Source organism: Streptomyces sp. NPDC008238, assembly GCF_042956445.1.
In the GTDB taxonomy this organism is placed as follows: Bacteria; Actinomycetota; Actinomycetes; order Streptomycetales; family Streptomycetaceae; genus Actinacidiphila.
In genome coordinates, this window is sequence record NZ_JBIBGK010000008.1 from 35702 (window position 1) to 147400 (window position 111699).

General features: G+C 74.3%; 106 protein-coding genes and 1 pseudogene. 66 read left to right on the forward strand and 41 right to left on the reverse strand.

Going from position 1 to position 111699, the window contains the following annotated elements; genetic code table 11:
- Positions 1–212: 212 nt before the first annotated feature.
- Positions 213–857 carry a GNAT family N-acetyltransferase gene (locus ACFZAU_RS18840; RefSeq protein ID WP_500553073.1) on the forward strand — a complete coding sequence of 215 codons (645 nt, stop codon included), beginning with the start codon at positions 213–215 and terminating at the stop codon, positions 855–857.
- A gap of 13 nt (positions 858–870) precedes the next feature.
- On the opposite strand, the gene ACFZAU_RS18845 is transcribed toward ACFZAU_RS18840, so the two are convergent.
- Positions 871–1302: an ATP-binding protein gene (locus ACFZAU_RS18845; RefSeq protein ID WP_500553074.1), complete on the reverse strand. Its 432-nt coding sequence runs from the start codon at positions 1300–1302 to the stop codon at positions 871–873.
- Positions 1303–1590: 288 nt separating this feature from the next.
- On the opposite strand from ACFZAU_RS18845, the gene ACFZAU_RS18850 reads away from it, so the two are divergent.
- Together ACFZAU_RS18850 and ACFZAU_RS18855 are read left to right on the forward strand one after the other, a co-directional pair.
- Entirely contained in the window at positions 1591–2442 is an 852-nt protein-coding gene (locus ACFZAU_RS18850; RefSeq protein WP_500464178.1) for a helix-turn-helix domain-containing protein, read from the forward strand.
- A 15-nt stretch (positions 2443–2457) separates the two neighbouring features.
- Positions 2458–2709 carry a DUF397 domain-containing protein gene (locus ACFZAU_RS18855; protein ID WP_500553075.1) on the forward strand — a complete coding sequence of 84 codons (252 nt, stop codon included), beginning with the start codon at positions 2458–2460 and terminating at the stop codon, positions 2707–2709.
- A gap of 2 nt (positions 2710–2711) precedes the next feature.
- Here ACFZAU_RS18855 and ACFZAU_RS18860 read toward each other — a convergent pair whose 3' ends face one another.
- On the reverse strand, positions 2712–3860 hold the full coding sequence (locus tag ACFZAU_RS18860) for an 8-amino-7-oxononanoate synthase (protein WP_500553076.1): 1149 nt from the start codon (positions 3858–3860) through the stop codon (positions 2712–2714).
- A gap of 147 nt (positions 3861–4007) precedes the next feature.
- Here ACFZAU_RS18860 and bioB point away from each other — a divergent pair, with 147 nt between their 5' ends.
- The 6 genes from bioB to ACFZAU_RS18890 all read left to right on the forward strand — a co-directional run bounded on the left by bioB (position 4008) and on the right by ACFZAU_RS18890 (position 9951).
- Positions 4008–5243: a biotin synthase BioB gene (bioB, locus tag ACFZAU_RS18865; RefSeq protein ID WP_500553077.1), complete on the forward strand. Its 1236-nt coding sequence runs from the start codon at positions 4008–4010 to the stop codon at positions 5241–5243.
- Positions 5236–6528, forward strand: a complete 1293-nt coding sequence (locus ACFZAU_RS18870; RefSeq protein WP_500464174.1) for an adenosylmethionine--8-amino-7-oxononanoate transaminase — start codon at positions 5236–5238, stop codon at positions 6526–6528. Before bioB ends, ACFZAU_RS18870 begins: the two co-directional genes overlap by 8 nt.
- Positions 6525–7256 (forward strand): dethiobiotin synthase, encoded by a 732-nt coding sequence (bioD, locus tag ACFZAU_RS18875; RefSeq protein WP_499600708.1) that lies wholly within the window; start codon positions 6525–6527, stop codon positions 7254–7256. Before ACFZAU_RS18870 ends, bioD begins: the two co-directional genes overlap by 4 nt.
- A 774-nt stretch (positions 7257–8030) precedes the next feature.
- Positions 8031–8708: a class I SAM-dependent methyltransferase gene (locus ACFZAU_RS18880; RefSeq protein ID WP_500553078.1), complete on the forward strand. Its 678-nt coding sequence runs from the start codon at positions 8031–8033 to the stop codon at positions 8706–8708.
- A gap of 42 nt (positions 8709–8750) precedes the next feature.
- Positions 8751–9314, forward strand: a complete 564-nt coding sequence (locus ACFZAU_RS18885) for a TetR/AcrR family transcriptional regulator (RefSeq protein WP_500464172.1) — start codon at positions 8751–8753, stop codon at positions 9312–9314.
- Between the two features lie 40 nt (positions 9315–9354).
- A complete protein-coding gene (locus ACFZAU_RS18890) occupies positions 9355–9951 on the forward strand; it encodes a DUF4865 family protein (protein WP_500553079.1) in 597 nt (198 codons plus the stop codon).
- Positions 9952–9955: 4 nt separating this feature from the next.
- On the opposite strand, the gene ACFZAU_RS18895 is transcribed toward ACFZAU_RS18890, so the two are convergent.
- From ACFZAU_RS18895 to ACFZAU_RS18905, 3 genes are all read right to left on the reverse strand, one after another.
- On the reverse strand, positions 9956–10327 hold the full coding sequence (locus ACFZAU_RS18895) for a fic family toxin-antitoxin system, toxin component (RefSeq protein WP_499600712.1): 372 nt from the start codon (positions 10325–10327) through the stop codon (positions 9956–9958).
- Positions 10324–10551 (reverse strand): toxin-antitoxin system HicB family antitoxin, encoded by a 228-nt coding sequence (locus tag ACFZAU_RS18900; protein ID WP_500553080.1) that lies wholly within the window; start codon positions 10549–10551, stop codon positions 10324–10326. Before ACFZAU_RS18900 ends, ACFZAU_RS18895 begins: the two co-directional genes overlap by 4 nt.
- A 165-nt stretch (positions 10552–10716) precedes the next feature.
- A complete protein-coding gene (locus ACFZAU_RS18905) occupies positions 10717–11292 on the reverse strand; it encodes a DUF3558 domain-containing protein (RefSeq protein WP_500553081.1) in 576 nt (191 codons plus the stop codon).
- Between the two features lie 243 nt (positions 11293–11535).
- Here ACFZAU_RS18905 and ACFZAU_RS18910 point away from each other — a divergent pair, with 243 nt between their 5' ends.
- The 7 genes from ACFZAU_RS18910 (at position 11536) to ACFZAU_RS18940 (ending at position 19797) form a co-directional block, all read left to right on the forward strand.
- Positions 11536–12321, forward strand: a complete 786-nt coding sequence (locus tag ACFZAU_RS18910; protein WP_500464166.1) for an ABC transporter ATP-binding protein — start codon at positions 11536–11538, stop codon at positions 12319–12321.
- Positions 12322–12330: 9 nt separating this feature from the next.
- A complete protein-coding gene (locus ACFZAU_RS18915; RefSeq protein WP_500553082.1) occupies positions 12331–14898 on the forward strand; it encodes an ABC transporter permease in 2568 nt (855 codons plus the stop codon).
- Between the two features lie 59 nt (positions 14899–14957).
- Positions 14958–15887, forward strand: a complete 930-nt coding sequence (locus tag ACFZAU_RS18920; RefSeq protein ID WP_500553083.1) for a TIGR03621 family F420-dependent LLM class oxidoreductase — start codon at positions 14958–14960, stop codon at positions 15885–15887.
- Between the two features lie 42 nt (positions 15888–15929).
- Complete coding sequence (locus ACFZAU_RS18925; protein WP_499600718.1) at positions 15930–16361, forward strand: GNAT family N-acetyltransferase; 432 nt, start codon at positions 15930–15932, stop codon at positions 16359–16361.
- Positions 16362–16599: 238 nt separating this feature from the next.
- Positions 16600–17967, forward strand: coding sequence for a hemolysin family protein (locus tag ACFZAU_RS18930; RefSeq protein ID WP_500553084.1), 1368 nt, complete (start codon positions 16600–16602; stop codon positions 17965–17967).
- Positions 17964–18989, forward strand: a complete 1026-nt coding sequence (locus ACFZAU_RS18935) for a hemolysin family protein (protein WP_499600721.1) — start codon at positions 17964–17966, stop codon at positions 18987–18989. Before ACFZAU_RS18930 ends, ACFZAU_RS18935 begins: the two co-directional genes overlap by 4 nt.
- A gap of 37 nt (positions 18990–19026) precedes the next feature.
- A complete protein-coding gene (locus ACFZAU_RS18940; protein WP_500553085.1) occupies positions 19027–19797 on the forward strand; it encodes an SGNH/GDSL hydrolase family protein in 771 nt (256 codons plus the stop codon).
- 18 nt (positions 19798–19815) lie between these two features.
- Here ACFZAU_RS18940 and ACFZAU_RS18945 read toward each other — a convergent pair whose 3' ends face one another.
- Complete coding sequence (locus ACFZAU_RS18945; protein ID WP_500553086.1) at positions 19816–20043, reverse strand: hypothetical protein; 228 nt, start codon at positions 20041–20043, stop codon at positions 19816–19818.
- Positions 20044–20176: 133 nt separating this feature from the next.
- Positions 20177–20692: a hypothetical protein gene (locus tag ACFZAU_RS18950; RefSeq protein ID WP_500553087.1), complete on the reverse strand. Its 516-nt coding sequence runs from the start codon at positions 20690–20692 to the stop codon at positions 20177–20179.
- A 1015-nt stretch (positions 20693–21707) separates the two neighbouring features.
- On the opposite strand from ACFZAU_RS18950, the gene purB reads away from it, so the two are divergent.
- The 3 genes from purB to ACFZAU_RS18965 all read left to right on the forward strand — a co-directional run bounded on the left by purB (position 21708) and on the right by ACFZAU_RS18965 (position 24467).
- Complete coding sequence (purB, locus tag ACFZAU_RS18955; RefSeq protein ID WP_500553088.1) at positions 21708–23141, forward strand: adenylosuccinate lyase; 1434 nt, start codon at positions 21708–21710, stop codon at positions 23139–23141.
- Between the two features lie 68 nt (positions 23142–23209).
- Positions 23210–23698 carry a G/U mismatch-specific DNA glycosylase gene (gene mug / locus ACFZAU_RS18960; RefSeq protein ID WP_500553089.1) on the forward strand — a complete coding sequence of 163 codons (489 nt, stop codon included), beginning with the start codon at positions 23210–23212 and terminating at the stop codon, positions 23696–23698.
- 7 nt (positions 23699–23705) lie between these two features.
- Positions 23706–24467, forward strand: a complete 762-nt coding sequence (locus ACFZAU_RS18965) for a hypothetical protein (RefSeq protein WP_500553090.1) — start codon at positions 23706–23708, stop codon at positions 24465–24467.
- Positions 24468–24489: 22 nt separating this feature from the next.
- Here the strand turns inward: ACFZAU_RS18965 and ACFZAU_RS18970 are convergent, their stop codons facing one another.
- From ACFZAU_RS18970 to ACFZAU_RS18980, 3 genes and pseudogenes are all read right to left on the reverse strand, one after another.
- Entirely contained in the window at positions 24490–25026 is a 537-nt protein-coding gene (locus ACFZAU_RS18970) for an HAD family hydrolase (protein WP_500553091.1), read from the reverse strand.
- Positions 25027–25096: 70 nt separating this feature from the next.
- Positions 25097–25644, reverse strand: a pseudogene (locus tag ACFZAU_RS18975) (3,4-dihydroxy-2-butanone-4-phosphate synthase); the annotation flags it as partial.
- Between the two features lie 163 nt (positions 25645–25807).
- Entirely contained in the window at positions 25808–26254 is a 447-nt protein-coding gene (locus ACFZAU_RS18980; protein ID WP_500553093.1) for a hypothetical protein, read from the reverse strand.
- A 128-nt stretch (positions 26255–26382) separates the two neighbouring features.
- Between ACFZAU_RS18980 and ACFZAU_RS18985 the strand changes: the two genes are divergently transcribed.
- Both ACFZAU_RS18985 and ACFZAU_RS18990 read left to right on the forward strand, forming a co-directional pair.
- The gene (locus tag ACFZAU_RS18985) at positions 26383–27540 is read left to right on the forward strand and encodes an ROK family transcriptional regulator (protein ID WP_500553094.1); all 1158 of its coding nucleotides are present in this window, start codon (positions 26383–26385) and stop codon (positions 27538–27540) included.
- 327 nt (positions 27541–27867) lie between these two features.
- Complete coding sequence (locus ACFZAU_RS18990) at positions 27868–29490, forward strand: alpha/beta hydrolase (RefSeq protein WP_500553095.1); 1623 nt, start codon at positions 27868–27870, stop codon at positions 29488–29490.
- Between the two features lie 60 nt (positions 29491–29550).
- Here ACFZAU_RS18990 and ACFZAU_RS18995 read toward each other — a convergent pair whose 3' ends face one another.
- On the reverse strand, positions 29551–30315 hold the full coding sequence (locus ACFZAU_RS18995; RefSeq protein ID WP_500553096.1) for a GntR family transcriptional regulator: 765 nt from the start codon (positions 30313–30315) through the stop codon (positions 29551–29553).
- Between the two features lie 251 nt (positions 30316–30566).
- Between ACFZAU_RS18995 and ACFZAU_RS19000 the strand changes: the two genes are divergently transcribed.
- Entirely contained in the window at positions 30567–31313 is a 747-nt protein-coding gene (locus tag ACFZAU_RS19000; RefSeq protein WP_500553097.1) for an SDR family oxidoreductase, read from the forward strand.
- Positions 31314–31360: 47 nt separating this feature from the next.
- Here the strand turns inward: ACFZAU_RS19000 and ACFZAU_RS19005 are convergent, their stop codons facing one another.
- Positions 31361–33199: a tetratricopeptide repeat protein gene (locus ACFZAU_RS19005; protein WP_500553098.1), complete on the reverse strand. Its 1839-nt coding sequence runs from the start codon at positions 33197–33199 to the stop codon at positions 31361–31363.
- 1027 nt (positions 33200–34226) lie between these two features.
- Here ACFZAU_RS19005 and ACFZAU_RS19010 point away from each other — a divergent pair.
- From ACFZAU_RS19010 to ACFZAU_RS19020, 3 genes are all read left to right on the forward strand, one after another.
- A complete protein-coding gene (locus ACFZAU_RS19010; protein WP_500553099.1) occupies positions 34227–35675 on the forward strand; it encodes an NCS2 family permease in 1449 nt (482 codons plus the stop codon).
- A 585-nt stretch (positions 35676–36260) separates the two neighbouring features.
- Positions 36261–37490 carry an MFS transporter gene (locus ACFZAU_RS19015; RefSeq protein WP_500553100.1) on the forward strand — a complete coding sequence of 410 codons (1230 nt, stop codon included), beginning with the start codon at positions 36261–36263 and terminating at the stop codon, positions 37488–37490.
- A gap of 50 nt (positions 37491–37540) precedes the next feature.
- Entirely contained in the window at positions 37541–38317 is a 777-nt protein-coding gene (locus tag ACFZAU_RS19020) for an N-acetyltransferase (protein WP_500553101.1), read from the forward strand.
- Here ACFZAU_RS19020 and ACFZAU_RS19025 read toward each other — a convergent pair.
- The 3 genes from ACFZAU_RS19025 to ACFZAU_RS19035 form a co-directional block, all read right to left on the reverse strand.
- On the reverse strand, positions 38314–40155 hold the full coding sequence (locus ACFZAU_RS19025; protein ID WP_499600737.1) for a glycoside hydrolase family 15 protein: 1842 nt from the start codon (positions 40153–40155) through the stop codon (positions 38314–38316). The genes ACFZAU_RS19020 and ACFZAU_RS19025 overlap by 4 nt on opposite strands.
- A gap of 99 nt (positions 40156–40254) precedes the next feature.
- Positions 40255–43224 carry a tetratricopeptide repeat protein gene (locus ACFZAU_RS19030; protein WP_500553102.1) on the reverse strand — a complete coding sequence of 990 codons (2970 nt, stop codon included), beginning with the start codon at positions 43222–43224 and terminating at the stop codon, positions 40255–40257.
- Positions 43221–45059 (reverse strand): HSP90 family protein, encoded by a 1839-nt coding sequence (locus ACFZAU_RS19035; RefSeq protein WP_500553103.1) that lies wholly within the window; start codon positions 45057–45059, stop codon positions 43221–43223. Before ACFZAU_RS19035 ends, ACFZAU_RS19030 begins: the two co-directional genes overlap by 4 nt.
- A gap of 430 nt (positions 45060–45489) precedes the next feature.
- On the opposite strand from ACFZAU_RS19035, the gene ACFZAU_RS19040 reads away from it, so the two are divergent.
- The 5 genes from ACFZAU_RS19040 to ACFZAU_RS19060 all read left to right on the forward strand — a co-directional run bounded on the left by ACFZAU_RS19040 (position 45490) and on the right by ACFZAU_RS19060 (position 51119).
- Positions 45490–47073 (forward strand): alkaline phosphatase D family protein, encoded by a 1584-nt coding sequence (locus ACFZAU_RS19040; protein WP_500553104.1) that lies wholly within the window; start codon positions 45490–45492, stop codon positions 47071–47073.
- A 481-nt stretch (positions 47074–47554) separates the two neighbouring features.
- Complete coding sequence (locus ACFZAU_RS19045; RefSeq protein ID WP_500553105.1) at positions 47555–48148, forward strand: dihydrofolate reductase family protein; 594 nt, start codon at positions 47555–47557, stop codon at positions 48146–48148.
- A 75-nt stretch (positions 48149–48223) separates the two neighbouring features.
- The gene (locus ACFZAU_RS19050) at positions 48224–48937 is read left to right on the forward strand and encodes a hypothetical protein (RefSeq protein WP_500553106.1); all 714 of its coding nucleotides are present in this window, start codon (positions 48224–48226) and stop codon (positions 48935–48937) included.
- Between the two features lie 174 nt (positions 48938–49111).
- Complete coding sequence (locus ACFZAU_RS19055) at positions 49112–49672, forward strand: DUF1990 domain-containing protein (protein ID WP_500553251.1); 561 nt, start codon at positions 49112–49114, stop codon at positions 49670–49672.
- Positions 49673–49748: 76 nt separating this feature from the next.
- On the forward strand, positions 49749–51119 hold the full coding sequence (locus ACFZAU_RS19060) for a GNAT family N-acetyltransferase (RefSeq protein WP_500553107.1): 1371 nt from the start codon (positions 49749–49751) through the stop codon (positions 51117–51119).
- Here the strand turns inward: ACFZAU_RS19060 and ACFZAU_RS19065 are convergent.
- Positions 51073–52248: a trans-sulfuration enzyme family protein gene (locus ACFZAU_RS19065; RefSeq protein WP_500553108.1), complete on the reverse strand. Its 1176-nt coding sequence runs from the start codon at positions 52246–52248 to the stop codon at positions 51073–51075. The two genes, ACFZAU_RS19060 and ACFZAU_RS19065, sit on opposite strands and share 47 nt — an antisense overlap.
- A gap of 59 nt (positions 52249–52307) precedes the next feature.
- On the opposite strand from ACFZAU_RS19065, the gene ACFZAU_RS19070 reads away from it, so the two are divergent.
- The 5 genes from ACFZAU_RS19070 (at position 52308) to ACFZAU_RS19090 (ending at position 57071) form a co-directional block, all read left to right on the forward strand.
- Positions 52308–52790, forward strand: coding sequence for an Lrp/AsnC family transcriptional regulator (locus ACFZAU_RS19070; RefSeq protein ID WP_499600754.1), 483 nt, complete (start codon positions 52308–52310; stop codon positions 52788–52790).
- Positions 52791–52838: 48 nt separating this feature from the next.
- Complete coding sequence (locus ACFZAU_RS19075) at positions 52839–54515, forward strand: DUF885 domain-containing protein (RefSeq protein WP_500553109.1); 1677 nt, start codon at positions 52839–52841, stop codon at positions 54513–54515.
- A 217-nt stretch (positions 54516–54732) separates the two neighbouring features.
- Positions 54733–55680 carry an ATP-grasp domain-containing protein gene (locus ACFZAU_RS19080; protein WP_500553110.1) on the forward strand — a complete coding sequence of 316 codons (948 nt, stop codon included), beginning with the start codon at positions 54733–54735 and terminating at the stop codon, positions 55678–55680.
- Complete coding sequence (locus tag ACFZAU_RS19085; protein WP_500553111.1) at positions 55677–56219, forward strand: GNAT family N-acetyltransferase; 543 nt, start codon at positions 55677–55679, stop codon at positions 56217–56219. Before ACFZAU_RS19080 ends, ACFZAU_RS19085 begins: the two co-directional genes overlap by 4 nt.
- 42 nt (positions 56220–56261) lie before the next feature.
- Positions 56262–57071 (forward strand): ATP-grasp domain-containing protein, encoded by an 810-nt coding sequence (locus tag ACFZAU_RS19090; RefSeq protein ID WP_500553113.1) that lies wholly within the window; start codon positions 56262–56264, stop codon positions 57069–57071.
- A gap of 18 nt (positions 57072–57089) precedes the next feature.
- Here ACFZAU_RS19090 and ACFZAU_RS19095 read toward each other — a convergent pair whose 3' ends face one another.
- On the reverse strand, positions 57090–57632 hold the full coding sequence (locus ACFZAU_RS19095; RefSeq protein ID WP_500553114.1) for a rhodanese-like domain-containing protein: 543 nt from the start codon (positions 57630–57632) through the stop codon (positions 57090–57092).
- 94 nt (positions 57633–57726) lie between these two features.
- On the opposite strand from ACFZAU_RS19095, the gene ACFZAU_RS19100 reads away from it, so the two are divergent.
- A complete protein-coding gene (locus tag ACFZAU_RS19100) occupies positions 57727–58176 on the forward strand; it encodes an Lrp/AsnC family transcriptional regulator (RefSeq protein ID WP_499600760.1) in 450 nt (149 codons plus the stop codon).
- On the opposite strand, the gene ACFZAU_RS19105 is transcribed toward ACFZAU_RS19100, so the two are convergent.
- Positions 58141–61143 carry an AAA family ATPase gene (locus tag ACFZAU_RS19105; RefSeq protein ID WP_500553115.1) on the reverse strand — a complete coding sequence of 1001 codons (3003 nt, stop codon included), beginning with the start codon at positions 61141–61143 and terminating at the stop codon, positions 58141–58143. The two genes, ACFZAU_RS19100 and ACFZAU_RS19105, sit on opposite strands and share 36 nt — an antisense overlap.
- Positions 61143–62300 (reverse strand): exonuclease SbcCD subunit D, encoded by a 1158-nt coding sequence (locus tag ACFZAU_RS19110; protein ID WP_500553116.1) that lies wholly within the window; start codon positions 62298–62300, stop codon positions 61143–61145. The genes ACFZAU_RS19105 and ACFZAU_RS19110 overlap by 1 nt, the downstream gene beginning before the upstream one ends.
- Before the next feature lie 201 nt (positions 62301–62501).
- Between ACFZAU_RS19110 and ACFZAU_RS19115 the strand changes: the two genes are divergently transcribed.
- Positions 62502–64142 (forward strand): serine/threonine-protein kinase, encoded by a 1641-nt coding sequence (locus ACFZAU_RS19115; RefSeq protein WP_500553117.1) that lies wholly within the window; start codon positions 62502–62504, stop codon positions 64140–64142.
- 87 nt (positions 64143–64229) lie between these two features.
- Here the strand turns inward: ACFZAU_RS19115 and ACFZAU_RS19120 are convergent, their stop codons facing one another.
- Positions 64230–64859 carry a YigZ family protein gene (locus ACFZAU_RS19120; protein ID WP_500553118.1) on the reverse strand — a complete coding sequence of 210 codons (630 nt, stop codon included), beginning with the start codon at positions 64857–64859 and terminating at the stop codon, positions 64230–64232.
- 72 nt (positions 64860–64931) lie between these two features.
- Here ACFZAU_RS19120 and ACFZAU_RS19125 point away from each other — a divergent pair, with 72 nt between their 5' ends.
- Positions 64932–65339, forward strand: coding sequence for a CoA-binding protein (locus ACFZAU_RS19125; protein WP_500553119.1), 408 nt, complete (start codon positions 64932–64934; stop codon positions 65337–65339).
- A 6-nt stretch (positions 65340–65345) separates the two neighbouring features.
- Here ACFZAU_RS19125 and ligD read toward each other — a convergent pair whose 3' ends face one another.
- Positions 65346–66293: a non-homologous end-joining DNA ligase gene (ligD, locus tag ACFZAU_RS19130; protein WP_500553120.1), complete on the reverse strand. Its 948-nt coding sequence runs from the start codon at positions 66291–66293 to the stop codon at positions 65346–65348.
- A gap of 280 nt (positions 66294–66573) precedes the next feature.
- On the opposite strand from ligD, the gene ACFZAU_RS19135 reads away from it, so the two are divergent.
- Positions 66574–66939, forward strand: coding sequence for a GNAT family N-acetyltransferase (locus ACFZAU_RS19135; RefSeq protein ID WP_500553121.1), 366 nt, complete (start codon positions 66574–66576; stop codon positions 66937–66939).
- On the opposite strand, the gene ACFZAU_RS19140 is transcribed toward ACFZAU_RS19135, so the two are convergent.
- Together ACFZAU_RS19140 and ACFZAU_RS19145 are read right to left on the reverse strand one after the other, a co-directional pair.
- The gene (locus ACFZAU_RS19140) at positions 66914–67738 is read right to left on the reverse strand and encodes a GNAT family N-acetyltransferase (protein ID WP_500553122.1); all 825 of its coding nucleotides are present in this window, start codon (positions 67736–67738) and stop codon (positions 66914–66916) included. The genes ACFZAU_RS19135 and ACFZAU_RS19140 overlap by 26 nt on opposite strands.
- Positions 67735–68292 (reverse strand): YbaK/EbsC family protein, encoded by a 558-nt coding sequence (locus ACFZAU_RS19145; protein ID WP_500553123.1) that lies wholly within the window; start codon positions 68290–68292, stop codon positions 67735–67737. The genes ACFZAU_RS19140 and ACFZAU_RS19145 overlap by 4 nt, the downstream gene beginning before the upstream one ends.
- A 900-nt stretch (positions 68293–69192) precedes the next feature.
- On the opposite strand from ACFZAU_RS19145, the gene ACFZAU_RS19150 reads away from it, so the two are divergent.
- A complete protein-coding gene (locus tag ACFZAU_RS19150; protein WP_500553124.1) occupies positions 69193–69765 on the forward strand; it encodes an XRE family transcriptional regulator in 573 nt (190 codons plus the stop codon).
- Positions 69766–69838: 73 nt separating this feature from the next.
- On the opposite strand, the gene ACFZAU_RS19155 is transcribed toward ACFZAU_RS19150, so the two are convergent.
- From ACFZAU_RS19155 to ACFZAU_RS19165, 3 genes are all read right to left on the reverse strand, one after another.
- Entirely contained in the window at positions 69839–70921 is a 1083-nt protein-coding gene (locus tag ACFZAU_RS19155) for an NAD(P)/FAD-dependent oxidoreductase (RefSeq protein WP_500553125.1), read from the reverse strand.
- Between the two features lie 85 nt (positions 70922–71006).
- The gene (locus ACFZAU_RS19160) at positions 71007–71783 is read right to left on the reverse strand and encodes an acyltransferase (RefSeq protein WP_500553126.1); all 777 of its coding nucleotides are present in this window, start codon (positions 71781–71783) and stop codon (positions 71007–71009) included.
- 40 nt (positions 71784–71823) lie between these two features.
- A complete protein-coding gene (locus ACFZAU_RS19165) occupies positions 71824–72744 on the reverse strand; it encodes a pseudouridine-5'-phosphate glycosidase (protein WP_500553127.1) in 921 nt (306 codons plus the stop codon).
- Positions 72745–72800: 56 nt separating this feature from the next.
- Between ACFZAU_RS19165 and ACFZAU_RS19170 the strand changes: the two genes are divergently transcribed.
- The gene (locus ACFZAU_RS19170) at positions 72801–73334 is read left to right on the forward strand and encodes a gamma carbonic anhydrase family protein (protein WP_500553128.1); all 534 of its coding nucleotides are present in this window, start codon (positions 72801–72803) and stop codon (positions 73332–73334) included.
- Between the two features lie 19 nt (positions 73335–73353).
- Here the strand turns inward: ACFZAU_RS19170 and ACFZAU_RS19175 are convergent, their stop codons facing one another.
- Positions 73354–74010 (reverse strand): DedA family protein, encoded by a 657-nt coding sequence (locus ACFZAU_RS19175; protein WP_500553129.1) that lies wholly within the window; start codon positions 74008–74010, stop codon positions 73354–73356.
- Between the two features lie 191 nt (positions 74011–74201).
- Between ACFZAU_RS19175 and ACFZAU_RS19180 the strand changes: the two genes are divergently transcribed.
- Positions 74202–75386 carry an HNH endonuclease signature motif containing protein gene (locus ACFZAU_RS19180; RefSeq protein WP_500553130.1) on the forward strand — a complete coding sequence of 395 codons (1185 nt, stop codon included), beginning with the start codon at positions 74202–74204 and terminating at the stop codon, positions 75384–75386.
- Between the two features lie 34 nt (positions 75387–75420).
- On the opposite strand, the gene ACFZAU_RS19185 is transcribed toward ACFZAU_RS19180, so the two are convergent.
- A complete protein-coding gene (locus tag ACFZAU_RS19185; protein ID WP_500553131.1) occupies positions 75421–75873 on the reverse strand; it encodes a DUF4442 domain-containing protein in 453 nt (150 codons plus the stop codon).
- Positions 75874–75945: 72 nt separating this feature from the next.
- Here ACFZAU_RS19185 and ACFZAU_RS19190 point away from each other — a divergent pair, with 72 nt between their 5' ends.
- Positions 75946–76902, forward strand: coding sequence for a DUF8017 domain-containing protein (locus ACFZAU_RS19190; protein WP_500553132.1), 957 nt, complete (start codon positions 75946–75948; stop codon positions 76900–76902).
- Between the two features lie 74 nt (positions 76903–76976).
- Positions 76977–78311 carry an MFS transporter gene (locus ACFZAU_RS19195; RefSeq protein ID WP_500553133.1) on the forward strand — a complete coding sequence of 445 codons (1335 nt, stop codon included), beginning with the start codon at positions 76977–76979 and terminating at the stop codon, positions 78309–78311.
- Here ACFZAU_RS19195 and ACFZAU_RS19200 read toward each other — a convergent pair.
- Together ACFZAU_RS19200 and tuf are read right to left on the reverse strand one after the other, a co-directional pair.
- Positions 78251–79105, reverse strand: a complete 855-nt coding sequence (locus ACFZAU_RS19200; protein WP_500553135.1) for a spermidine synthase — start codon at positions 79103–79105, stop codon at positions 78251–78253. The genes ACFZAU_RS19195 and ACFZAU_RS19200 overlap by 61 nt on opposite strands.
- Before the next feature lie 86 nt (positions 79106–79191).
- Positions 79192–80364, reverse strand: a complete 1173-nt coding sequence (gene tuf / locus ACFZAU_RS19205) for an elongation factor Tu (protein WP_500553136.1) — start codon at positions 80362–80364, stop codon at positions 79192–79194.
- Between the two features lie 275 nt (positions 80365–80639).
- Between tuf and ACFZAU_RS19210 the strand changes: the two genes are divergently transcribed.
- Positions 80640–80861 (forward strand): DUF6086 family protein, encoded by a 222-nt coding sequence (locus ACFZAU_RS19210; protein ID WP_500553137.1) that lies wholly within the window; start codon positions 80640–80642, stop codon positions 80859–80861.
- Here ACFZAU_RS19210 and ACFZAU_RS19215 read toward each other — a convergent pair.
- Both ACFZAU_RS19215 and ACFZAU_RS19220 read right to left on the reverse strand, forming a co-directional pair.
- A complete protein-coding gene (locus tag ACFZAU_RS19215) occupies positions 80848–81468 on the reverse strand; it encodes a class I SAM-dependent methyltransferase (protein WP_500553138.1) in 621 nt (206 codons plus the stop codon). The two genes, ACFZAU_RS19210 and ACFZAU_RS19215, sit on opposite strands and share 14 nt — an antisense overlap.
- A 23-nt stretch (positions 81469–81491) precedes the next feature.
- The gene (locus ACFZAU_RS19220; protein WP_500553139.1) at positions 81492–82199 is read right to left on the reverse strand and encodes a DNA alkylation repair protein; all 708 of its coding nucleotides are present in this window, start codon (positions 82197–82199) and stop codon (positions 81492–81494) included.
- 56 nt (positions 82200–82255) lie between these two features.
- On the opposite strand from ACFZAU_RS19220, the gene ACFZAU_RS19225 reads away from it, so the two are divergent.
- Together ACFZAU_RS19225 and ACFZAU_RS19230 are read left to right on the forward strand one after the other, a co-directional pair.
- The gene (locus ACFZAU_RS19225) at positions 82256–82930 is read left to right on the forward strand and encodes a TVP38/TMEM64 family protein (protein ID WP_500462835.1); all 675 of its coding nucleotides are present in this window, start codon (positions 82256–82258) and stop codon (positions 82928–82930) included.
- A 169-nt stretch (positions 82931–83099) separates the two neighbouring features.
- A complete protein-coding gene (locus ACFZAU_RS19230; protein ID WP_500553140.1) occupies positions 83100–83939 on the forward strand; it encodes an oxidoreductase in 840 nt (279 codons plus the stop codon).
- Positions 83940–84028: 89 nt separating this feature from the next.
- Here ACFZAU_RS19230 and ACFZAU_RS19235 read toward each other — a convergent pair whose 3' ends face one another.
- Entirely contained in the window at positions 84029–84235 is a 207-nt protein-coding gene (locus ACFZAU_RS19235) for a DUF5958 family protein (protein ID WP_500553141.1), read from the reverse strand.
- Positions 84236–84244: 9 nt separating this feature from the next.
- Between ACFZAU_RS19235 and ACFZAU_RS19240 the strand changes: the two genes are divergently transcribed.
- On the forward strand, positions 84245–85069 hold the full coding sequence (locus ACFZAU_RS19240) for a sensor histidine kinase (protein ID WP_500553142.1): 825 nt from the start codon (positions 84245–84247) through the stop codon (positions 85067–85069).
- Positions 85057–85734 (forward strand): response regulator transcription factor, encoded by a 678-nt coding sequence (locus ACFZAU_RS19245; protein WP_500553143.1) that lies wholly within the window; start codon positions 85057–85059, stop codon positions 85732–85734. The genes ACFZAU_RS19240 and ACFZAU_RS19245 overlap by 13 nt, the downstream gene beginning before the upstream one ends.
- Before the next feature lie 7 nt (positions 85735–85741).
- Here ACFZAU_RS19245 and ACFZAU_RS19250 read toward each other — a convergent pair whose 3' ends face one another.
- A complete protein-coding gene (locus ACFZAU_RS19250; RefSeq protein ID WP_500553144.1) occupies positions 85742–86305 on the reverse strand; it encodes a TetR/AcrR family transcriptional regulator in 564 nt (187 codons plus the stop codon).
- A gap of 165 nt (positions 86306–86470) precedes the next feature.
- Between ACFZAU_RS19250 and ACFZAU_RS19255 the strand changes: the two genes are divergently transcribed.
- Entirely contained in the window at positions 86471–87496 is a 1026-nt protein-coding gene (locus ACFZAU_RS19255) for an aldo/keto reductase (RefSeq protein ID WP_499600794.1), read from the forward strand.
- 321 nt (positions 87497–87817) lie between these two features.
- Here ACFZAU_RS19255 and ACFZAU_RS19260 read toward each other — a convergent pair whose 3' ends face one another.
- The 3 genes from ACFZAU_RS19260 to ACFZAU_RS19270 all read right to left on the reverse strand — a co-directional run bounded on the left by ACFZAU_RS19260 (position 87818) and on the right by ACFZAU_RS19270 (position 92431).
- Positions 87818–88432, reverse strand: coding sequence for a flavin reductase family protein (locus ACFZAU_RS19260; RefSeq protein ID WP_499600795.1), 615 nt, complete (start codon positions 88430–88432; stop codon positions 87818–87820).
- A gap of 202 nt (positions 88433–88634) precedes the next feature.
- Positions 88635–91262: a right-handed parallel beta-helix repeat-containing protein gene (locus ACFZAU_RS19265; protein ID WP_500553145.1), complete on the reverse strand. Its 2628-nt coding sequence runs from the start codon at positions 91260–91262 to the stop codon at positions 88635–88637.
- A 122-nt stretch (positions 91263–91384) separates the two neighbouring features.
- Positions 91385–92431: an aldo/keto reductase gene (locus ACFZAU_RS19270; RefSeq protein ID WP_500553146.1), complete on the reverse strand. Its 1047-nt coding sequence runs from the start codon at positions 92429–92431 to the stop codon at positions 91385–91387.
- A gap of 104 nt (positions 92432–92535) precedes the next feature.
- Here ACFZAU_RS19270 and ACFZAU_RS19275 point away from each other — a divergent pair, with 104 nt between their 5' ends.
- From ACFZAU_RS19275 to ACFZAU_RS19310, 8 genes are all read left to right on the forward strand, one after another.
- Complete coding sequence (locus tag ACFZAU_RS19275; RefSeq protein ID WP_500553147.1) at positions 92536–93555, forward strand: zinc-dependent alcohol dehydrogenase; 1020 nt, start codon at positions 92536–92538, stop codon at positions 93553–93555.
- Entirely contained in the window at positions 93552–94313 is a 762-nt protein-coding gene (locus ACFZAU_RS19280; protein ID WP_500553148.1) for an SDR family oxidoreductase, read from the forward strand. Before ACFZAU_RS19275 ends, ACFZAU_RS19280 begins: the two co-directional genes overlap by 4 nt.
- Positions 94314–95044: 731 nt before the next feature.
- Entirely contained in the window at positions 95045–96415 is a 1371-nt protein-coding gene (locus tag ACFZAU_RS19285; RefSeq protein WP_500553149.1) for an ABC transporter substrate-binding protein, read from the forward strand.
- Position 96416: 1 nt separating this feature from the next.
- Positions 96417–97370, forward strand: a complete 954-nt coding sequence (locus ACFZAU_RS19290) for a carbohydrate ABC transporter permease (RefSeq protein WP_500553150.1) — start codon at positions 96417–96419, stop codon at positions 97368–97370.
- Positions 97371–97372: 2 nt separating this feature from the next.
- The gene (locus ACFZAU_RS19295; RefSeq protein WP_500553151.1) at positions 97373–98275 is read left to right on the forward strand and encodes a carbohydrate ABC transporter permease; all 903 of its coding nucleotides are present in this window, start codon (positions 97373–97375) and stop codon (positions 98273–98275) included.
- Between the two features lie 31 nt (positions 98276–98306).
- Entirely contained in the window at positions 98307–99488 is a 1182-nt protein-coding gene (locus tag ACFZAU_RS19300) for a mandelate racemase/muconate lactonizing enzyme family protein (RefSeq protein ID WP_500553152.1), read from the forward strand.
- Positions 99485–99823 (forward strand): L-rhamnose mutarotase, encoded by a 339-nt coding sequence (locus ACFZAU_RS19305; protein ID WP_500553153.1) that lies wholly within the window; start codon positions 99485–99487, stop codon positions 99821–99823. Before ACFZAU_RS19300 ends, ACFZAU_RS19305 begins: the two co-directional genes overlap by 4 nt.
- Positions 99820–100656 carry an amidohydrolase family protein gene (locus tag ACFZAU_RS19310; RefSeq protein ID WP_500553154.1) on the forward strand — a complete coding sequence of 279 codons (837 nt, stop codon included), beginning with the start codon at positions 99820–99822 and terminating at the stop codon, positions 100654–100656. Before ACFZAU_RS19305 ends, ACFZAU_RS19310 begins: the two co-directional genes overlap by 4 nt.
- Here the strand turns inward: ACFZAU_RS19310 and ACFZAU_RS19315 are convergent.
- Together ACFZAU_RS19315 and ACFZAU_RS19320 are read right to left on the reverse strand one after the other, a co-directional pair.
- Positions 100641–101423, reverse strand: coding sequence for a FadR/GntR family transcriptional regulator (locus ACFZAU_RS19315; RefSeq protein ID WP_500553155.1), 783 nt, complete (start codon positions 101421–101423; stop codon positions 100641–100643). The two genes, ACFZAU_RS19310 and ACFZAU_RS19315, sit on opposite strands and share 16 nt — an antisense overlap.
- A gap of 90 nt (positions 101424–101513) precedes the next feature.
- Positions 101514–102104 (reverse strand): hypothetical protein, encoded by a 591-nt coding sequence (locus ACFZAU_RS19320; RefSeq protein ID WP_500553156.1) that lies wholly within the window; start codon positions 102102–102104, stop codon positions 101514–101516.
- Between the two features lie 36 nt (positions 102105–102140).
- Between ACFZAU_RS19320 and ACFZAU_RS19325 the strand changes: the two genes are divergently transcribed.
- Together ACFZAU_RS19325 and ACFZAU_RS19330 are read left to right on the forward strand one after the other, a co-directional pair.
- Positions 102141–102851 (forward strand): response regulator transcription factor, encoded by a 711-nt coding sequence (locus ACFZAU_RS19325; RefSeq protein ID WP_500465769.1) that lies wholly within the window; start codon positions 102141–102143, stop codon positions 102849–102851.
- A complete protein-coding gene (locus ACFZAU_RS19330) occupies positions 102848–104209 on the forward strand; it encodes a sensor histidine kinase (protein ID WP_500553157.1) in 1362 nt (453 codons plus the stop codon). Before ACFZAU_RS19325 ends, ACFZAU_RS19330 begins: the two co-directional genes overlap by 4 nt.
- Positions 104210–104248: 39 nt before the next feature.
- Here the strand turns inward: ACFZAU_RS19330 and ACFZAU_RS19335 are convergent, their stop codons facing one another.
- Positions 104249–105010 (reverse strand): CAP domain-containing protein, encoded by a 762-nt coding sequence (locus ACFZAU_RS19335; protein WP_500553158.1) that lies wholly within the window; start codon positions 105008–105010, stop codon positions 104249–104251.
- 319 nt (positions 105011–105329) lie between these two features.
- Between ACFZAU_RS19335 and ACFZAU_RS19340 the strand changes: the two genes are divergently transcribed.
- Genes ACFZAU_RS19340 through ACFZAU_RS19360 form a run of 5 tightly spaced genes read left to right on the forward strand, consistent with a single transcriptional unit; the run spans position 105330 to position 109086 of the window.
- Entirely contained in the window at positions 105330–105815 is a 486-nt protein-coding gene (locus ACFZAU_RS19340) for a cation:proton antiporter regulatory subunit (RefSeq protein WP_499600814.1), read from the forward strand.
- A gap of 4 nt (positions 105816–105819) precedes the next feature.
- Entirely contained in the window at positions 105820–107037 is a 1218-nt protein-coding gene (locus ACFZAU_RS19345; RefSeq protein WP_500553159.1) for a cation:proton antiporter, read from the forward strand.
- Between the two features lie 53 nt (positions 107038–107090).
- Positions 107091–108041, forward strand: a complete 951-nt coding sequence (locus tag ACFZAU_RS19350) for a sensor histidine kinase (protein WP_500553160.1) — start codon at positions 107091–107093, stop codon at positions 108039–108041.
- 2 nt (positions 108042–108043) lie between these two features.
- Positions 108044–108703, forward strand: a complete 660-nt coding sequence (locus ACFZAU_RS19355; RefSeq protein ID WP_500553161.1) for a response regulator — start codon at positions 108044–108046, stop codon at positions 108701–108703.
- Positions 108700–109086: a DUF4259 domain-containing protein gene (locus ACFZAU_RS19360; RefSeq protein ID WP_500553162.1), complete on the forward strand. Its 387-nt coding sequence runs from the start codon at positions 108700–108702 to the stop codon at positions 109084–109086. Before ACFZAU_RS19355 ends, ACFZAU_RS19360 begins: the two co-directional genes overlap by 4 nt.
- Positions 109087–109118: 32 nt before the next feature.
- Here ACFZAU_RS19360 and ACFZAU_RS19365 read toward each other — a convergent pair whose 3' ends face one another.
- Complete coding sequence (locus tag ACFZAU_RS19365; protein WP_500553163.1) at positions 109119–110438, reverse strand: acyltransferase family protein; 1320 nt, start codon at positions 110436–110438, stop codon at positions 109119–109121.
- 173 nt (positions 110439–110611) lie between these two features.
- Between ACFZAU_RS19365 and ACFZAU_RS19370 the strand changes: the two genes are divergently transcribed.
- Positions 110612–111616 (forward strand): methyltransferase, encoded by a 1005-nt coding sequence (locus ACFZAU_RS19370; protein ID WP_500465777.1) that lies wholly within the window; start codon positions 110612–110614, stop codon positions 111614–111616.
- Positions 111617–111699: the final 83 nt, after the last annotated feature.

The following is a 111699-nucleotide window of genomic DNA, read 5'->3' on the forward strand; positions in this document are numbered from 1 at the left end:
CCGGGGGGGGGGGCGGTCGGGGGGGGCCGGGGGGGCGCGCCGGGGGGGGGGGGGGGGCGGCCGCGCGCCGCGGGGGGGGGGGGGGGGCGGGGGGGGCCCCCCCCCCCCCCCGCGACCGGCCCCGCGCACGACCGGCGCCGCGCACGGCCGGCCCCGCGCACGACCGGCCCCGCGCACGACCGGCGCCGCGCACGTGCCGGTAGCGTGCCGGCGTGTCCCTGATACGGATCCTCGCCGACGCCGCCGGGGGCGCCTTCCCGCCCGCCGACGGCTCGGTGACGGTGGTGCCGCAGCCGTCGCCCCGCGACGCGGGCGTGATCGCCTTCACCGCCCACAGCGTGGTCTTCGCCGACGCCGATCCGGAGGTGGTCCGCGGACTGCTGCCGCCCGGCGACCTGTCGGCGCCGCTGAATCCGCCCTTCCTCACCGCGCTGTGCGGGCTGCTGGACCGTACGGTCGACAACATCGACCTGCTGACCGCCGCGCCGGCCCTGCCGGGACCGCCGCCGGCCGCCCTGGACCTGCCCCTGCGGGAGACGGCCGACCGGGACCGTCCACGGATCGCCCGGGCCCTGCGGCACCGTGACGGGGTACGGGCCTGGACGGTGCCCGGGGGCACGGTCCTGACGGGCCGCGGCGTCGCGGGCCGGTGGGAGGCGGCCGTGGAGGTCGACCCCGGGGCACGCGGTGCGGGGCTCGGCCGCCGGCTGGCGCTGGCGGCCCGTCATCTCGTCCCCGCGGGCGCGACGGTGTGGGCGCAGATCGCCCCGGGCAACGCGGCGAGCGTGCGGGCGTTCACGGCGGCGGGCTTCGTACCGATGGGCGCCGAGGCGCTGCTGGTCACCCGGGAGGACTGATGCCCCGCGGGGGTCACTCGACGGCGGCGGTGGCCCAGGGCAGGCTGATCCACACCGTCTTGCCGCCCTCGGCGGTGGGGGTGACGAGGAGGGTGCCACCGGCCTCCGCCGTGAGGTGACGGATGATCACCATGCCGCGCCCATTGTCCTGCTGCACGGCGGCGGGCAGCCGCTGGGGCCACCGGGGGTGACTGTCGGTGACGCCGATGCGCAGTTGCTCGTCCCGGTCCAGCTGGACGTCCAGGGTGAAGGTCGGCGACCGGCCGAGGGTGTGCAGCACCGCGTTGGTCGCGAGTTCGGACACGATGAGCCGGACGGAGTCGGCCGGGTCCGAGTCCTCGGGCATGCCCCACTCCACCAGCAGGTCGCTCACGTAGCGACGTACCGCGCGGACCGAGGCAGGGTCGCTCGGCAGGGTGACGGATGCTTCCTGGTGGTCTGCCATGGCGACGCTGTCCCTTTCCCGCCGTGACCAGGACGCCGGCGCCCGCCGCGCCCGTGGCCGCGCGCGCGGCAGCCGAAGGCGCCGTGCCCCGCCTTCCGCGCGGCACGTCCCCGTACGGCACTCACGCGCCAGAGTGTCACTCATCGTCCCCTTAATCGGGTGTCACCACAGCTATATGCATATATCTGTCGCCCAAAGCGGTGAACTCTGCTACGAGAGAACGTATTTGCGCGGCAGACTTCGCTCGGGGACCGGCGAGGGTGCCGGGAACCGGGAGGTGCACACACCATGCAGCAGGTGCCGGCGGTACGCCGCCGAAAGATCGGCTCGGAATTGCGCCGTCTGCGCGACACGGCGGGGCTCACGAGCGGTGAGGCCGCCCAGCGCCTGGGATGGCACCAGTCCAAGGTGAGCCGGATCGAGACCGGCCGCAGCGGAGTGCGCCCCGAGGACGTCACGGCGCTGCTGGACGTGTACGGGGTGCGCGACCAGCGGCTGCGGGAGATGCTCGCCGCCCTGGCCGGCGAGGGCGACCGGCGCGGCTGGTGGCACGAGTTCCGCGAGGAACTCCCCTCCGCCTACCGGGACTTCATCTCGCTGGAGACCGACGCCTGCCGGGCACGGACGCTGGAGACGACGGTGGTGCCGGGGCTGCTGCAGACCCCGGACTACGCCCGCGAACTGACCCGCTCCGTCCTCCCGCAGCTCGGACCCCGGCAGATCGCGACCCTGGTGCAGGTGCGGATGGCGCGCCAGGCGGTGCTGCGCGCGGACCCCCCGCTGGAGCTGTGGGCGGTGCTGGACGAGGCGGTGCTGCGTCGCAGGGTCGGGGGTCCCGGAGTGATGGCGGCGCAATTGAGCCATCTTGTGGAGCTGGGTTCACTGCCTCATGTGCATCTGCAGGTGCTGCCTTTCTCCGCCGGTGGGCATATAGGCGTCACAGGGCCTTTCGTAATCTTCTCATTTCCGCGCATTGCTGATCTGGACGTGGTTGTTCTCGACCATTTGACGAGTAGTCTCTATCTGGATCAGCACGAGGACGTCAGGGCGTACGGTGCTGCCTTCAATCGGTTGCGCTCCCATGCCCTGTCGAGTGAGCAGTCGCTGTCCTTCATCTCCGGCATCGGCAAAGGCGCGTAAGGAGGCACACCCCCCATGTCCGACGCTCTGCCTCAGTACGTCACCTCAAGTGCGTCCCTCTTCGGCGTGAACTGGCGACGCAGCAGCTACAGCACGGCGGCGAACAACTGCGTCGAGACGGCCCTCATCGGGGACGGGCCGCTCTCGGGACAGCTCGCCGTACGCGACTCCAAGGATGTGCGCGGCCCCGCCCTGCTCTTCCCCCCGGCGACCTGGGCGGAGTTCCTCGCCGCCGTGGCGGCGGGGAACCTGACCGAACACCCCTGAGCTCAGGGGCGCGGCGGCGCCGTACGGACGATCGTCCCCACGGCGTCGCCGATCTCCCGGTCCGTCAGGTCCGCCCGCGCGGTGAGCCGCAGCCGCGAGATCCCGTCGGGCACGGACGGTGGCCGGAAGCAGCCCACCGCGAGGCCCGCCCCGCGGCACGCCGCGGCCCACTCGACCGCCGCCTCGGGCGACGGCGCCCGCACCGACACGACGCACGCGTCCGGCGCGGTGGCGTCCAGTCCCGCCTCCACCAGCCGCTCGTACAGCTCGCGGGCGACCGCCCGGGCCCGTACGGCACGCTCCGGCTCCCGCCTCAGCAGGCGCAGCGCGCCCAGCGCCGCGCCCGTGGCCGCCGGGGCGAGGCCGGTGTCGAAGATGAACGTCCGCGCGGCGTTGACCAGGTGCTCGATGACCCGGGCCGGGCCGAGCACCACGCCGCCCTGACTGCCCAGGGACTTGGAGAGCGTGGCGGTGCAGACCAGTCCGGGCGCACCCGCCAGACCCGCCTCCGCGGCCGCCCCCCGGCCCCCGGGGCCGAGCACCCCGAGCCCGTGGGCGTCGTCTACCAGCAGCGCGGCCCCGTGCTCACGGCAGGCGGCGGCCAGCGCGCCGAGCGGGGCGGCGTCGCCGTCCACCGAGAAGACCGAGTCGGTGACGGCCACGGCGGGCCCCTCGTGGCCGACGAGCGCCTTGCGGAGGGCGTCGGGATCGGCGTGCGGCGCGACCTCGGTGGTGGCCCGGGAGAGCCGGCAGCCGTCGATCAGCGAGGCGTGGTTGCCGCTGTCGGAGACGATCAGAGTGCCCGGCTCGGTGGTGAGCGCGGTGACGGCGGCGAGGTTGGCGGCGTAACCGGAGGCGAGGACCAGCGCGGCCTCGAAACCGCAGAATGCGGCGAGTTCGGCCTCCAGTTCGGCGTGCAGCTCGGTGCTGCCGGTGACCAGCCGCGAACCCGTCGAACCGGCGCCCCAGCGCAGACAGGCGTCGGCGCCCGCCCGCGTCACCTCGGGGTGGTGGGCGAGCCCCAGGTAGTCGTTGGATGCGAGGTCGAGCAGGGGCGAGCGCGCGGGGCGGGGCCGCAGGGTGCGCACCAGTCCGGCGGCGCGACGCCGTTCGGCGTGCGCGTCGATCCAGTCGAACGGGTCGCGGGTCATGGTCGTCCCCAGGGGTCGGCGGAGGGTTCGGCGCCACCGTAGTGTGCCGGACCGGCTCGCACGGTGTGGTGATGCACACACCCTGAGCGAGCTGTCTTGTGGGATGCCCCATTGGCCCGGGCCCGCGTGGTACGTCAGGATCGCGGCATGGATCTGCTGAATGCTTTGGTGGAGAAGGGCCTGCGCCGCGAGCTGCCCACCCGCGAGGAGGCGCTCGCCGTGCTGGCGACCTCCGACGACGAGCTCCTCGACGTGGTGGCCGCGGCCGGGAAGGTGCGCCGCGCGTGGTTCGGCCGCCGGGTCAAGCTGAACTACCTGGTCAACCTGAAGTCGGGGCTGTGCCCCGAGGACTGTTCGTACTGCTCGCAGCGGCTCGGCTCGGAGGCCGGGATCCTCAAGTACACCTGGCTGAAGCCCGACGAGGCGGCGGCCGCCGCGGCGGCGGGGGTCGCCGGCGGCGCCAAGCGGGTCTGCCTGGTGGCGAGCGGACGCGGCCCGACCGACCGCGACGTGGACCGGGTCTCCCGGACCATCGAGGCCATCAAGGAGCAGAACGAGGCCGTCGAGGTGTGCGCCTGCCTGGGCCTCCTCTCCGACGGGCAGGCCGAACGGCTGCGCGGCGCGGGCGCCGACGCGTACAACCACAACCTCAACACCTCCGAGGCCACGTACGGGGACATCACCACCACCCACACCTACGCGGACCGGGTCGAAACGGTGCAACACGCCCAGGCGGCGGGTCTGTCGGCCTGCTCCGGGCTGATCGCGGGCATGGGCGAGAGCGACGAGGACCTGGTCGACGTGGTGTTCTCGCTCCGCGAGCTGGACCCCGACTCCGTCCCGGTGAACTTCCTCATCCCCTTCGAGGGCACCCCGCTGGCGAAGGAGTGGAACCTCACCCCGCAGCGTTGCCTGCGAATTCTTTCGATGGTGCGGTTCGTCTGTCCCGATGTGGAGGTGCGCATCGCGGGCGGCCGCGAGGTGCACCTGCGGACCATGCAGCCGCTCGCGCTGCACCTGGCGAACTCCATCTTCCTGGGCGACTACCTCACCAGTGAGGGCCAGGCCGGCCAGGCCGACCTCGACATGATCGCGGACGCCGGCTTCGAGGTGGAGGGCGCCGGCGAGGTGACCCTGCCCGCGCACCGGGCGGACGTGGCGGCGACCGCGGCCGGGAGCTGCGGCGGACAGGCCTCCACGGGCTGCGGCTCGCACGGCGAGGGCGGGGGCGCCTGCGGTCCCTGCGGCGGCCACGCCCAGGGCGACGTCCCCGGTGACGTCCACCGCGACGCCGCGCAGCCGGCGGCCGCCGGTGCCGCCCGCACCGACCTGGTGGCCGTGCGCCGCCGCGGCACCGGGACGGACCTGCCCCCCAATGCCTGAGCCGCTCACCCCCGGCGAGCTGCTGGCACTGGACCGGGAGCACGTCTGGCATCCGTACGGGCCCATGCCGGGCCGTCAGGAACCGCTCGTCGTCGAGTCCGCGGCCGGGGTCCGGCTGCGGCTCGCCGAGCCCGTCGAGGGCGTGACCGACCTCGTGGACGGCATGTCGTCCTGGTGGTCGGCGATCCACGGCTACAACCACCCGGTGCTCAACGAGGCGGCCCGCGGCCAGCTCGACCGGATGAGCCACGTGATGTTCGGCGGCCTCACCCACGAACCGGCCGTGCGGCTCGCCGCCCGCCTGGTCGAGATCACCCCCGAGCCGCTGCGCCATGTCTTCCTCGCCGACTCCGGCTCGGTGTCGGTGGAGGTCGCGGTCAAGATGTGCCTGCAGTACTGGCGTTCGCTCGGACGGCCGGAGAAACAGCGGCTGATGACCTGGCGCGGCGGCTACCACGGCGACACCTGGCAGCCGATGTCCGTCTGCGACCCCGAGGGGGGCATGCACGGCCTGTGGTCCGGCGTCCTGCCGCGGCAGGTCTTCGCGGACGCGCCGCCGGCCGCGTACGAGGAGGCGTACGCCGACCACCTGCGGGAGACGGTCGCCCGGCACGCGCACGAGCTCGCCGCCGTCGTCGTGGAGCCCGTCGTACAGGGCGCGGGCGGCATGACCTTCCACTCCCCCGCCTACCTCCGGGTGCTGCGCGAGGCGTGCGACGAGCACGACGTGCTGCTGGTGTTCGACGAGATCGCCACCGGCTTCGGGCGCACGGGGACGCTGTTCGCCGCCGGACACGCCGGGGTCGCCCCGGACGTGATGTGCGTCGGCAAAGCCCTGACCGGCGGCTACCTCACGATGGCCGCCACCTTGTGCACCTCGCGGGTCGCCGACGGGATCTCCCGGGGCGAGGTGCCGGTGCTCGCCCACGGGCCGACCTTCATGGGCAACCCGCTGGCCGCCGCCGTCGCCTGCGCCTCCCTCGACCTGCTGCTCGGCCAGGACTGGGCGCAGGAGGTCAAGCGGATCGAGGCCGGGCTCCGCGAGGGCCTCGCGCCGGCCGCGGACCTCCCGGGGGTGCGCGACGTACGGGTGCTGGGCGCGATCGGCGTCGTCCAGCTCGACCACCAGGTCGACGTCGCCGCCGCGACGCGGGCCGCCGTCCGCAGCGGGGTATGGTTGCGGCCGTTCCGGGACTTGATCTACACGATGCCCCCGTACGTCACGGGGGACGAGGACGTCGCGCGCATCTGCGCGGCGGTGCGCGCGGCGGCGGAGGCGGCATGACGGTGTTGTTCGTGACCGGTACGGGCACGGAGATCGGCAAGACGGTGACCACGGCGGCCCTCGCGGCGGCCACGCTCTCCGCCGGGTACAGCGTCGCCTACCTCAAGCCCGCGCAGACCGGGGTGGGCCCGGGCGAACCGGGCGACGCCGCCGAGGTCACCCGGCTCGCCGGTCCCGAGGTCACCAGCGTCGAACTGGCCCGCTACCCCGAGCCGCTGGCGCCCGCCACGGCCGCCCGGCGCTCCGGGATCGCCCCGGTGGGCCCGGCCGACGTCGCGGAGGCGGCTGCGAAGCTGGCGGCGGTGCACGACATCGTCCTCGTCGAGGGCGCGGGCGGACTGCTCGTCCGTCTCGACGACGCGGGGTCGACGCTGGCGGACGCGGCGCGGATGCTGGCGGCCCCGGTGCTCGTGGTCGCCCCGGCGGGACTCGGCACCCTCAACGGCGCCGCGCTGACGGCGGAGGCGCTGAAGGCGCGCGAACTGAAGTGCGTGGGCTTCGTCATCGGCAGCTGGCCGGAGGACGCCGACCTGGCCACCCGCTGCAACCTCGCCGACCTCCCTGAGGTGACCGGCGCCCCGCTGCTGGGCGCGCTGCCCGCGGGCGCGGCCGCCCTCGACCCCGCCACCTTCCGCCAGGCGGCGCCCGGCTGGCTCTCCCCCCGCATCGGCGGCATGTGGGACGCCACCGCCTTCACCACCCACTGGGCACCGCCGGTCCTGGCCTGACCCTCCGTCCTCCCCCCTCGCCCCGGGCCCCTCACTGCAGCGGCGTCCGGGGCGGGGCGCGGGCGGCCCTGCGGCGAAAGCCACACGGACTGGGCGCGCCAACGCCGCCCGGACGGCGCCCCGGACCTCGGCCCGCCAGCTCCACCTCAGCCCTGGCCTGACGTTCGCCTCCGGCTGCCCTCTGACTTCCCCTCTTGAACGGCGTCCGGTCGAGGGAGCGGGCGACCCCGCTGTGATAGCCACACGGCACGGGCGCGCCGACGCCGCCCGCCCTCGGCCCGCCACCTCACCTCAGCCTCTGGCCTGACGTTCTCCTCCGGCCTCCGTCTGCCTCCCACAATGCATCGGCGTCCGGGGCGGAGGACGGCGACCCCGCGGCGAAAGCCCCACGGCATCGGAGCGGGCGGTAGCGCCGGCCCGCCGCGACCTCGGAGCGGTCAACGGCGCCCCGCCCACCCGCACGCCCGCGCGCTCGGGCCTGACGTTCGCCCCCGGCCGCCCCCTCGCTCCCCCGGTGCAGCGCTGTCCGGGTCCGACGGGCGGGCGGACCGCGCCGGGGGCGGCACGTCGCGGACTCGCCGGCCTCCCCGAGGTGAGCGGCGGCGTGGGCGGCCGCGCCCGGTCGTCCGCAGGGTCGGTCCACCCCGCACGGGACGCGCCGGAGGCGGACGGCGGGCGACACGTCCGAATTCACCCCGGTACGGGAAGGCTTGGGACGGGCTGCGGGGCGGCAGAATCGGAGGGAAGGGGACCCGAGGCGAAGGAGGTCCGGCGATGAGGAGCCATCCCGGCGTGCCGCGTGAATCCGTCCACCACCCGCTGTTCGCCCGCTTCTACGCCCGCTGCGGCCCGGTCATGGACGCCCGCGCCGGCTTCGGCGCGTACCGGGAGACCGTCCTCGCGGGGCTCACCGGCCGGGTCGTCGAGATCGGCGCGGGCTCGGGACTGAACTTCCGTCACTATCCGCGCGGCGTCGCCGAGGTCGTGGCGATCGAGCCGGAACGGCATCTGCGCCGGCTGGCCGCCGACGCGGCGCGGAGCGCGGAGGTGCCGGTGGACGTCGTGCCGGGGGTCGCCGAGGCGCTGCCGGTCAAGAGCGACGCCTTCGACGCGGCGGTCGCCTCGCTGGTGCTGTGCTCCGTACGCGACCAAAAGCGCGCCCTCGCCGAGCTCCACCGGGTTCTGCGCCCGGGCGGGGAACTGCGGCTGCTGGAGCACTGCCGCGCCGAGGGCCGCGGGCACGCCGCGCTGCAGTGGGCCGCGGACCGCACGCTGTGGCCGCTGCTGTTCGGCGGCTGCCGGACCGGACGGGACACGCTCGCCGCGGTCGAGGTGGCCGGGTTCGAGGTGCTGGAGGTGCGCCGCTTCCGCGTCCCGGAGGGGGCCAAGGGCCTCACCCTGCCCCTGCCGAGCGCGCCGCACGTCCTGGCCACCGCGCGCCGCCCCGGCTGAGCCGCCGACGTCTCTGTACCTACTGGTATGTACACTGCTGGCATGGAGACGACGTCGGAGCGCCTGATCGAGAGCACCCGCGAACTGCTCTGGGAACGCGGCTACGTCGGCACCAGCCCGAAGGCCATCCAGCAGCGCTCGGGGGTCGGCCAGGGCAGCATGTACCACCACTTCTCCGGCAAGCCGGAGCTGGCGCTCGCCGCCGTACGCCGGACCGCCGAGCAGATGCGGGAGACCGCCGAGCGCGAACTCGCCCACCCGGGCACGGCGGTCGAGCGGGTCTCGCGCTACCTGGGCCGCGAACGCGACGTGCTGCGGGGCTGCCCGATCGGCCGGCTCACCCAGGACCCGGAGGTCGTCGCGAGCCCGCAGCTGCGGGCGCCGCTCGACGAGACCTTCGAGTGGCTGCGCGGGCGGCTGGCGGACGTGCTCGCCGAGGGCCAGGCGCGCGGCGAGATCGCCCCGGGCCTCGACACGGGCGACATCGCGGCGGCGCTCGTGGCCGTCCTCCAGGGCGGCTACGTCCTCGCCCGGGCGGCCGGCACGGCCGCCCCCTTCGACCAGGCCGTCAGCGGCGCGCTGACCCTGCTGGCGCAGCACGCCTGAGCGCCGCGCCCACACCCGGCACCACACCCTGGGGGGACACATGTACGCGATGCAGTACGGGATCACGCTGCCCGCCGACTACGACATGAAGGTCATCCGCGACCGCGTCGCCGGTCGCGGGCGGCTCACCGACGCCTACGAGGGCCTGGGCTTCAAGGCGTACCTGATCCGTGAGCGCGGGGTGGAGGGCTCCCCCGTCAACGAGTACGCGCCCTTCTACCTCTGGGACGACACCGGCGGCATGAACCGCTTCCTGTGGGGCGGGGGCGGCTTCAGCGGGATCGTCGAGGACTTCGGGCGCCCGGACGTCAGTCACTGGACGGGGGTCGCCCACCGTCCGGGGTCCGCCTCCGGGGCCGCGCCCCGTGGCGCGAGCCGCCTCCGGCAGCGCATCCCCGCCGGCGCCGACCCGCGTGAGCCGGTCGCCCGGGCCCTGGAGACGTGGGAGGAACGCGCGGCCACGGCCGGAGTCCACACGGCCGTGCTGGCCGTGGACCCCCGCCACTGGGAGACCGTCCTCTTCACGCTCTGGGAGCGGACGCCGCCCGCCTCCGTCACCGACCCGGACCGCTACGAGGTGCTGCACCTGTCGGCACCGCACCTGGACGAGGTCCCGGTGGGACGCCAGTGGCCGTAGCCGCTCAGACGCACCAGGAGCGGAGTTCCCCGGCGATCTCCTGCAGCCCGGCGGTGCCGCCCTTGACCAGCCGGGCCAGGTCGCGGACCCGCTCGGGCGTCGTGGCGACCTTCAGGCCGCCGGCGACCAGGTAGGCGTAGGCGACCGCGGAGGCGAAGAGCGCGTTGGACCGCTCCAGGGCCGGCACGTGGACGAGCAGTTGCAGCAGGCAGGCGGCCCGCTCGTGGGGGTCGGTGTAGACGGGGACGCCGAATATCTCGGCCTCGTGGCGGCTGACGGCGGCCACCAGGGCGCCCCAGTCGGTCACCTGGGGGTCGCCGGGGGTGTTGTGCTCGGCGACCATGAGCAGCCAGGCGAGGTCGATCCGCAGGGTCAACGGCGGCCTTCGCGCTCCGTGCCGAACTCCTCGGCGAAGACGGACTCGTAGCGCTCCATGAAGTCGGCGGCGGCCTCGACGAAGCTGCGGCCCCGCTCCCCCGCGTCCCTGCGGACGAGTTCCTCGATGTACCGGTTGACGCTGACACCCCGCTGCGCCGCCCGCTCCCGGGCGGCCGCGGCGGTGGCCTCGTCCACCCGCACGTTCAACTGCGTCTTGGCCATACCGTCAAGCTAGCGCCGAGGCACTAGCAGTGACAAGCGGCCCCCGGGGGCGCATCCGCCGTCGGGCCCGTGCGCCCCGGAGCCGGGCCGGGCTCCGGAGCGGACGGGGCGCGCCAGGCGCACGCGGGGCGCGCGCCGTGGCGGCGGCGTGCCGGGGGCGCGGGCTCAGAGGCGGCCGGCCACCGTGCGCGCCAGGTCCTCGAGCGGCTTGTCCAGCCGGGACGGGTCCTCGTTGCGGACCACCCGGATCGCGACCCACTGCCCGGACACCCGCAGGAAGACCGATCCGTCCTCCAGCCAGGCCTCGTCACCGATGCCGTCGAGCGGCTTCAGCTCGTGGCCGATCCCGCGCTCGGCGTCGTAGTAGTTCTTCCCCGCCTCCCCCGCGAAGACCTCGACCTGGCCCGTCGGGCCGGACGCCGGCGCGACGTAGGTGCAGGTCCCCTCCAGGTCCCGGCCGGGCTGGAGGGCGATGCCCGCGATCCCGTCGGCCTCGTCCTGCGTCACCAGGGCGCACGGGTCGCCGGCCGACGCGCCCGTCGGCGAGGCGGACGGCGGCTGCGGGGAGGCCGCGGACGACCCCTCGGCGGCCGGGGCGCTCGACGGCTTGCCGCCGGCCCCCGCCGCGTCCCCCTGGCACCCCTGGAGCGCCAGGACCAGCAGCGCCGCCACGGGCACCGCCGCCCAGGCCCGCGTGCGCCGGTGGTCGCCGGCCCCGGTCCGGCTGCGTGCGTACACCATCAGTTCGGTCCCCCCTCGAAACGTGTCCTCGCCCCCGTCCCGGTCACAGCGTGCCCGGCGCGGGTGCACCTACAGACGTACGGGGACGGCCGGCCGGTTTCGGCGGGACGAACTCCGAGGTCGCGCGGATGCCGCCCGCGCGCCCCGGCACTCACCCTCGCGGACGATGCGGCGCCGCATCCGACGACCTACGCTCGGGTCGCATACGGACAAGTGCGCACTTCCTCACGTTGGGGGGCAAGCGTGTCGACATGGACCGCAGCTGAATCAGAGGGCATCGAGGCGGGAGCGGGGGCCGCCGCACGGGCGACGGCACTGACGAAGTCGTACGGGACGGGCGAGACCCGGGTGGTCGCGCTGGACGCGGTGGACGTGGAGATCGCCCGCGGCCGCTTCACGGCCGTGATGGGCCCCTCCGGGTCGGGGAAGTCCACGCTCATGCACTGCCTGGCGGGGCTGGACTCGGTCACCTCGGGGCGGGTCTGGATCGGCGGGACCGAGATCACCCGTCTGGCGGAACGCGAACTCACCCGGCTCCGCCGTGACCAGGTCGGATTCGTCTTCCAGGCGTTCAACCTGCTGCCGACGCTCACGGCCGCCGAGAACATCACGCTGCCGATGGACATCGCCGGCCGCCGGCCCGACCGGGAGTGGGTGGACCGGGTGATCGACACCCTGGGCCTGCGCGACCGGCTGGGGCACCGTCCGGCGCAGTTGTCCGGCGGGCAGCAGCAGCGCGTGGCGTGCGCCCGCGCCCTCGCCTCCCGGCCGCAGCTGATCTTCGCCGACGAGCCGACCGGCAACCTCGACTCGCAGGCGGGCGCCGAGGTGCTGGGCTTCCTGCGCGAGGCCGTGGACGCGCTCGGCCAGACCGTGGTGATGGTCACCCACGACCCCACCGCCGCGGCCTGGTCGGACCTGGTGCTCTACCTGGCCGACGGACGGATCGTCGACGAGATGCACGAGCCGACCGCGGACGGCGTCCTGGAACGGCTCAAGCGGTTCGACGCGCTGCGGAAGCAGGGCTAGGCACCGGCGATGCTCCGGGCGACGCTGCGCAGCTTCCTGGCCCACCGCGGCCGGCTGCTGCTCAGCGCGCTCGCCGTCCTGCTGTCGGTGGCGTTCGTCACCGGCAGCATGATCTTCTCCGACACCGTCAACCGCACCTTCGACCGGCTGTTCGCGTCGACGTCCGCCGACGTGACGGTCGGTCCCCCCGAGGCCTTCAGCGAGGACCGGCGGTTCGCCTCCGGTGAGGTGCGCACCCTCCCGGCGTCGCTGCTGCAGAGGGTGCGGGCGGTACCCGGTGTCGCCGACGCCCGCATCGACGTCACCGTGCACAACACCACCGTCGTCGACGCGCGGGACCAGCCGGTGGAGCCCACCACCGGAGCGCTCACGGTGGCCACCGACTGGTCGGGCAGTCCGCGCAGCTCCGTCCGGCTGACCAGCGGTCACGCGCCGCACGGCCCCGGAGAGGCACTGATCGACGCCGACACCGCCGCCAAACGCGACCTGAGGATCGGCGACCGGCTGCGGGTGCTGGCGCAGCCGGGCGCCTTCTGGGTCCGGCTCTCCGGGATCGCCACCTTCACCACGACCAATCCGGGCGCCGCCCTGCTGTTCGTCGACACCCCCACCGCGCAGTCCCGGCTGCTGGGCAGGACCGGTGTCGCGACGTCGGTGCAGGCCGACGCCGCTCCCGGGGTCTGCGACGACGCCCTGAAGCGGCGGATCGCCGCCGCGCTCGGTCCCGGCTACACGTACACGACCCAGGCGGAGCAGGCGAAGTCGGCGGTGGAGAGCCTGGCGGGCTTCCTGGACGTGATCAAGTACGTGATGCTGGGCTTCGCCGGGGTCGCGGTGCTGGTCGGGGTCTTCCTCATCGTCAACACCTACTCGATGCTGATCGCCCAGCGCACCCGTGAGCTCGGTCTGCTGCGCGCGCTCGGCGCGGACCGCGGGCAGGTGCGGCGGTCGGTGCTCGTCGAGGCCGTGCTGCTGGGGGTGGTGGGCTCCGCCCTGGGCCTGGTGTGCGGGGTCGGTACGGCTGCGGGGCTGATCGGCCTGCTCGGACTCTTCGGGATGAACATCGACGCCGCCGAGATGGTCGTCCGCTGGCGCGTTCCCGTGGCGGCGTTCACCGTGGGCCTGCTGGTGACACTGGTCGCGGCCTACCTCCCGGCGCGGCGGGCGTCACGGGTCTCCCCCATGGCCGCGCTGTCCGACGCCGAGGCCGGCGGGACCGAACGCGGCCTGCGGTGGCGGGCGGTGGGCGGCGCCGTCGCGACGCTGGTCGCGGCGGGGGCGCTGAGCGGGGCCGCGGCGGCCGGGAGCACCGGGGACGCCGCGACGTTCCTGGGGGTCGGCATCGGGCTGTCGCTGGTCGCGGCGGTGGTCGTGGGCCCGTTGCTGGTGCGTCCGGTGATCCGGGTGCTGGGCGGGGCGTTCCCCCGGGTGTTCGGGCCGGTCGGACGAATGAGCCAGCGCAACGCCCTGCGCAACCCGCGCCGTACGGGGGCCACGGCCGGCGCGCTGATGATCGGGCTGGCCCTGGTCACCGGCCTGTCCGTCGCGGGCACGTCGATGGCGGGCTCCTTCGACCAGGAGATCGACCGGGCCCTGGGCGCGGACTACGTCGTGCAGGGCACCCATTTCGCGCCGTTCGCCCCGGAGATCACCGACCGGGTGCGCGCGGTGCGCGGCGCCGGGGAGGTGGTGCCGGTGCGGTACGTCTCCGTCCTGATGACGCTGCCCGACCGGCGCGCGGTGGAGCTGACGGGGACGGCCATCGGCCCGGGGGCGGACCGGGCCCTCAACCTCGACTACGCCGCGGGCGACACGGCGGGCGCCCTGGCCCGCGACAGCCTGTCGCTGTCCGCGACGTACGCCGCCCACCACGGTCTGCGGGTGGGCAGCCGGGTCCCCGTGCGCTTCGTCGACGGCAGCTCGGCATCGTTCACGCTGCGCGCGCTGACCACCAGCCAGAGCACCCTGCTGGGCGACGACGCGACCCTCACGATGGGCCTGGCCACCGCCGAGCGGTTCCTGCCCCGCGGCCAGGACGCCGCGCTGTACGTGAACGCCGCGCCCGGCACCGACAAGCCCACGCTGCGGGCGAACCTGGAGCGGGCCCTCGAACGCTATCCGCAGGTGGAGGTCCGCGACCAGGCCGACTACAAGGAACTGGTGCGCACCCAGATCTCCGTGCTGCTGAACCTGGTGTACGCCCTGCTCGGGCTGGCGATCATCATCGCCGTGCTGGGTGTCGTCAACACCCTCGCCCTGTCGGTGATCGAGCGCACCCGCGAGATCGGGCTGCTGCGCGCGATCGGCCTGTCGCGGCTGCAACTGCGCCGCATGATCCGGCTGGAGTCCGTGGTGATCGCGGTCTTCGGCGCCGTACTGGGGCTCGCCCTGGGGATGGTCTGGGGCGTGGTGACGCACGAGGTGCTGGCGCTGGAGGGCATGCGGGCCTTCGCCGTCCCGTGGACGACGGTTGGGGCGGTCATGGCCGGTTCCGTGGTGGTGGGCCTGGTCGCGGCGCTGCTGCCGGCCCTGCGTGCCTCGCGGATGAACGTCCTGGCCGCGATCGCCCACGAGTGAGGCGCCCGCGGACGGGGAAGGCCGATGACCGGCGGACGGGTCGCGACGAGGGAGCGGTCATGGCACGACGGTTCCGGTTCGGTGTGAATCTGCTCGAGCCCGCGCAGGGCGACGCGTGGGCGCGCAAGTGCCGCCGGGTGGAGGCACTCGGCTACGACGTGCTCCAGGTGCCGGACCACCTGGGATGGCCCGCGCCCTTCCCGTCACTGGTCGCCGCGGCGCACGCCACGCGGCGCACGCGGCTGGGGACCTTCGTGCTCAACGCGGCGTTCTGGAACCCGGTGCTGCTGGCCCGCGAGGTCGCCACCACCGTCCGGCTCACCGGCGGCCGCCTGGAACTGGGCCTCGGCGCGGGCTACGTCCGCGAGGAGTTCGAACGGGCGGGCCTGCCCTACGGCACCGCCCGCGACCGGGTCGACCACCTCGAACGCACCCTCGGGACGCTGGCCGGGCTGCTCCCGGGACCGGACGGGGCCGGCTCCGCCGGCGGCAGCGGGACCGGCGTGCCGCTGCCGCCGCTGCTCCTGGGCGGCAACGGCCCGCGCATGCTGCGGCTGGCGGCACGGCACGCCGCCGTCGTCGCCTTCACCGGCGCGGAGGCCGACCCGGGAGCGGACGACGGGTCGATGCGGCTGCTGTCCGCCGCGACCGTGGAGGAGCGGGTCGCGGCCGCGCGCGGGTACGCCGCGGCGTACGGCACCGACCCGGAGTTCAACGTCCTCGTCCAGCGGGTCGTCGTCACCGGGGACCGGCGGGCGGCGGCCCGGGAGCTCGCCCCGCACGCGCCGCACCTGGACGAGGAGGAACTGCTCGACCTGCCCACGCTCCTGGTCGGCACGGTCGCGGAGATCGCGGAGCAGCTGCGGCGGGGCCGGGAGCGCTTCGGCTTCGGTTACGTCACCGTGCTGGAAGGCGCCATGGAGGCCTTCGCCCCGGTGATCGCGGAGCTGCGCCGCGGGGAACCGGCGGAAGGACCCGGAGGGCACTGATCCGCTGGCCCTGCGGCCCGCCGGGCTGGTTGGCTGACCCGCATGGACGATCTGGGGATACGCAGCGCGGTACCGGCCGACGCCGAACGGGTGCTGGACTTCTGGGGCACGGCCGCCGAGGGCACCAGCATCAGCGACGACCCGGAGGGCGTGGCGCGGCTGATCGCACGCGACCCCGGGGCCCTGCTGCTCGCCGAGGCCGGCGGCGTGCTGGTCGGCACGGTCATCGCGGGCTTCGACGGCTGGCGCTGCCATCTGTACCGGCTGGCGGTGCACCCCGGACGGCGGCGGCAGGGCATCGCGCGGGCCCTTCTGGCGGCGGCAGAGGAGCGCTTCACCGCGCTGGGCGGGCGCCGCGGCGACGCCATGGTGCTGGAACGCAACGAGCGCGCCCACCACGCCTGGCGCGCGGCGGGCTATGCGCCCCAGCACGACTGGCGCCGCTGGACCAAACCGTTCCGGAGCACCCGGTAGCCCACGCCCCGGGAGGGCGCTTCGCGGGGCTCCCCGCCTCCCGGCCGGGACCGGCAACGCTCCCGGCTGTCCGTTGCGCGCGGGCTTCCTACGATGGGCTTATGGACGACCCTGCCAGTCCGTCACGCCTCCGGTCCCGTCGCCCACGGCCACGCTCGCACGCGCGCCTGCGCCCGGGCCCGCGACGACGGCGCGCGGTCCACCGGCGCCTGACCGATCATGGGACCGAGGTGTCCCGATGACCGAAGTGCTGCTCCTGGCCGTCGCCCTGCTGCTCACCCTGGCCTGCGCCGTCTTCGTCGCCGCCGAGTTCTCGCTGACCACGGTCGAGCGCGCCGACCTGGAACGGGCCGAGAAGGCGGGCGAGCGCGGCGCCTCCGCGGCGCTGCGGGCGGTGCGCAGCCTGACGGTCCAGCTGTCCGGCGCGCAGCTCGGCATCACCGTCACCGGACTGGTCATCGGCATGCTGGCGCAGGCATCGATCGCCGAGCTGCTGGCGGGGCCGCTGCGCGCGCTGGGGATGTCGGCCGGCGGGGCGGCGTCGCTGGGCCTGGTGCTGGGCACCGGCATCTCGACGGTGGTGCTGATGGTGGTGGGGGAACTCGTCCCCAAGAACTGGGCGATTGCGCGTCCGCTGCCGGTCGCCAAGGCCGTCGCCCCGCCGCAGACCGTCTTCACCACCGCCTTCGGGCCGTTGATCCGTCATCTGAACAACACCGCCAACCGGGTGCTGCACCGGCTGGGCATGGAACCCACCGAGGAACTCGCCTCGGCGCGCAGCCCCGAGGAGCTGGTGGCCCTGGCCCGGCACTCCGCCCGGGCGGGCGCGCTGGAGGCCGACACCGCCGAGCTGTTCGTGCGGACGCTGAGCCTGCCCCGGCTGACCGCCGAGAACGTGATGACCCCCCGCGTCCAGGTCGTCGCCCTGGAGGAGGGCGCCACCTGCCGGGACGTCGCCGACATCACCCGCGCCACGGGGCTGTCCCGCTTCCCCGTCCACCGGGGCGGCCTGGACAACGTCATCGGCATCGTCCACATCAAGGACGTCCTGGCCGTGCCGTACGAACGCCGGGAGGGCCACCCGATCACGCCGCTGCTGCGGGAGCCGGTGCCGGTCCCGGAGTCGCTCACCGTGGACCGGCTGCTGGACCGGCTGTCCGGCTCGATGAGCATGGCCGTGGTCATCGACGAGTACGGCGGCACCGCGGGCGTCGTCACGCTGGAGGACATCGTGGAGGAGGTCGTCGGCGAGGTGCGTGACGAGCACGACCCGCTGGAGACCCCCGACCTGGCCTTCAGCCACCAGGACCGCACCGGCCGCCGCGTCTACGACGCCGACGGGGCGGTGCGGACCGACCAGCTCGCGCCCATCGGCCTGCGGGTCGCGGACGGCCCCTATGAGACGCTGGCCGGCCTGGTCGCCGAACGGCTCGGGCGGATCCCGGCCACCGGCGACACCGTCGAGGTCAACGGCTGGATGGTCGAGGTCACCGACGACTCCCACCACCGCGCGGCACACGTACGGCTGATCTCCCCGGCCCCCCGCACGCAGAACGGGCTCGCGCCGGCGCACGGCGCGGACGACGGGACGGCGGACGCGCGATGATCTTCCTGCAGTTGTTCGTAGGCTTCCTGACCCTGGTCGTGAACGCCTTCTTCGTCGGCGCCGAGTTCGCGATGATCTCCGTCCGACGCAGCCAGATCGAGCCCCGCGCGGAGGCCGGGGAGCGCGGCGCGCGCCACGTCCTGTGGGGGCTCCAGCACCTGTCGCCGCTGATGGCCGCCGCCCAGCTGGGCATCACGCTGTGCACCCTGGTGCTGGGCATCGTGGCGGAACCGGCCATCGAGCACCTGCTCGCGCCGCTCTTCCACCTGCTGCACGTACCGCAGGGCGCGATCCACGCGCTGTCGTTCGCGATCGCGCTGACCCTGGCGACTTACGCGCACATGCTGTTCGGCGAGATGGTCCCGAAGAACATCGCGCTCGCCGCGCCGGAGCGGACGGCGCTGGTCCTCGGTCCCCCGCTGGTGACCCTGGCGCGTGCGCTGCGCCCGGTGATCTTCACGGTGAACGCCTTCGCGAACGGACTGCTGAAGCTGCTGCGGGTCGAACCGAAGGACGAGGTCGCGGCGGTCTTCTCGGACGACGAGCTGGCCCGGATGGTCACCGACGCGGGCCAGGCCGGGCTGCTCGACGAGCGTGCCGCCATCCGCCTGCAGGACGCGCTGGAGCTGGGCCGGCGCCCGGTCCGCGCGGTCGTCGTCCCGTGGGAGCACGTGGTGTCGGCGCGCTTCGGCACGACCCCGGCGGGCCTGGAGCGCCTGGCCGCGCGGTCCGGCTTCTCGCGCTTCCCCGTCACCGACGACGCCTGCCGCATCCTCGGCTACCTCCATGTGAAGGACGCCCTCGCGCTCGGACCCAGCCGCCACGACCAGCCCTTCCCGCGCGGCGCACTGCGCCGGATCACCCGGGTCGGCGCGGCCACCCCGCTGGACGACGTCCTGGCGGCGATGCGGGCCAGCGGCGCGCACCTCGCGGCGGTCGTCGACGACCAGGGCCGCGGCCTCGGCCTGGTCACCATGGAGGACGTGCTGAAGGAGCTCGTGGGCCGCGCACCGGCCGCCTGAAACAGCGCTCCGCGGGGCCGGTAGGATCTCGCCCGCCATGCAGATGAACGCCACCCACACCAGCTTCGTCGCGCTCGGCGACTCCTTCACCGAAGGCATGTTCGACGCGCTCCCCGACGGCTCCTACCGGGGCTGGGCCGACCTCCTCGCCGGGCGGCTCGCCACCCACGCGCCGGGCTTCCGGTACGCCAACCTGGCGGTGCGCGGGAAGCTCATCCAGCAGATCGTGGACGAGCAGGTGGAGACCGCGGCCTCCATGGAGGCCGACCTGGTCACCCTGGTGGGCGGCCTCAACGACGTACTGCGGCCCAAGTGCGACGTGGCGAGGGTGTGCGCGCTGCTGGAGGAGGCCGTGGAACGGCTGGCGCCGACCTGCCGGCAGCTGGTGCTGATGCGCAGCCCGGCCCGCCGGGGCCCGGTGGCGGTGCGCTTCCTGCCGCGCATGGAGCAGCTCTTCGGCTTCGTCGACGACCTGGCCGCCCGGCACGGCGCGCTCGTGGTGGACCTCTACGGCGCCGATGTGCTGGGCGACCCGCGCCTGTGGGCGGAGGACCGGCTGCACCTGGACGGCGAGGGGCACCGCCGGGTCACCGAGGCGATCTGGCAGACCCTCGGGCACACCCCGCAGTTCGACTGGACCGCGGCCCTGCCCGACTCCGTCTCGCTGTCCTGGCCCGCCCGCCGCGCCGCAGACCTGCGCTTCACCCGCCAGCACCTCGTCCCGTGGATCGGCCGCCGCCTCTCCGGGCGCTCCTCCGGCGACGGCCTGCCGCCCAAGCGCGCGGAACTCGTGCCGTACGAGCTCTGAGCGCACGTCCCCCGGACGTCAGCGCCGCCCGGGGCGCGCTTTGCCGCCGGGGAGGCGGGCGGTCCGCAGGTCGCTCGGGCCCTGGGCCTTCCGCCAGGCGTACCGCGCTGCAGAGCCGGCGCCGATGGCGGCGAGGCAGGAGAGGGCGATGTCCATCGGGTGCTTACCGACGACGATGCCGGTGGCACCGGCCAGGGCGATGAGGGCGAAGATCACCGCCGTCGCCGTCCAGAACATGGTTCTCATGGCGGAAAGGTAGACGCGGACGATCTCCGTCGTCATCTTCCCGGGCGGCACCCGGGGCCGGGTAGCGCACGTCCCGGTGCCCCCGCCCACCTGACGTGGGGACGGGGGCACTCCGGTCCTGCTCGCGGGCAGGTCAGCCCCATCCGCCGAACAGGCCACGGTTGGCCTGCGCGTGGCAGATGTTGTAGCCGCCGGCCGCGTGGGCCTTCTCGGTGTGGCCGTCGATGGTGACGGAGCAGTTGATGTCTCCAGAGCCCTGCAGTTGGGCGGTCACCGTGTAGTACAGGGCGTCGCCGTCGAGGGGGAGGCTCGTTGTGAACCGGCCGTTCTTCCAGTGCCCTTCGCGGCTGTCGCTGTCGGAGCCGTAGGTGATGTCGAGCGGGCCGAGGGCCCCGGACGGCGCGGTACCCCACACCGTGAACACGACCTCCGGCTTCGCGGCCTTCTTGGACGGCTGGTCCGGGTCGGCCTTCGTGGCGCCCTTGGCGTCGTCCTTCGTGCCGCCCTTCCCGTCGTCCTTCGCGGCCGGACTGCTCGCGGTGACCTTGCCCGTGGCGTCGTCGCCGCCCCCGGCGAGGGCGCCGAACGCGCCGACGACGACGATGAGGCCGACTGCGCCGAGGCATCCGAACCCCGCGATCTTCCCCACGTTGGACTTCTTCGGCGGCTGCGGTGGCTCGGCCCATCCCGGTCCCTGCCATCCGGCGGGCGGCTGCGGCGGCCCGGCCGGCGGTCCGGGTGGCGGCGGGTACTGAGGCGTCGACATGGCGTCCCCCTGAGTGGTGTTGGTGTTGGGGACACCGTGGCAGGGCCATCACTGTGCGCATCGCGTTACGCACCTGCTGTGACGTCGCCGTGACCAATTAGGGACGGATCGTGACTCTTCAGGATGGGTCGCGTTCTGCTCTCGCGGCCGCGCAACTGTCCCGCCGTCTCGCGCCCTTCGGGCGCAAAGCAGCGGGCTGCGGAGGGGAGGGTGGCGGTCCGGGGCTTGTCGGCAGTGTGCAGGTGGGTGGGTGGTGCGGGTTCAGGCGCCGGAGCGGGTTGCCTCTCCGCTGGTGCCGGTCTCGTTGCCGTCCGCGGGTATAGATGGCCGGTTGCCACGCCATCCGTGGGTGGTGGGCGCGCCCGCCGTAACCCGCGTCTGCGGGTATTTCGGGGTGCTGCCGAGGGCGGTCGGCGGGAGATCGGGCTTTGTTTCGACGGTATGGACGTCGAAAGCGAGTCCGATCTTTGGGCTGACGGAGATCGGGCTCTCTTTCAGCGGCATAGCCGTCGGAACAGAGCCCGATCTTCGGATCGGGAAAGCACCCGCAGACACCGGTTACGGCGGGCGCGCCACCCACGGATAGTTGGCGTGGTCACCGGCCATCTGCACCCGCGGACGGCAACGAGACCCGAGCCGGACGAACAACCCACCCCGCTCCGGCGCCGGAACCCCAACCGACCACCCACCCGCACACCGCACACAAGGCAGGCCCCCCGCCCTCCCCTCCGCAGCCGGCGCCGTGCGCCCGCAGGGCGCGAGACGGCGGGACAGCCGAAGAACCGGCGCACCACCCGCCGGCAACAACTCACACCCCGCCCAGAGCCCTTTGACCTGGGCATTCTCGGGCGTAGTGGACGGCGGCGACCACCATGGACGACGGGTAAACTATCGCTACGTGACTTCCAAGCCCCGCATCCCCAACGTCCTGGCCGGCCGCTACGCCTCCGCGGAGCTCGCCACGCTGTGGTCCCCCGAGCAGAAGGTGGTGCTGGAGCGCCGCCTGTGGCTGGCCGTGCTGCGGGCCCAGAAGGACCTCGGGATCGAGGTGCCGGAGCAGGCCCTCGCGGACTACGAGCGGGTGCTCGAGCAGGTCGACCTGGCCTCCATCGCCGAGCGGGAGAAGGTCACCCGGCACGACGTCAAGGCACGCATCGAGGAGTTCAACGCCCTCGCGGGGCACGAGCACGTGCACAAGGGCATGACCTCGCGCGACCTCACCGAGAACGTCGAGCAGCTGCAGATCCGGCTCTCCCTGGAGCACGTGCGCGACCGCACCGTCGCCGTCCTGTCCCGGCTCGGCCGGCTCGCCGCCGAGTACGCGGAGCTGGTCATGGCCGGGCGTTCGCACAACGTGGCCGCCCAGACCACCACCCTCGGCAAGCGCTTCGCGACCACGGCCGACGAGCTGCTGGTCGCCTTCGCCCGGGTCGAGGACCTGCTCGGTCGCTACCCGCTGCGCGGCATCAAGGGCCCGGTGGGCACGGCGCAGGACATGCTCGACCTGCTCGGCGGCGACGCCGGCAAGCTGGCGGAGCTGGAGCGCCGGATCGCGGGGCACCTCGGCTTCTCGGAGGTCTTCACCTCCGTCGGCCAGGTCTACCCGCGCTCGCTGGACTACGACGCCGTCACCGCGCTGGTGCAGCTGGCCGCCGCGCCGTCGTCGCTGGCCAAGACGATCCGCCTGATGGCCGGGCACGAGCTGGTCACCGAGGGCTTCAAGCCCGGCCAGGTCGGTTCCTCGGCCATGCCGCACAAGATGAACACCCGCTCGTGCGAGCGCGTCAACGGCCTGGCGGTCATCCTGCGCGGCTACGCGTCGATGGTCGGCGAACTGGCCGGCGACCAGTGGAACGAGGGGGACGTCTCCTGCTCCGTGGTGCGCCGGGTGGCGCTGCCGGACGCGTTCTTCGCCTTCGACGGCCTGCTGGAGACCTTCCTGACGGTGCTCGACGAGTTCGGCGCCTTCCCGGCCGTCATCGCCCGCGAGCTCGACCGCTACCTGCCGTTCCTCGCCACGACGAAGGTGCTCATGGGTGCGGTGCGGGCCGGCGTCGGCCGCGAGCTGGCGCACGAGGTCATCAAGGAGCACGCGGTCGCCTCGGCGCTCGCGATGCGCGAGAAGGGCGCCGAGCGCAACGAGCTGCTGGACCGGCTCGCGGAGGACGAGCGCATCCCCCTCGACCGCGCCGGGCTGGACGCCCTCATGGCCGACCGGCTCTCCTTCACCGGCGCGGCCGCGGACCAGGTCGCCGAGGTCGTGCGCCGGGTCGGTGAGGTCGCCGACCGCCACCCGCAGGCGGCCGCGTACACCCCCGGGGCCATCCTCTGACCACGGTCCGGCGGACCCGCCCCTCCCAGGAAGAGCTGGCGGCCGCCCGCGACCGCGTCATCCCCGACGTGATCGCGGACGGCCTGCGGGTGCTCTTCTGCGGCATCAATCCGGGGCTGATGTCGGCGGCCACCGGTCACCACTTCGCCCGCCCCGGCAACCGCTTCTGGCCGGTGCTGCACGCCTCCGGCTTCACCCCGCGCCGGCTCGACCCCTCGGAGCAGGACGAACTCCTCGCGTCCGGGCTGGGGATCACCAACGTCGTCGCGCGCGCCTCGGCCCGTGCTGACGAACTCACCCGCGACGAACTGCTGGAGGGCGGGCGGCTGCTGTCGGAGCGGGTGCTGCGGTACGAGCCGCGCTGGCTCGCCGTGGTCGGCGTCACCGCCTACCGTGTGGCCTTCGCCGAACCCCGCGCCCGGATCGGCCCCCGGGAACGCACGATCGGCGGCACCCGGATCTGGGTCCTGCCCAACCCCAGCGGCCTGAACGCGGGCTGGTCGACCCAGGCCATGACGGAGGAATTCGGCCGCCTCCGCGACGCGTCGTCAGAATGACACGCCCATGGACCCGGGAAGCGAGGAGCACGCCCGCCACTGGCTCGCCGCGCTCGGCGTCCGGCAGGTCGGCGACGACGCCTGGACCGACGGCGAGCACCCGGGACGTCGCTTCACCATCAACGAGATCGCGCACTCCAGGGTCTACGAGGTCTTCGTCGACGATCACCTGGACGCCGAGGGCCAGGTACGACTGGCGTTCGGGCTGCTGGACCTCCTCGACGACTACTGGGTGACCTGCGAGATCCGCATGGCCGACCGGGGACCGGACGGTCCGCTGCCGTCGGCCGCGCTCTGGGAAGGCTATCGACGCCGCCTGGAGGCGGAACGGGACCCCGAGCCCGTGACGTACTCGCTCTGGGTCGACTGGTTCGAGGACCGGACCACGGCCGCGACGGCCTTCGCCGAGGTCCTCGGAAATGACCTGGACCGGCTGCGGGACGGCGCCTCCCCCGCCCTGCTGCGGCGTGCCCGGCGCGTACTGGAGAGCTCCGGCCCGGTGCCGTGGCCGGTGAAGGCAGCGGCGTACAGTGCGGCCGCGCGCCTGCCCGAACTGCACGCCGCCCTCTTCAAGGCCCTCTTGGCCTCGTACCACGACGTCCACGGCGACCTGCACACCGACGCCGCACTGACACTCCTGCCCCGGCTCGAACTCCCCTCGGAAACCCTGCACTTGGCCGAGCTGTGCCACGTCCTGACCGCCGGGCACCGGAACCACCACCGCAGCCCCGGCGCGTGGGACGCCGCCGTGCGGGCTGCCGCTTCCTGAACCGGGGGGTCCGGGCGGGGGGTCATGCCGTGCTTTCGGGTACGAGGGGGTCGGGGTGCGTGGCGAGGAGCCGGGTGAGGAGGGGGAGGGCGGCGGCTGTCGTGGGGGCCTGGGCGGCGGGGAGGTTCACGACGTCGGGGGGCAGCGTCATGCCGCCCCTGGGGACGGCGAGGACGCGCATCCCGGCGGCGTTCGCCGAGCGGATGCCGTTCGGGGAGTCCTCGACGGCCAGGCAGCGGGTCGGCGGCACGCCGATCGCGGCGGCGGCCCGCAGGTAGGGGTCGGGCGCGGGTTTGGCCCGCGCCACGTCCTCCCCGCACACGACGGCGCCCAGCCGTCCGGTCAGGCCCAGTCGTTCGAGGACCGCCAGGACGAAGCGGCGCGGGCTGGCCGTGGCGAGGCCGACGGGGCCGTGGCGTCCGGCCTCGATGACCAGGTCCACGGCTCCGGGCAGTGCCGGGACCCGGCCCCCGGCGACCTCGCCCGTCGCCGCGGCGGCGCAGGCGTCGGCCACCTCGGCGGGCCCGGCGGCGCCGTCGCACAGTCCGGCGACGTACACCGCCCAGCCACCGTTGCCGTGCAGCCCGCAGCCGGTCGAAGCGGGCGACCGAGCCGTCGTCCTCGCAGACCTCGCTGATCACCCCGACCGGCGGCAGCCCGGCCAGGCGCATCAGGTCGACGGTGGCCTCCGTGTGGCCGCGCCGCTCCGAGACGCCCCCGGCACGGGCGCGCAGCGGACCACGTGCCCGGGGCGGTGCAGTTGGTCGGGCCGGGTGGTCTGGCCGGCGAGCGTCCGCGCCGTCAGCGCCCGGTCCGCGGCGGAGATCCCGGAACCGGCCCCGACCGCGTCGACGGAGACGGTGTACGCCGCGGTGTCGAAGCCGGGGCGGTGCGGGACCATCAGCGGCGGTTCCAGGCGGTCGGCGATCTCCGGCGCCATGGGCGCGCAGATCAGGCCGCTGGTCCAGCGGACGAAGAACCCGAGGGTCTCGGGGGTGGCGAACTCGGCCGCCATGACCAGGTCGCCCTCGTTCTCGCGGTCCTCGTCGTCGACCACGATGACGGGCCGTCCGGCCCTCAGGTCGTCAACGGCTCCGGACACGGTGTCCAGGCCGCCGGCCGGTCGTGGCGTCGGTGCGGACGTCACAGGAATCGTCCCTTCGTCGGATCCACCCACCGGGGATGCATCGGTGTCCGAACGAGGGAGCTTGAGAAACCCGTACGCCGAACGGGCTTTCCCCTTGGCGCGGCACCGGATTCGGCAGCGCGCGGCCGGTGACGAAGGTTCGGGGGCGCCGTCGTGGCGGGCGACCCACGGGGCGGCGAGGCCTACGACATCGTCACGGTACGGCCGCGGCGTCGCCGACGGCGGCCACGAGCTGGAAGGGCAGCTCCGCGTCCCACTGGCCCACGCACACGCCGATCCAGCGGCCGTCGACGCGCCAGGCCCACGCCTCGTGGGCGTAGTTGCACAGGGTGCGCAGCGGCCCCGGCACGGGCTCCCCCTCGACGAGGCGTTCGAGGTGGGCGGTGAGGTCGACCGTCTCGGGGACGCCCCAGCGCTCGGTGAACACCTCGACGAGGGCCTGGCACTCGGCCTCCAGGTCCTCCTCGGCCTGCCGCCTGCGCGCGTGGTCCCCGTCCGCGTCCCAGAAGTCCTCGCTGACGCGGAGGTCCGCTATGTGGTAGCCGGGGCCGCTGTCGACCGCGCCGCGGCGCTCGTCCCGCGCCGGGAAGGGGCGGGCGCGCAGCGCGTCGACGGTGGCCACGTGGCCGGGCAGGTCCATGGATCCAGTAAACCCCGCACCTCTGACACTTGACATCGAGTCAGTAACCCTGTGCCGGTGCCACTCGCCGCGGGCCGCCGGGACGGGTACGATCCGGCCAACACGCGCGCAAGCAGGGAGGACGTACGTTGGGGCGGATCACCGGCGGGGACCCGTCCCTGCTCCGGCGGATCAATTCCGCGGTGGTGCTCCACGCGCTGCGCGGGGAGCCCGCCGTGAGCCTGACGGAACTGGTGCAGTCGACGGGGCTGTCACGGCCGACCGTCGAGGGCGTGATCGAGGGCCTGACGGAGTCGGGCCTGGTCGTGGAGGCGCCGCAGGAGCCCGGTGACGCGCGCAAGCAGGGCCGTCCGGCCCGCAGGTTCCGCTTCCACGCGGAGGCCGGGCACCTGCTGGGCGTGGAGATCGGGGCCCGGCAGATCCGCGCGCTGCTGTCGGACCTCAGCGGCCGTGTCCTGGGGTCGCTGGCGCACGACGTCGCGGACACGCTGCCCGCCGAGGAGCGCCTGGAGCGGGTCCGCGGCACCGTCGCCGAACTGCTGCGCAAGGCCGGTGTGGCCCGCAGCACGCTGTGGGCGGTCGGCGTCGGCAGCCCGGGGATCGTGGAGACCGACGGCGCGGTGCGGCTGAGCACGGCGCTGCCCGGCTGGACGGGACTGCCGCTGGGGGAACGGCTGCGCCGGTCCTTCCGCTGCCCCGTCCTGGTCGAGAACGACGCGAACGCCGCCGCCGTCGCCGAGCACTGGAAGGGCGCGGCCGTCGGCACCGACGACGTGGTGTTCGTGCTGGCCGGGCTGAGCCCCGGTGCCGGGTCGCTGATCGGCGGCCGGCTGCACCGCGGCTTCGGCGGGGCGGCCGGCGAGATCGGGGCGCTGCACCTGCTGGGCCGCGAGGCGAGGCCCGAACGGCTGCTGTCCACGACCGGGACGCCGCTGCACCCGCTGGACGAGTCCGCGGTGGCCGACGTGTTCGCGCTCGCGCGGTCGGGGAACGTCCAGGCGCGGGAGGCCTTCGACCGCTTCCTGCAGCGCCTGGTGCACGACGTGGCGGCGCTGGTGCTGGCGATAGACCCGGAGCTGGTGGTGATCGGCGGCTGGGCGGCCGGTCTGGACGGCGTACTGGAGCCGCTGCGCACCGAGTTGGCGCGCTACTGCCTGCGGCCGCCGGAGGTCGCGCTGTCGGCGCTGGGGCACGAGGCGGTCGCGACGGGAGCGCTGCGGCTCGCGCTCGACCACGTGGAGGAGCAGTTGTTCGCGGTGGCCAGGACCTCGCTGCTCGGCCGCTGAGCGGCCGGGCGGCGGAACCGGGGGACGCGCCCGCGAGGCCAGGCGACCTGCGGCGGGCCGTGCTCGCGGGCGGCGTCCTTAAGGCCGGCCCCGTCCTTGCGGCCGCCATCCGGCTCCCCGGACGACGACGCCGGGGGCCGCGGCACGGCGGCCGGGCCGACTTCGACGCGGGGCCGAGCGGACGACGGGCCGCCGGTCAGGGCAATCCGGGCGAAATTCCGCGGTCCACCGGCCTGCCTGCTTTGCCGGGTTGTCCGACCAGCCGACGATCCGTCGCATCGGCGAGCGTGCCGCGCGGGCGGGCGCGGCCGGCGAAAGGGCGTCCGCGTGCGGCGAGCAGTGGTCCTGGCAGGGTCCGTGGTCCTGACGGCCGGCGCGGCGACGGCCCCGGCCGCCGCGCACTTCCCCGAGCCCGTGGCCGCCGAGCAGGTGCGGATGGCGGGGGCCGCCGTGGCGGCCCGGGCGGCCGGGGCCACCGGCATCACCTTCGGGGCCTGCCCGGCCGACAGCGGGCTGAAGGCACCCGTGCAGTGCGGCACCGTCCGGGTGCCGGTGGACTACGCGGAGCCGGGCGGCGCGAGGATCGGCCTGCTCGTGAGCCGGCTGCGGGCGGCGGGCCCCGCCTCCGTCCGGCAGGGGGCCTTGGTGTTCAACCCGGGCGGCCCCGGGGCGTCGGGGCTGTGGTTCCCCGGGGTGGGCCTGCCGGGCGCCGGGACCGTCACCCGCAAGGTCTGGGAGACCGCGGCCAGGACGTACGACCTGGTGGGCTTCGACCCGCGCGGGGTGGGCCACTCCGCGCCCCTGTCCTGCCACGACCCGGCGGGTCACCAGCACGCCCCCAGCGCCGACCCCCGCCTGGCCACCGAGGCGGTCAAGGCCGAAAAGCGCGCGCAGGCCCGGCGCAAGGCCGCGGACTGCGGTGCGCGCGGCGGCCCGCTGCTGCGGAACATGCGCACCGCGGACCTGGCACGCGACCTCGACGTCATCCGCGCCGCCCTGGGCGAACCCCGCCTGAACTACTACGGCGTCTCCTACGGGACGTACCTGGGCGCGGTGTACGCCACCCTCTTCCCCGCCCACGTGCGCCGCATGGTCGTGGACAGCGTCGTCAACCCCGACCCGCGCGGCATCTGGTACGGCACCAACCTCGCGCAGGACGTCGCCTTCGAGCGCCGCTGGGCGGACTGGCGTGCCTGGGCGGCCGGGCACGACGCCGTGTACGGACTGGGCGGGACGCCCGGGCGCGTGCAGGCGAGCTTCGACCGGGCGATGCGGATGCTCGGCCGGCGCCCGGCCGGGAAGGTGGGGGCCGGGGAACTGCACTCGGCGGCGGTGCAGGCCGCCTACTACGACCAGCGCTGGGTCACCTTCGCCCACCTCCTCTCCCGCTACCTGCGCGGCGACGACGACCCGCTGGTCGCCGCGGCCGCCCCCGACCCCGGGGACGCGAAGGACCAGGAGAACGGCGACGCCGTCTACCTGGCAGTGGAGTGCTCGGACGCGGCCTGGCCGCGCGACTGGAGCGTGTGGGACCGCGACAACTCACGGGTGGCGCGCCAGCGTCCCTTCGAGACCTGGGCGAACGCCTGGCTGAACCTGCCGTGCGCCTCCTGGCCCGTCGAGGGCGGGCGGGCGGTGGACGTCGGAGCGCGCCCCGGGTCGGGCCTGCCGCCGGTGCTGATCGTCCAGTCGGAGCGGGACGCGGCCACGCCGTACGAGGGCGCGGTCGAACTGCACCGGAGGCTGCCGGCCTCACGGATGATCACCGAGGCGGGGCGTGGTTCGCACGGGCTGATCAGCTTCTGGAACGAGTGCGTGACCGCACGCGTCGACCGCTACCTGGTGTCCGGCGCCGTCGGCGACCGCGACGTCATCTGCTCCGGGCACCCGCTGCCCGTGCCGTCCGGCGCAAAGGGCGCCGAGGACGCCAACACGGGCCGCTTCTACTGACCGGACGGTCCGCGGCGGCCGGCGTCCGGTCAGGACGCGCGGCCGCACCGCCGCACCCCGTCAAGAAGCGGCGGCGTGCCGCTCCTGGCCGTGGTGGGTGATCTCCATCGCGCCGCTGTCGCCGAAGGTCAGCCGGCAGGTGTCGGCACGGTAGGTGGCCACGGCCACCGCCACGACGCGTCCGCCGCTGAAGTAGCGGGTGGTGACGACCAGCACGGGGGCGCCGGGCAGCCGGTCGAGCTGCTTGGCGTCCTCGGCGCGGGCCGAGCCCAGCTCCACCGCCCGGTCGTCGCCGTCGAGGTCGAGGGCGTGCAACTCCCGCAGGACGGCGGGGGCGTGGCCGGCCGGCGTCAAGTCGCGGGCGAGGCCGGGGACGGAGGACCGCGGGACGTAGAGCAGTTCGGTGGCGACGGACTGCCCGCCCATCGACCGGACCCGGCGGACGGTGTGCACCGCCTCGTCGGTGCCGGTGCCGAGCGCCTCCGCGACAGCGGCCGGCGCGGCGGCCTCGACGCAGCCCACGGTGCGCCAGGCGTCACCCGTGGCACCGGGCCAGCTGCCGCTCGACGGGCCGACGGAGACACCCACGCGGGGCGGGGCAACCGTGGTGCCGACACCGCGGCGGCGCTGCAGTCGGCCCTCCAGCTCCAGCTGCTCCAGCGCCTGGCGCAGCGTGGCCCGGGCGACGCCGAAACGGGCGGCGAGGTCACGCTCGTTGGGGAGGATCTCGCCGACCTCGAACTCGGAGTCGAGCGCGTCGATGAGCACGGTCTTGAGGTGCCAGTACTTGGGCTCCGGCACGTTCTCGAGCTGCGTGGTCCCCACCCTGTCCTCCGCAATCGGCCTGACGCCGTCCGGGGTTTGTTCAGCCTTGTTTCCGAACGGCTCTTTATTAAAGGTTCTTGCACTACTAGGCGACGATAGAGCTGCCCTCCGGCTTGGTCAAGACCAATGCTCAGGGGCCTGACGAGGTGCACCGGGTCCGGCCGCGAGCTGTTCACGAGCTGTTCGCGCCCGTCATGGCGCGTTCGCACGCTGGTAGCGTTCGTGAACACGTCGAGCGAGGGAGAGCTGCCATGGGTCCGGTCACGGTGGTCACCGGAGGCGGCCGCGGCATCGGCGCGGCGGTGGCCCTGAGGCTGGCCCGCGAGGGTCACGCCGTAGGCATCGGCTACGAGAAGGACGCCGACGCCGCCGAGGACACCGCCCGCAAGGTGCGCGACACCGGCGGCCGCCGCGTGGTGGTGCGCGTCGACACCAGCGACGCCGGGCAGGTGGACGCGCTCTTCGACACCGTGGGCGAGCAGCTCGGCACGGTCACGGGCCTGGTCAACAACGCGGGCGTCACCGGGCCGCTGGGCCGGTTCACCGAGACCCCGGTCGAGGTGATGCGCCGGGTGATCGACGTCAACGTGATGGGCGCCCTCATGTGCGCCCGGCGCGCGGCACTGGGGATGTCCACCCGGCACGGCGGACGGGGCGGCGCGATCGTCAACATCTCCTCCGGCGCCGCGACGCTCGGCGGTCCCGGGGAGTACGTGCACTACGCCGCGAGCAAGGCCGCCGTCGACGCGCTGACCGTGGGCCTCGCCAAGGAACTGGCGCCGGACGGCGTACGCGTCAACTCCGTGCAGCCCGGCATGATCGTGACCGACATCCACGCCGCGATGGGCGACCCCGAGCGGCCCTGGCGCAACCCGGACCGCGTGCCCATGCGGCGGCCCGGCGAACCGGACGAGGTCGCCGGCGCGGTGGCGTGGCTGATGTCGCCGGACGCGTCGTACACCACGGGCGCGGTGTTGCGCGTCTCCGGCGGCCTGTAGCGCCGCCTCCGGCAGCTCGTTGCGCGCGGCGATCCGCCCGCCCGCCGCTACTCCGGGGCGTCGGCCCCGGCGTGCGCGGCCTCCCCGTCGTCCTCGGTGTCGATCATGCGGAGCACGTCCGTGGCGAGCGCCGCCACCTGCGGGATCAGCTCCGGGGTGGCGAGGGCCAGGTGGCACAGCGACCAGGTCAGGGTGACGACCCGGCTCTGCCGCGCCTCCAGGGCGTCCAGCAGACGGCGCCCGATCAGCTCGGCGGCGTCCTTGCGTACGGCGGGGTCGGTCCAGGCGGTCGCGACGATCGCGAGCCCGGCCGCCTCGCACACCCAGTCCTCGGCGTTGTTCAGCACGTCGGCGAGGAGCGCGCGGCGCCGGGAGACGGCCCAGGGCTCGTCCGTACGGTGGTGCGCCAGGCCCAGGCACGCCCAGACCTGCACGCACCGGATCCACAGGTCGGGAGCCTGGGCGGCGAGCGCGCGGCCCAGCTCGTCCTCGCGCGGGGCCGGCGGGTGCACCAGCACACCGAGCAGGTCCTCGGGGTCGAGCCCCGAGAGCGCCACCGCGTCGTCGTAGGCGGCGACCAGGTGCGGCCAGCCGTGCCACGCCACACGGCGCACCGCCTCGGCCGCCTCCGGGGACGGCGGGCGGACGGCGGGCCTCGCGGTGGTGCCCTCGTAGGCCCACAGCGAGACCTCGACGGGGTGCGGCGCGATCCGCAGGTCCGGCTCGGGCACGGACTGGATCTCCGTCACCGCGTTCGGGTAGGCGGAGCGCAACGCGAGCAGCGCGCTCGGCGGCTCCAGCGCCGAGACGGTGAGCGTCAGCCCCGCGTCGCCGGGCACGGACTGCCCGAGCGCCTGGTGCAGCAGGCTGACGACCGCCTCGCTGCCGCCGGGTATCCAGTTGAGCCACGGCGTGCCCTGGCTCAGCCGGGTGAGCAGGTCCGCGGCGTAGCCGTGCCCGGGTTCGGCCCGCAGGTGGTCGGCGAGCGCGACCAGGTGCCGCAGGCCGGGCTCCACCGCGTACCGCAGCGCGTGCACCGCCGGGGCCGCCTTGGGGTGCGCGGGGTCGGCCGACGCGGCCCGCTCGGCCCACACCACGCCTTCGGCGGGACGGCCGAGGGAGTCCAGCAGTTCGGCGATGTCGACGAACAGGTCGAGGTCGGAGGGGTCGCGGGCCACCTCGGCCTGCCACACCTCCAGCGCCTCCTCGGCACGGCCGGCGCTGCGCAGCGCGTAGCCAAGCATCACGGCGGCGGGGTGGGAGGGTTCGAGCTCGTACGATCGGCGCGCCCAGCCCACGGCCTCCTCGGTGCCGCCCATGCGGCGGGCAAGGGTGGAGCCGCACCACAGCAGCATCGTGTGGTCGGGGTGGTGGGCGGTGCTCGCGCGGACCAGGTCGAGCAGGGGCAGCAGGGGGCCGCGCCGCTCCTCGTCGACCGGGTCGGGCAGTTGGGGCGCGACGCGGGCCGCCGCGCGGGCCACGGTGTCCGGCGCGACGAGCTCCGCGATGTCGGGACGGCGCAGCCACGCCACGTCCAGCCAGGGCCGCTGCGGTTCGTGCCCGGCGCACTGGGCGAGCAGGCCGACGGCCTCGTCCCAGTGGCCCGCGACCGCGCAGAGGTGTCCGCGTGCCGCCACGGTGCCGATGAACGCCCGCTCCTCGGGGGCGAAGTACGTCAGAGCCGCCTCCGCGCCACCGACGCGCGCGGCGAACTCGGCCAGCGCCTCGTGGATCTCGGGCAGTCCCGGGTCGCGGGCCAGCGCGTCCTCCAGGTGCCGGGCGGCGTGCTCCAGGTCGCCCCCGGCCAGCGCGATGCGTGCGGTGGCCACTTCGCCCTCCGCCTCCAGCCGCGCCCCGCCCTCGTTCCCCTCCGGATGATCCCGCACAGCCGCTCCCCACCTCGTACCGCTCCTGGCGCCCCCGCCACCGGGGCACCTTAACGGACGCCGTTGCATCCGAGGCCGCGCGCCGGGTCGTGTCCGGCCGGCCGGACATCTCGACCCTCGCATTACTTTCGCCTGGGGTGGGTGGGCCGGTGGGGCCGGTGAGCGGGTGCGGGTTCGTCTCGCGCCCTGCGGGCGCACAGCGGCTGGCTGCGGAGGGGAGGGTGGGGGTCCGGGGCTTGTCGGCGTGTGCGGGTGGGTGGGTGGCGGGCGTTCAGGCGCCGGAGCGGTTTGCCTCTCCGCTGGTGTCGGTCTCGTTGCCGTCCGCGGGTGCAGATGGCCGCTTCCACGCCTACTGCCGGTGGTGGGCGCGCCCGCCGTAACCCGCGTCTGCGGGTGCTTCGGGGTGCTGTGGGGCGGTCGTCGGGAGATCGGGCCCGCTTTCGGCGGTATATCCGGCGGAACAGAGCCCGATCTTCGGGCTGATGGAGATCGGGCTCTCTTTCAGCGGTATAGCCGTCGGAAGAGGGCCCGATCTTCGGATCGGCCGAGATCGGGCTCGCTTTCAGCGTCATAGACGTCGACACAGAGCCCGATCCTCGGATCGGGGAAGCACCCGCAGACGCCGGTTACGGCGGGCGCGCCACCCACCAAGGGTGGGCGTGGTCACCGGCCATCTGTACCCGCGGACGGCAACGAGACCGGCACCAGACGAACAACCCACCCCGCTCCGGCGCCTGAACCCCAACCGACCACCGGGCCGCAGACTGCCGACCGGCCCCGGACCCCCACCCTCCCACCCGCAGCCGGCGCGGTGCGCCCGCAGGGCGCGGGACGGCGGGACAGCCGAACACCGGCAGCGGCACCGGCATCGGCACCGGCACATCCGCGGGCCGGCCCCACCCGCCGGGCGGTGCCGATTCGTTAACACAAGGAAACGGATTCAAAACCCGAGGGGGCGTTCCGGCGTACACAATCCCCCCAGCCTCCAGCAGGTCGTCAGGTTGTCGCACCAACCCCGAGGAGCACCATGTCCGCTCAGGCCACCGACGTGGCGAAGGGCTCGCCACCACCACCGCAGAACGCACTCGACCGCTACTTCCGCATCGGGGAGCGCGGTTCGTCCTTCGGCCGTGAAGTCCGCGGCGGCTTCGCCACCTTCTTCACCATGTCGTACGTCCTCGTGCTGAACCCGATCATCCTCGGGAGCGCGAAGGACAAGTTCGGCCACGTCCTGTCGACCGGTCAACTGGTCACCGCCACCGCGCTGGTGGCGGCCGTCATGACCATCGTCATGGGCGTCGGCGGCAACCTGCCGCTGGCCATCGCAGCCGGCCTCGGGCTCAACGCCGTGGTCGCCTTCCAGATCGCGCCCTTGATGAGCTGGGACGACGCGATGGGCCTGATCGTCATCGAGGGCGTGGTCATCTGCGTCCTGGTGGTGACCGGGCTGCGCGAGGCGGTGATGCACGCGATACCCCAGCCGCTGAAACAGGCGATCAGCGTGGGCATCGGCCTGTTCATCGCCTTCATCGGCTTCGTGGACGCCGGGTTCGTCAGCCGCATCCCGGACTCCGCGAACACCACGGTCCCCGTTCAGCTGGGCGGGGGCGGGGCGCTGTCGGGCTGGCCGGTGCTGGTCTTCTGCCTGGGGGTGCTGCTGACGATCGCCCTGCTGGCCCGCAAGGTGATGGGTGCCATCCTGATCAGCATCGTCACCATGACCGTGCTGGCGATCGTGGTCGACGCCGTCGCGGACGTGAAGAGCTGGGGGCTGACCACGCCCAAGGTGCCCGACGACGTGTTCGCCGCGCCGGACTTCGGGCTGCTGGGGCACTTCAGCCTCTTCGGCGGGTTCGCCGAGGTCAGCTTCATCACGGTGGTGCTGCTGGTCTTCACCCTGATCCTGTCGGACTTCTTCGACACCATGGGCACGGTCGTCGGCATCACCGCCGAGGCGGGCCTGCTGGACGAGGAGGGCAAGGTCCCGAACCTGGGCCGGGTGCTGCTCATCGACGGTGCCGCGGCCGTCGCGGGCGGCGCGGCCTCCGCGTCGTCGAACACGGCCTACATCGAGTCGGCGGCGGGCGTCGGCGAGGGGGCGCGCACGGGCTTCGCCAACCTGGTCACCGGCGGTCTCTTCGCGGTGGCGCTCTTCCTGAGCCCGCTGCTGACGATCGTGCCGCTGCAGGCGGCGGCGCCGGCGCTCGTCGCGGTCGGCTTCCTGATGATGACCCAGGTCAAGAACATCGGCTGGGACGACTTCGAGATCGCCCTCCCGGCGTTCCTGACGATCGCCGTGATGCCCTTCACGTACTCGATCACCAACGGGATCGGTGCCGGTTTCATCGCCTTCGTGCTGCTCAAGGCCGTGCTGGGCAAGGCGCGGCAGGTGCACTGGCTGCTGTGGGCGGTGTCGGCGCTCTTCGTCGTCTACTTCGCGATCGACCCGATCGAGCAGCTGCTCGGGGTGAAGTAGCGCCCGGTGGGCCGCGGGGGCCGGCGCGGCCTCCCGCGGCCTCACGGTGAAGACCCCGACCGGGACGGGGGCCCCCGGTCGGGGCCGCTGGCCGGACCGGCGCTCCGCGCTCGGCCCGTACCTGTCGAACTACCGGCGCGGGGGCGGAGTTCCCGCCCGTTCCGGATCCTCCGGTGTGACGTGGCGCACGTCCCCGGACGTGCGTCCCGCCGTGCCGGCGGCGGCCTGCCGGCGGGCGCTGCCTCAGGAGACCGGCCCGCGACCGGACGGCGCCGGCCGGTACCGGCCGGCGCGCCCGCGCCGTCCCCCACCGAACACCGCGTCCCCGGACCGGAGTTCCGGGTACGGGCGGGCGCGGACCGGGGGATCCGCCGCCGCTGCCGGACGGGGACGTGGGCACCGGGGTGCGTGGGCCTCATGCGAGCGTTTGATCTCGATTCGGCAACAGCGGGTTTGAGTGGGGAATCCCCCCTTATCGGCGAGCCTGGTTGCTTGATACACATGGTTCCGCGCGTTCCTGTCCGTCGACGGTCGCACCACTCCCCCTCTGCTCGCCGTGCCTTCGGCCGTCCTCCAGGAACGCCCATGTCTTCGCGGACCGCGCCCTCGCGCGCCCTGCTGCCGCTCGTCGCCCTCTTCTGCGCCGGCTACCTCGCGCCGTACCTGATGCCGACCGTCGTCGGCCGCCTGACCACCGGGCTCGCCCTGAGCGGTTCCCAGGCCGGGGCGGTCGGCAGCGCGCTGCTGCTCGGCTCGGCCGGCGCCGGATTCACGCTCGCCTCGCGGGTGGACCGGATCGGCCGGGCGCGGCTGGCCCGGTACGGACTGCTGATGACCGCGGGCGGCTTCACGACGGCCGCGGCCACCGGAGTCGTCCCGCTGGTCGTCCTCGGCTGCGTCGCCGGCGGCTTCGGCTCCGGAACCTCCTCGGCGGTGGCCGCCGTCGGGATCGCCGGGGAGCGGGCGCCGCACCGGGTGACGGTGCTCGGGCTGCTGGCCACCTCCGCGACGGCCGGGGCGCTCTACCTGGTCCTGCCGCGGCTCGGCGGCGGCCACCCCCTGCCCTTCGCGGCCATCGCCGCCGCCGCGCTGCTCGTCCTCCCGCTGACCCGGCGGCTGCCCGCCCGGCCCTGCCCGCGGACCGCGGCCGCCGCGCCGCCCGTCGGGCCGCCGCTGCCGCACGTGGGCGCGGGTGCCGTGCTCGCCGCGTCGATGCTGTGCTGGTCGCTCGCGCAGAACGCGCTGTGGGGGGTGAGCGGCCGCATCGGGCTGGACCGGGTCGGCCTGTCGGAGGCGGCGGTCGGCATGGTGTTCGCGGCCGCCCTCGGGGGCGGGCTGCTGGGCGTCGTGGGCGCGGGTGCCCTGGGTCCGCGCCTCGGGCGAGCGGTGCCCGTGGGGGTGGGCACCGTCGTGATCGCCGTGTGCGTGGCGGCCAGCGCCTCGGCCCGCGGCGCGGTGGCCTTCGCGGTGGGCGAGGTGCTGTGGAACACCGTCTACCCGGTGGTGCTCTCGTACGCCATCGGCCTGGCCGCCGCCCTCGACCCGCACGGCCGCTGGGCGGTGTACGCCGGTTCGGCGTCCTCGCTCGGGGTGGCCTGCGGGCCGCTGACCGGTGCGCTGCTCGGCGCCCGGCTGGGCTTCCCACTGATGGGCGGCGTCCTGGCCTGTCTGCTGCTGCTCGCCGCCGTGCCGCTCACCGTGGTGGCCCGGGGCGCCGGTTCCGGGGCCCGGGGCGCCGTGGCGGTGGGGCGCCGTGCCGGCGCGGTCGTGGCCCGTTCCGACGTGGCGCGTTCCAGCGTGGGCCGGGCGGCCTGAGCGGAAAACCGGATGCCGGGGCGCGGGGGCGTCTGCCAGGGTGCGGGCTCGTGAACGACACCGGAAGCATCCGCATCACGACCCTCGCCGAGCGCCCCGAGCTGCTCCCCCGGCTCTGGGAGATCTCCGAGGACTGGCCGGCCTTCGTCCCCCAGGACCCGGTCGCCGGGGCCCTGTTGCACCGGGTGGCGGAGGACTTCCCGCGTCACTGCGTCGTCGCCACCGACGGCGACCGGGTCGTGGCCCGGGGCTTCGCCGTCCCCTTCGACGCCACCGGCGAGGGCCGTGAGGAGACCCCCGACCAGGGCTGGGACCGCGTACTGGTGTGGGCGTACGGCGACCTGCGCGCCGGGCGGCCGGCGACGGCCGCGAGCGCGCTGGAGATCACCGTCGACACCGGTCACCTGGGGCGCGGCCTGTCGCACCGCCTGGTGGCCGCGCTGCGCCAGGCCGCGCGGGAGGTGGGCCACGACACGCTGTTCGCCCCCGTCCGTCCCACGGCCAAGCACCTGCGGCCGCGGCTCCCCATGACCGACTACGTCGGCCTGCTCCGCGAGGACGGGCTGCCCGAGGACCCGTGGCTGCGGGTGCACGTCAGGGCGGGCGGCGTCGTCGTGAAGGTCGCTCCGGCCTCCATGACGGTCAGCGGGACGCTGGCCCAGTGGCGGCGCTGGACAGGGCTGCCCTTCGACCGCGACGGCGCCGTCGAGGTGCCCGGCGCGCTGGTGCCGGTGCACTGCGACACCGCGCACGACCACGCCGTGTACGTCGAGCCGAACGTGTGGGTCCGGCACGCCACCGGCGGCCGCCAGGCCGGACCTAGCTAGCCCAGCGCCCGGTCGAGGTTGAAGGCGGCGCTGATCAGGGCCAGGTGCGTGAAGGCCTGCGGGAAGTTGCCGCGCTGCTCGCCGGCCCGGTCGATCTCCTCGGCGTACAGGCCGAGGTGGTTGCCGTAGGTGATCATCTTCTCGAAGGCCAGCCGCGCCTCGTCCTTGCGCCCGGCGCGGGTGAGGGCCTCGACGTACCAGAAGGAGCAGATGGAGAAGGTGCCCTCGTCGCCGGGGACGCCGTCCGGGCTCGCGAGGGGGTCGTAGCGGTAGACCAGGGAGTCGGAGACGAGGTCCTTGCCGAGGGCGTCGAGCGTCGAGAGCCACTTGGGGTCGGTCGGCGAGATGAACTTGGACAGCGGCATCATCAGCACCGAGGCGTCCAGCACGTCCTCGCCCTCGCTCTGGGTGAACGCGCCGCGCGCCTGTGACCAGCCGTTCCTCATGATCCGCCGGTAGAGGTCGTCGCGGGCCCCGTACCAGCGCTCGCGGTTGGCGGGCAGGCCGCGGTGGTTCGCCATGCGGATGCCGCGCTCGATCGCCACCCAGCACATCACGCGGGAGTACAGGAAGGGCTTGCGGCCGCCGCGGGTCTCCCAGATGCCCTCGTCGGGCTGGTCCCAGTTGTCGCAGACCCAGTCCACCAGTTCGCAGACGGTGTCCCAGTGCGCGCTGGAGATCGGCTTGCCCCACTTGTCGTACAGGTAGAGGGAGTCGATGAGCTCGCCGTAGATGTCCAGCTGCAGCTGGTGGACGGCGTTGTTGCCCACCCGGACGGGTGCGGAGCCCGCGTAGCCCTCCAGGTGGCCCAGCTCCCGTTCGGGCAGCTCGGAGCGGCCGTCGATGCCGTACATGATCTGCAGCGGGCCGGCCGCGCAGCGCGGACCGCCCCCGCAGACGCGGTCCGACAGGAAGTTCATGAAGGCTTCGGCCTCGTCGGTGAAGCCCAGCCGCAGCAGCGCGTAGACGCAGAAGGCGGCGTCGCGGATCCAGACGTAGCGGTAGTCCCAGTTGCGCTCGCCGCCGATGCGCTCGGGGAGGCTGGTGGTGGGCGCGGCGATGATGGCGCCGGTGGGCGCGTAGGTGAGCAGCTTCAGGGTGAGTGCGGAACGGTGCACCATCTCGCGCCAGCGGCCCCGGTACTTGGACTGGGAGAGCCAGTGCCGCCAGTACTGCACGGTCTTGTCGAACTGCTCCTCCGCCTCGGTCAGCGGGCAGCCGCGCGGTCCCACGCCGTCGCCGACCTGGTCCAGGGCGAAGACGGCGGCCTCGCCCTCGGAGAGCTTGAACTGGGCCCACACGTCCCGGTCGTCGTGCTCCAGCGGCACCGAGCAGGTCAGCGCGATGGTCTGGGCGGCGGTGGCGAAGAGCGCCTGCATGCCGCTCATGTGGACGGTGTGCGGCACGGTTCCGTAGTCGAAGCGCGGGGCCACCCGCATCCGGAACGGCAGCACGCCCCGCACGCAGACCACGCGGCGGATGAGCCGGTGCCGGCCGGCCTCGTGGGACTCGTCGACGACCGGCATGAAGTCCTGCACCTCGCCCATGCCGTCCTCGGCGAAGAACCGGGTGATCAGCACGTTGGTGTCGGGGAAGTAGAACTGCTTGGTGCGCGCGGGCACGTCCGCGGCCAGCTCGAAGCTGCCTCCCCGGTCGGCGTCGAGGATGGAGGCGAAGACGCTGGGGGCGTCGAAGCGCCCGGAGCAGTACCAGTCGATGGTGCCGTTCGTGCCGACCAGCGCCGCGCTGCGCAGGTCGCCGATGAGCCCGTGGGCGGCGATCGGCAGGTACCGGCCGTCGGCCGGTGCGAACTCGGACCGGAGGGCTTCGGCTGTCACGGTGGCCTCCTCGCGCGCCAGGGAAGGGCAAAAGCCACCATTCAGACTAACCCTCCGGGTGCTCCTCCTTCTCGGTCAGCACCGCGCCGCCCGCCGGGCCTACGCCTCCCCGGCCGCCGCCTCCCCCTCCTGCGCCTTCTTCGGTCCTGCCGGCCGTTCGCCGACGTACTCGAGGACGGAGCGCGCCTCGGCCAGCCGCTGGGCCGCGACCTCGTCGCCGCTCCCGTCCTCCCCGGCGTACAGGGCGATCACGGCGCGGGCCCGTTCCGCGGCCGCGGCGGGCCGTCCGAGGTCGGCCTCCAGCCAGGCGGCCATCAGCTGGGCGGCGCTGCGCGCGGGCCCCGGTCCGAAGAGCGCGATCGCACGTTCCGCGCAGGCCAGGCCCTCCTCGTAGGCGGCGCGGGCCGAGCCGTCCGTGTCCTCCTCGCCGGGCTCGCCGGGACAGGCGCGGACGATCAGCTCGCCGGTCTGCCGGTGGGTCCCGGCCAGTTCGGCGCGCAGCTGCGCCGCGGCCGCCCCGTCGCCGGCCGCCGTCGCCGCGGCGAGGGCCTCCTCGGCGACCGCGGCGGCCTCGGCCATCGCGGAGCGGCCCGCGGCGAGGCCGTCCCGTTCGTCGTGGAGGGCGAGCCAGGCCCGGGCGCGCAGGGTGCGGACGAGCGGGACGGGGTGCCCCATCGCGCGCCAGAGCTCACCGGCCCGGTCGTACGCCTGGGCCGCCTCGCCGGCCAGGCCCGCCCGTTCCAGGGAGTCGGCGGCCAGGTTCGCGAGGACCGCGTGGTCCTGCTGCTCGTCCCAGCCCTGCGCGATGTCCGCGGCGAGCAGGAACTGCTCGGCGGCGGCACGCGGCTCGTCCAGGTCGCGCAGCGCCTCGCCCAGCCACCAGCGGGCCTGGACGACCCGCCCGTCGTGGTGGGCGCGCACCAGGTCGGGCAGGGCGGTCTCCAGGACGGTGGCGGACTCCGCGGCCCTGCCCTCGCGCAGCAGCGCGCCGCCGAGGACGAGCCGCGCCCAGGCGCCCAGCTGATCGGACACCTCGCCCTCGTCGGCCCAGTGGGCGCCCTCCAGGGCCTGGTCGGCGGCCTCGGCGTCGGCGCCGCGCTCGGCGAGCGCGGCGGCCAGCACGGTGTGCAGATGGGCGCGGTGCACCGGGCCCAGGGTGGCGGCGCCGTGCTCCAGCGCGGCGCGGGCGGACTCCTCGGCGGTGGCGTGGTCGTCCCGCTGCAGCGAGAGGTCGGCGAGCAGCGCCTCGGGCTCGGCCGCGTACCAGGGGGTCGCGGCCTCGTGGTGGAGGCCGGCGGCCCGTGCGAAGAGCCCGGCGGAGACGTCCACGTCGCCGCGGGCGGCGGTGAGGCGGGCGTGCAGGGTGAGCGCGTCGGCGAGCCGTCCCGTCATCCGCTCCTCGGCGCGGTGCTCCTCGGCGAAGGCGATGATCCGCAGCAGTTCCGCCTCGGCCTCGGCGTCCGGCGGCCGGACGTCGAACCGGGCCAGCCAGGCGCCGGTGAGCTGCCGGGCGGTGGCCCGGCAGGTGTCGTACAGCTTCCGCAGGTCGTCGAGGGCGGTGTCGAGTGCGGCGACGTTCTCGGCGCCGCCTTCCGCGACGGCCACCGCGTAGGCGGCGCGGGCGCGGCAGGCGGCGGCCTCGCCGGGCTTGCCCGCCGCCTCGAAGAGTTCGGCGGCCGTACCGAAGAGCGGTACGGCGGTGCCGGGATCGGCGAAGGCGCCGATCCCGGCGCGGTCGGCGATCTCGGCGCGGTCGAGGGCGTCCAGTGCGATGCCGGTGCGCTCCGCGGCGCGGTCGGCGGCGGCCCAGGCGGCGCCCGCGTCGGGGTGCTGGGCCTCGCTCAGCCCGCGGGCCTCGGCGAGCAGCGCGGGGACGTCGTCGCCGCCCGCGGGCACCGACGCGGCGGGGACGGGCGCGTGCCGCGGGCCGGCGGAGGGCGCGGCGAGGCGCTGGAGGGCCCGGACGCCCAGCGGGAGCCGCTCGACGAGCGGTACGGCGGCGAGGCGCTCGCGCATCCGGCGGCTGACGGCGTCGTTGCCGTTGCGTACGTCGAAGCGCGCGGCGACCGCGGCCGCCTCGCGTTCGGCGTGGGGCAGCAGTGCGCGGGCGGTCCATTCGGTGCCGGCGGGGCCGGGGACGCCGCGGTCTCCGTGGCCGAGGGCGACGAGGCGGCGCATGAGCAGCCCGGTGACGGCCAGGTGGTCCATGAGCGTGTCGGGGTCGCCGGTGTCGGTGAAGTACGCGGGGTGCTCGGCCAGGATCTCCAGCGCCCGTGCCTCGTTCCCGGTCAGGGCGCAGAACTCGACGTGGGAGGAGACCGCGCCGCGCATGCTCTCCATGCTGCGCACCAGGCGGTAGCCGCGCAGGTGGTGGGCGCGGGCCTCGTCGAGCCGGCCGAGCCGGACCAGCGGCAGCAGCGAGGAGGCCAGCACGTTGTGCGGTTCGTGGGCGCAGGTGTACTGCCCGGCGAGGACGGGCCGCCAGGTGTCCAGTGCCTCCTCGTCGCGGCCCCGGTCGACCTGCCAGCCGCCCTGTCCGTGGAGTTCGCAGGCGTGGCAGTCGGCCATGGCGTCGCGGTCGGCGGCCAGCCACGCGGCGTGGGCGGCTTCGGCGCGGGCCGTGTCGCCCAGGTGCCGGGCGATGCGGAACTCGCCCTGGCGCACGGCGCGTTCGGAGTGGCCCGCGAGGCGGTAGCGGTGCTCCATCTCGCGCTGCCACTTCTCGATGGAGGCGAGCGGCACGTCGGGCTGGTCGAGCATCCCGTTGGCCACCCACTTGAAGATCCAGTGCAGGTGGTGGGTGTTCTCGCCGTCGAAGTCCCCGGGCCGTTCGTCCCACATGCGCAGCAGGCGGGCGAAGGGCACGAAGAACTTGTCCTTCTCGCTGCTGTAGGCGTAGGCGCTCGCGAGGTTGAACACGGTGTCGAGGAGCAGCGGGGTGTCGCCGGTGGCCTCGGCCTCGGCGACGAGCCGCTCGGCGCCGGCGTTGCGGGCGCGGCCCTCGGGCTCCTCCCTGTTGTGGTGGAGCGCGCGGCGTACGGTCTCGACCGCCGGGTCCTGGGTGCTCATCGGCCGTCCTCCTGTCCGGCGTCGCCGGGTCTGCCCGCGGGGCCGTCCGCGGTCTGCGCCGCCCACTGCAGCAGGCCGAGGAAGGCGCGGTTGAGGAGCGCGGAGTCCGCGGGGCGCAGCGGGCGCTGGGCCATCAGCAGGGCCTGGCCGTACAGCGCTTCGGCCGCGGTGCCGACGAGTTCGGGGTCGTTGAAGCCGCTGATCCGCCGGACCAGCGGGTTGAGGTGGTTCAGGACCAGCCGGGCGCGCGGGGCGCCGCCGCGCAGCGAGCCGAGGATGCCCGCCCACAGCTCGTCGGCCTGCTCCTCCTCCTCGGCGCGGGCACGTTCGTGGCGGGCGGCCCGGTCGTCCAGGTGGAGCGCGGGGACGGTGATCGGGTGGAAGGTGCGCAGCGACACGTCGCAGCCGAGCGCGTCGAGCCGGGCGCGGGCCGCCGCGAGGAAGCCGGACAGGGCGAGTTCCTCGGCCGGGTCGACGGCGTCGAGGTGCGCGGTGACGGTGTCCGCGTCGAGTTCGGCGACGGCGGTGCCGGGACGCACGGTGGGCAGCAGCTCGACCAGGTCGGCGTCGTAGGTGTAGCCGCCGTTGACGACCCCGATGCCCTGCGCGGAGGCGATCGCGGCGACCTGCCGGTACTCCTCGACGGTGCGGGTGAAGTGGACGACGGGGTGGCGGCGGGCGAACTCGGCGAGCGAGAGCTGCCCGTCGGTGGTCTCGAAGGGCAGCCACGGCAGCATCGTCCGCAGCATCTCCGCGTCGTGCCGGGCGAGCGACTTGACGCCGAGGTGGTGGACGGCGAGGAACTGGGCGAGCCGTTCCTCGTCGCCCGCGGCGAGCTCGGTCAGCCAGCCGCGGATGCGCTCGCCGAGCGCCTCGCGGACGGCGGCGAGCGTCTCGTCGGCGTACAGGCTCTCCCGGGAGGCGGTGGGGCGCAGGCTGTCGGTGTCGATCACGCAGCGGACGAAGAAGGCCCACTCCGGCAGCAGTTCGTCGGCCCGGTCGGTGAGCAGCATGCCCTTGAGGTGGACGCGGTGGCCGGCGCGGTGGGCGGGGCTGACCGCGGCGGGCAGCACGTAGCCGACGCCGCGCACGCCCGCGAGGGGGACGTCGAGGTCGATGACGTCGAGCGGCGTGAAGCCGAACTGCTCGTGGCAGTGCCGGGCGAGCGCGACCCGGCGGGCGGCCTGACCGGGGTGCGGGCGCTCCCAGACCGGCGGGCGCTCGGTGACGGGGGTGTCGCCGACCCGCACGTCGTACGGCAGCAGCGAGCCGAAGTCCTTGGCGAGGGCGAGCACCCGCTCCTCGGCGAGCCATTCCGCCGCGCCCGGCCGGGCGGTGAGGTGCACGGTCGTACCGGGCTCGGGGTGCTCCTGCGCGGGCAGCGTGCGGACGGTGTACGAGCCGTCGTCACGGGCGGTCCACTCCACCGGCGGGGCGTCCGGGGTGCGGGCGGACCGGCTGACGACGCGGATCTCCGCGGCGACGACGAAGCAGGCGAGCAGCCCGATGCCGAACTGGCCGAGGAACTCCGAGCGGGCGCTCTCCAGGCCGTCGCGCTTGGAGCTGCGGCCGATGGTGGCCAGCAGGTCGTGCACGTCGGACTCGGTGAGGCCGACGCCGGTGTCCTCGACGCGCAGCCGGCCGTCCGCGGCGTGCAGGCGCACCCGTGCGGGGGCGTCGGGCTGCCCGGCCCGGCGGGCGGTGATCGCGTCGACGCCGTTCTGCAGCAGCTCCCGCAGGTAGACCTTGGGGCTGGAGTAGAGGTGGTGGGAGAGGAGGTCCACCAGGCCGCGAAGGTCGACCTGGAAGGTGTGCGGTGTCTGATCTGCAGTCATCGTGGGGGCGCCGGTGCATCCCCGAGGAGGGAGGGCGGGGCGCGGGTAGGGCGATCGGGTGATCGCGGCCGCCGGATTGCGGACCATCGTATGGCCGCGGAGCCCGGGGTGACCAGGGGGTTTCGTGGTGCGGGGCGGTGGGCGGGGAGCGCGGGGAACGGCCGGGCGCCACGGTCGGGCCGGGGGCGTGGACGTTGTCGCCGCCGCGCAGGTCCGGGCCGGCCGCGCCCGTGGCGTCGGGGACGCACCGGTCCTGCCTGCCGGGTGTCCGGGGGGCGTGGGGAAGCCGGTGCGCATGCCCGTTTCCTGGGCGGCGCGGGGCGGTTGTTCACTGGGCGTTCGGATCGACGGCACGCGGCACGAGTAGGAACGGGGACGGACGCGTTTCCGCGTCACGTCGGCGTGCACGGCTCGTACTTGGGAGGCCAGGATGACGGACGGATCCGGGAGCACGGTCGGACGGCGCTCGGTGCTGAGGGGCGGGCTGGCGGCCTCCGGGGCACTGCTGGTGCCCGCGGTGGCCACGCCCGCGCTGGCCCTGTCGGGGAGACCGGCAGCGACGTCGGGTGTGCAGACCGGCGACGTGACGGCGTCGGGCGGCCTGGTGTGGGTGCGGGCCGACCGTCCCGCGCGGATGGTGGTGGAGACCTCGGCGACCGGCTCGTTCCGGCACACCCGGCGCTTCCACGGTCCGGTGGTCGGCCCCGGCACCGACTTCACCGGGGTGACCCGGCTGCACGGCCTGCCGGCGGGCGAGCAGATCCACTACCGGGTCCTGCTGGCCGACCCCGACGACCCGCGCCGCACCGGCGCGCCCGTCACGGGCACCTTCCGCACGGCGCCGGACGGACGGCGCGGCGGGGTGCGGTTCGTGTGGTCGGGCGACCTGGCCGGGCAGGGCTGGGGCATCAACCCCGACATCGGCGGCTACCGCATCTTCGACGCGATGGGGGCGGTCGACCCGGACTTCTTCCTGTGCAGCGGTGACAACATCTACGCCGACGGCCCGATCGCGGCGACCCAGGCGCTCCCCGACGGAAGCGCCTACCGCAACCTCACCACGGCGGAGAAGTCCAAGGTCGCCGAGACCCTGGCCGAGTTCCGCGGCAACTTCCGCTACAACCTGCTCGACGAGAACCTGCGACGCTTCAACGCGCAGGTGCCGTCGGTCATCCAGTGGGACGACCACGAGGTCCGCAACAACTGGTACCCGGGCGAGGTGATCGCCGCCTCGGACCCGCGCTACACCGAGAAGAGCGTGGACGTCCTCGCGGGCCGGGCGCGGCGGGCGTTCGCCGAGTACTTCCCCGTCTCCTCGCTGCGCCCGGACGGCGCCGGGCGGGTCTACCGGGTGCTGCGGCAGGGCCCGCTGCTGGACGTGTTCGTCCTCGACATGCGCACGTACCGCAACGCCAACTCCCCCGACGACCAGGCCCACGACGCGCAGGGCATCCTCGGCCGGGAGCAGCTGGAGTGGCTGAAGCGGGAGCTGTCGCGCTCGCGCGCGGTGTGGAAGGTGATCGCCGCGGACATGCCGCTCGGGCTGGTGGTTCCCGACACCACGGAGGGGAAGCCGAACATCGAGGCCGTCGCGCAGGGCGACCCGGGCGCCCCGCTCGGCCGCGAGCTGCAGATCGCCGAGCTGCTGCGGTTCGTCAAGCACCGGGGGATCACGGGCACGGTGTGGCTGACCGCCGACGTCCACCACACCTCGGCGCAGCACTACCAGCCGTCGCGCGCGGCGTTCACGGACTTCGCGCCGTTCTGGGAGTTCGTGTCGGGCCCGCTGAACGCGGGTGCCTTCCCGGCGAGCGCGCTGGACGGCACCTTCGGTCCGGAGCGGGTCTTCGTGAAGGCGCCGACGGCGTCGAACGTCTCGCCCGCCGAGGGCTACCAGTTCTTCGGGCAGGTCGACATCGACGGCCACTCCGGCGACATGACGGTGCGGCTGCGCGAGCAGGACGGCACGGTGCTGTTCACTAAGGTGCTGCGGGCGGGGCTGGTCGGGCAGTAGCGGCGCGGGGTGCGCGGCGGTTCGACGGCCCGGCGGTGCGTGCGCGCCGCCGGGCCGTCCGGCGCGGTCCGGCGCGGTCCGGTAAGGTCCGCGCCGCTCAGCGGGCGGCCGCCAGGATCACGTCCGCCACGGCCCGCGGCTGCGAGACCATGACGAGGTGGCCGGCGCCGGCACCGGAGTTCGCGCCAGGCCGAGGACGCCGTTCGCGTCCGACCGCCCACCCTGCACGAGGACGCGGCCCGGTTGAAGTGGGCGCGGGGCCCTCTGCACCAAGGGGACGTCCGGTCTTCCCGAAGGGACGGGTCAGCACGTCACCGAAGCGGTCGGATCCGCTCAAGAGCGGTCAACTTCCGTGGTGAGTCGCAGGGATGAGGCCAAGACCGCCGCACATCGTCCGCCCCCGAGCGATGATTCCGGGGCAGTGCGAGGGTCTTCAACGGCGTAACCGCAGTGAGTTGACGTAGACGGAGGAGCGGGTCACATGCGCATCGTGGTCACCGAGTTCATCAGCCTCGACGGGGTCGTGCAGGGCCCGGGCGGGCCGGAGGAGGACACCGACGGCGGCTTCGCCAACGGCGGCTGGACACACCCCTTCTTCGACCCGGAGGTCGTGGGCGGCGCCTTCGACGAGGCGGTGGGCAAGGCGGACGCGCTGCTGTACGGGCGCCGCACCTGGACGGCGATGGCCGGCGCCTGGCCCGAGCGGGCGGGCGACCCCTTCGCGGACCGGATGAACGCGCTGCCGAAGTACGTGGTGTCCGACACGCTGGCCGACTCCGAGCTCACCTGGAACAACACCACCCGCATCCCCGGTGGGGAGGCCGTCGCCAGGATCAGGGAGCTGCGGGACGCCCCCGGCGGGAACCTCGTCGTCATGGGCAGCCCCACCCTGGTGCGCGCCCTGCTCGGCGAGGACCTGGTCGACGAACTCCGCCTCATGGTCATGCCGGTGCTCCTCGGCGGCGGCAAGTCGGTCTTCCCCGAGGACGGCGGACTGCGCGCCTTCGAGCTGGTCTCGACGGTCACCAGCGACAAGGGCGTCAACGTCTGCACGTACCGGCGCGCCGCGCGGTAGCCGGGGCGGCGGGCGGGCCACCCTCCCGCCGCACCCCGCTCGGGGGCCGCGCGACGGGCCTGGCAGGGTGTCCCCGTGCACGCACACGACGGGGACCGCCCCGAGCCGTTGATCACCTGCTGGAACTACTGGCTGGCCGTGCCCACCGGCGACCAGGCCGGACTCATGGACGTGCTCGGCCTCGCCCAGCCCAGGCCGGTGGGGTTCGCCGAGGCGTTCGCGGTGCTCGACACGGACGCCCACGGCGGGGCGGGCGAGGACGGGATCCGTGGCGCGCGCGTCTACGTCTCCCCGGAGCTCGACGGCTGGACCCTCGTCCTCGGCGACTGGTGCAACCCCTGCGACATCGAACGCAGCGAGGAGGTCCTCCAGTTGTGCACAACGCTCAGCGGCCGCTACGGCCGGGCCCAGGCCTACTACTACGGCGCCCAGAACGACGGATCGGCGTGGCTGGTGGCCGAGGCCGGCCAGGTCGTACGGCGCTACTGCGAAACCGGTGACGGCGAGGACGAGCTGCTGACCCTCGGCGACCCCCTTCCCCACGAGCGGGCCCGCCGGGTGGAGCTGGGGCTGTCCGCGGAGTGGGACGCGGCCGAGGAGAGCGACGAGGACGAGCAGGAGTGGATGCGGGCCACCTTCGACATGGCGCCCGACATCGCCGCCACGTTCGGCCCCAGCCCCATGAGCCTCACCCCCGAGACCCCGGTGCGCGGCACGGGGATGCTCGCACTGACGCCGTACGGAGTGGCACGCGGCGTCCCGCCGGGCCCGGACGCCCCGGGGCTCTGACGTTCGCCCGCGGCGCCGCACCCACGGGCGGCCGCGGACTCCGCGGCCGTGCGCGACACGCGGGGTGCGAAGGACGTCGTGTCGCCGGGCGGCGGGCACCCCGCGGGGCTTAGCATGTGCAAATCGACCGGGCAATACGGCGATTTCCAGACCTCGTGGGGCGACCAGGGGAGGGTGCTCCGCGGCGTCCGGACGGACCGGGAGGACGGCGTCGTGGCGGGTGGTTTCACCTACGAGCAGGTCGGGGTGACCCGGACCGGCGGGCCGACCCCGCCGGGGTTCCACCGCCTGCACGAGCGGATCCGGCTCGGTGAGGGCCCCGAAGTGCTGGCCGCGGCCGGACGGGCGCTGATGGACTGGCGGATGCACCGGGCGACCGGACTGCGGGTGCCCGCCGGCACCCCCGACGCGGCACCGGGCGTACGGGTGCCGCTGCGGTTCGGGCCGCTGCGCGCGCCGTGCGAGGTGGTGTGGGCCGAACGCGGCTCGGAGCGCGTGGGGTTCGCGTACGGGACACTCCCCGGTCACCCGGAACGCGGTGAGGAGGCCTTCGTGGTGAGCCGCGCGCCGGACGGGTCCGTGTGGCTTGATGTCACGGCCTTCAGTGGACCGGGGGCGTGGTACGTGGGTCTACTGGGCCCCTTGGGACGCGTCACTCAGCGTGGCATCGCGCGCCGCTACGGCCGGTGCCTGCGCCGGTTGTCGCAGGACGGAACTGTTGAAAGGGGGAGTTAACCGACATGGGACACCCTTTACCCGTCGGTCACAACGCGTTCGTGCTCACGCAACACCAGTTCGGCATGGTGTTCGCATGCGAGAACTGACTTCCGCCACGGCGGCCCCCGCCGCCCTCGCGCGGCGGCAGCACCACTGGCGCCGCGACGTCATCGAACTCGCCGCGCTCTTCGTGGCCGTGGCCACCGCCGACCTCATCGCCAACCTCGTCGGGCACGCCCCCGACGGCCCCGCCCTGTTGTGCCTGTCGGCCGCCGCGCTCGGCGCGACCGCCGGCTTCCACACATGGTGGGCACGCCGGCACGTTCATTCGCCCCCACCCGCCGCGGGCCACGCCGGGGACCGTACGACGGAGCCGGGGGAAAGCTCCGCCGACGAACGGCCCGACGCGGGAACCACGTTGTGGCGGGTCCGCACCACCGTGCGGGACAGCCCGGGCAGCCTCGCCGCCCTCTGCGCCGCGCTGGCCGGGCGGGACGTGGACATCCTCACGCTCCAGACCCACCCCCTGGCCGAGGGCACCGTGGACGACTTCCTGGTCCGCGCCCCGGCCGCACTCGCGCCGGGCGACCTGACGCGGGCCGTCGCCGACGGGGGCGGGCGGGACACCTGGATCGAGCGGGCCGACGCCCACGACCTCGTCGACACCCCGACCCGGGTGCTGGGCCTGGCCACCCGCACCGCCATGGACGCCGCCGAACTGCCGCTGGCCCTGCGCCAGTGGTTCGGCCGCTGCACGATCAGGTCCACCCCTCCCGGCACGGCCGGCCCCGACCCGGCCGAGGACGTCCTGGAGGGCACGGTCATGCGGCTGCGCGACCCGGCGGGAGGCACCGTGACCGTGGAACGCGCCTACCTCCCGTTCACCCCGACCGAGTTCGCCCGGGCCCGCGCCCTCGTCGAACTCGACGCGCAGCTCGGCGCCCGGCTGCCGGACGGCCGTGCCGTCCTCACCCTGCCGGAGGGCAACGAGATCAGCGTCCGCCGGGCGGGCCCCGAGGACCTCGAGGCCGCCCGCGAACTCCACGACCGCTGCTCCACCGCGACGCTGGCGCGCCGTTACCACGGCCCGGTCGCGGACGTGGACCGCTACCTGACCCACCTGCTCAGCCCCCGCTTCGGGCGGACGCTCGCCGTGCAGACGGTCTCCGGCCGGCTCGTCGCCCTCGGCCACCTGCTGTGGGACGGCGACGAGACCGAGGTCGCCCTGCTGGTCGAGGACACCTGGCAGCGCCGCGGCATCGGCCTGGAACTGCTGCGCCGCCTGGTCGCCCAGGCCGTCGACGCGGGGTGCGAGAGCGTGTACGCGGTGACCCGGGCGACCAACACCGGGATGGTCGCGACGATGCGCCGCCTGGGTCTGCCGCTGGACTACCAGGTCGAGGACGGCACGCTCGTCATCACCGCGACGCTGTCACCGGCCGGCGCGAGCGCGTCGCTGCGCTGAGCGCGATGTCCAGGTCCTCCCAGAGGTCCTCGACGTCCTCCAGCCCGACCGACAGGCGCAGCAGCCGGTCGCTGACGCCCGAGTCGTGCCGGTCGCCCTCGTCGACGATGCGGTGACTGATCGAGGCCGGGTGCTGGATGAGGGTGTCGACGCTGCCGAGGCTGACCGCCGGGGTGATCAGCCGGACCCCGGCGATCACCTCGTGCGGGTCGCCCTGGACCTCGAACGCGACCATGGCGCCGCCGATCCGCGGGTAGTGCACCTTCGCCACCCGCGGGTCGGCGGCCAGCCGCTCGGCCAGCGCGGCCGCCGTCGCCGAGGCGGACCTCACCCGGACCGGCAGCGTGGACAGCCCGCGCAGCAGCAGGTAGCCCGCGAGGGGGTGCAGCACCCCGCCGGTGGCGAACCGGACCTTGCGCAGCGCCCGGGCGAACTCCTCGTCGCAGGCGATGATCCCGCCGAGGACGTCGCCGTGGCCGCCCAGGTACTTGGTGGCGCTGTGCAGCACGATCCTGGCGCCGCTCTCCAGGGGCCGCTGCAGGACGGGCGTGGCGAAGGTGTTGTCGACCAGCAGCGGCACCTCGCCGCAGGAGTGGGCGACGGCCCGCAGGTCGACCTCGGCCAGCGTCGGGTTGGCGGGGGTCTCCACGATCACCAGGCCGGTGTCGGGGCGGATGGCGTCGGCGATGCCGGCCGGGTCGGTCCAGGTCACCTCGGTGCCGATCAGGCCCCCGGTCAGGAGGTGGTCGCTGCAGCCGTACAGCGGGCGGACGGCCACCACGTGGCGCAGCCCCATCGAGGCGCGGGCCAGCAGGGTCGCGGTGAGGGCGGCCATGCCGCTGGCGAAGGCCACGGCCGCCTCGGCGCCCTCCAGGCGGGCCAGCGCGGTCTCGAAGCGGGCGACGGTGGGGTTGTCGAGCCGCGAGTAGACCGGCGGGCCGGTCAGTGCGGCGCCCGTCGCGGCGAAGTCGTCCAGGCGGGCGGCCTCGGCGCGGCTGTCCCGCGAGGGGTAGGTGGTGGACAGGTCCAGGGGAACGGCGTGCAGACCGAGGTCGGCGAGGTCTTCGCGGCCGGCGTGCACAGCCTCGGTGGCGAGGGCGCGGGTGGGCGCCGATGCTGTCGTGTCCATGGCCCGATGCTGAACAGCTACCGGCACGTAGCGGCAGCAGCCCGTGTTAACTTCGGCCGATGTCCGATTCTGTGCTTCTGGATCCGGTCGACCTCGAGATTCTGCGGCTGCTGCAGAACGACGCACGGACGACGTACAAGGACCTCGCCGCGGCCGTCGGCGTGGCCCCGTCCACCTGCCTGGACCGGGTCGCCCGGCTGCGCCGTACGGGAGTGATCCTCGGCCACGAGCTGCGGGTGGACCCGGCCCGGCTCGGGCGGCCGCTGGAGGCACTGCTGGCGGTGCAGGTGCGGCCGCACCGCCGCGAGCTGATCGGCCCCTTCGCGGAACGGGTGCGGGCGCTGCCGGAGTCGCGGGCGCTGTTCCACCTCACCGGGCCCGACGACTACCTCGTCCACGTGGCCGTCGCGAGCACCGGCGACCTCCAGCGGCTGGTCGTCGACGAGTTCACCTCGCGGCCCGAAGTCGCCCGCGTGGAGACCCGGTTGATATTCCAGCACTGGGACTGCGGCCCGCTGCTCCCGCCCACGTCAGGAATATGATCGTCAATGGTGATGACGGAGCGGGCCGCTCCGTACCAGGATGTGACCATGCCCGACACCACCGGCAGCGCGCTGCCCCGCCGGATCGCCGACGCGTACGTCGACGCGGTCACCGAACTCGACCCCATCACCGCCACGTACCTGGGGGTGCGGACCGGACAGGACCGGCTCCCCGACTTCACCCCGGCCGGCCTGGAGGCCCAGGCCGAGCTGGCCCGCCGCACGCTGGCCGACATCGACGCGGCCGAGGTGCCGGACGACGACGAGCGCCGCTGCGCGCGGCTGCTGCGCGAGCGCTTGACCGCCGAGCTGGCCGTGCACGAGGCCGGTGAGGGCCTGCGGGCCGTGAGCAACCTGCACTCCCCCGTCCACTCGGTGCGCGGTGTCTTCATGCTGATGCCGACCGCGACCGACGAGGACTGGGCCGACGTCGCCGCCCGGCTGCGCGCCGTCCCGGAGGCCCTGGCGGGCTACCGGGCGTCCCTGGAGGAGGGCCTTTCCCGCAAGCTGCCGGCCGGACCGCGCCAGGTCACCACGGTCGTGGAGCAGCTCGGCGAGTGGCTGGGCGAGGACGCGGGGGCGAGCTGGTTCGCGCAGTTCGTGGCGGAGGGCCCGCAGTCCCTGCGGTCCGAGCTGGACGCGGGCGCCGCCGAGGCCACCGCCGCCGTCGCCGGCCTGCGCGACTGGCTGCGCGACAGCTACGCCCCGGCCGTGGAGGGCACTTCCGACGCCGTCGGCCGCGAGCGGTACGCCCGCTGGGCCCGCTACTGGACGGGCTCCGACCTCGACCTGGACGAGGCGTACGCCTGGGGCTGGGAGGAGTTCCGGCGCATCGAGGCCGAGATGCGCGTCGAGGCGGAGAAGGTGCTGCCCGGCGCCACCCCGATGGAGGCCCTGGCGCACCTGGACGAGGCCGGCGAGGCCATCGAGGGCGTCGACGCGGTCCGCGAGTGGCTGCAGGGGGTGATGGACGAGGCCATGGCGGCGCTCGACGGCACCCACTTCGACCTCGCGGAGCCCGTCAAGCGCGTCGAGTCCCGCATCGCCCCGCCCGGCAGCGCCGCCGCGCCGTACTACACGTCGCCGTCGCTGGACTTCTCCCGCCCGGGCCGCACCTGGCTGCCCACCCTGGGCCGCGAGCGGTTCCCCGTCTGGGACCTGGTCAGCACCTGGTACCACGAGGGCGTCCCCGGCCACCACCTGCAGCTCGCGCAGTGGGTGTACGTCGCGGACCGGCTCAGCCGCTACCAGGCCACCCTGGGCCAGGTCAGCGCCAACGCCGAGGGCTGGGCCCTGTACGCCGAGCGCCTGATGGACGAGCTCGGCTTCCTCACGGACGCGGGCCGCAGGCTCGGGTACCTCAACGCGCAGATGCTGCGGGCCACCCGCGTCATCCTGGACATCGGCATGCACCTGGAGCTGGAGATCCCGCAGGACAGCCCCTACCGCCCGGGCGAGACCTGGACGCCGGAGCTGGGACGGGAGTTCTTCGGGCGCTTCAACGGCCTCAGCGACGCCATGCTGGACAGCGAGATCATCCGCTACCTCGGCATGCCGGGCCAGGCCATCGGCTACAAGCTGGGCGAGCGCGCCTGGCTCGCCGGCCGCGAGGTCGCACGCAAGGCCCACGGCGAGTCCTTCGACCCCAAGGCCTGGCACATGGCCGCGCTGTCGCAGGGCTCCCTGGGCCTGGACGACCTCGTCGACGAGCTCTCGAAGCTGTAGCGAACGGGCGGTGCGCAGGGTGGCGGGGCCCGGGTCGGCCCCGCCACCCCTTGCGTGCCCGGGGGCCGGTACGCGGGGACGACCGGCCGCACGCCCACCGCCGGCGCCCGGTCCACGGTCTCCTGGCGGCGCCCGCCCCGACGGGTCGGCGCCCGCCCCCGACAGGTCGGCGACAGGTTGCCTGCCGGCGGCCAGGCCGGACGGATAGGGTGCGGGTATGGGGGTGTTGTTCGTCTTCTGCGCCGACGCGCTGCGGCCGCGCCGCGTCGACGCGCACTTCGCGGCCGAGGCCGACGCGGTGCGCGCGCTCGGCCACGAGGTGGCCCTGGTTGACCACGACGCCCTGCTGGCGGGCGACGCCACCGCCGCCTGCTCACGCGTCCCCCGCGGTGCGGGACCCGCCTGGTACCGGGGGTGGATGGTGTCCTCGGAGCGGTACGCCGCGCTGTCCGCGGCCCTGGCCGAACGCAACGTCGTCCTGGGGACCTCCCCCGGTCAGTACCGACGGGCGCACGAGCTTCCCGGCTGGTACGGGACGTTCGCCGAGCACACGCCGCTCAGCACGTGGCTGCCCGTCGAACCCGGCGGGACGCCTCCCGGCGCGGCGGAGCTCGCTGCGGCGACCGCGCCCCTCGGCGGCGGCCCTGCCGTGGTCAAGGACTACGTGAAGTCCCGCAAGCACGAGTGGGACGAGGCGTGCCACGTCCCCGCGCTCGCGGACACCGGGCGCCTGGCCTCGGTCGTCGCCCGCTTCGCCGCGCTCCAGGGAGAGGACCTCACGGGCGGCGTCGTCGTCCGGGCCTTCGAGCCCTTCGTCACGGCGGCCGGAGAGGCCAGGGTCTGGTGGACCGGGGGCGAACCCGCGCTCGTCACGGCTCACCCGGACACCCCGGAGCTGCGTCCGGCACCGGACCTGGAGGCGGTACGCCCCCTGGTGCGCGAGCTGGGCTGCCCCTTCGTCACCACCGACCTGGCGCTGCACGAGGACGGCCGGTGGCGGGTGGTGGAGGTCGGCGACGGGCAGGTCTCGGACCTGCCTGCCGGCGCCTCACCGACGGTGCTCGCCGCCGCGCTCTCCGCCCTGGCCGGCGAACGCGGCGGACCCCTCCCGTCCCACGGCGACCCGTCCGACCGATCCCCGCTGCGAAACGGTGCCGCCCGATGATCCCTCAGGCCTCCCGCGCCAACGGCCGCCTGGTGCTCAGCCACGGCCGGCTGACCCTGCGCGAGCAGGCGCCGGACGATGCGGCGCAGCTGGCCGACGGGAAGCCGGCCGGGCTGGAGTGGATCGACGGGGGGCCGGGCGAGGGGACCATCATCGCGGCCGGGATGGCGACGATCGCGGCGGCCGCCGGCGTGTTCGCCCCGGGGTGGGGGCTGTTCGTGATCCAGCGGTCGCGGGACGGCCTCGCGCTCGGCGGCATCGGCTTCCACGGCCCGCCCTCCGCCGTCGACGGGCAGGTGGAGATCGGCTACGACCTGTCGGAGTCCGCACGCGGCGCCGGCTGGGCGACGGACGCGGTGCTGGTGCTGTCCCGGTGGGCGCTGAGCCGTGCCGAGGTGCACTCCGTGCTGGCGACCACCGACCCGGGCAACCGCGCCTCACAACGGGTGCTGCAGCGGGCGGGCTTCGGGCGGATCGCGGACCGCGACGCCCAGTGGGCGTACGAGTTGCGGCCGGTCGGCCAGGGCGCGCCGGCGTAATCGGCTGTCGCGGCGCCCGCCCCCTGCGGCACCATCGGGACCGTGAACACCGTGCCCCCGACGCCCCGGACCCTCTTCCTGTCGCCCCGGGTGACCGCCACCGGCCACGCGCTGGCCGCCGCCGCCCGCCGGCGCGGCATGGCGACCCGCACCCTCCCGACCTGGCGGGTGCCGCAGGACGCGGCGGGCACGGTGGGCCCCTCGCTGTACGCGGGGCCGCTGTTCGCCGACGCCGTCGCCGGGGACCTGGGCCTGGGGCTGCTGGAGGCGGACGAGGACTGGCTGGCACGGCTGCCGTTCGAACTCGTCGGGCGGAACGTCGGGTTCACGACCCTGGCCGAGGCCCGCGCGCTGCGCCGGCCCGCCTTCATGAAGCCGCCGAACGACAAGAGCTTCCCGGCCAGGGTGTATCCCGACGGCAGCGGTCTGCCCGGCCCGGACGCGGTCGACGACGACGCTCCCGTGCTGGTCAGCGACATCGTGGCGTTCGCCGTCGAGTACCGGCTGTTCCTCCTGGACTGCGAGGTGGTGACGGGCAGCCGCTACGCGACCCGCGGCGAGCTGGACGTGGCGCCGCTGGACGGCGACCGACTGGCCGGCGAGGTACGGGACTTCGCCGCACGGCTCTTCGCGCCCGGCGTGCCGGAGCTGCCGGGAGCGGTCGTGGTCGACGTCGGCCGGACCGCGGACGGCTGGGCGGTGGTCGAGGCCAACGCGGCCTGGGCGAGCGGCCATTACGCCTGCGACGCCGACGCCGCACTGGACGTCGTCCTGCGGGCGGCGGCGCCGCTCGCAGGGGTCGGGCCGCGGGACCGCCGGTTCCTGCGGCCGGCCGTCTCCGTCGTGCGCTGAGGCCGCCCCGCGGCGGCCTCAGCAGCCGCAGTCGTCCGCGCCCACGGGGGCGGTCAGCGGGTCGGCGGCGCGCCGCACGGTGCCGTCGGCGCTCTCGTGGGCGAAGCCCTCGCGGATCCAGTACTCCATGCCGCCGAGCATCTCCTTGACCTGGTAGCCGAGGCCGGCCAGGGCGTGCGCGGCGCGGGTGGCGCCGTTGCAGCCGGGGCCCCAGCAGTGGACGACGACGGGCACGCCGCGGTCGAGGAGGGCCGCGGCGAGCCGCGGGACGTCCGCGGTGGGCAGGTGGACGGCGCCGGGGACGTGGCCCTGCTCCCAGGCCTCGGTGGAGCGGGAGTCGACGACGACGAATCCGGGTGCGGCGCCGGTCTCCGCCGCGGTGGCGAGGGCGGCCGCGACGTCGGACACGTCGGTGTGGAAGGCGAGGCTCGCGGCGAAGTACGCGGCGGCCTCGGCGGGAGCCGCGGGCGGCACGCGCAGCACGGGGTTGCCGGCAGTGGGAGCGGGGCCGGCAGTGGGAGCGGGGGCGGCGGTGACGGTGGCGGCGGTCGGTGTCGTCATGGCGGTAAATCTACGAACCGCGGGCCGCCGTCTGAAGGGCCGTTCCCCGGCGTCCGCCTTGCCCGGCCGGGGATTTCCCTGGTAGCCAGGGGTTATGACCGTGGATTCCCTCGACGCCACCGACTGGCGCATCCTGGACGCCCTGCAGCGCGACGGCAGGGCCAGTTACGCCGAGCTGGCCCGTGCCGTGTCGATGTCCCCGAGCGCCGTGACCGAGCGGGTCCGGCGGCTGGAGGAGGCGGGCGTGATCACGGCGTACACGGCCGTGGTGGACCTGGAGCGGACCGGGCGCCCGATCCTGGCGTTCGTCCGGCTGCGCTACCCCCACGGCAACTACAAGCCGTTCCACGACCTCCTGGAGTCGACCCCGGAGATCCTGGAGGCCCATCACGTCACGGGCGACGACTGCTTCGTCATGAAGGTCACCGCCCGCTCCATGCGTCACCTGGAGGAGGTCACCGGCCGTGTCTCGGGCCTCGGGCCGGTGACGACGAACGTCGTCTACTCCTCACCGCTCCCCCGCCGTGCGGTGGCGGAGGGCTGACCCCCGCTGTCCCTTGACGACCTGCAACTGGGCGGGGACGCGCTGCCGCAGCTCGGCGACGTGGCTGACGATGCCGACGGCGCGGTCCCGTTCGCGCAGCCCGTCGAGGACGTCCAGCACCTCGTCGAGGGTCTGCTCGTCGAGGCTGCCGAAGCCCTCGTCGACGAAGAGCGTGTCGAGCCGGGCGCCGCCCGCCTCGTCCGTGACGACGTCCGCCAGGCCGAGGGCGAGGGCCAGGGAGGCGAAGAAGGTCTCGCCGCCGGAGAGCGTGGCGGTGTCGCGCTCGGTGCCCGTCCAGGAGTCCACGACCATCAGCCCGAGGCCCGACTTGACGTTGCGCGAGGCGCGGGCGTCGGTGTGGACGAGGGTGTAGCGCCCGGAGGACATGCGGTGCAGCCGGGCGCTGGCCGCGGCCGCGACCTGCTCCAGCCGGGCCGCGAGCACATAGGTCTCCAGCTCCATGCGCAGGGTGTTCTCCCCGGCGCCGGTGGCCAGGTCGGCGAGGCGCCGCAGCCGCGCGTACTCCTCGCGGGCCGGGGCCAGCGCCCTGGTGCCGCGCGTCGCCTCGGCGCGCAGCCGGTCGAGGGCGTCGCGGGTGGTGTGCGCGGCGGACTGACGGGCGGCGGCGCCGCGCAGCCGCGCGGTTGCGGCCTCCACGGCGCGCCGGGCGGCGTCGGGGTCGGCCGGGGGCAGCGCGGCAGCCTCCGCCAGTTCCAGCGAGGTGAGTTCGGCGGTGACCGCGGCTTCCTCGCGGCGCCACTCCTCCGCACGCTGCCGCAGCCGCCGCAGTTCCGTCCCGGGGAGCACGGCGGCGGCCGCCGCCTCGGGGGTGGGGAAGCCGGCCTTGTAGGCGGCGTCGGCCAGGTCGGAGTCGGCGTCCTTGAGCGCGCGGGCCGATTCCTGCGCGGCGCGGGCCGCCGCCGCGGCGGTCGCCGCGCGTTGGGCGTCGGCCGCGAGCCGGCTACGGCATTCGGCGACGGTGGCGTACGCGCCGCGGGCCCGCGCCAGCCGGGCGGCCAGTTCGGCGTCCTCCCGGTCGAGGAGTTCCCGGCGGGTGGTGAGGGAGGCGAGGCGCTGCCCGGCCTCGTTGCGGTCGGCGGCACGCCGGGCGTGCTCCGCGAGGGCCCGGTCGAGCGCCTGGCGCGCCTGCGGCGCTTCCGCGGCGGCGCGGGTGGCGGCCCGGTACTCCTCCTCCAGCGCGGCGTGCGCGGCGGCGAGTTCGGGCTCCGGTTCCGCTCCCGCGGTGGCCAGGGCCGCGTCGTGGGCCGCGGTGAGGCGTACGACCTGCTCCTGCGCGGTGTCCCTGACGGCGGCGGCCCGCTGCTGGGCCTCCTGCGCGGCCTCCTCGTCGGCGCGGCCCACCTGGCGGCCGGTGGGGCGGGCCGGGTGGGGGTGCTCGGTGGCACCGCACACCAGGCAGCCTTCGCCGGGGCTGAGCCGGGCGGCCAGTTCGGCGGCGATGCCGTTGATGCGGGCCTCGCGGACGTCCTGCCAGTGGTCGCGGGCGTCGGCGGCGGTGTCGCGCGCCGCGCGCAGCCGGTCCTGCGCGGCGAGCAGCGCGGTGGCGTGGGTGTCGCGCTCCCGGGCGGCGTCGCGGCGGCGGCGGGCCCGGTCGAGGGCCCCGGACAGTTCGGCGGCGCGGGTGGCGGCGGACTGGGCGGCGTCCACGGCCCGCTCACGGCCGAGGCGTTCGGCCTCCCAGCCGTCGAGCCAGCCGGCCGTGTCGGCGATCAGCCGCTCGTCCTCGGCGGCCTCGCGCTCCACGCGCCCGCGGTCGTGGGCCAGTTCGGCGGCGCGCTGCTCGTCCCGGCCGGCGTCGGCGAGGGAGCCCAGCTCCTCCCGGAGCCGGTTCTCGTACTCCGCGAGCTGTTCGGCACCTGCCTCGTACCGCTCGGCGGGCAGGCCCGCGCGGGCGGTGCGCTCGTCGGCGGCCGCGCGGGCCTGCCGGGTGGCGGCGCGCTCGCGCAGTTCCAGTGCGGGCACCACGGTCGCGGCCCGCTCCGCCGTCGCCAGCAGTTCCTGTTCGCGGTCGCGGGCCTCGCGCTCGCCGGCCATGGCCTGGGCGCGGCGCCCGGCGGCCGCGTGCCGGCCCTGCCGTACGGCGAGCTCGCGTGCTTCCTCGGCCTCGCGCTGGGCATGCTCGTGCGCGGCCTCCGCGGCCGTCACCGCGAGGTCGGCGGCGTCGACGCGCTCGCGGGCGGTGGTGGCCAGGACGGCCGCCCAGCGCAGGATGTGCCCGGCCAGTTCCGGGTCGCCGGCGGCGACGCCGTCCGGTGACGGCCCGGCGAGGGCGTCGGGGTCGTCCCCCGCGGCCTGGCCCATGCGCTCGGCGAGCCGCAGCAGCTCCCCGTCCCCGGCGGCGACCCGCTGCTCGGCGGCCCTGCGCTCGGCCCGCAGCCACTCCTCGACGGCCTTGAAGCGGCGGGTGTCGAAGAGTTTGCCGAGCAGCGCGGCCCGCTCGGTGGCGGTGGCCCGCAGGAACGTCGCGAACTCGCCCTGGGGCAGCAGCACGACCTGGCAGAACTGCTCCCGGCTCATGCCGATGAGCTGCTTCAGCTCCTCGCCGGCCTCCTGGTGGGACTTGCTGAGCGCCCGCCACTCCCCCGCGGTGTGCTCGCGCAGCAGGGTGACGGCCTTCTCGATCGTGTAGCCCGTACCGCGCTTCTTGGGGCGGGGCTGCTCGGGCCGCCGGGTGATCTCCAGCCGCCGGCCGCCCACGGTCAGGTCGAGCACGACCTCGGTGAGCGTGTCCCCCTCCGCGTGGTCGCTGCGCAGCCGGTTGCCCTGCCGGCTGCCGGGGACGCCGCCGTACAGGGCGAAGCACACCCCGTCGAGCACGGAGGTCTTGCCGGCGCCGGTCGCGCCGTGCAGCAGGAAGAGCCCGGCGGCGGAGAGCTCGTCGAAGTCCACGGTGTGGCTGCCGGCGAACGGCCCGAAGGCGGTCAGGGTCAGACGGTGCAGGCGCATCAGTCGGTCTCCGCCCGTGCGGCGTCGCTGCGGACCGCGTCGAACGCGTCCCGCAGGACCGTCCGCTCCGCGGCGTCGGGGGCGGTGCCCCGGACGTGGGTCACGAAGTCCTCGGCGATCTGGCGGTCGGTGCGGCCGCGCAGGCGCTGCGCGTACGAGGCGTGGGGGTCGTCGACGCGCTCGGGCTCGAAGGCCAGCGCGAGGGCGTGCGGGAACCGCTTGCGCAGGCGGGCCATGGGCTCGTGCGGGCGGTGCGGGTCGGTGAGGGTGGCCTCGACCCAGGAGTCCTCGTGCCGTTCGTGCGCCCGGTCCGCCAGCAGCTCCTCGAGGTGGCCGCGGATCCTGGCGAGCGGCCGGGGGACGGGGCAGTCGACCCGCTCGGCGGTCACGGAGCCGTCGGCGCCGAGGTCGACCAGCCACATGCTCTTGCGGTGGTCGGCCTCGGAGAAGGAGTAGGCGAGCGGGGAGCCGGAGTAGCGCACGCGCTCTGAGATCGTCTGGCAGCCGTGGAGGTGGCCGAGGGCGACGTAGTCGACGCCGTCGAAGACACCGGCGGGGACGGCCGCCACACCGCCGACCGTGATGTCGCGCTCGCTGTCGCTGGGCGCGCCGCCCGCGACGAAGGCGTGGGCCAGCACGACCGAGCGGGTGCCCGCGGGGCGCGCGGCCAGGTCGGCGCGGACCCGTGCCATCGCGGCGGTCAGCACCTCGGTGTGCCCGGCCCGGTTGAGGGTGAACTCCTCGCGCACCAGGGCGGGTTCGAGGTACGGCAGCCCGTACAGGGCGACCGGCCCGTGCGCGTCCGCGAGGACGACCGGCGTCGCGCACCCGGCCGGGTCGGTCCGCAGGTGGATGCCGGCGCGGTCGATGAGGCCGGAGGCCACGCCCAGCCGGCGGGCGGAGTCGTGGTTGCCGGAGATCATCACCGTGGGCACGCCGAGGCCGGCGAGCCGGTGCAGCGCGTCGTCGAAGAGCTCGACGGCGGGCAGCGAGGGCAGCGCCCGGTCGTAGACGTCGCCGGCGACGAGGACGGCGTCGACGCGCTCCGCCCGCACCGTCGCCACCAGGTGGTCGACGAACGCCGCCTGGGCCTCGAGGAGTCCGACCCGGTGGAAGGACCGCCCCAGATGCCAGTCGGAGGTGTGCAGCAACCTCACCGTGGCTCTCCCGCCCGCCCCGCCCGCATGTCCCGTTCCTCCGGCTCACGTTCCGCATGCTCCGCACGGGCCCCGGCGTCCCCACCGGTCCCGTGCGCTTCGACAGCAGGCTATCCGCCACCACTGTCAACGCGTCGGGCGAGTCCGAAGTCGGGCAAGGTCGGTCAAGCCGTGTCCCCGCCCGCCCGTACGATGTCCGCCATGACGGCGAGCGACTCCGGCAGACGACTGATCGACGGCCGCTTCGAACTGCTGGAACGGCTGGGCGGCGGCGGCATGGGCCTGGTGTGGCGGGCCCGGGACACCGCCCTGCACCGCGAGGTCGCCCTGAAGGAAGTGCGCCCGCCCGAACCGGAGTTGGCCGACGCCGACCCCGAGGCGGCGGCGAAACTGCGCGAGCGCGTGCTGCGCGAGGCCCGCGCGCTGGCCCGGGTGCACCACCCCAACGTCGCGACGATCCACCACATCGTGGACACGACGGACCTCGCGCACCCCTGGCTGGTGATGGAGCTGGTGACCGGCGGCTCCCTCCAGGACCGGCTGGCCCGCGGCCCGCTCACCCCGCCGGAGGCGGCCGCCGTCGGCCGCGGCGTCCTTGCGGGCCTGCGCGCCGCGCACGCGGTCGGCGTCCACCACCGCGACGTGAAGCCCGCCAACGTGCTGCTCCGGCCCGACATGACGCCGGTGCTCACCGACTTCGGCATCGCCACGCTCCGCGACTCGACGCGGCTGACGACCACCGGCGGGCTCATCGGCTCGCCCGAGTACATCGCCCCCGAACGCATCCGCGGCGAGGAGGGCAACCCCGCCTCCGACCTGTGGTCGCTCGGCATGCTGCTGTACGTCGCGGTGGAGGGCGTCCACCCGCTGCGCCGCGAGACGAGCATCGCCACGCTCGTCGCCGTCCTCGACGAGCCCCTGCCGCCGCCGGCCCGGTCCGGACCACTCGCCCCCGTGCTGACCGCCCTGCTGGTACGGGACGCCGCCGCACGGCCGGACGCCGACCGGCTCGACCGGATGCTCGCCGACGTGGAGCGCGGCGCGGCGCCCGCGCCTCTGCCCTCCGCGCCTGTGCCCTCCGCGCCCCCCGGGCCCGTGGACGCGGCGCCCGGCGGTTTCGGGCCCGCCCCGGCGACGTACCAGCCGATGGCGCCCCACGCGTACTACCCGCCGCAGCAGCCGACCCGCCCCACCCCGCTCCCCGCGCCGCGCGGCGGCGGCCGCGCCGGCCGCGTCGTGGCCGCGGCCACCGCGGTCGCGGCGGTGGGCGTCGCGGGCGTCCTGCTGTGGACCCTCCTCCCCCAACTCCGCGGCGACGGGGACGCGGGCGCGGCGGGCAAGGGCGGCACGACGTCGTCGAAGGGCACCCGTTCCTCCGGCGCCCCGAGCACGGCGGCTTCGAAGAAGCTGCTCTCACCGGCCGGGGGCCGCTCCATGGCGGAGGTCGTGAAGTCGGTGTCGGGCGGCACCAAAGTGGTCGACCTCACCATCTACGACGACTACGCGAGCTTCAGCGCGCCCAAGAAGACGGACGACACCGTCTTCGACAGCTACTCGTACCGCGACGGCAAGGTCGACGAAGGGATCATCAAGGGCACCATCGACGCCGACGACACGGTCGTCGACCTCGAGACCGTCAACTGGGACGCGCTCCCGGCCCTGATGAGCCGTGCCGACAAGGAGTGCAAGGTCAAGCGTCCGACGGCCGCCTACGTGGTGGTGAAGCCCGACATCATCAGCAAGAAGCCGTCCATGTACTACTACCGGTCCGACGAGTACCGGACCTGCTTCATCGAGGCCACCACCAAGGGCAAGGTCACCGACGTCCTCGCCGGGGACTGACCTCCCGGACGGGCGAACCCCGGCGTGTACGGTGCGCGCCGCGGACCGCTCGGCCCGCAGGCGGCCGACACTGACGTTCCCGGGTGGTCAGACGTCCACGAAGGCGCTGCCCGCCACCTCGACGCCCGCGGTCCCGGCAGAGGCGTCGGCGAGCCAGGCCCGGAAGACGGCCAGTTCCTCCTCCGGCACGCCCAGCTCGATGCGTACCTCGGCCGCGCCGTAGGCGACGCCGCGCACCGTGCGGCCGGCGGCGCGCAGGTCGTTCTCGATGCGCCCGGCCCGCTGGTGGTCGGCGACGACGGTGACCAGGGCGAGCTTCTGCCGCTCCACGGTGCCGAGCTCGTCGAGGGCCGCCGAGACGGCGCCCCCGTAGGCGCGCACCAGGCCGCCCGCGCCGAGCTGGATGCCGCCGTAGTAGCGGGTGACGACGGCGACGACGTCCCGGATCTCGCGGCGCAGCAGCACCTGCAGCATGGGGGTGCCCGCGGTGCCGCCCGGCTCCCCGTCGTCGCTCGCCTTGTGGACCCGGCCCTCGGCGCCGATCACGTACGCGTAGCAGTTGTGCGACGCCCCGGCGTGCTCCTTGCGGACGCGGGCGATGAACTCCTGCGCCGCCTCCTCGCCGGACACCGGCGCCAGCGCGCACAGGAACCGCGAGCGCTTGATCTCGCTCTCGTGGACGTGCTCGCGCCCGATCGTCAGATACCGCTCCACCACCCCGCCACCCTACGGGAACAGCCCAGTGCGTCCTCTGGTTGACTGCTGCGGAGTGGAGCGAGGGAGGACGACGTGCACGGAGACGACGCGGCGGTTCGGGAGATCCTGACCGGTCTCGGGGACACCTGGGCCGTGGTGGGGCTGTCCAACAACGCCTCGCGGGCGGCGTACGGCGTCGCCGCGGTCCTGCAGCGCTACGGCAAGCGCGTGGTGCCGGTGCACCCGAAGGCCGAGACCGTGCACGGGGAGCAGGGCTACGCCTCGCTCGCCGACATCCCGTTCCCGGTCGACGTGGTGGACGTCTTCGTCAACTCCGACCTGGCCGGCGCGGTCGCCGACGAGGCCGTCGCGATCTGCGCGAAGGCGGTCTGGTACCAGCTCGGCGTGGTCGACGAGGCCGCGTACGCGCGCACCCGGGACGCGGGGCTGCTCATGGTCATGGACCGCTGCCCGGCGATCGAAATCCCCCGGCTCGGGTAGCCGGGCTCAGCCGCCGGGCCGCTCCCCCGCCTCCAGCTCCGCCAGCCGCCGCAGTGCCGGGCCGAGGGCGCGGCGGCAGGTGCCGAGCCCCTTCCAGGGGTCGCCGTCCTTGTCGAGGCGCTCCGGGAGGGTGCGTACGGTCCAGCGACCGGGGCCGAGGGCGGGGTCGTCGATTTCGGCCCAGTGCAGGGGCGTGGCGACCGGGGCGTGCGGGCGGGCGCGCACCGCGTAGGGGGCGACGGAGGTCTGGGCGTACCCGTTGCGCTGGACGTCCAGGTAGAGGCGGCCCCGGCGGGCCGCCTTGCGGACCTCGGTGGTGAGCCGGTCCGGGTGGCGGGCGGCCAGCACGGCGGACACGCGCCGGGCGAAGTCCCGTACGACGTCGAAGTCCGGGCCGCGGGTCAGCGGCGCCACGACGTGCAGCCCGCGCGAGCCGGTGGTCATCACGGCGGGGCGCAGGCCCAGTTCCCGCAGGAGGTCGCCGACCCGGGGCGCGGTCCAGCGCACGGTGGCGAAGTCGTCGTCCCCGGCCGGGTCGAGGTCGAGGACCAGCCGGTCGGGGACGTCGAGGCGGTCGGTGCGGCTCAGCCAGGGGTGCGGGGTGACGCAGGCCTGACCGGCCAGGTAGACGAGGGTGGCCGTGTCGTCGCAGACAACCATGGTGACGGTGCCGCCCTCCTTGGGGACCTCGCGGCGGCGCACCCACGCGGGGAAGTAGCCGGGGACCTCCTTGTGGTAGAAGGACCGCCCGTCGATGCCGTCCGGATAGCGCTCCATCACCAGCGGGCGGCCCCTGACGTGCGTGAGCAGGGGTCGTGCGACACGGCGGTAGTGGTCGGCGAGCTCGGCCTTGGTGATCCCGTCGCCGGGGAAGAGCTCCTTGTCGGGACGGGACAGCTCGACGGTCCGACCGCCGATGCGCAGGGACCGCTCGCCGCGGGCCGGGTGGCTCATCGCTTCATCACCTCTCCGGTACGCCTCACCGCTGCGGGGGCGGGCATGCGGGATGCGCCGGAAACTCGCTGCGCGGCGCCCGGACCGGTGTTGTAGCGTGCGCGCATGCCCGGTCCCGTACGCCCCGCCCGTCCCGACGACGCCGCCGAGCTGGTGCGGCTCCGGCGGCTGATGTTCCTGGCCATGAGCGGGCGGGACGAGCCCGGTCCCTGGGAGGCGGCCGCCGAGGAGCGGGCGCGCGAGCAGCTCGCCGGGCGGTCCGCGGTGGCTGGGGGCGTTCGTGGTGGACGGCGGACCGGTGGTCGGTGCGCACCCGCACCTGGCGGCGTGCGCGGTGGGCCGGATCGAGGAGCGGCTGCCCGCGCCGGCGCACCCGGCGGGCCGGTTCGGCTTCGTCTTCAACGTCTGCACCGACCCCCGCTACCGGGGGCGCGGGTACGCGCGGGCCACGACGGAGGCGCTGCTCGGGTGGTTCGCCGAACAGGGCGTGACCCGCGTCGACCTGCACGCGACCGCGGAGGCCGAGCCGCTGTACCGCAGCCTGGGCTTCGCCGAGCACTCGACACCGCTGTCGCTGGACCTGTCGCGGCGGCCGGCCGGCGAGGCGCCCGGCGACCCGGTCAGTGGACGGGCGGCTCCGCGATGAGGGCCGTGCCGACCCGGTGGAAGCCGAGCCGGGCGTAGATCCTGGCGACGTCCTCGTCCCCGGCCGACAGGAACACCGTGCTCAGCCCGCGTTCACGGGCGTCGGCGACCAGCGCGCCGGTGACCGCGAGGGCCAGGCCGCGGCGGCGGGCGCTGGGCAGGGTGCCGACTCCGACGATCTCGCAGACCTCCCCCACGGGGTTGTACTGGCCCGCGCAGAGCGCCGTGCCGCCCTCGACAGCGGCGGCGTGGACGGTGAGCCCGGCCCGTAGGCGCGCCTCCGCGGTCGCCACGAGGCCCGGGGCGGCGTGCAGCGGGACCGCGGCGGCGAGTTCGGCCCGCCCGGCGGTGCCGATGGCCGTACCGGGCTGCGCGAACGCCAGGTGCGGGACGGTCAGCGCGCTGGGCAGCGCCGGGTCGCCGGGCCCCAGCAGCCGCACGCCGACGCCCGCGGGCAGCTCCGGCAGCAGAGCGGGAGGGGCGAGCGGGTCGAGCACCATCAGCGGATGCTCGTGCACGGCGAGCCCGGACGCCTCCGCCGCGGCCCGCAGCGCCGGGGCGGTCTCGGCGATCCACTCGAAGCACTCGGGCACGCCCAGCTCGCGCTGGCGGGCCCGGACCCGGTCCACGTCGTCCCGGCCGACGGGACCGCCGTCCGCGTCCGGCGCCGGGCGGGCGTAGAACGGCCAGCCGACGCCCTCGCGCACGAAGAGGGTGAGCGGACCGTGCTCCTCGGCGCGGGCGCCCGCCCGGGGAACGGCGTCGTAGTAGCGCTCCAGGCGGTCCAGCAGTTCCGTCACGCGGGGAGTCCCAGCCCTTCCAGCAGTTCGACACCGGGCAGCGACGCCAGCGCCTTGCCGGGCACGAGCAGCTTGCCGCGCCGCCGGCCGCTGCCGATGATCACGTACGGGGTGTCCGTGACCGACGCGTCCACCAGCAGCGGCCAGCCGGCGGGCAGCCCGATCGGGGTGATGCCGCCGTACTCCATGCCGCTCTCGCCCACGGCGGTGTCCATCGGTGCGAAGGAGGCCTTGCGTACGCCGAGGTGACGCCGCACGAGACCGTTCACGTCGGCCCGCGTGGTGGCGAGGACGACGCATGCGGCGAGCGTGACCTCCCCGCCGCGCTTGCCCGCGACGACCACGCAGTTCGCGGACTGCTCCAGGCCGACCCCGTACGTCTCGGCGAAGACCGCGGTGTCGGCCTTCTCGGGGTCGGTGTCGACCAGCAGCAGTTCCTCCGCCGGCACCTGCCCGCTCCAGGCGGTCAGTGCGGCGGCGACGGGGGCCGGCAGCAGGTCGAGCCGTTCCACGGCGGGGTGGACGTCGGTGAAGGTGCCGATGGGTGCGCGCATGTCCGGCACGCTAACAAATCCCGGGAGTTGGCGGCGGACCGTCCCGAACGGCGAGCACGGGGACCGCGCCGCACCCGCGCGGTGCCGGTGTGCTGCCGCGCCCCCGCGACGTACGGTCCCGGCCGGGGCGGCCGTGCCGGGGCCGTGCTCGTCGTGGCGACGCCGGAGGAGTCGCCGGTGCGCCGACCCGGCCGCGCTCCGCGGGGCAACGGGAAGCGGCCCCTCCCCCCGCCACCCGGTCGTCGCCGGCACGGACAGCCGGGGCGGGGCCTCGCCGCGTCCGCGGTTCGTCGTCGCGCGCCCGGTGGGATCGGCCGGCCCCGCTGCCCTGCGTCGTTCGCCCGCGCCGCCGTTCACGCGGTGCGGTCCGGTTCGGGGTGCGACGCATCGCGCTCGTGGCGACGGCGCCCGCGAAGTCGCCAGTACGCCGGCCTGTCCGCCCCCGCCCGGCAAGCGCAGCCACGGCAACGCGGTGCGCCGGGCGCGCGCTGCACCGCACGCACCGCGACCGCCCCTTCCGGACCGGGCCCCTGTGGGGCGCGCCGGCCAGCAGCCACGCCCACCCACATTCGCCGCCGCCGGCAGTCGGGGCGTGCCCTGCCGCCTCTCCGGTTCGTCCTGCCCTGTCCGCTCGCGCCGTCGGGCGGTCGCGATGCGGGGTGGCCGGGGCGCAGCGACGCCGCCACCACGCGCGACGGCCGTGCCGACCGCCCATCGCCCCAGCCTCACCGGCCGGACCGACATCGCCTTCTTCGCGGCAACGCGAAGGACGTATCGGTGCCGGTCAGCTCAGCGAGCGGGCGCACGGGCGCCCCACCCACCACGCCGGGCGGCCGTGCCGACCGCACCCTGCCGTTGCCGGGTTTGCATCAAGGCGTGCCGTTTCGGCAGCCTGGGGGTGTGGGCGACACGAGGAAAGAGGTGCTGGACGCGGTCGGGCCCCGGTTGCGGGAGCTGCGGCGGCGGCGCGGCATGACGCTGGCGGAACTGGCCGAGCGGACGGGGATCAACGAGAGCACCCTGTCCCGGCTGGAGGGCGGCGGGCGCAAGCCGACCCTGGAGCTGCTACTGACCCTGGCGGAGGTCTACGCGGTGCCGCTCGACGAGCTCGTCGGGGCGCCCCGCACCGGCGACCCCCGCATCCACCTCCGGCCGGTGACCCGGGACGGCCTGACGTACGTGCCGCTGAGCAGGCCCGGCGGGATCCAGGCGCACAAGCTGCTGATCCCGCCGCACCCGGGCGCGGAGCCCGAGTTGAAGACCCACGAGGGCTTCGAGTGGGTCTACGTGCTGGCCGGCCGCCTGCTGCTGCTCCTCGGCGACCGGCGCGTGGTGCTCAAGCCGGGCGAGGCGGCGGAGTTCGACACCCACGTCCCGCACTGGCTCGGCCCCGAGGGAGAGCAACCCGTCGAACTGCTCGTCCTGTTCGGGCGGCAGGGCGAGCGGGCCCATCTGCGGGCCCGCACCGCCTGAGCCGGGCACGACCGGGACGACCGGCGTTACCGGGACGACCGGCGCCACCGGCGCCACCCGTGCCACCAGGGGCTCACACCCCCTGCCGCGGGTCCACCCCGTGCGCCCGGGTGCCGAGGACGCGCCGCGTGACCTCCGCCTCCATCGGGCCGCTGAACACCTCGGCGCCCCCGGCCCGGCGCGACCGGGCGGCCGCGCGCGCGTCCTCGGCCAGCAGGTCCATGACGATGGCGGCGGCGGCCGTCGTCCCGGCGGCCGCGGCCGCGGGGACGCCCGCCATCAGGTCGCTGACGTTCCCCGCGGCCCACACGCCGTCGACGCCGGTGAAGCCGGAGGCGTCCACCGTGAGCTGTTCCCCGAAGCCCGCCGGGTGCTCCCGTACGGACAGGCCGAGACCCCCGAGGAAGGACGCCCGGGCCGTGAAGCGCGGGGCGACCGCGAGGACGCGGACGGGCACCACGTGCCCGGAGGCCAGGCGCACCCCGGCGAGCCGGTCGCCGTCGTCGGTCTCCAGGCCGCTCACGGCGCCGTCGACGACTCCCACGCGCAGCCCCGCGAGCTGCTCCCACTGATCGGGCGTCAGATCCGTGCCGGGGCCAAGGAACAGCGTCACGTCCTCGGACAACTGCCGGAACAGCAGGGCCTGGTGGAAGCTGCTGAGCACCCCGACCGCGGTGTCGCGGGCCTCCCAGCCGTGGCAGAAGACGCAGTGCACCACGTCCTTGCCCCACCGCCCCGCCAGGCCCGGCACGTCCGGCAGTTCGTCGACCAGGCCGGAGGTCACCAGGACCCGCCGGGCCCGCGTGCTCCGCCCGTCCTCGCACTCGGCCACGAAGGCGTCGCCGTCGCGGCGGATCGCGGTGACGCGTCCGGCGGCGACCCGGCCGCCGTAGGAGGCGACCTCCTCCCGTCCCTTCCGCAGCAGTTCCAGCGGGGCGATGCCGTCCCGTCCGAGCAGCCCGTGCGCGGCGGCGGCGGGGGCGTTGCGGGGCTCGCCCGCGTCGATCACCAGCACCGGCCGCCGTACCCGGGCCAGGGTCAGCGCGCCGGAGAGGCCGGCGGCGCCTCCCCCGACGACCACCACGTCCCACACGCCGCCCGGAGCCTCCAGGCCGTTCCCGCCGCCGTCACCGTTGTCCCTCGTGTTCTCGTCCATGGCGGCACGATCACGCCGGCCGTGGCCGGGGGGCAATGTTCCATGCCGTTTCGGCAACGAAGCCGCGGTGGGTCGCCCGGAACGGTCATGCCTCGGAGGTGAGCTTGTCCTCGAGCCCCGCGAGGAGTTCGGGCTTCAGCCCCGCGAGCGCCGCCAGTTGCTGGTGGGTGGTGCCGGCGGGAACCGGCCGCGGGGCGGGCGTGCGCAGCGGCGGCTCCCAGCCGCGCTCGGGCGTCCAGCGCCGGACGACCCGGGCGGGCGCGCCCGCCACCACGCAGTGGTCGGGGACCTCGCCGCGCACGATGGCGCCGGCCGCGACGACGACGTTCCGCCCGATCCGCGCCCCCGGCAGGATCACCGCGCCCGCGCCGAGCCAGCTGCCGGAGCCGATCTCGACGGGTGCGGAGCGCGGCCACTGGCGGCCGATGGGCTCGTGGGGGTCGTCGTAGGAGTGGTTGTCGCTGGTCACGTACACGTACGGCCCGCAGTAGACGTCGTCGCCGAACACCACCGGCCGGGAGGCGATGACGTGGCTGCCGCGGCCGAGGACGACGCCGTTGCCGAGCCGGACGACGGGGTCGGGGCCGAGGTCGAGGCCGGGCATCATCCCGGCCGTGAGGGTGACCTGTTCGCCGATGATGCAGCACTCGCCGAGGTGGATCCACTCCTCGCCGAAGATCGTCCCCTGCGGGAAGGCGAGGCGGGTGCCCGCGCCGATCCGGCCGAAGCGCAGCGGGCCCGGGCGGTCGGCGGAGACGGCACCCGCGTTCTGGACCCACCGCCAGCCGCGGTGCACCAGGCGCGAGACGGCGCGGCGGCGCCAGGCCGCCGCGGAGGAGAACAGGTTCTCGTTCTTCGGCACCCGATCACGGTACCGAGGGTGCGGGGGTGCGGCCGGGCGATCAGGTGTGATGTGCGCCGCGTTCCGTCCAGGCGACGGCGACCCGCGCGGCGAGGCGGACGTTGCCGCGCACGGCGGCGAGGTTCGCCTCCAGGCTGGCGCCGCCGGTGTGCTCGACGAGGTGCCCGAGGAGGAACGGCGTGACGGCCTGCCCGGTGACGCCCTCGCGTTCGGCGGCGGCCAGCGCCTCCGCCAGGACGCGGTCGTGCAGCGCCGGGTCGAGCTGCTCGTGCTCCGGCACGGGGTTGGCGAGGATCACCGCGGACGGCGGGCCGTCGAGGTCGTCCTGGGCGGCCATGACGCAGGCGGCCTCGTCGGGGGTGCGGACCGTCCAGTCCACGGGCTGCCCGGAGCCGCTGAGGTAGAAGCCGGGGAACTCGGCGGTCCCGTACCCCACGACGGTGACGCCGAGGGTCTCCAGGCGCTGCAGGGTGGCGGGCACGTCGAGGATGGACTTCACCCCGGCGCACACGACGGTGATCCGGGTGCCGGCGAGCAGCCGCAGGTCGGCGGACTCGTCCTGCTCCTCCGTCCAGCCGCGGTGCACGCCGCCCAGTCCGCCGGTGGCGAAGACCCGCAGCCCTGCGCGGGCGGCGAGGAAGGCCGTGGCGGAGACGGTGGTGGCGCCGCTCGCGCCGGTGGCGACCGCGACGGGCAGGTCGCGGTGGCCGAGCTTGCGCATGCCCTCGTCGCCGGCGATGCGCTCCAGGCCCTTCGCGTCGAGCCCGATGCACGGCACGCCGTCCAGCACCGCGATCGTCGCGGGGACGGCGCCCGCGTCGCGCACGGCGGCCTCGAGCTCCAGGGCCACCTGGTGGTTGCGGGGGCGGGGCAGGCCGTGGGAGATGATCGTCGACTCGAGGGCGACGACCGGGGCACCGGTTTCCAGCGCGATGATCACTTCGTCGGAGAACTTCAGCACGCAGTACGCGCTACCCGCGGGGCGATCGGCGCAATCACGGGACTACGGTGATCCCCATGACGGAGAGAGCCTTGATCGCGGACGTCGCCGGACGCTCACCCCGGCTGGACCCCGCCGCCTTCACCGCGCCGACCTCGGTGGTGCTGGGCGACGTGACGATGGCGGCCGGCGCGAGCGTCTGGTACCACGCGGTGCTGCGCGGCGACTGCGAGTCGATCAGCCTCGGCGAGGGCAGCAACGTCCAGGACAACTCGACGGTGCACGCCGACCCCGGGTTCCCGGCGGTGATCGGCGCGCGCGTCACGGTGGGCCACAACGCCGTGCTGCACGGCCGCGTGGTCGAGGACGACGTGCTGGTCGGCATGGGCGCCACCGTCCTCAACGGCGCCCACATCGGCACCGGCTCGCTGGTCGCGGCGGGCGCGCTCGTCCCCCAGGGCATGCGGGTTCCCCCGGGGTCGCTGGTGGCGGGCGTGCCGGCGAAGGTGCGCCGTGGGCTCACCGCGGAGGAGCGCGAGATGGTGCGGCTCAACGCCGAGCACTACGTCGCGCTCGCGGACGCCCACCGGGCCGCCTTCGCCGGGGACTGACGGCCCCGGGCCCGGCCGCTCAGTCGGTGGTGGCCGCCGCCACGGCGTCCGCCTCGGGCGCGGCCTCGTGGGCGGTGGCCGCGGCCTTGGCCCGGCGGCGTACGACGAGGAACGAGCCGAGGCCGATCAGCACGGCGGCCACCAGGCCGAGCCACGAGAACCGCTTGAGCCAGGGCTCGGCGACGATGCCCACGTAGTAGATGACCGCCGTGGTGCCGCCCGCCCACACGATGCCGCCGAGGACGTTGGCGGTGAGGAACTTCCAGTACGGCATCCTCAGCACGCCCGACAGCGGGCCGGCGAAGATCCGCAGCAGCGCCACGAAACGGCCGAAGAACACCGCCCACATGCCCCAGCGCGTGAACGACGCCTCGGCGGTCGCGATGTGCGCCGGCGAGAAGTGCTTGGGGAAGCGCCGCCCCAGTTTGTCGAGCATGGGCCGGCCGCCGCGGCGGCCGATGGCGTAGCCGATCGAGTCGCCCACGATCGCCCCGGCGGAGGCGCACACGCCCACCACCCAGGGGTCCACGTGCCCCTGCGAGGCGAGCAGGGCGGAACTGACGAGGATGATCTCGCCCGGCAGCGGGATGCCCAGGCTCTCCAGGCCGATCACGAGGCCCACCAGCAGGTAGACGCTGACCGGCGGGATCGTGCCGAGCCACTCCTGGACGTGCAAGGCCGCTTCCTCCCCCTAGGGCGGACGGGATGTCGGTCGACGCGCCGGTGCGCGCACGTCGTTGCAGCGTAGCCGACCCGGCCCGCGCCCCGTGCCGCACCCGTACGCCACGGGGCACCGCCACGGGGACCGCGGAGGAAGCCACGTGGCGGAGGTCACAGGGGCCCGCCGAGCCCGTAGCGTGTGCGCCCATGGGGCTGACCGACATCACCGCCGCGGAGATCGTGCTCGCGACGCAGGAGTTCGACCGTTTGGGGTCCGAAGTGTTCCTCCGCAGCCACGGGTTCCGGCCGGCCCGGAACTACTTCCTGGTGCACGGCGGCCGTTCCTACGACTCCAAGGCGATCCTCGGCGTCGCGCACGGCTTCCTGCCCGGCGGGCGTGCGCTGCGGCCGCACGAGCTGTCCGGTGGGGACCGGCACGCCGCCGCGTTGTTGCGCGGGCTGGGGTTCGCCGTCGTCGACCGGTCGGCGGCACTGTCACTGGAGGCACGGGCCCTCCGTGACCGGGTGGCGGCACTGCGTGTCCACCAGGGCAGCGCGGGGCCGGCGCTCTACCAGCCCATCGTGTTGCTGTGGGCGATCGGTCGCGCACGCCGGGACGAGGAGCGCCTGCTCCCCTGGGACGAGCTGAGCCGACGGCTTCAGGTGCTGCTGGTCCGGCACGGCATGCGGGGTGAGCGGGCCCGGCCCGACTACCCGGTGGCGGCGCTGTACGGCGCCGGGCTGTGGGAGCTGCACGACCACGCGGGACCGGTCCCCGCCGCCCACGGCGACGCCGCCCTGCATCGGTGGTTCGCCGAGCAGGAGCCGCGCGGGGGCCTCACCGCGCGGGCACACGCGTCGCTGCGGAACTCGGCCGCCGTACGGCTGGAGATCGTGGACGCCCTCCTCACTCGGTTCTTCGCGGGCTTGGAGTACGACGCGCTGCTCGAGGACGTGGGCCTGGACGGCGACGTGGCCGACGACTTCGGCGTTGAGGGCGCCGTGGTCACGGGCACGGCGGACGAGTACGCCCGGCTCTGCGAGGTGGTACGGCACCGTGAGGAGGCCGCCCGGGGGCGTCGGACCGTCCGCGCGCGTGCCGAGCCGATCCGCTCGGCCGCCGCGCGCCTGGCGGTGCGCCTTCGCTGCGAGGGGCGTTGTGAGAATCCCGGGTGCGGCGGCCAGCCGGCGGACGTGACCGACCGCGGGTCGCCGATACTCGACGTCGACCACGTCGACGACCTCGCCGCGGGGGGCCGCGACCACCCGGAGTTCATGGTCGCGCTGTGCCCCAACTGCCACGCGATGAAGACCCGGGGCCGTGGCCGCGAGGAGTTGCGCGCGCTCCTCGCAGCGGTGGCCCTGGAACGCCACACCCGCTGGACGCACTGAGTCCCGGGCAGTCCCGGTCCCGTCGAGGGGGACGTCAGCCGTTGGGGCGGAGGGTCCAGATGATGGTCATCTCGCCCGTGACCGCGCCGTCCTCGCGCCGGAGGGCGACCGTGACGGGGAACTCGGGGCGTTCGCCCTTGTCGAGTTCGGCGATGACGTCGGCGGCGGGGTGGCCGAGGCGGGCGGTGGCGGTGACCGGGCCCATGGCGAGCTTCTTGTAGCCGATCTCGGCGCGGACGGCGAGGGGGACGGCGCGGGAGAGGTGGTCGGCGAAGGCGGCGAGGACGACGGCGCCGCTGGCGGTCTCGGCCAGGGTGAACATCGCGCCGGCGTGGGGGCCGCCGACGTGGTTGTGGTAGGCGGCCTGGTCGGGGAGGCGGACCACGGCGTGCTCGGCGGTGGTCTCCAGGAACTCGATGCTGAGGGTGGCGGCCATGGGCACGGTGGCCGCCATGAGCTCGCCTATCTGCGGCTGGTTCTCGGGCATGGCCGGATGTTACCAGCAAGTAATCAGCGCTTCCATGGAACCGCGACCGCTCAACCCCTAGTGTTTCGAGCCATGTGGCCAGGACAGCAGCAGCCGGGGGGACCGCAGCAGCCCCCGCAGAACCAGCCCCAGTGGGGCCACCAGCAGCAGCCCTCCCCGTACCAGCCGCAGCAGCACCCCGCCTACCAGCAGCCCCCGCAGACGTGGGGGCCGCCGCCGGCGCCGGGCGGGCCGCAGCCGCCCGGGGGGCGGCGAGGCGTGGTGGTGGCGGTGTCGGTGGTGGCCGCGGTCGCGGTGGTCGCCGCCGGCGCGCTGGTCGCCGTCAGGCTCACCGGCGACGACGAGGACCCGCAGGCCGGCCCGTCCGGCACCGGCTCACCGGTCGCCTCGCGGAGCGCGCCGGAGTCCGCCACCCCGACCCCCTCCGCGACGGCGGACGAGGAGGGCCCCGGCCCGGACGACGCCCGCGGCAACCCGGGCGAGGACACGGTCAAGCCCGTGGTGCCCGGCTGGCAGACCGTCGTGCGCAGTGACATGGGCGTCGCCTACGACCTCCCGAAGGACTGGACGGCCAAGCCGCAGGGCCTGCTCATCGGCTACGAGTGGGGCGACAACCGGGTCGTCACCGGGGGCGCGGCCGTGCTCGACGAGAAGTGGTGCGGCACCGACGAGCGCGGACTGGCCGGCGTGAAGGGCGGGAAGGGCGCCAAGAGCCTGAAGTCCGAGGCCGCCAACGAGGCCTACAACTGGGCGTACGGCAAGTACAAGAAGGAGGGCGGCACCAAGCTCACCGAGGCCGCCCCCCGCGCCTACACCAACGCGCAGGGCCTGCACGGCTGGACCGCCTCCACGCGCGCGACCGGGATGAAGGGCACGTGCGCGGCCGACGGCACCGCGTACAGCTTCACCTTCCTCGGCAAGGACAAGGAGGTCCGTTCCTGGCTGCTGATCGTGGACAGCGGCTACGCGGGCGCGGTCGACGCCGCGACGGTGGCGAAGGTCCGAGACAGCGTCCGGCTGGTCGGCTGAGGCCGCGGCCCGCCCTCCGCCGACGGCCCGGAAATCGGTTTGCCAAAGCCCGGCCCAGCGACGATAGTCCCCGGGTGAAACCCGACGTCCCCCATCGGCTGCGGTTCCCGGACTGGGCCGGCCGCAACTTCCGGCTCCTGGCCGCGTCCGCCTTCGTGACCGGGATCGGCGCCTCGGGCGCCGTCGTCGCGTCGGCGTTCGCCGTACTGCAGGCGGGCGGTGGCGGTACGGAGATCGGACTCGTCGCCGCCGCACGCACGGTGCCGCTGGTCGTCTTCCTGCTCATCGGCGGCGCGGTCGCCGACCGGCTGCCGCGGCACCGGGTCATGGTCGCGGCCAACTGCCTCAACACCGTCTCGCAGGGCGTGTTCGCCGTCCTGGTGCTGACCGGCCGGGCCGAGATCTGGCACATGGCGGTGCTCTCCGCGCTGGGCGGCACCGGCCAGGCCTTCTTCGCCCCCGCCAACGAGGGCATGCTGCTGTCGACCGTCGACTCCGCCCACGCGAGCCGCGCCTTCGCGGTGTTCCGGCTCGGCGTCAACGGGGCCAACGTCGGCGGTGCCGCGCTCGCCGGGGCGCTGGTGGCCCTCGCGGGCCCGGGCTGGGTGCTGGCGGTGGACGCGGCGTGCTTCGCGGTCGCCGCGGGGCTGCGCGCACTGCTGCGGGTCTCCCCGGCCGCGGTACGCGACCGCGCGGAGCGGCGCGGCCGCAGCCTGCTGGGCGATCTGCGCGAGGGCTGGCGGGAGTTCGCCTCACGGCGCTGGCTGTGGGGCATCGTGGTCCAGTTCTCCGTCGTCAACGCCGTGATCACCGCCGCCGACGCGGTGTACGGCCCGCTCGTCGCCCGCGAGCACCTCGGCGGCGCCGGGCCGTGGGGCGCCGCCCTGGCCGCGTTCGGCGCCGGGAACCTGCTGGGCGGGCTGCTGATGCTCCGCTGGCGGCCGCGCCGCATCCTGCTCGCCGGGGTGCTCTGCGTCTTCCCGTTCTCGCTGCCCGCCGCCGCGCTGGCGCTGGCGGTCCCGGTGCCGCTGCTGGCCTGCGCGATGCTGGTGGCGGGCATGTCGATCGAGGTCTTCGGCGTGACCTGGATGATGGCGCTGCACCAGGAGATCCCCGAGGACAAGCTCTCCCGCGTCGCGGCCTACGACTGGTTCGGCTCGGTCTCCATGATGCCGATCGGCACCGCCCTGGCCGGCCCCGCCGCGGACGCCTTCGGCCTGTACGGGGCGCTGTGGGGCTGCGCGGGGCTGACGGTGCTGCTCACCGGCGCCGTGCTCACCGTGCCCGAGGTACGGCGGCTGCGCCGGGTGGACGACCCCGACGGCGGGCGGACGGTCGCCCGGGGCGGTCAGCCGACGCCGAAGGAGCCGTCGGGCGGGATCGGCGAGGGCACCGCGTCCGTGTCGTAGACCGGCCGCGCACCCCGTCCGAACAGCTCCAGCGCGTCGCCCTCCACCACCCGTGCCGGGAAGACGTCGGAGGCGGCGCGCCGGGCGATCCGGTCCACGGGCAGCGGGGTGCGGCTCCCGGCCAGCACGGCGTTGCCGAAGCGGCGGCCCCGCAGCACCCCGGGCTCGGCGATCAGGCACACCTCGCCGAACAGCTCGCGCAGGCCCGCGATCTGCGGCCGCAGGAAGTCGAAGGGCGCCGAGTCCGCGAGGTTCGCCAGGTACAGCCCGCCGGGGCGCAGCACCCGGGCGGCCTCGGTGACGAACTCGTACGAGGTCAGGTGCGCCGGCACCCGCGAACCGCCGAACACGTCCGCCACGACGACGTCCGCCGAGCCGTCCGGGGCGCCCTCCAGCCAGGCCCGGGCGTCGTCCGTGGCGATCGCCACACCGTCGCCGCCGCGACCCAGCGGGAGCCGGGTGGCGACGAGCCCGGCGAGCGCCCGGTCGGCCTCCACGACGCGCTGCCGCGAGCCGGGCCGGGTCGCGGCGGTGTAACGGGGCAACGTCAGGGCCCCGCCGCCCAGGTGGACGACGTCCAGCGGCGTACCCTCGGGCGCGGCCTCGTCCAGTACGTGGGCGAGCCGCCGGGTGTACTCGAACTCCAGGTGGGTGGGGTCGTCGAGGTCCACGTACGACTGCGGTGCCCCGTCCACGGTGAGCAGCCAGCCCGCGGGCCGGTCCACGTCGGGCAGCAGTCTCGCCGCGCCGAAGTCCACGTCCTGGCTCACGGGTATGCGTCCGTCGTCCTCCACGCTGCGATTGTCCCAGCACGCGCGGGGGCCCGGGGACGTCACCCCCGGGACCCCCGCGCTCGGCGGCCCGGCTCAGCCCGCGCCGCTCACTCGTCGAGCGCCGTCACCGTGCCCGCGCCGACCGTGCGGCCGCCCTCGCGGATCGCGAAGCCGAGCCCCGGCTCCAGCGGCACCGCCCGGCCCAGTTCCACCGACATGTCGACGGTCGCCCCCGGAAGGGCCGCCCCCGCCTCGCCCAGGTCCACGTCGCCGACGACGTCGGCGGTGCGGACGTAGAACTGCGGCCGGTACCCGCTGGCGATGCCCGTGCGCCGCCCGCCCTCGGCGGCCGGCAGCAGGAAGACCCGGGCCCGGAAGCGGCGGCTCGGCGTGACGCTGCCCGGCGCGGCCACCACGTGGCCCCGGCGGACGACGGCCCGGGCCACTCCGCGCAGCAGCAGCGCCACGTTGTCGCCGGCCTGGGCCTCCTCCATGGGCTTGCCGAAGGTCTCCAGGCCGGTCACCACGCTCGCGGTGTCCGCGCCGAGCACCTCCACGCGGTCGCCGACCCGGACGGTGCCCCGCTCCACCGCGCCGGTGACGACCGTGCCGCGCCCGGTGATGGTCAGCACGTTCTCCACCGGCAGCAGGAAGGGCGCGTCGGTGTAGCGGTGCGGCATCGGCACGTGGGTGTCGACCGCGTCGAGCAGTGCTTCGACGGCCGCCGTCCACCGCGGGTCGCCCTCCAGCGCCCGCAGGCCCGACACCCTCACGACGGGCAGCGTGTCGCCGGGGTAGCCCTGGGCGGACAGCAGCTCGCGCACCTCCAGCTCGACCAGGTCGGTGAGTTCGGGGTCGCCGGCGTCGGCCTTGTTGAGCGCGACCACGATGTGCTCGACGCCGACCTGACGGGCGAGCAGCACGTGCTCGGCGGTCTGCGGCATGACGCCGTCGAGGGCCGAGACGACGAGGATCGCGCCGTCGAGCTGGGCCGCGCCGGTGATCATGTTCTTCACGTAATCGGCGTGACCCGGCATGTCGACGTGCGCGTAGTGCCGGGTGTCCGTCTCGTACTCGACGTGCGCGATGGTGATGGTGATCCCCCGCGCGGCCTCCTCCGGGGCCTTGTCGATCCGGTCGAACGGCACGAACGCGGCGGAGCCGCGGGCGCTGAGCACCTTGGTGATGGCGGCGGTCAACGTGGTCTTGCCGTGGTCGACGTGACCCATCGTGCCGATGTTGAGGTGCGGCTTGGTGCGCACGTACGCCTGCTTGGGCATGGTTGCTTCCTCGGTAAGTCGATTCATCGCCTCGCGTGCGGGACCCCTGGACCGCGCCGACCCTCCCCCTGCGGGGTCCGCCGGACTGTCCGGGAAGGGTCAGATTCGGGCGCCGCCGAACGCGTTGGCCGAGAAAGCCTGTGCCGGGGCAGCCCGCAGCGCGTCCGCGACTGCGGACGTATCTGCGCTGAGGGCGTACCGGAACATGCCGCCGATCATCGGGCACACCCCGGCCGTCGGTCGAACGATTTTCCGCCGGGCTGCGCCTGGGCCCCGTGCGCCGGCACTACGACCTCGGTGACCAGACCCTCCGGAACCTGTCCGACGGCGCGTCCGCGATGTTCCTGCGCCATGGGGAGTTGACCGAGGGCGAGTCGGGGCTGCCGTCCGGCATCGGCCCCGCGGAGGACGACGAGGCGCGCTGCCCGGAGGACGACGCGTGGGACGTCCCGCTGCCGGAGAAGGTGCGCGAGACGGCGCGCTTCATGCCCCGCTGACGCGGGCGAGGACGTAGGCGCGCCGGGTCTCCGCCTCCTGCGGGTACGGGGCCCGCTCCAGCCTGGCCTCGACCTCGAACCCGGCGCCGGTCAGTGCCCCGGCGACCGTCGCGGGGTCGTGGAAGTGGAAGTCGACGTCGACCTCGTGGCCCCACCACTGGGTCACGCGCCGGGTCTCCGCCCCGGTGTGGAAGGCCACGAGCGCCCGGCCGGACGGCCGGAGCACACGCCGCATCTCACCGAACGCCGCCCCCAGTTCACCCGGCGCCAGGTGGATCACCGAGTACAGGGCGACGACGGCCCCGAACTCCCCGTCGGCCGCCGGGAGACGCAGCAGGTCGCCCTCGCGGAAGTCCGCCCCGGGGTGCTCGCGGCGGGCGAGCGCGACCATCCCCGGCGACAGGTCGATCCCCACCGTGCGCACCCCGCGCGCCGCGAGCCACGCCGTGACGTGGCCGGGGCCGCAGCCCAGGTCCGCCACGGGCGCGCCGTCCGCGGCCTGCTCGGCGAGGGCGGCCAGCAGGGCCCGGTCCAGGGGCTTGTGGGCCAACTCGTCGCCGATGCGCTCCCGGTACTCCTCGGCCACGGTGTCGTAGCTGCGGCGCACGCGGCTCCGCCCGTCGTTCCCGCTCACAGGTGCTTGCCCGCCTCCCGTACCGACAGCGGCGACAGCCGCTCCCCCTCCTGCGCGAGGAACGCCCGCACGGCGTCGGGGTCGGTGCGGGCGTACTCGCGCAGCGCCCAGCCGACGGCCTTGCGGATGAAGAAGTCCCGGTGGCCCGCCTGCCGCAGGCAGTAACGGAACAGCCGCCGGGGGTCGGTGTCCGCCTTGTAGGTCAACTGGTGGAGCAGCGCGGTGCGGGCGAGCCAGAGGTCCTCGTCCTCGATCCACTCGTCCATCGTGCCCACCAGGGCGGGGTCGGCGGCGACGAGCCGTCCGACGACGTGTGCGGCGAGCAGGTCGACGGTGTCCCACCACGGCTCGGTCGTGACGAGGTGCCGGGCCGTGGCGAGGAAGTCCGAGGAGCAGTGCCCCACGTGGCGGCGCAGGTAGTCCACGGCGAAGTAGCGGTACTCCCGTTCGGGGAGCGCCCAGCAACGCAGGGCGACGGCCGTGCAGTCGGCCTCGTCCGGGCGCGGCGTGCCCGCGAGCACGGCGCGGGAAAGGGTGCGCCGGGCGGGCGTGGCGATGCCGAGGAACGGGAACGCGTCCCGCATGTACGCGGCGGCCGAGGCGGCCCGCACCGGGTCCGCGGCGCCGCCGTACGCCGTGGTCAGGCGCGGCAGGACGAGGTCCGCGAGGGCGCTGGCCGGCACGGCCGGGGCGGGAGGGGCCATGGCCCTACGGTACGCGGCGGCACCGGAGCGACATCGTCCTCCGCTAAGCTCGCGGGATGTCCGAGGTCACCGCCCTCTCCCGTCCGCGCCCGCGAGCGGCGTCGTGGGCCCGGCTGGCGCTGCTGGTCGTCCTGCTGTCCGGGGCCGCCGCCTCGGTGCTGGTGTGGGAGCCCCAGCGGCTGCTCGCGCACGGCTGGCCCGTCCAACTCACCGGTGTCGCGGCCGTGGTGCTCTTCGCCGCGGGCTACGGGCTGTGCGCCCTCGCCTTCGTGCCGCGCCCGCTGCTCAACGTCGGTGCCGGGGCGCTCTTCGGCGCCCAGGCCGGACTGCCCGCGGCCCTCGCGGGAACGGTGCTCGGCGCCGGCCTCGCCTTCGTCCTCGGCCGCCTCCTCGGGCGGGACGCGTTGCGCCCGTTGCTGCGCGGGCGGGTGCTGCTCGCCGCGGACCGCCAGCTCAGCGAGCACGGCTTCCGCACGATGCTGGCGATGCGTCTGTTCCCCGGCGTGCCCTTCGCGGCGGCCAACTACAGCGCGGCGGTCTCGCGGATGCGGCTGGCGCCCTTCCTGCTGGCCACGGCGCTGGGCAGCGTGCCCAACACGGGGGCCTACGTCGTCGCCGGGAGCCGCGCCGCCACGCCCACGTCGCCGGTCTTCCTCGTCGCGATGGGCTTCATCGCGGTGACCGGCCTCGCCGCCGTCGTGGTCGCCGCCCGCACCCGCCGCAGGCGGTGACCTCGCGCTGGGAGGTTCCGCCTTCCAGCAGGGAGGGAGCCGGTCGTGGCAGCGGTGCCGGTTCCCGGCGCATGATCAGGGCGCGGACACCGGCGTACGAGGCTCCGGCGCGGGCCGGCACCGGGCCGGGCGCGTCCGTACCCATCCGCCGTCGCCGAGGAGTCGTGCTGTGCACCGGACGTTCTTCATCACCGCCGTGGGCAGTGGCCTGGGCCGCGCCTTCGCCGAGGAGGCCCTGGCCGCCGGGCACCGGGTGATCGGTACCGTCCGAAAGGCCGAGCAGGCGGCGGCGTTCGAGGCCCTGGCGCCCGGCCGGGCCGTCGGCAGGGTCCTGGACGTCACCGACGAGGACGCCGTCGTCGCGGTGGTCGACGAGGTCGAGCGGACCGTCGGCCCGGTCGAGGTGCTGATCAGCAATGCCGGCTACGGCCTGGAGGGGACCGTCGAGGAGTCCACGATGGACGACCTGCGGCGCCAGTTCGACGTCAACGTCTTCGGCAGTGTCGCGGTCATCAAGGCCGTCCTGCCGCACATGCGCCGGCGCCGCGGCGGCCACGTCTTCTCGGTGTCGTCCATGGCGGGCCTGACCGCCCTGCCCGGCGTCGCGTTCTACGGGGCCAGCAAGTTCGCGATGGAGGGGATCGCCGCGTCCCTGGCGCAGGAGGTCGCGGGCTTCGGCATCCGCGTCACCTCCCTGGCCCTCGGCTCGTTCCGTACCGACTGGGCCGGCCGCTCGATGGTCCGCGCCCCGCGCACCGTCGCCGACTACGACGCCCTCTTCGACCCGATCCGCGCCGCGCGCCAGGCCAAGAGCGGCAACCAGACCGGCGACCCGGTCCGTGCGGCGCGCGCCCTGCTCCGTGTTCTGGAGGCCGACGAGCCGCCGCTCCACCTCGTGCTCGGCAGCGACGCCCTGCGCCTGGTCGAGCAGGGGCAACGGCAACTGGCCGGCGACCTCGCGGCGTGGGCCGACGTGACGGCGTCCACGGACTTCCCCGCCGACGGCTGACCCGGCGGCGCCTGACCTGCTGGCGCCTGACCTGCTGGCGCCTGACCCGCCGGCGCCTGACCCGCCGACGCCTGACCCGCCGGCGGTGATCACGCCCCGCCCGGGTCCGGGTTCGCCGCGGCCGCCAAACGGTGCCAGGCGTGGCTGCATCCGTCGGCGCAGTGGCGCGCCCGCCTGCGCTCGTCGGCGACCGCGAGCAGCGCGATCAGCAGGCGGAAGGCCTTGACCCGCTCGTCCTGGGGCAAGTTGATGATTTTCGTCAGCTGCTCGGGGAGGCGGCCCCGGGTCAGGAGCACGGACGGTGTGTGGGTCGGCCGGATCCCGGCCCGGCGGACGCTCTCCTCGCCGTCCTCGCGGCCTCGTACGCCGGGCCGCTGACCGCCGCCGCGGCGGTGTCCGCGGTGGCGTGCGTGGGCGGCGCCGTCGGCTGGGGCCTGTACGTGGCCGGGGTGCGGGAGCGGGCCGCGCGGGCGGAGCGGGAGGCGGACCTGCGGGCCGAGCAGGCCCGGCAGCACGCCCGGGAGGAGATCGCCCGGGAGATGCACGACGTGCTGGCCCACCGGCTGACGCTGCTCAGCGTGCACGCGGGGGCGCTGGAGTTCCACCGCACCGCGTCGCCGGCCCAGGTCGCCGAGGCGGCCGGGGTGATCCGGCAGAGCGCGGGCCAGGCGCTGGAGGACCTGCAGGACGTGCTGCGCGTCCTGCGCACCCCCACGGTCAGCGCGCACGCCGAGCCGCCGCAGCCCGCGGTGGCCGACCTGGAGCTGCTGGTCGAGGAGTCGCGCGCGGCCGGCGCCACCGTCGAGCTGCACCAGGAAACGGAGGACCTGACGACCATGGACCCGGCCACGAGCCGAGCCGCGTACCGCATCCTGCAGGAAGCGCTCACCAACCACCGCAAGCACGCCCCGGACGGCCCACTGCGGCTGTCGCTGACCGGCGGGGCCCGGCAGGGGCTGACCATCACGGCCCGCAACCCGGTACGGCCGGACCGCGCCGCGCACCCGGCGGGCGCCGGTCAGGGCCTCGTCGGGATGGAGGAGAGGGCGGCCCTGGCGGGCGGCACCGTGCGGCGCACCCTCACCGCCACCGGCTTCGCGCTCGAGGTCCGGCTGCCGTGGACCAGGTGACCCGCGTCCTGATCGTGGACGACGACCCGCTGGTGCGCTCGGGCCTGCGCATGATGCTGTCCGGCGCGCAGGACATCGAGGTGGTCGCCGAGGCTGCCGACGGCACGGAGGTCCTGCCGCTGGTCGACGCGCACCGGCCCGACCTCGTCCTGATGGACATCCGGATGCCGCGGATGGACGGTCTGAGCGCCACCGCCGAACTGCGGCGCAGGCCCCGGCCGCCCGAGGTGCTGATCCTCACGACGTTCACGACGGACGGCTACGTCCTGGAGGCGTTGCGGGCGGGCGCGGCGGGCTACGTCCTCAAGCACACGCCGCCCGCCCAGATCGTCGCCGCGGTGCGGAACGTCGTGGCGGGCGAACCGGTCCTCTCCCCGGCCGCCGTCAAGCAGCTCATCGGGGCCGTCACGGCCCCCGGCGACGAGGCCGGCGGCGCGGGCACCGCCGACCGGGGCGAGGCGGAGCGGCTGCTCGGCCTCCTGGGGCAGCGCGAGCGGGAGGTCGCGCTCGCGGTGGCGCAGGGCAGGACGAACGCCGAGATCTCGGCGGCGCTGTACATGAGCGTCGCCACCGTGAAGGCGCACGTGTCCCACATCCTCACCAAGCTCGGCCTGAACAACCGCGTCCAGATCGCCCTGGTGGTGTACCGGGCCGGCCTGGCCTGACGACGGGTCAGTCGCCCCGGCGCAGGCCGGCGACGAGGAGCCCGGCCAGGCGGCGCGCGTCGTAGCGCGGATCGGCCTCCGCGCCGATGCAGAGGTTCCCGACGCCCCGCATGAGCGCGTACGCCTCCACGTCGGAGCGGATCTCGCCCGAGGCGGCGGCCGCGTCGAGCAGTCCGGAGCACACGGGCAGGAGGCGGTCGAGGAAGTAGGCGTGCAGCGCCTCGAAGCCGGCGTTGTCGGACCGCAGCACGGCGGCGAGCCCGTGCTTGGTCACCAGGAAGTCGACGAAGAGGTCGATCCACCGGGCCAGCGCGGCGTACGGGCTCGCGCCGCCGGCCAGCAGCGCGGGCGCGGCCTCGGCGCAGGCGTCGACCTGGTGCCGGTAGACGGCGACGATCAGGTCCGCGCGGGTCGGGAAGTGGCGGTAGATGGTGCCCGTCCCGACACCGGCCCGGGCGGCGATGTCGCGTACGGGGGCCTCCACGCCCGACGCAACGAAGGCCGCGGCGGCCGCCTCGAGCAGGCTCTCCTGATTGCGCCGGGCGTCCGCCCGCGGGGACCTCTCGACCACCGTGCCGCTCCTCCCACGAACCGTGCTTGCCAAAACGGAACCGCGTTCCGTATCTTTAGTGGAACAAGGTTCCGTTTCCTCATGATGCCAGGGCGCTCGCCCCGGGACCAATCCGTGCGCGCTTGCGCCGCGCGACGCCACCCACCCGCAAGGGAGAACACGCACATGCAGTACCGCACCTTGGGCCGCACCGGTGTGCAGGTCAGTTCCCTCGCGCTCGGCGCGATGAACTTCGGCAGCATCGGGCGCACCACACAGGACGAGGCCACCGCCCTCGTCGACGCCGCCGTCGAGGCGGGGATCAACGTCATCGACACCGCCGACATGTACGGCGCAGGCGAGTCGGAGGAGATGGTCGGCAAGGCACTCGCCGGCCGCCGCGACGACATCGTGCTGGCCACGAAGGCGGCCATGCCGATGGGCGAGGAGCGCAACCACCGCGGAGGCTCCCGCCGCTGGCTCGTCAGGGCCCTGGAGGACAGCCTGCGCCGGCTCGGCGTCGACCACGTCGACCTCTACCAGATCCACCGGTGGGACCCGGCCACAGCCGACGAGGAGACCCTGTCGGCCCTGACCGACCTGCAGCGCGCGGGCAAGATCCGCTACTTCGGCTCCTCGACCTTCCCCGCGTACCGCATCGTGCAGGCCCAGTGGGCCGCCCGCGAACACCACCTGGGCCGCTACGTCACCGAACAGCCCGGCTACTCCGTCCTCCAGCGCGGTGCGGAGACCCATGTGCTGCCGGTGGCCGAGGAGTACGGCCTCGGCGTGCTGGCGTGGAGCCCGCTGGCCTCGGGCTGGCTGTCGGGGGCGATCCGCGAGGGCCGCGCGGTCACCACCAGCCGCTCGTCCTTCATGCCGGAGCGCTTCGACACCGCGCTCCCCGCCAACCGGGCCCGGCTCGACGCCGTGGAGCGGCTCGCCGCGCTCGCCGACGGCGCCGGCCTGACCATGGTCCAGCTCGCCCTCGGCTTCGTGACGGCGCACCCCGCCGTCACCGCCGCGATCATCGGCCCCCGCACCCCGGACCACCTGCGGGCCCACCTCGCGGCCGCGGACACCGTGCTCGGCGACGACCTGCTCGACGCGATCGACGAGATCGTCGCCCCCGGCCTCGACCTCGCCCCGCACGAGAAGTTCGACACCCCGCCGGCCCTGCTCGACCCGTCCCTGCGCCGCCGCCGCGCCTGACGCCCGACCAGGGGGCCGGTCCCCGCACCGGCGACGGCACCGGGGGTGGCCGGTGCGGCCGGCGGCGTCACCACCGCCGGCCCGGGCCGGCCGATCCGGGCCCGACGGACCGCTCCCGGCTAGGGCGTGTCGTCAAATGCCCGCCTACCCAGCGACGCCTGGCACGGCACTCCCCCAGCTCCGCTGGGAGGTGCCCCCACGCTGCGTTGTCGAATCGTCCGAGTAGCCCACTACGAGGACGACTCTCCGCCTTGCGATGCACCACACCAGACGCCGCTGGGCCCGCCCTTCGGGCGGCCGGCGCTCATTCGACGACACGCCCTAGCCCTGGACGACGCCCGGCCAGTCGGCGTAGCGGATGCGGGAGATCTCCAGGACCTCGCCGGTCGTGCCCCACTCGTCCTTGCCGAGACGGGCCAGCGGGCGGAGCTTGCGGACGTCGGGGTGGCCCTCGGCCATCGCGGCCTCGGAGACCGCGGCGTGCACGACACGGCCGAAGACCACGGTGGAGTCGCCGAGGGTGACCGTGCTGTGCAGTTCGCACTCCAGGGCGACGGGCGAGGCGGCCACGCGCGGCGGCTTCACGGCACGGCTGGGCTCGCGGGCGATGCCGACCGCGTCGAACTCGCTGACGCCGCGCGGGAAGTCGGTGGCGGTGGCGTTGATCTGCTCGAAGAGGTGCTCGGGCGCGAGGTTGACCACGAACTGCCGGGTCTCCTCGATGTTGCGCAGCGAGTCCTTCCGTCCCACGGAGGTGAACTGCACCACCGGCGGGCTGACGCACGCGACGGTGAAGAAGGAGTGCGGTGCGAGGTTGGCCGTCCCCGCCTCGCTGAGCGTCGAGACCCAGGCGATGGGGCGCGGGACGACCACCGAGGTCAGGAGCTTGTAGAACGGGGTCCGGCCCATGGCCTCGGGATCGAAGTCGATACGCATGGCCGACAGTATCCCCCTCGGCGGGTACGGATCCTCACCGACCTGTCCGCCCGGCCGGAGGTTCCGGCCACCGTGCATGTGCGACCTTCGTTGAATGCGGCCGCCGCACGGGCCGGAAGGCCGTGCGGGGCGGGCGTGCACCCACCCCGCACGACCCGGCCGGACTCGGCGCTCCCCCTCGCCGACCCAACGTGAGCGGTGCCTACGGCATCGTCGCGCCCTGGATGGAGGCGAAGTCGAACTGGTTGATCGCCGACTGGGTGGCGTCGTGGGACGTGGAGAAGATGCCCGCGTCCTGCGTCGCTGCGGCCGAGGTCAGCGTCACGGGCTGACCGATCGGGACGTAGTTGGCGCCGTCGTAGGAGTACGAGGCGCTGAACGAGGTGCCCGAGCGGGTGAGCTTCACCCAGATGGGGCGGTAGATGTCGACCGCGGCGCGGGCGTCGGTGTCCAGGTACCCGTCACCGTTGGCGTCCCACTCGAACACGACGCCGTTGCGGGCGGTGACGGCGACGACGGCGTACCCGGTGGAACTGCCCGCCTTGGTCATGTCGTTGCGGACCATGACCCCGGATTTGGCCCAGGCGTTGGCGTCGTTGACCGACACGACCCTGGTGGACACGCTCGAGTCGGCCTTGAAGCCGGACCGGTAGACCGAGCCGAACTGGTCGTCGTGCTGACCGCCGGCGCCCCACACGTCGGCGCCGGCCGCCGCGATCCCGAACGCCTTGCCGTTCTGGCCGAAGTACGAGCTGACGGCCGAGCTTCCCGCGGTGCGGAAGGCGGGGGCGACCGGTCCGCCGGCCGGGCAGCCGCTGAAGCCGAACTGGTTCGCGTTGAGCGACGTGCGGTACTGCGGCGCGACACCGGCCTGGCAGATCACGTCCCGTGCGCCCGCGCGCCAGTTGGCGCCGTTGACCTTCACGTTGTTGATCAGCTGGTTGTTGTGCGCCGCGGCGTTCGGCGTCGAGGCTCCGCCGGAGTTGTACCAGTTGTTCTGGATGAGGTTGTCACTGGTGTTGTTGCGGAGGCTGTACGCGTTGGTGAAGAGGAAGGAACCGCCCTGGACCACGTTGTTCTCGTACGTGGTCGAGCGCGTGCCCTCGTCGAGGTAGAGGCCGACTCCCGAGATGTTGAACAGGTAGTTCTTGGTGACCACCGTTCCGGGGCTCGCGGAGAGGTTGTAGACCGACCCTCCGTCGGCGAAGCGGGCCTTGGTGTTGTGCACGAGGTTGCCCTCGACGCGGTTGTCCTTGAGCGTCGTCGGCGTCGTGTACTGCGTGTTCCACTTGTAGTAGCCGCGGTCGACGTAGTCGTTCGAGCCCCCGGCGTCGTTGATGCCCCAGCCGTAGCCGGTGTCGATGCCGTCGTAGGGGACGTTGGAGACCTCGTTGTGCAGGATGCGGGCGCCGGTGACGTAGGTGCTGAGGATGCCGCTGTTGTCCTTGTAGTCCACCGCCACACGGTTGATCGTGTTGTCGGAGATCAGGACGTTCCTGTTGGTCATCCTCGGATCACTGGGGTGGTGTGCGTCAGGCAGCACGCCGCCGACCGCGACGCCGTGCCCGCTGTTCTCCGTGAACCGGTTGCCGACCACCTCGACGTCGGCGGCGCCCAGCCCGACTCCGGTCGCCATGGCGTTGGCGTCGTTCCCGATGCCCAGCGCCGACTGGCCGAGGTTGGTGAACGTGTTGCCGGTGAACGAGATGCGGGCGGCGGCGGAGACCTGGACGGCGGCGGGCTCCTGGTACCAGCTGGTGCGGGCTCGTTCGAACATCTCGCAGCCGCGCGAGCAGTTGGTGAAGGCGTCGGCGGGGCGGTAGCTGTAGGCGCCCTTGATGAACAGGCCGTTCTGCTGGTCCGCGTACCCGTCGGTCGAGGGGCCGAGCCAGGAGGTCCCGGAGAACTGGATGCCCTCGAAGGAAAGACCGGTCACGGGCTCGTCGTACGTCCCGCCGATGCTGACCAGCGTCTGCAGCCGGGGCAGTTCGATGTCGAGCTGGTTGGGGTCGACCCCGTCGGCCGGCTTGTAGTAGAGCTTCCCGGCGGACGGGGATATGTACCACTGGCCGACCTGGGTGAGGAAGCTCAGTGAGTTGTCGAGGTACCAGCTCGGACCGGCCAGGAACGAGTTCTGGACGGTGTCCCAGCCCCAGGTGTTGTTGTCCCAGGCCGGCTGCGCCATCGTGATCCCGGTGGCGCTGATGCTCTGCACCGGCGAGTAGCGGTTGGTGAAGTCGCCGAGGGACTCGAACTCGATACGCCCCTGGTCGGGGAGCGTGGCGAGGTAGCTCAGCGCCGGGTTCTTGAAGGTCAGACCCGTCGAGGTGGGAGTGACGTCCGCGTTGGCCAGGCGGATGGCGGCGCGGGGGGCGATCACGCCGTTCACGTAGAGCTGGCGTGTGTCGAGGCCGCTGGGGGTGTCCGCCTCCCAGATGCCCGACCCCGCCGCGGACTTGGACCACCCGGAGACCTCCGAGGCGCCGGTCACGACCGGATGGGCGCCCGGTGCGGCGGCCCAGTGGACGGTGTGGTCACCGCCGTCGTCGTCGGGTCCGAACCGCAGCGGCTCGGAGAGGCGGTACGTACCGTCGGCGAGGTGGACGACCACGTCACCGTGCTTGACCGCGGGGCGGGCGACATGCTGCGCCCGCTCCAGCGAGCACGGCTGCGCCTGGCTGCAGTGCCCGGCGTCCTTCCCGTCCGGCGCGGCGAAGTACTCGGCCCGTGGCGCGGCTTGAGCCTGGAGAGGAATGAGCGCCGATGCGATGACTGCGCAGGCGCCGAGCGCCGCGAGGGTGCCCGTACGGCGTCTCCATCGTCTGCTCACCGAGCGTGTCGAGTCTGACGTCGATGTCATGTTCGATCGCTTCCTGTGATAGGGGCGTTGATGCCCGCCACAGAGTTAGCATACGTATTATGTTTGTGACAAGATACATATGACGTTTTAACTCAAGCCCTGGAGAACGGACTTGTCCGCACTGGGTCGGGGACGAGCCCGGTGACGTGCAGCTCCTCCCACAGAGCCTCCGGGATCACCACCCGGTACCGTGCGACATTGCCGCGCACGTGCTCCTCGGTGCGCATCCCCGTCACCACCGAGACGACCGCGGGGTGGCGCAGCGGGTACTGGACGGCGGCTGCGGGAAGCTCCACGCCGTGCCGCTCGCACACCGCCGCGATGCGGGCGGCGCGTTCGACGACGGTCCGCGGCGCCGCTCCGTAGTCGTAGGGCGCCGAGCCGTCCACCACCGCACCGCTCAGCAGCCCGGAGTTGTATACCGCCGCGGCGACGACGCCGACACCGCGGGCGGCGGCGACGGGCAGCAGATCCTCCAGTGCCGACTGGTCGAGCAGGGTGAACCGCCCGGCGACCATCACCACGTCGACGTCGGTCCGTCTGACGAACTCGGCCGGCATCGCGGCCTGGTTCATACCGACACCGATGGCACCGACGACGCCCTGCTCCCGGAGCCCGGCCAGAGCGGCGATCCCGCTCGACGACGCCGGCCCCCAGTGGTCGTCCGGGTCGTGCAGGTACGCGATGTCGAGCCGATCCGTCCCGAGCCGTGCCAGTGACTGCTCGACGGAGCGGAGGATCCCGTCGCGGCTGAAGTCCCAGACCCGCCTCTTCGCCGCCGGCACGACGAACCCGTCGTCGTCGGGCCGGTGGGCCGTTTCCGGGCTGTCCACGAGCAGGCGCCCGGCCTTCGAGGAGATGACCGCACCTGGTCGGGGCGCCGCGCGCAGGGCGTTCCCCAGGCGGCGTTCGGAGAGCCCGAGGCCGTAATGCGGCGCGGTGTCGAAGTAGCCGATCCCCTCCTCGGCCGCGGCTTTCACGGCGCGATGCGACGCGTCGTCGGTCGTCTCGGTGAACAGGTTGCCGAACTGGGCCGCACCCAGGCCCAATTCCGTGAGCCGGTGCCCGGTTCGCAAGGCCCGGGTCGGGAGCGTCTGCTGCGTGGATGCGGGGTCGCGCGGCGGCGGTTCGCTGGTCATGCGGGCGACTATAACGGCGACAGCATACGTATGATGTTTCCTGCTAAGGTGCGCAGGGCTGCGGGCCGGAACGGCCCGCGACGGAGCGAGGAGGGCCGATCGGCATGTTGGCGGCACGTTACGCAGGCGCGCGCACGATCACGGTCGAGGAGCTGGAACCGGCTGAGCCGCGTGCGGGGGAGGTCCAGGTCGCCGTGGCCTACGTCGGGATCTGCGGCACGGACCTCCATGTGTTCCACGGGGACATGGACGGCCGGGTCGACAGGCCGGCGACCATCGGGCACGAGATGTCGGGCACGATCGCCGCGCTCGGCGCCGGCGTGGAGGGCTGGTCGGTGGGTGACGCGGTGACCGTCATGCCGCTGGCCTGGGACGGCACGTGTCCGGCCTGCCGGGCGGGGAACGAGCACGTCTGCCAGAACCTGGACTTCATAGGCATCGACAGCCCCGGAGCCCTCCAGGAGTACTGGAACGTACCGGCGTCGGCACTCGTGCGGCTGCCCGCGGCGCTCCCGCTGCGGGACGCCGCGCTGGTGGAGCCCGTCGCGGTCGCGGTCCACGACGTACGGCGTTCCGGACTGGCCGCGGGCGACAAGGCGGTCGTCATCGGTGCGGGTCCGATCGGTGTTCTGATCGCGCTCGTCGCCGCCTCGTCCGGTGCGGAGGTCGTGATCGCCGAGATCGACCCGAGCCGGCGGGCCGCCGCGCAGGAGATGGGGCTCACGGCCCTGGACCCCTCGACGGTCGACCAGGTCGCCTGGGTGGAGAAGTGGACGGACGGCGCCGGAGCGGACGTCGTGTTCGAGGTCTCCGGTTCGGCCGCCGCCGTGCTCGGCGCCACGAGCCTGGCGAAGGTCCGCGGCACGCTCGTGGTGGTGGCCATCCACCCGCAGCCGCGCCCCGTCGACCTGCACCGCGTGTTCTGGCGGGAGTTGAGGCTGCTCGGCGCTCGGGTCTACCGGCGTCAGGACTTCGAGCGCGCCGTGGAGCTCGTCGCCGAGGGCGCCGTCCCGGCCGAGCAGATCATCACGGGCGTCGTGCCCCTGGGTGAGGTCGCCTCGGCCTTCGGCACCCTCGAGGCCGGTCAGGCGATGAAGCTGCTCGTCGAGGTGAGCGCGTCATGAACCCGTTCGACCTGACCGGACGTCTGGCGGTCGTGACGGGGGCCAAGCGGGGCATCGGGTTCGCCGTCGCCGAGGCCCTGGCCGCGGCCGGTGCCGACATCGTCGCCGTCTCCGCCACCCTCGATCCGGCGTCGTCGGCGATCGGCGACCGCGTACGCGCGCTCGGCCGGGAGTTCTCGGGACACCGCGTCGACTTCGCGGACCGGCGGCAGGTGACCCGGTTCGCCGACGAACTGGCCGCGGGCGAGCGCCCGGTGGACATCCTGGTCAACAACGCGGGGACCATCCGCCGTGCTCCGGCCGCCGAGCACTCCCTGGAATGGTTCGACGAGGTGCTCGAAGTCGATCTCACGAGCACGTTCGTGCTCAGCCAGGTCCTCGGGCGGCGGATGCTGGACGCGCGCTACGGGCGCATCGTCTTCACCGCCTCCCTGCTCTCGTTCCAGGGCGGGATCAACGTACCGGGCTATGCGGCGGCCAAGTCCGGCGTGGCGGGCCTGGTCCGGGCGCTCTCGAACGAGTGGGCCGGACGCGGTGTCACCGTCAACGGCATCGCCCCCGGCTACATCGCGACCGACAACACCCAGGCGCTCCAGGACGACCCCGACCGGTCCCGCGCGATCCTCGAGCGGATCCCGGCGGGACGGTGGGGCACGGCGGAGGACATCACGGGCGCGGCCGTGTTCCTGGCGTCGGACGCCGCGCGCTACGTCTCCGGGACGATCCTGCCGATCGACGGAGGCTGGCTCGGCCGATAGGGCCGGACGGGTACCTGCCGCCCTTCGGGGAGGCGGCAGGGCCGTTCGGCCGCCGGCGTCGGCGGGCTGCTCGGCATGAGGCGGTCCGGGTGGGGCGTGCCGGGACCGTCGCCCTCCGTCCGCGGGGTGTTGACGGCGCCGGAGGCAACGGTGTCGGCACGAGGGTCGTCGATCGCGACGCGCCGACCGGCCCCGCGACGCGTCATGGGTGCCGGTCGGCGTGAGGAGCCGGCCCGGTAGGTACCGCCCGCGGAGCGTCCGGTCATTCCGCCGGCGCTCTCGGACCGGCTCCCGCTCGGTCAAGGACCGTTGACGCGCCGCGAGGTGGCGGTCGTGGTCGGCATGGACGCGGTGCAGGCCCGGGAGGAAGCCGCTGCGGTCGAAGGCCACCCGGCCCGGGGAAGGTCGGGGGCGGCGTCAGCATTCGGTGCCGTTGTCGACGAGCGGGCGGATCCCGTGTCGCCCGGTGGCAGTACGCCTCTCACCCCGCCCCGTGTGGCGTACACAACAGCCGCTCGATTCAGCCGAGTTGAACTGAGCCCGTGGAAGCGCTTGCGACGCGGCGGCACCAGTTCCTCCAGCGACTCGTTCCAGCCTCGCGACCCCAACCACCAAGCCCCCGAGGGCAACTGCTCAAGATGATGCGGCTCCAGCTCGTGACAAACATCATACGTATGCCCTACAGTCCTCGCGCGGAGTCGTCAGAGAAGTCGACAAGACAAGGACATCCCATGGCCGGAATCCATACTGTGGTGCGTTCGCGCCGTAAGGCGCCGACCGTCGCCGTGATATGCGCCGCAACGGCGTTGCTGGCCCTCGCTGGTTGCGGCGGCCAAGGCAGCTCGGCCAACGGGGAGTACGGCTTCCCCGAAGCCAAGCAGGAGGCCTCCTCGACGATCACCGTCTGGGTGGACGCCGACCGGCAGGCCGCCGCGAAGGCGTTCCAGGCGAAGAACCCGGACACCAAGATCAAGGTCGTCACCTACGACGGCTCGGCCAACGGGTCCAACTCCTTCCGGACGAAGATGCAGCTCTTCGACCGCGCCGGCAGCGGCTGGCCCGATGTCGTCTTCTCCAGCCAGAACAACGACGCGTCGTGGGCCAGCCAGAAGAGCGGCGGCAAGCAGGCGTTCGCGGCGGTGCTGGACAAGGGCCTGGTCCCGAAGGAGACGCTCGGCAACTTCACCGCGGGCTCGCTCAACCCGTGCACGGTGGAGGGCCGCGTGTACTGCCTGCGCAACGACCTCGCGCAGGCGGTGCTCTGGTACAACAAGTCCCTGCTGGAGCAGTTCGGCTACGCACTCCCGGCCACCTGGGAGGAGTACCAGGCTCTCGGGGAGAAGGTCGCCAAGGAGCACCCCGGCTACATCGTCGGGACGGCCGGGGACGCCTGGACGCCCGAGGTGTTCATGTGGGGGAGCAAGTGCCAGGCCAATGACGTGACCGGCCCCAAGTCCGTCACCGTGAAAACGGACTCGACCGAGTGCAAGCGGGCGGCCTCGATGCTCGACACCCTCCGCGGCAACGGGACGGTTCCGGTGGTCAGCGTGTTCACCCCCGAGTTCCTGAAGAAGTACACGGGCAAGGTGCTGATGATGCCCGGTCCGGCCTGGTACGCCGGCGCGATCTTCAACAACCCCCAGTCGCTCAATGTGAAGGCCGGGCAGCTCGGTGTCGCCGCGCCGCTGCCGTGGAAGGGCGAGAACGAGGCCGCGACAGGCAACGTGGGTGGCGGCACCTGGTTCGTCTCCAGCCACTCGAAGAACCTGAAGGCCGCCGAGAAGTTCGTCGAGTTCGCCACCACGGCCGACGAGTACCAGGTCGATGTCGCCCCGGGTTACCCGGCGTACGCGCCCGCCGCACAGAAGTGGGTCGCCAAGCAGGAGGCGAGCAAGTACTACGCCACGCCGCTGGAACCGGTGGTGACCGCCGCGTCCCAGGTCTGGAACGGCTGGGGCTACCCCACCTTCAGCCAGGAGGCGATCTGGGCGAAGACGATCACCCCGGGGGTCACGGGCGGCACGTCGATCGTGGACCTGCTTCCGGAGTGGCAGACGGCGATCGCGAACCAGGCCAAGGTCAACGGATACACGGTGAAGTGACATGACCCTCGCTCCCCCGAGTGGCCGGCCGGCCGTCGACGCCCCAGGGCGGCGGCGGCCCGGCCGGGGCGGCGGCCGGCCGCCCGGCCGCGCCTTCGCCCGCAGTCCCATCGGCTACCTCTTCGTCTCGCCCTACGCGCTGTTCGCCGTCGCCTTCGGGATCGTCCCCTCGCTCTACGCGGTGGTCCTGGCCTTCACGAACGCCGACGGCGGATTCGCGGGCTTCGACAACTTCACCAAGGTCGTGGGCGACTTCCGGTTCTGGCCGGCCGTGTCCCACGTGACCGTCTACCTCGTCATCTGGCTCCTCGCGCTGGTCGTCCTCGTCGTCGGCCTGGCGCTGGTGGTCCACGCCGTAAGTGTGCGGTGGGTGAGCACAACCCTGCGCTTCGTCTACTACCTGCCGGGCGCGCTCGCGGGCGCCTCCAGCGTGCTGCTGTGGCTCTTCGTCCTCGATCCGACCGCGAGCCCGGTCAGCGGTCTGCTCTCGGCGATGGGGTTCGACAGCTTCGTGCAGGTGATCCAGCCCGGTCACCTCCCGGCGATCTTCGCGATCATCGCGTTCTGGACCGGGGCCGGCGGATGGATCCTCATCATGTACGGGGCGCTCAACAACATCAGCACCGACGTGATCGAGGCCGCCCGCATCGACGGTGCGAACGCCGTCCAGATCGCGCTGCGGATCCAGCTGCCGATGCTGCGCAAGTGGGTCGCGTACATGGGCGTCATGTCGCTCGCGGCCGGCACCCAGCTGTTCGTCGAGCCACAGCTGCTCAGCCAGGCCAGCAACGCGGTGGTGCCCAACGACTACTCGCTCAACCAGCTGGCCTACCAGTACGCCTTCCAGCAGAACGACTTCAACGGCGCGGCCGCGATCTCGCTGATCCTGCTGGTCGTCGCACTCCTGCTGTCCTGGGTGTTCGTGACCCGCGGCGGCCTCTTCGAGAAGGAATGACCATGGCAGCACTCTCCGCCGATCGCCGCCGGCCGAGCCTCAGCGGGTGGAGCGGTCGGTCCATCATCGGCGTCCTGCTCGTCGTCTTCGTCCTGTTCTTCGCGGTTCCGATCATCTGGCTGCTCCTCGCGGTCACGAAGTCCTCGAAGACGCTCGTCGTCGGCAACCCGTTCTCCATCGGGTCGTGGTCGGACCTCACCACCAACTGGCACCAGTTGTTCGGCTTCCAGGACGGAGCGGTGACGACCTGGATCGGGAACTCCGCGCTGTACGCGGTCGGCGCTCTGGTGATCACGCTCCTCGTGAGCATCCCCGCCGGCTACGCGCTCGCGCTCACGGAGTTCAGGCTCCGGCAGGCGCTGCTCGTGCTGACACTCGTCGTCATGCTGATCCCCAACACCGCGCTGGTGCTGCCCATCTTCCTCGAGCTGAACAGCATCGGCCTGATCGGGAGCCCGCTGTCGGTGATCCTGCCCATGTCGTTCTTCCCGTTCGGCGTCTACCTCACCTACATCTACTTCTCGACCAGCATCCCCCGTGACATCCTCGCGGCCGCGCGCATCGACGGCTGCAACGGGTTCCAGGTGTTCACCCGGGTCGCCCTTCCGCTGGCCGCCCCGATCGTCGCCTTGGTGGCGTTCTTCAGCTTCGTGCAGAACTGGAACAACTTCTTCCTCCCGTTCGTCATGCTGCCCTCGAGCGACGGCTACCCGGTCCAGGTCGGGCTCACCTCGCTCCTGGCTTCGACCCCGGCCTTCAACCCCAGTTCCGCGGGATCCGACTCCGTCCAACTGCCCACCCTGGCGCTGGGAACGATCGTGTCGATCCTGCCCGTCCTGGTCGTCTTCCTGTTCTCCCAGCGATTCCTGGTCGCTGGCATGACAGCAGGAGGAACCAAGGAATGACCGCTCGCACATGCAAGGAGAACCACCGCCGATGAAGATCACCGGGTACCGCAGTCTGAGCACCGTTCACGACTGGGGCAGGATCACCGGGGACGTCAACGGTGTCCAGCCCGGCCACGCCACACCCGTCCCGGTCCTCGTCATCGAGACCGACACCGGGATCGAGGGAGTCGGCCTCGGGTCCCACGCCGACATCGCCCGGGTCTTCCCCGCGATCGAGGGGGATGACCCGCGGTCGGTCACGGCGCTCTACGACCGCATGCTCGACTGGGTGTTCAAGGCCGGCCACTCGGGATCCACCTTCGGCACCATCGGGGCCGTCGACATGGCCCTCTGGGACATCAAGGCGAAGGCCGCCGACGAGCCGCTCTGGCGGACCCTCGGCGCCCGCGAGCGCTTCGTCCCCGGGTATGCGTCCGGCCTCGAGTACGGCTTGACCGACGACGAACTCGCCGAACTCTACGGCCGGTTGGCGGAGCGCGGGTTCAAGGCCGGCAAGCTCAAGGGCGGCCGCGACCTCGACCGCGACCTGCCCCGGCTGGAGATCATGCGCGACGTCCTCAGCCGCAACTCCCGCCGGCCGGCGCTCATGTTCGACGCCAACGAGGCATGGAACCACGCCCAGGCGGCCCGGTACGTCGCGGCCATCGAGGAGCGGATGGACCTCACCTGGGTGGAGGAGCCGCTGCGCCGGTGGGACGCGGCCGGCATGGCCTCGCTGCGCGGGAAGGTGCGGGCGGCGATCGCGAGCGGCGAGAACCTGACGGGACTGGAGCAGTACCGCCCCCTGCTGGACGCCAACGCGGTCGACATCGTGCAGGTCGGCAACGTGTGGGGGATCACCCACTTCCTGCGCGTCGCGACGCTCGCGCACGCCCACGACCTGCCGGTGAGTCCCGTCGCGTACAACGCGAACCCGGTGGCGCACGCGGCCGCCGCCGTGCCGAACCTTCTGACCTTCGAGGTCCAGGACCTCGTCTTCCCCGTCGGTCTCGACGTCGACCAGCAGTTCGACGACGGAGGCATCGTCCTGGGCGACCGGCCGGGCATCGGGATCGTCGTCGACGAGTCGAAGATGTCCCCGGCCGACGGCCCGGCGCCCCTGCCGGCGCTGACCGGACCGCACATCCGGCCCGAGCGGGCCGCCCTGCGGCTGGTGGCCGAGCCGGACGTGATGGAGGACCCGACGTACCGCGGAGGCCGACTCTCATGACCCGTTCCCCCGAGCGCAGGGCCTTCGTCGTGGGCGTGCGGCCCGAGAAGCGCGAGGAGTACCTGGCGCTGCACCGTGCTGTCTGGCCGGGCGTCGAGCGAAAGCTCACCGAATGCAACATACGCAACTACAGCATCTTCATCTTCGGCGACATCCTCTTCGCCTACTACGAGTACGTCGGCGAGGACCACGAGGCGGACATGCGGCGGATCGCCGACGACCCCGTGTCGCAGGAATGGTGGACGCACACCGACCCGTGCCAGGTGAGGATCGCCGAGGAACGTGATCCCGGGGCCCTGTGGCAGCCCGTGGAGGAAGTGTGGCACCTGGCATGAACACCCGTATCGACGCCCATGTGCACCTGTGGGACCGGGCCGTGGACCCGCAGGACTGGATCGACCCGGAGACCATGGCGCCGATCGCCCGCGACTTCGGGGCCGTTGATCTGAGCGGGATGCTGGCCTCGACCGGACTCGACGCTGCCGTGGTCGTGCAGTCGAGCAACAGCCTCGACGAGAGCATCCGGCTCGCCGCGCTGGACTCGCCGGCCGTCGCCGGCCTCGTCGCGTGGGTCGACCTCACGGCGGAGGTGGGGCCCCAGCTCGACCGGATCCGCGAGAACGCCGCTGTCCCCGTCGTCGGGGTGCGGCATCTGGCCCACATCGACCCGGACCCGGAGTGGTTGACGCGTGAGGAGGTCGGCGCGGGCCTCGGCGCGCTGGAGCGGGAGGGTCTCTGCTTCGACCTCGTCGTGCGTGAGTGGCAGCTCACCCAGGCGACCCGCCTGGCCGCGCGCCACGACGGACTCCGCTTCGTGCTCGACCACCTGGGCGGTCCGCCCGGGCCCGGGCAGGACAGGACCACGTGGGCGGCGCGGCTGCGGCAGCTCGCACGGCAACCGAACGTCGTCGCAAAGGTCTCGGGACTGACGTCGGGCCTCGCCCCCGGATCATGGTGTGCGGACGATCTCGCCGCCCCGGTGATGATCGCCCTGGGATCCTTCGGCCCTGAGCGTCTGCTCTACGGCTCCGACTGGCCGCTGGCCGAGCTCGGCGGGGGCGCGGCGCCCTGGAAGTCCGCTCTGGAAACCCTGCTCCCCGGGCTCTCCGCCTCGGAACGCACCGGTGTGTTCGGCGGCAACGCGGCCGACGTCTACTCGCTGGCCTGATCGCGCGCCCGGCCGCGCGCCCGCGGCGCGTGGTCGGGCAGCCGCCGGCGCTCCCACGCGATGTGGATGTGGTCGTGCATCGCCTTCTGGGCCGCGGCGACGTCCTGCCGCGAGATGGCGTCGACGATCGCCGCGTGTTCCTTCAGCGTCAGGGTGAACGCGTCGGGCGGGTCGATGCCCTGGTAGCGGCTGGACTCCACGGCGCGTTTGTACAGGTGCTTGGCGATGTTCTCCGCGAGCCGGTTGCCGGAGAGGTCCATGACCGCGTAGTGGAACATCACATCGGCCTGCCGGAAGGAGTCCGTCTCGGTCTGGCTCTCACGCATCGTGTTCAACGCGTTCTCCAGCCTCCGCAGACCGTCCGCGCTGCGGGAACCGGCGACCGCGCCCGCCATGGCCGACTCCAGGCTCGCCCGCACGATCGTCAGCTCGTCGAGGACACCGAGCGTCTCGTCGTTGTCGATCAGCGCGGAGAGCACCACCGGGTCGAGCATGTTCCAGTAGCCCGGCGCCCGCACCTGGGTGCCGCGACCCTGGGCGACGATCACCAGGCCCTTCTCCTCGAGCCGCTTCACCGATTCCCGCAGCACCGTGCGGCTCACGCCGAAGTGCTCGCTCAGCGGACCCTCCGGGGGCAGCAACTGGCCTTCCTGCAACTGGCCCGTCACGATGAGGTCGACGAGCTCGGCAACGACGGCGACACCCAGGCGGCCGGCCGGCAGGCGTGGCGGGAACAGACGGGTCGAGGGCTGCGGCTCGGTTGGCATACGTATGACCTTATCGCTCAGTCAATACCGCGGTCGAAGAGGTTCCGGAAGCTTGCGGCGCCCAGTATCCCGGTCGCCGTCCGTGCCGGGTCACCAGGACACCTCGCGGATGGTCGCCTTGCTCTGCGGGGTGGTCGTGGCGACGATCTCGGAGCGGTGCCGGTCGCCGGAGAACGTCACCGTCAATTGCTGCGCCCCGGCGCGCCGGGTGGAGACGGTGAACCCGCTGGCGGGCACGGCCGAGACGAGGCACACGGCGTCCTCGCCGAAGCGCACCGAGGCCTGGCCGCCCTGGGACTGCAGGGTGTGGACCCCTGCGCCGCCGGTGCCGCAGTCGACGGGCGTGGCGGACGGGGGGCTGGCGGTGCGGGTGGCGGGCGGGGTGGTGGCCGGCCGGACCGGGGTCCGGGTGGGCCGGCGCACGGTGGTGCGGCCGGGGGTGCGCTTCGCGGCCGGGGACGCCGGTGCGGAGTGCGAGGGAGAGGGGGATGTGGAGGGCGATGGGGAGGCTTGCGCCGCGGAGGGGCTGCCGGCGGCGAGCGCGCTCTCGGGGACGTCCCGCGCGACGGGCGGCGTCGGGCGCGTCGAGCCCACCACGAAGCCCACGGTGAGCATGACCGCGGTCACGCTGACCGCGGTGCACGAGAGCCATATGACGACGTAGCGCAGGTACCGGGGCACGCCGCCATCTTTCCCGACCGGCTACTGTCCCTCCACATGGCATCCGTACTCCTGGTCGAGGACGACCCCGCGATACGCGCGCGGCTGGTCGAGGTGCTGACCGCACACGGCCACGTGGTCCACAGCTCGGCCTACGGTTTCGAGGCGCTGCGGCAGGCGGCGCAGCGCCCGCCGGACGCGGTGGTGCTCGACCTCGGGCTGCCGGACCTGGACGGGGTGGACGTGCTGCGGATGCTGCGCGGCATCTCGCGGGTCCCGGTGCTCGTCACGACCGCCCGCGACGAGGACAGCGAGGTGATCCGGGTGCTGAACGCGGGCGCCGACGACTACCTCGTGAAGCCGTTCTCCGGGGGCCAGTTGGTGGCCCGGCTGACGGCGGTGCTGCGCCGCTCGGCCATGGCCCCCGCGCCGCAGCCGCAGGGCCCGGCCCCGGAGGGCCCGGCCGGCGGGCTGCGGGTGGGCGGTCTGCTGATCGACGTACCGGCCCGGGTGGCGTACCACGACGGGCTGGAACTGCGCCTGACCAGGCGGGAGTTCGACCTGCTCGCCTATCTGGCCGAGCACGCCGGCCGGGTGGTGCCGCGCGGCCGCATCCTGGCGGACGTGTGGCAGCAGTCCTACGTGGAGGACCAGACGATCGACGTCCATCTGTCGGCGCTGCGCCGCAAGCTGGGCGAGCGGGCCTCGCAGCCGCGCTACCTGCACACCGTCCGGGGCGTCGGCATCAAGCTGGTGACGCCCCGATGAGACGCGCCCTGGCGGGGGTGGCGCTGGCGGTGACGTCGATGGTGGCGCTGTCGTTCCTGATCCCGCTGGCCCTGCTGGTGCAGTCCGAGGCCCGTACGCGGGCGACCACCGTCGCCGAACAGCGGGCCGCGGCGCTGGCGCCGGTGCTGGCCCTGACCACCCGGCCGGCGGACGTCCAGCAGGCGGTGGCGGGGCTGGACTCGGGCGACCACCTGAGCGTGCGGCTGCCCGACGGGCAGGTGGTCGGCACGGTGCACGCCTCGCAGGAGGCCATGGACCGGGCGGCCGACGGGCGCCGGACGATGGCCTCGGACACCTCCGCGGGCTGGGTCTACCTCCAGCCGGTGATCCTGGCCCGGGACCGGGTGGCGGTGGTGGAGGCCTTCGTCCCCCGCGCCGACCTGGACCGCGGGGTGAAGGCCTCCTGGGCGATGATGGCGCTGCTGGCGCTGGGCCTGGTGGCGGGGTCGGTGCTGGTCGCGGACCGGCTGGGGGCGCGCGTGGTGCGGGCCTCCCAGGGCCTGTCCCGTGCCTCGCGCTCGCTCGGCGCGGGGGAACTCGGCATCCGGGTCGAGCCGGCCGGGCCGCCCGAACTGCAGGAGGCCGGGGCGGCCTTCAACACCATGGCCGACCGGGTCGTGGAACTGCTCGCCATGGAGCGGGAGCTGGTCGCGGACCTCTCGCACCGGCTGCGGACCCCGCTGACCCGGTTGCAGCTGGAGGCCGAGCGGATCGCGGCGCAGGTCCCCGGCTACCGGGGCGAGGACCTGGAGGCCGCGATCGCGCACCTGGAGAGCGAGCTGGACTCGATCATCGACACGGCCCGCACACCGCTGTCGGCGCCGCCCGAACGCCCGGGCCGCGCACCGGAGTGCGACGTGTCGGCCGTGGTGCGCGGCCGGGTCGAGTTCTGGTCCGTCCTGGCGGCGCAGCAGGGACGCGAGTGCCGCCTGGAGGCGACGGCGGAGGAGACCGCGGTGCCGCTCGGCGCGGACGACCTCGCGGCGGTCGTCGACGCGCTGATCGGCAACGTGTTCCGGCACACCCCGCAGGGCACGGCGCTTGCGGTCACGGTGGCCAGGGCCGGCCGGGCCGTGCTGCTCACGGTGGACGACGCGGGGCCGGGGATCAGCGACCCGGACACCGCCCGGGCCCGCGGGGTGAGCGTCGGCGGGTCCACCGGCCTCGGCCTGGACATCGTGCAGCGGACGGCGGCCGCCGCCGGCGGCGGCATGGAGATCACCAGGGGCCCGCTGGGCGGCGCGAGGGTGCGGGTGACGCTCGGGCTCGCCGGCGGGCCGCCTGTGGGGGGATGGAAAGCGGCCCGACGCACGAGGCGTCACCCGCACCCGGCCTGAGGCCGACCGGCCGCCCCAGCTGACCGGCCGGTCGGCGGTTCAGCGGGGCGTGCCGAAGTCCTGGGTCCACCAGGGACCGTTGGACGACGTGTTCACGCCGACCCCGATCTGCTCGAAGTCGCAGTTGAGGATGTTCGCCCGGTGCCCCTCGCTGTGCATCCAGGCGTCCATCACGGCGGCTGCGGTCTGCTGACCGACCGCTATGTTCTCGCCGAGCCTCGACCACGGGTACCCGGCGGCGTCGACGCGCCCGGCCATGGTGGAACCGTCGGGGCCGGTGTGGGAGAGGACGCCGGAGCGGGCCATCACGTCCGTGTAGTCCTGGGCGGCGTCGGTGAGCCGCGACTCCAGCGCCACCGGACGGCATCCGGCGGACGCCCGCTCGACGTTGACCAGCCGGACGATCTCCGCGACGACGGAGTCCTCAGCGCCGGACTTCGGGGGCTGCGCCGTGACGGTCGTCTTGGCCGGTGACGGGGTCACCGTGCGGGTCGGCGTGGCGGAGGGCCGCGGTGCGCGGGTGTGCCGCGAGGCCGGCTTGCGCCGCTCCGGGGAGGCGGACGGGCTGGGGCTCGCGGTCGTCGGACCGGGGCTCGCGGTCTCCGGGAGTGCGTCGGAGGCGACGGGGTCGTCGCCCTCCCGGTCGCCGGCCGCGAGCGGGGCCCTGTCCTTGCCGCCGACGTGGTTCCCGAACTGCGCACTGGTCCCGGCCAGGGCGCCCGCTGCCACCGTCGCCACGGCGGCGGCCAGCGGCCAGGACCGCGCCGAACCGGCGCGGCGTCGTTTCCTGTGGGAACTCATGCTCGGGGTACCTCCGGACGACGGGACTTCACCCGGCACGTCCGTACGCGATGTGCCGGGCACTGTGACCCTAGGCGCCCCGGGCGGAGAACTCGCCGGTCGGGAGCGGATCTTCAAGAACACATAAGGCTGCGCTCAGGTAGGACACCGGTTCCTGGGGCCTTTCCCGTCCGCGGTGTGGGAACCGTCACACGGGCCCGCGATGGGTGTCAGCACCCATATCGGCCCGCTTCGCCCGGATGAAAGGATGAGGCTCCACGGGGGACGAAACGGACGAGGAACCGGGCGGCGGTGTGCCGTCCGTGAAGGGATTCGAGCTGTGCCAGCTCCGCGGATGAGCACGACACCATTGCCGGGCATCGGTGTCCGGTACGACCTCACCACGCGGGACCGGCGCCATCTGTCGGTGGTCGCCCACCGCGACGGGTCGCGGACGGTGAACGTGTACCGCGCCGACGACCCGGACGCGTGCGCGCAGTCGCTGCGGCTGACCGGGGCCGAGGCCATGTCGCTGATCGACGCGCTGATGCCGACGCACCACAGCCCCAACCTGCTGCACACGACCGACCTCGGCCTGGTCGCGGAGCGCATCGAACTGCCCGTCACCTCGCACTGGAACGGCCGCCTGCTCGGCGAGACCCGGATGCGCACGGACACCGGCGCCTCCATCGTCGCCGTGCTGCGCAGGGCGGACGCGATCCCCTCCCCCGCACCGGACTTCCGCCTGTCCGGCGGCGACACGCTGATCGTCATCGGCACCCGCGAGGGCGTCGAGGCCGCCGCCGCGATACTCGGGCGGGAGTGAGCCCTTGCACTCCGCGGTCTTCCTCATCGAGTTCGGCGCCATCATCCTCGGTCTCGGCCTGCTCGGCCGGGTCGCCGGACGGTTGCGCTTCTCCCCCATCCCCCTCTACCTGCTGGCCGGTCTCGCCTTCGGCGAGGGCGGGATCCTGCCGCTGGGCACCAGTGAGGAGTTCGTGGCGATCGGCGCCGAGATCGGCGTCATCCTGCTGCTGTTGATGCTCGGCCTGGAGTACACCGCGAGCGACCTGATCGGGAACCTGCGGACGCAGTACCCGGCGGGACTGGTCGACATCGCGTTCAACGCGCTGCCGGGCGCGGTGGCGGCGCTGCTGCTCGGCTGGGGCCCGGTCGCCGCGGTGGTGCTGGCGGGCGTCACCTGGATCTCCTCCTCCGGGGTCATCGCCAAGGTGCTGGGCGACCTCGGGCGGCTCGGCAACCGCGAGACGCCGGTCATCCTGAGCATCCTGGTCCTGGAGGACCTGGCGATGGCGGTCTACCTGCCGATCCTCACCGCCCTGCTGGCCGGGGTCGGCTGGGCGGCGGGCAGTGTGACGCTGGCCGTGGCGCTGGGCGCCGCGGGCCTGGTGCTGCTGGTCGCGGTCCGCTTCGGGCGGGTCATCTCCCGCTTCGTCTCCAGCGACGACCCGGAGAAGCTGCTGCTCGTGGTGCTGGGCCTGACACTGCTGGTGGCGGGCATCGCCCAGCAGTTGCAGGTGTCGGCGGCGGTGGGTGCGTTCCTGGTGGGCATCGCCCTGTCCGGGGAGGTCGCCGAGGGCGCCCACTCGCTGCTGAGCCCGCTGCGGGACCTGTTCGCGGCCGTGTTCTTCGTGTTCTTCGGTCTGCACACCGACCCGGCGAGCATCCCGCCCGTCCTGCTGCCGGCGCTGGCGCTGGCGGTCGTCACCGCGTTCACCAAGATCGCCACCGGGTACTGGGCGGCACGCCGCGCCGGGGTCGCGGTGCGCGGCAGGTGGCGGGCGGGCGGCGCGCTCGTGGCGCGGGGCGAGTTCTCCATCGTCATCGCGGGGCTCGGCGTCACGGCGGGCATCGAACCGGCGCTGGGTCCGCTGGCCACCGCGTACGTCCTTCTGCTGGTGGTCTTCGGCCCGCTGACCGCCCGCTTCACCGAGCCACTGGCCCGGGCGCTGACGGGCCGCCGCGCCCCGGTGCGCAAGAGCGGCGCCGAGCCGGAGCGTACCCCGTCCCCCGTCGCCGGGGACTGACCCCGCGGCGGGGCCCGGTCCCCGCACGTCACCCCGAGAGGAGGCCCTGGGCCGTGTCGCTGTTCTGGCGGATCTTCCTGCTCAACGCCGTCGTACTGGTGGTGGCGACGACGCTGCTGCTGGGGCCGGTCACGGTCTCCTCCCCCGTCCTGCCGGCCGAGGCGGCGGTGGTCGTGGCGGGCCTGGCCGCGATGCTGGTCGCCAACGCCGTGCTGCTGCGCGTCGGGCTGGCGCCGCTGCGCCGGCTCACCCGCGCCATGGCGGCGGCGGACCTGCTGCGGCCCGGCAGCCGGCCGGCCGCCGCCGGGCACGGGGAGGTCGCCGAGCTCATCACGACGTTCAACACCATGCTCGACCGGCTGGAGAGCGAACAGGCCGCCGGCAGCGCCCGCGTGCTGTCCGGCCAGGAGGCGGAGCGGCAGCGCATCGCGCAGGAACTCCACGACGAGGTCGGGCAGACGCTCACCGCCGTGCTCCTGCAGCTCAAGCACGTCACCGAACTGGCCCCCGGCCCGCTGCGCGAGGAACTGCACCAGGTCCGCGAGACCACCCGCGGGAGCCTGGAGGAGATCCGCCGCATCGCGCGCCGGCTGCGGCCCGGGGTCCTGGAGGAACTCGGCCTGCCGAGCGCGCTGCGCGCGCTGACCGCCGAGTTCACCTCGCCGGCGCTGGCGGTGGCGCTGCGCCTCGACCCCGAACCGCCCGCCCTGGACGAGCAGACCGAACTGGTCCTGTACCGGGTCGCCCAGGAGGGCCTGACCAACACCGCGCGCCATGCGGGCGCGGCCCGGGTGGAGCTGCGGATGGAACGCACCGCGGGCGGCACGCGCCTGACCGTCCGCGACGACGGCAAGGGTCTGGGCGCCGCGCCGGAGGGCGCCGGGATCCGGGGGATGCGCGAACGCGCCCTGCTGGTCGGGGCGCGGCTCACGCTCGGCCCCGGGCCGGGCGGTGGCGGTACCGAGGTACGGCTGGACGTACCCGCGCCCGAGGAGGACCACTGACCGTGCCCGAGGCGGCGAAGACCCGCATCCTGCTCGCCGACGACCACGCGCTGGTGCGCCGCGGGGTGCGGATGATCCTCGACGACGAACCGGACCTGACCGTCGTCGCGGAGGCCGGGGACGGCGCCGAGGCCATCGAGCAGGCCCGCGCCCACGAACTCGACCTGGCGGTCCTGGACATCGCGATGCCCCGCCTCACCGGGCTGCAGGCGGCCCGCGAACTGTCCCGGCTGCGGCCCGGGCTGCGCATCCTCATGCTGACGATGCACGACAACGAGCAGTTCTTCTTCGAGGCGCTGCGCGCCGGGGCCAGCGGCTACGTCCCGAAGTCCGTCGCCGACCGCGACCTCGTGGAGGCCTGCCGGGCGGCGGTGCGTGACGAGCCGTTCATCTACCCGGGCGCCGTCACCGCGCTCGTGCGCAACCTGCTGGAACGCGCCCGGCAGGGCGAGCCGCTGCCCGCCCGGGCCGTCACCGAGCGGGAGGAGGAGATCCTGAAGCTGGTCGCCGAGGGCCACACCTCCAAGGAGATCGGCGACATCCTCTTCATCAGCGCCAAGACGGTCGAGCGCCACCGTGCCAACATCCTGCAGAAGCTGGGCCTGCGCGACCGGCTGGAACTCACCCGGTACGCGATCCGGGCCGGGCTGATCGAACCGTGAGCGGAGGAACGATGGGCAGCTGGGGCAGCGGCAACTTCGACGGGGACACGGCGGCGGACCATCTGTCGCTGCTCACCGCGCGGCTGGTCCGCGAGGTCGAGGACGCCGTGGCCGGCGCGCCGGGGACGTTGGAGCCCGACGAGTACTGGGGCGTGGCCGTGCCCTGCAACGTGGAACTGCTCCACCTGATCGCCGGCCGGGGGTGGGCAGGCGCGGTGCTGCCCGCTGCCGCGACGGTCCACCGGTGGAAGGCGGCCCATCTCGCCGCCTGGGACGCGGCGATCGACGACCTGGAGCCCTCGCCGGAGTACCGCGCCGAGCGGCGCGCGGTCCTCGTCCGCACCTTCGACGCGCTGGCGGAGCTCGCCGCGCGCGGGGCGTAGTCGTCACCGGGCCCCGGGGGGCGGGGGCGGCGTCAGGCGGCCTCGCGCGCGGGCGCCGCCGGTTCGCCGTCCCGCGGACCGCGCGGCGCGGGGCGGTGGGGCAGCGTCACCAGCGCCGTTCCGAGGGCGAAGGCCAGCGCGGCCAGGGTGGGGAACCGGCCGTCGGGGGCGAGGCCGTGCACCGACCAGTGGGCGAGGGCGGCCGTGCTGCACGCGAGGCCCGCCCAGAGGAGGGCGGGGCGGTCGTGGCGCGCGCCGGGTGGTGGTGCCACGGCGGCGGACAGCCGGGCCAGCGCGCGTTCCAGCGGGCGCAGTACGGCCAGCACGCCCGCCATGAACACCGCGAGGACCAGCAGCCACGGCACGCGGAGCGCCCACCAGGCGGCGCCGCCGAAGGGGGCGTCGGGGGCGACACCGGCCAGGTAGAACACCGCCACGAGGAGCACGGGCAGCATGTGCCACAGGTAGAGCGTCATGCTCGCGCGGCCCAGGAAGTCGACGGCCCGGCCGACGTGTACGCCGCGCAGGGCCCGCCGGACGGCCGGCGCGGCCAGCAGGCACGCGCCCGCCTGGGCCACCACCCAGGCCAGCATGGCGGGCGACGGGGGGTCGGCGTTGCCGACGGTCTGTCCGGTGACCCGGATCAGGCTCACCGGGTACGGCCCGAGGGTGGTCAGCGCCGCGAAGGCCAGCACGCCGCCGGCCGCCATGGCGGCGGCGTGCCCGCGCGTCAACCGTCCGTCGCGCCAGCAGAACCCGAGCTGGTACGCCACGCCCCACACGAGTACGTAGTCGACCAGTCCGGCGGACGCCGGCGCGCCCGCCGTCACGAGCGAACCCACCATGACGGCGACCGCGCCCATCACCGCGGGCACCCGCAGCCCCCAGCGCCGGTGCGCCGCGTGCAGCACCGGGGTCAGGGCGCTGAGCAGCAGATAGACCGGCAGGAACCAGAACTGCATGGCCATCGCCCATCCCGCGAGCCCGAGCGTGGGCCGGTCCACACCGGCCGCCGAGCAGATCGCGACGGCGAGCAGCACCAGCCCGCAGTAGGCGGCCGCGGGCAGCAGCAGGCGCAGGGCCCGGCGGGCCACCCAGGGGGCCGCGGTGCCGCCCGCCGCCCGGGTGCGCGCCCAGGAACCGCCCGCGGCGTGGCCCCCGGCGAGGAAGAACAGCGGCATGATCTGGAAGCCCAGGGTCAGCCACTGCGTCCAGGGGACCTCCGCCAGGAGCTCGGGCGCCACCACGCCCCCGCCCGGCTCGCGGACGAGGGCGGTGATCAGCCAGTGGCCCAGCACGACCATGCAGATCGCGAGGGCCCGCAGGAAGTCGACGTACCGGTCTCGCTCCATGTCCGGTCATGGTGCCCGACCCCCGCGCACGGCGCCGCGGTTGGCGTCGGCCGCAACCGTTTCGTGGCCGCAGCGCAACCTGACCGGGGTAAATCGCTTGCGGGGCCTGTGTGTCGGGGCGAGGCTGACCGGTCGGCCGCCGTTCGGCCGGTCGCGAGGAGAGGGAGTCGCTGGTGACGGGCGAGGAGCAACGGGACGTGCCGCTGTGGCGGTTGGCGGACCTGGTGACGCCGATGGCGCTGCGCACGGCGGCGACCCTCAAGGTGGCGGACCGTCTGGCGGACGGTCCCCGTACGGCAACCGAGCTGGCGCAGGACACCGGCGCCGACTCGGGCGCGCTGGACCGGCTGCTGCGGCACCTGGCCGGTGCCGGGGTGGTCACCCGGGACGGCGGCGGGCGGTACGCGCTGACGGCGCGCGGCGAGGAGCTGCGGTCCGACCATCCGGGCGGGCTGCGGGAGTGGCTGGACACCGAGGGCGGCCTCGGCCGGGCCGAACTGGCCTTCGTGCAGCTGCCGCACAGCGTGCGCACGGGCACGGCCGCCTTCCCTCGGCAGTACGGCCGCGGGTTCTGGGAGGACCTGGCGGCGGACGGGGAGCGGACCCGCTCCTACGACCGGCAGATGGGGGTGGACGTCGCGGCGTGGGCGACCGCGCTGGTCCCGGCGTACGACTGGGGCGCGCTCGGCCACGTCGTCGACGTGGGCGGCGGCAACGGGACGCTGCTCGCGGCGCTGCTGACCGCCTTCCCCGAGCTGCGCGGCACCGTGCTGGACCAGCCCGCCACGGCCGACGCGGCCCGCGCGACGCTGGCGGCGGCCGGGCTCGGCGACCGCGGCGACGTGGTCGCGGGCAGCTTCTTCGAGACCCTGCCCAGGGGGGCCGGCGGTTACCTGCTCTGCGCGATCCTGCACGACTGGGACGACGACGCGGCACGGGCCGTCCTGCGCCGCTGCGCCGAGGCCGCCGGGGAGCACGGCCGGGTCCTCGTCGTGGAGAAGGTGGGCGCCGACCGGGAGTCGACCGTGACCGCGATGGACCTGCGCATGCTGGTGTACTTCGGCGGCCGGGAACGCGGGGTGGCCGCGCTGACCGCGCTCGGCGCGGACGCGGGCCTGCGCGTCTCGTCGGTCCGCACGGCGGGGGACATCGGCATCGTCGAGTTCACGGCCGCCTGAACCCCGCGACGACATCCGCCGGTTCCGCGCCCAGTGGGTCCCGGAGGGAACGCGAGGCCCTGGCCACGCACCCGGCCGCGGCA

What these genes read in the sequence shown, in the direction of transcription:
- ACFZAU_RS18845 (WP_500553074.1), bottom strand. Translation starts at nt 1,302, where the DNA reads ATGGCAGACCACCAGGAAGCATCCGTCACCCTGCCGAGCGACCCTGCC.
- ACFZAU_RS18850 (WP_500464178.1), top strand. Translation starts at nt 1,591, where the DNA reads ATGCAGCAGGTGCCGGCGGTACGCCGCCGAAAGATCGGCTCGGAATTG.
- ACFZAU_RS18855 (WP_500553075.1), top strand. Translation starts at nt 2,458, where the DNA reads ATGTCCGACGCTCTGCCTCAGTACGTCACCTCAAGTGCGTCCCTCTTC.
- ACFZAU_RS18860 (WP_500553076.1), bottom strand. Translation starts at nt 3,860, where the DNA reads ATGACCCGCGACCCGTTCGACTGGATCGACGCGCACGCCGAACGGCGT.
- bioB (WP_500553077.1), top strand. Translation starts at nt 4,008, where the DNA reads ATGGATCTGCTGAATGCTTTGGTGGAGAAGGGCCTGCGCCGCGAGCTG.
- ACFZAU_RS18870 (WP_500464174.1), top strand. Translation starts at nt 5,236, where the DNA reads ATGCCTGAGCCGCTCACCCCCGGCGAGCTGCTGGCACTGGACCGGGAG.
- bioD (WP_499600708.1), top strand. Translation starts at nt 6,525, where the DNA reads ATGACGGTGTTGTTCGTGACCGGTACGGGCACGGAGATCGGCAAGACG.
- ACFZAU_RS18880 (WP_500553078.1), top strand. Translation starts at nt 8,031, where the DNA reads ATGAGGAGCCATCCCGGCGTGCCGCGTGAATCCGTCCACCACCCGCTG.
- ACFZAU_RS18885 (WP_500464172.1), top strand. Translation starts at nt 8,751, where the DNA reads ATGGAGACGACGTCGGAGCGCCTGATCGAGAGCACCCGCGAACTGCTC.
- ACFZAU_RS18890 (WP_500553079.1), top strand. Translation starts at nt 9,355, where the DNA reads ATGTACGCGATGCAGTACGGGATCACGCTGCCCGCCGACTACGACATG.
- ACFZAU_RS18900 (WP_500553080.1), bottom strand. Translation starts at nt 10,551, where the DNA reads ATGGCCAAGACGCAGTTGAACGTGCGGGTGGACGAGGCCACCGCCGCG.
- ACFZAU_RS18905 (WP_500553081.1), bottom strand. Translation starts at nt 11,292, where the DNA reads ATGGTGTACGCACGCAGCCGGACCGGGGCCGGCGACCACCGGCGCACG.
- ACFZAU_RS18915 (WP_500553082.1), top strand. Translation starts at nt 12,331, where the DNA reads ATGCTCCGGGCGACGCTGCGCAGCTTCCTGGCCCACCGCGGCCGGCTG.
- ACFZAU_RS18920 (WP_500553083.1), top strand. Translation starts at nt 14,958, where the DNA reads ATGGCACGACGGTTCCGGTTCGGTGTGAATCTGCTCGAGCCCGCGCAG.
- ACFZAU_RS18925 (WP_499600718.1), top strand. Translation starts at nt 15,930, where the DNA reads ATGGACGATCTGGGGATACGCAGCGCGGTACCGGCCGACGCCGAACGG.
- ACFZAU_RS18930 (WP_500553084.1), top strand. Translation starts at nt 16,600, where the DNA reads ATGACCGAAGTGCTGCTCCTGGCCGTCGCCCTGCTGCTCACCCTGGCC.
- ACFZAU_RS18935 (WP_499600721.1), top strand. Translation starts at nt 17,964, where the DNA reads ATGATCTTCCTGCAGTTGTTCGTAGGCTTCCTGACCCTGGTCGTGAAC.
- ACFZAU_RS18940 (WP_500553085.1), top strand. Translation starts at nt 19,027, where the DNA reads ATGCAGATGAACGCCACCCACACCAGCTTCGTCGCGCTCGGCGACTCC.
- ACFZAU_RS18945 (WP_500553086.1), bottom strand. Translation starts at nt 20,043, where the DNA reads ATGAGAACCATGTTCTGGACGGCGACGGCGGTGATCTTCGCCCTCATC.
- ACFZAU_RS18965 (WP_500553090.1), top strand. Translation starts at nt 23,706, where the DNA reads ATGGACCCGGGAAGCGAGGAGCACGCCCGCCACTGGCTCGCCGCGCTC.
- ACFZAU_RS18980 (WP_500553093.1), bottom strand. Translation starts at nt 26,254, where the DNA reads ATGGACCTGCCCGGCCACGTGGCCACCGTCGACGCGCTGCGCGCCCGC.
- ACFZAU_RS19000 (WP_500553097.1), top strand. Translation starts at nt 30,567, where the DNA reads ATGGGTCCGGTCACGGTGGTCACCGGAGGCGGCCGCGGCATCGGCGCG.
- ACFZAU_RS19010 (WP_500553099.1), top strand. Translation starts at nt 34,227, where the DNA reads ATGTCCGCTCAGGCCACCGACGTGGCGAAGGGCTCGCCACCACCACCG.
- ACFZAU_RS19015 (WP_500553100.1), top strand. Translation starts at nt 36,261, where the DNA reads ATGTCTTCGCGGACCGCGCCCTCGCGCGCCCTGCTGCCGCTCGTCGCC.
- ACFZAU_RS19030 (WP_500553102.1), bottom strand. Translation starts at nt 43,224, where the DNA reads ATGAGCACCCAGGACCCGGCGGTCGAGACCGTACGCCGCGCGCTCCAC.
- ACFZAU_RS19035 (WP_500553103.1), bottom strand. Translation starts at nt 45,059, where the DNA reads ATGACTGCAGATCAGACACCGCACACCTTCCAGGTCGACCTTCGCGGC.
- ACFZAU_RS19040 (WP_500553104.1), top strand. Translation starts at nt 45,490, where the DNA reads ATGACGGACGGATCCGGGAGCACGGTCGGACGGCGCTCGGTGCTGAGG.
- ACFZAU_RS19045 (WP_500553105.1), top strand. Translation starts at nt 47,555, where the DNA reads ATGCGCATCGTGGTCACCGAGTTCATCAGCCTCGACGGGGTCGTGCAG.
- ACFZAU_RS19060 (WP_500553107.1), top strand. Translation starts at nt 49,749, where the DNA reads ATGCGAGAACTGACTTCCGCCACGGCGGCCCCCGCCGCCCTCGCGCGG.
- ACFZAU_RS19065 (WP_500553108.1), bottom strand. Translation starts at nt 52,248, where the DNA reads ATGGACACGACAGCATCGGCGCCCACCCGCGCCCTCGCCACCGAGGCT.
- ACFZAU_RS19070 (WP_499600754.1), top strand. Translation starts at nt 52,308, where the DNA reads ATGTCCGATTCTGTGCTTCTGGATCCGGTCGACCTCGAGATTCTGCGG.
- ACFZAU_RS19075 (WP_500553109.1), top strand. Translation starts at nt 52,839, where the DNA reads ATGCCCGACACCACCGGCAGCGCGCTGCCCCGCCGGATCGCCGACGCG.
- ACFZAU_RS19080 (WP_500553110.1), top strand. Translation starts at nt 54,733, where the DNA reads ATGGGGGTGTTGTTCGTCTTCTGCGCCGACGCGCTGCGGCCGCGCCGC.
- ACFZAU_RS19085 (WP_500553111.1), top strand. Translation starts at nt 55,677, where the DNA reads ATGATCCCTCAGGCCTCCCGCGCCAACGGCCGCCTGGTGCTCAGCCAC.
- ACFZAU_RS19095 (WP_500553114.1), bottom strand. Translation starts at nt 57,632, where the DNA reads ATGACGACACCGACCGCCGCCACCGTCACCGCCGCCCCCGCTCCCACT.
- ACFZAU_RS19100 (WP_499600760.1), top strand. Translation starts at nt 57,727, where the DNA reads ATGACCGTGGATTCCCTCGACGCCACCGACTGGCGCATCCTGGACGCC.
- ACFZAU_RS19105 (WP_500553115.1), bottom strand. Translation starts at nt 61,143, where the DNA reads ATGCGCCTGCACCGTCTGACCCTGACCGCCTTCGGGCCGTTCGCCGGC.
- ACFZAU_RS19115 (WP_500553117.1), top strand. Translation starts at nt 62,502, where the DNA reads ATGACGGCGAGCGACTCCGGCAGACGACTGATCGACGGCCGCTTCGAA.
- ligD (WP_500553120.1), bottom strand. Translation starts at nt 66,293, where the DNA reads ATGAGCCACCCGGCCCGCGGCGAGCGGTCCCTGCGCATCGGCGGTCGG.
- ACFZAU_RS19145 (WP_500553123.1), bottom strand. Translation starts at nt 68,292, where the DNA reads ATGCGCGCACCCATCGGCACCTTCACCGACGTCCACCCCGCCGTGGAA.
- ACFZAU_RS19155 (WP_500553125.1), bottom strand. Translation starts at nt 70,921, where the DNA reads ATGGACGAGAACACGAGGGACAACGGTGACGGCGGCGGGAACGGCCTG.
- ACFZAU_RS19170 (WP_500553128.1), top strand. Translation starts at nt 72,801, where the DNA reads ATGACGGAGAGAGCCTTGATCGCGGACGTCGCCGGACGCTCACCCCGG.
- ACFZAU_RS19180 (WP_500553130.1), top strand. Translation starts at nt 74,202, where the DNA reads ATGGGGCTGACCGACATCACCGCCGCGGAGATCGTGCTCGCGACGCAG.
- ACFZAU_RS19185 (WP_500553131.1), bottom strand. Translation starts at nt 75,873, where the DNA reads ATGCCCGAGAACCAGCCGCAGATAGGCGAGCTCATGGCGGCCACCGTG.
- ACFZAU_RS19190 (WP_500553132.1), top strand. Translation starts at nt 75,946, where the DNA reads ATGTGGCCAGGACAGCAGCAGCCGGGGGGACCGCAGCAGCCCCCGCAG.
- tuf (WP_500553136.1), bottom strand. Translation starts at nt 80,364, where the DNA reads ATGCCCAAGCAGGCGTACGTGCGCACCAAGCCGCACCTCAACATCGGC.
- ACFZAU_RS19220 (WP_500553139.1), bottom strand. Translation starts at nt 82,199, where the DNA reads ATGGCCCCTCCCGCCCCGGCCGTGCCGGCCAGCGCCCTCGCGGACCTC.
- ACFZAU_RS19225 (WP_500462835.1), top strand. Translation starts at nt 82,256, where the DNA reads ATGTCCGAGGTCACCGCCCTCTCCCGTCCGCGCCCGCGAGCGGCGTCG.
- ACFZAU_RS19255 (WP_499600794.1), top strand. Translation starts at nt 86,471, where the DNA reads ATGCAGTACCGCACCTTGGGCCGCACCGGTGTGCAGGTCAGTTCCCTC.
- ACFZAU_RS19260 (WP_499600795.1), bottom strand. Translation starts at nt 88,432, where the DNA reads ATGCGTATCGACTTCGATCCCGAGGCCATGGGCCGGACCCCGTTCTAC.
- ACFZAU_RS19270 (WP_500553146.1), bottom strand. Translation starts at nt 92,431, where the DNA reads ATGACCAGCGAACCGCCGCCGCGCGACCCCGCATCCACGCAGCAGACG.
- ACFZAU_RS19275 (WP_500553147.1), top strand. Translation starts at nt 92,536, where the DNA reads ATGTTGGCGGCACGTTACGCAGGCGCGCGCACGATCACGGTCGAGGAG.
- ACFZAU_RS19280 (WP_500553148.1), top strand. Translation starts at nt 93,552, where the DNA reads ATGAACCCGTTCGACCTGACCGGACGTCTGGCGGTCGTGACGGGGGCC.
- ACFZAU_RS19285 (WP_500553149.1), top strand. Translation starts at nt 95,045, where the DNA reads ATGGCCGGAATCCATACTGTGGTGCGTTCGCGCCGTAAGGCGCCGACC.
- ACFZAU_RS19290 (WP_500553150.1), top strand. Translation starts at nt 96,417, where the DNA reads ATGACCCTCGCTCCCCCGAGTGGCCGGCCGGCCGTCGACGCCCCAGGG.
- ACFZAU_RS19295 (WP_500553151.1), top strand. Translation starts at nt 97,373, where the DNA reads ATGGCAGCACTCTCCGCCGATCGCCGCCGGCCGAGCCTCAGCGGGTGG.
- ACFZAU_RS19300 (WP_500553152.1), top strand. Translation starts at nt 98,307, where the DNA reads ATGAAGATCACCGGGTACCGCAGTCTGAGCACCGTTCACGACTGGGGC.
- ACFZAU_RS19305 (WP_500553153.1), top strand. Translation starts at nt 99,485, where the DNA reads ATGACCCGTTCCCCCGAGCGCAGGGCCTTCGTCGTGGGCGTGCGGCCC.
- ACFZAU_RS19310 (WP_500553154.1), top strand. Translation starts at nt 99,820, where the DNA reads ATGAACACCCGTATCGACGCCCATGTGCACCTGTGGGACCGGGCCGTG.
- ACFZAU_RS19315 (WP_500553155.1), bottom strand. Translation starts at nt 101,423, where the DNA reads ATGCCAACCGAGCCGCAGCCCTCGACCCGTCTGTTCCCGCCACGCCTG.
- ACFZAU_RS19325 (WP_500465769.1), top strand. Translation starts at nt 102,141, where the DNA reads ATGGCATCCGTACTCCTGGTCGAGGACGACCCCGCGATACGCGCGCGG.
- ACFZAU_RS19330 (WP_500553157.1), top strand. Translation starts at nt 102,848, where the DNA reads ATGAGACGCGCCCTGGCGGGGGTGGCGCTGGCGGTGACGTCGATGGTG.
- ACFZAU_RS19335 (WP_500553158.1), bottom strand. Translation starts at nt 105,010, where the DNA reads ATGAGTTCCCACAGGAAACGACGCCGCGCCGGTTCGGCGCGGTCCTGG.
- ACFZAU_RS19365 (WP_500553163.1), bottom strand. Translation starts at nt 110,438, where the DNA reads ATGGAGCGAGACCGGTACGTCGACTTCCTGCGGGCCCTCGCGATCTGC.